The organism is Ruegeria sp. D3, assembly GCF_056534465.1.
On the sequence record NZ_JBQFPK010000003.1, the window covers coordinates 221,327 to 333,961 of the forward strand.

General features: G+C 57.9%; 111 protein-coding genes, 2 tRNA genes and 1 pseudogene (2 of these 114 only partly in view). 61 read left to right on the top strand and 53 right to left on the bottom strand.

Annotated features, from left to right (window positions below; translation table 11 throughout):
• Positions 1-474, top strand: the 3' end of a protein-coding gene (dacB, locus tag ACR0DX_RS05910) for a D-alanyl-D-alanine carboxypeptidase/D-alanyl-D-alanine endopeptidase (RefSeq protein WP_170353445.1). 1,005 nt of this gene lie to the left of the window's left edge; only the last 474 of its 1,479 coding nucleotides appear in the window; its start codon lies beyond the left edge, outside the window; it ends in the stop codon at positions 472-474.
• On the opposite strand, the gene ACR0DX_RS05915 is transcribed toward dacB, so the two are convergent.
• Both ACR0DX_RS05915 and ACR0DX_RS05920 read right to left on the bottom strand, forming a co-directional pair.
• Positions 471-893, bottom strand: coding sequence for a tellurite resistance TerB family protein (locus tag ACR0DX_RS05915; RefSeq protein WP_170353444.1), 423 nt, complete (start codon positions 891-893; stop codon positions 471-473). The genes dacB and ACR0DX_RS05915 overlap by 4 nt on opposite strands.
• Positions 894-976: 83 nt before the next feature.
• Positions 977-1,444 carry an Lrp/AsnC family transcriptional regulator gene (locus ACR0DX_RS05920; RefSeq protein WP_170353443.1) on the bottom strand — a complete coding sequence of 156 codons (468 nt, stop codon included), beginning with the start codon at positions 1,442-1,444 and terminating at the stop codon, positions 977-979.
• A gap of 99 nt (positions 1,445-1,543) precedes the next feature.
• Between ACR0DX_RS05920 and phhA the strand changes: the two are divergent.
• From phhA to ACR0DX_RS05940, 4 genes and pseudogenes are all read left to right on the top strand, one after another.
• Positions 1,544-2,353, top strand: a pseudogene (phhA, locus tag ACR0DX_RS05925) (phenylalanine 4-monooxygenase); the annotation flags it as partial.
• A 130-nt stretch (positions 2,354-2,483) separates the two neighbouring features.
• Positions 2,484-4,058 (top strand): lysine--tRNA ligase, encoded by a 1,575-nt coding sequence (locus ACR0DX_RS05930; RefSeq protein ID WP_170353441.1) that lies wholly within the window; start codon positions 2,484-2,486, stop codon positions 4,056-4,058.
• A 48-nt stretch (positions 4,059-4,106) separates the two neighbouring features.
• Positions 4,107-4,508, top strand: coding sequence for a DUF4864 domain-containing protein (locus ACR0DX_RS05935; RefSeq protein ID WP_170353440.1), 402 nt, complete (start codon positions 4,107-4,109; stop codon positions 4,506-4,508).
• Between the two features lie 138 nt (positions 4,509-4,646).
• Positions 4,647-6,935 carry a glycosyl hydrolase family 28-related protein gene (locus ACR0DX_RS05940; RefSeq protein WP_480845473.1) on the top strand — a complete coding sequence of 763 codons (2,289 nt, stop codon included), beginning with the start codon at positions 4,647-4,649 and terminating at the stop codon, positions 6,933-6,935.
• Between the two features lie 10 nt (positions 6,936-6,945).
• Here the strand turns inward: ACR0DX_RS05940 and ACR0DX_RS05945 are convergent, their stop codons facing one another.
• Complete coding sequence (locus ACR0DX_RS05945; protein ID WP_480845475.1) at positions 6,946-7,626, bottom strand: hypothetical protein; 681 nt, start codon at positions 7,624-7,626, stop codon at positions 6,946-6,948.
• Between the two features lie 123 nt (positions 7,627-7,749).
• Between ACR0DX_RS05945 and ACR0DX_RS05950 the strand changes: the two genes are divergently transcribed.
• The gene (locus ACR0DX_RS05950) at positions 7,750-8,073 is read left to right on the top strand and encodes an antibiotic biosynthesis monooxygenase family protein (protein ID WP_170353438.1); all 324 of its coding nucleotides are present in this window, start codon (positions 7,750-7,752) and stop codon (positions 8,071-8,073) included.
• 69 nt (positions 8,074-8,142) lie between these two features.
• The gene (locus tag ACR0DX_RS05955; protein WP_170353437.1) at positions 8,143-8,550 is read left to right on the top strand and encodes a universal stress protein; all 408 of its coding nucleotides are present in this window, start codon (positions 8,143-8,145) and stop codon (positions 8,548-8,550) included.
• Here the strand turns inward: ACR0DX_RS05955 and ACR0DX_RS05960 are convergent.
• Complete coding sequence (locus ACR0DX_RS05960) at positions 8,535-9,038, bottom strand: HugZ family pyridoxamine 5'-phosphate oxidase (protein WP_170353436.1); 504 nt, start codon at positions 9,036-9,038, stop codon at positions 8,535-8,537. The two genes, ACR0DX_RS05955 and ACR0DX_RS05960, sit on opposite strands and share 16 nt — an antisense overlap.
• 141 nt (positions 9,039-9,179) lie before the next feature.
• On the opposite strand from ACR0DX_RS05960, the gene ACR0DX_RS05965 reads away from it, so the two are divergent.
• Positions 9,180-9,587 carry an excalibur calcium-binding domain-containing protein gene (locus tag ACR0DX_RS05965; RefSeq protein ID WP_170353435.1) on the top strand — a complete coding sequence of 136 codons (408 nt, stop codon included), beginning with the start codon at positions 9,180-9,182 and terminating at the stop codon, positions 9,585-9,587.
• 7 nt (positions 9,588-9,594) lie between these two features.
• Positions 9,595-9,948, top strand: coding sequence for an MmcQ/YjbR family DNA-binding protein (locus ACR0DX_RS05970; protein ID WP_170353434.1), 354 nt, complete (start codon positions 9,595-9,597; stop codon positions 9,946-9,948).
• On the opposite strand, the gene ACR0DX_RS05975 is transcribed toward ACR0DX_RS05970, so the two are convergent.
• Positions 9,945-10,646, bottom strand: a complete 702-nt coding sequence (locus tag ACR0DX_RS05975) for an ORF6N domain-containing protein (protein WP_170353433.1) — start codon at positions 10,644-10,646, stop codon at positions 9,945-9,947. The two genes, ACR0DX_RS05970 and ACR0DX_RS05975, sit on opposite strands and share 4 nt — an antisense overlap.
• A gap of 223 nt (positions 10,647-10,869) precedes the next feature.
• Here ACR0DX_RS05975 and ACR0DX_RS05980 point away from each other — a divergent pair, with 223 nt between their 5' ends.
• Positions 10,870-11,160, top strand: a complete 291-nt coding sequence (locus tag ACR0DX_RS05980) for an antibiotic biosynthesis monooxygenase family protein (protein ID WP_170353432.1) — start codon at positions 10,870-10,872, stop codon at positions 11,158-11,160.
• Positions 11,161-11,280: 120 nt separating this feature from the next.
• On the opposite strand, the gene ACR0DX_RS05985 is transcribed toward ACR0DX_RS05980, so the two are convergent.
• Positions 11,281-11,688 carry a hypothetical protein gene (locus tag ACR0DX_RS05985; RefSeq protein ID WP_170724097.1) on the bottom strand — a complete coding sequence of 136 codons (408 nt, stop codon included), beginning with the start codon at positions 11,686-11,688 and terminating at the stop codon, positions 11,281-11,283.
• Between the two features lie 111 nt (positions 11,689-11,799).
• Positions 11,800-13,986 (bottom strand): excinuclease ABC subunit UvrB, encoded by a 2,187-nt coding sequence (gene uvrB / locus ACR0DX_RS05990; protein ID WP_170353430.1) that lies wholly within the window; start codon positions 13,984-13,986, stop codon positions 11,800-11,802.
• Between the two features lie 153 nt (positions 13,987-14,139).
• Between uvrB and ACR0DX_RS05995 the strand changes: the two genes are divergently transcribed.
• The 3 genes from ACR0DX_RS05995 to ACR0DX_RS06005 all read left to right on the top strand — a co-directional run bounded on the left by ACR0DX_RS05995 (position 14,140) and on the right by ACR0DX_RS06005 (position 15,080).
• A complete protein-coding gene (locus tag ACR0DX_RS05995) occupies positions 14,140-14,451 on the top strand; it encodes an ETC complex I subunit (RefSeq protein WP_170353429.1) in 312 nt (103 codons plus the stop codon).
• Complete coding sequence (locus ACR0DX_RS06000) at positions 14,452-14,928, top strand: GNAT family N-acetyltransferase (RefSeq protein WP_170353428.1); 477 nt, start codon at positions 14,452-14,454, stop codon at positions 14,926-14,928. It abuts the gene before it with no gap.
• Positions 14,929-15,003: 75 nt separating this feature from the next.
• Positions 15,004-15,080: transfer RNA gene (locus ACR0DX_RS06005), tRNA-Arg, on the top strand.
• Between the two features lie 91 nt (positions 15,081-15,171).
• Here ACR0DX_RS06005 and ACR0DX_RS06010 read toward each other — a convergent pair.
• Positions 15,172-15,333, bottom strand: a complete 162-nt coding sequence (locus ACR0DX_RS06010) for a hypothetical protein (RefSeq protein ID WP_170353427.1) — start codon at positions 15,331-15,333, stop codon at positions 15,172-15,174.
• Between the two features lie 342 nt (positions 15,334-15,675).
• On the opposite strand from ACR0DX_RS06010, the gene iolG reads away from it, so the two are divergent.
• The 9 genes from iolG to ACR0DX_RS06055 all read left to right on the top strand — a co-directional run bounded on the left by iolG (position 15,676) and on the right by ACR0DX_RS06055 (position 25,439).
• Positions 15,676-16,689, top strand: a complete 1,014-nt coding sequence (gene iolG / locus ACR0DX_RS06015; RefSeq protein ID WP_170353426.1) for an inositol 2-dehydrogenase — start codon at positions 15,676-15,678, stop codon at positions 16,687-16,689.
• A 163-nt stretch (positions 16,690-16,852) separates the two neighbouring features.
• Positions 16,853-17,755 carry a sugar ABC transporter substrate-binding protein gene (locus ACR0DX_RS06020; RefSeq protein ID WP_234899385.1) on the top strand — a complete coding sequence of 301 codons (903 nt, stop codon included), beginning with the start codon at positions 16,853-16,855 and terminating at the stop codon, positions 17,753-17,755.
• Positions 17,756-17,837: 82 nt separating this feature from the next.
• Entirely contained in the window at positions 17,838-18,962 is a 1,125-nt protein-coding gene (locus ACR0DX_RS06025) for an ABC transporter permease (protein WP_170353424.1), read from the top strand.
• A gap of 1 nt (position 18,963) precedes the next feature.
• The gene (locus tag ACR0DX_RS06030; RefSeq protein ID WP_170353423.1) at positions 18,964-19,782 is read left to right on the top strand and encodes an ATP-binding cassette domain-containing protein; all 819 of its coding nucleotides are present in this window, start codon (positions 18,964-18,966) and stop codon (positions 19,780-19,782) included.
• A gap of 89 nt (positions 19,783-19,871) precedes the next feature.
• On the top strand, positions 19,872-21,704 hold the full coding sequence (gene iolD / locus ACR0DX_RS06035) for a 3D-(3,5/4)-trihydroxycyclohexane-1,2-dione acylhydrolase (decyclizing) (protein ID WP_170724098.1): 1,833 nt from the start codon (positions 19,872-19,874) through the stop codon (positions 21,702-21,704).
• Positions 21,701-22,600: a myo-inosose-2 dehydratase gene (iolE, locus tag ACR0DX_RS06040; protein ID WP_170724099.1), complete on the top strand. Its 900-nt coding sequence runs from the start codon at positions 21,701-21,703 to the stop codon at positions 22,598-22,600. The genes iolD and iolE overlap by 4 nt, the downstream gene beginning before the upstream one ends.
• Positions 22,601-22,647: 47 nt before the next feature.
• Positions 22,648-23,829, top strand: coding sequence for a phytanoyl-CoA dioxygenase family protein (locus tag ACR0DX_RS06045; protein WP_170353420.1), 1,182 nt, complete (start codon positions 22,648-22,650; stop codon positions 23,827-23,829).
• A gap of 48 nt (positions 23,830-23,877) precedes the next feature.
• On the top strand, positions 23,878-24,684 hold the full coding sequence (gene iolB / locus ACR0DX_RS06050) for a 5-deoxy-glucuronate isomerase (RefSeq protein ID WP_170353419.1): 807 nt from the start codon (positions 23,878-23,880) through the stop codon (positions 24,682-24,684).
• Positions 24,681-25,439 carry an SDR family oxidoreductase gene (locus tag ACR0DX_RS06055; RefSeq protein ID WP_170353418.1) on the top strand — a complete coding sequence of 253 codons (759 nt, stop codon included), beginning with the start codon at positions 24,681-24,683 and terminating at the stop codon, positions 25,437-25,439. The genes iolB and ACR0DX_RS06055 overlap by 4 nt, the downstream gene beginning before the upstream one ends.
• A 58-nt stretch (positions 25,440-25,497) precedes the next feature.
• Here the strand turns inward: ACR0DX_RS06055 and ACR0DX_RS06060 are convergent, their stop codons facing one another.
• Genes ACR0DX_RS06060 through iolC form a run of 3 tightly spaced genes read right to left on the bottom strand, consistent with a single transcriptional unit; the run spans position 25,498 to position 28,147 of the window.
• Entirely contained in the window at positions 25,498-26,337 is an 840-nt protein-coding gene (locus tag ACR0DX_RS06060) for a class II fructose-bisphosphate aldolase (protein ID WP_170527252.1), read from the bottom strand.
• Positions 26,334-27,170 carry a 5-deoxy-glucuronate isomerase gene (locus tag ACR0DX_RS06065; protein WP_170353416.1) on the bottom strand — a complete coding sequence of 279 codons (837 nt, stop codon included), beginning with the start codon at positions 27,168-27,170 and terminating at the stop codon, positions 26,334-26,336. Before ACR0DX_RS06065 ends, ACR0DX_RS06060 begins: the two co-directional genes overlap by 4 nt.
• Positions 27,171-27,178: 8 nt before the next feature.
• On the bottom strand, positions 27,179-28,147 hold the full coding sequence (gene iolC / locus ACR0DX_RS06070) for a 5-dehydro-2-deoxygluconokinase (protein ID WP_170353952.1): 969 nt from the start codon (positions 28,145-28,147) through the stop codon (positions 27,179-27,181).
• Between the two features lie 127 nt (positions 28,148-28,274).
• Here iolC and ACR0DX_RS06075 point away from each other — a divergent pair, with 127 nt between their 5' ends.
• Positions 28,275-29,378, top strand: coding sequence for a Gfo/Idh/MocA family protein (locus ACR0DX_RS06075; protein ID WP_480845484.1), 1,104 nt, complete (start codon positions 28,275-28,277; stop codon positions 29,376-29,378).
• Between the two features lie 36 nt (positions 29,379-29,414).
• The gene (locus tag ACR0DX_RS06080; protein ID WP_480845487.1) at positions 29,415-30,548 is read left to right on the top strand and encodes a Gfo/Idh/MocA family protein; all 1,134 of its coding nucleotides are present in this window, start codon (positions 29,415-29,417) and stop codon (positions 30,546-30,548) included.
• On the opposite strand, the gene ACR0DX_RS06085 is transcribed toward ACR0DX_RS06080, so the two are convergent.
• From ACR0DX_RS06085 to ACR0DX_RS06145, 13 genes are all read right to left on the bottom strand, one after another.
• Positions 30,549-31,547: a LacI family DNA-binding transcriptional regulator gene (locus tag ACR0DX_RS06085; protein WP_170353413.1), complete on the bottom strand. Its 999-nt coding sequence runs from the start codon at positions 31,545-31,547 to the stop codon at positions 30,549-30,551.
• Positions 31,548-31,828: 281 nt separating this feature from the next.
• Complete coding sequence (locus ACR0DX_RS06090; RefSeq protein WP_170353412.1) at positions 31,829-33,214, bottom strand: aldehyde dehydrogenase family protein; 1,386 nt, start codon at positions 33,212-33,214, stop codon at positions 31,829-31,831.
• Entirely contained in the window at positions 33,211-34,884 is a 1,674-nt protein-coding gene (locus ACR0DX_RS06095) for an acetolactate synthase large subunit (RefSeq protein ID WP_170353411.1), read from the bottom strand. Before ACR0DX_RS06095 ends, ACR0DX_RS06090 begins: the two co-directional genes overlap by 4 nt.
• Before the next feature lie 84 nt (positions 34,885-34,968).
• Positions 34,969-36,477 (bottom strand): FMN-binding glutamate synthase family protein, encoded by a 1,509-nt coding sequence (locus ACR0DX_RS06100; protein ID WP_170353410.1) that lies wholly within the window; start codon positions 36,475-36,477, stop codon positions 34,969-34,971.
• Positions 36,478-37,120: 643 nt separating this feature from the next.
• Positions 37,121-37,780 (bottom strand): urease accessory protein UreG, encoded by a 660-nt coding sequence (gene ureG / locus ACR0DX_RS06105; protein WP_170353409.1) that lies wholly within the window; start codon positions 37,778-37,780, stop codon positions 37,121-37,123.
• The gene (locus ACR0DX_RS06110; RefSeq protein ID WP_480845491.1) at positions 37,777-38,445 is read right to left on the bottom strand and encodes an urease accessory protein UreF; all 669 of its coding nucleotides are present in this window, start codon (positions 38,443-38,445) and stop codon (positions 37,777-37,779) included. Before ACR0DX_RS06110 ends, ureG begins: the two co-directional genes overlap by 4 nt.
• Complete coding sequence (locus ACR0DX_RS06115) at positions 38,411-38,863, bottom strand: urease accessory protein UreE (RefSeq protein ID WP_170353408.1); 453 nt, start codon at positions 38,861-38,863, stop codon at positions 38,411-38,413. The genes ACR0DX_RS06110 and ACR0DX_RS06115 overlap by 35 nt, the downstream gene beginning before the upstream one ends.
• Before the next feature lie 28 nt (positions 38,864-38,891).
• Positions 38,892-39,116 carry a DUF1127 domain-containing protein gene (locus ACR0DX_RS06120; protein WP_170353407.1) on the bottom strand — a complete coding sequence of 75 codons (225 nt, stop codon included), beginning with the start codon at positions 39,114-39,116 and terminating at the stop codon, positions 38,892-38,894.
• A 121-nt stretch (positions 39,117-39,237) separates the two neighbouring features.
• The gene (gene ureC / locus ACR0DX_RS06125) at positions 39,238-40,998 is read right to left on the bottom strand and encodes an urease subunit alpha (RefSeq protein WP_480845494.1); all 1,761 of its coding nucleotides are present in this window, start codon (positions 40,996-40,998) and stop codon (positions 39,238-39,240) included.
• On the bottom strand, positions 40,998-41,303 hold the full coding sequence (locus ACR0DX_RS06130; protein ID WP_170353405.1) for an urease subunit beta: 306 nt from the start codon (positions 41,301-41,303) through the stop codon (positions 40,998-41,000). The genes ureC and ACR0DX_RS06130 overlap by 1 nt, the downstream gene beginning before the upstream one ends.
• Complete coding sequence (locus ACR0DX_RS06135; RefSeq protein ID WP_170353404.1) at positions 41,300-41,461, bottom strand: peptidase M23; 162 nt, start codon at positions 41,459-41,461, stop codon at positions 41,300-41,302. Before ACR0DX_RS06135 ends, ACR0DX_RS06130 begins: the two co-directional genes overlap by 4 nt.
• Before the next feature lie 15 nt (positions 41,462-41,476).
• Complete coding sequence (locus tag ACR0DX_RS06140; RefSeq protein ID WP_152460019.1) at positions 41,477-41,779, bottom strand: urease subunit gamma; 303 nt, start codon at positions 41,777-41,779, stop codon at positions 41,477-41,479.
• Between the two features lies 1 nt (position 41,780).
• A complete protein-coding gene (locus ACR0DX_RS06145) occupies positions 41,781-42,635 on the bottom strand; it encodes an urease accessory protein UreD (protein ID WP_480845496.1) in 855 nt (284 codons plus the stop codon).
• A gap of 360 nt (positions 42,636-42,995) precedes the next feature.
• Between ACR0DX_RS06145 and urtA the strand changes: the two genes are divergently transcribed.
• From urtA to ACR0DX_RS06215, 14 genes are all read left to right on the top strand, one after another.
• Positions 42,996-44,276: an urea ABC transporter substrate-binding protein gene (urtA, locus tag ACR0DX_RS06150; RefSeq protein WP_480845499.1), complete on the top strand. Its 1,281-nt coding sequence runs from the start codon at positions 42,996-42,998 to the stop codon at positions 44,274-44,276.
• 61 nt (positions 44,277-44,337) lie between these two features.
• Positions 44,338-46,290, top strand: coding sequence for an urea ABC transporter permease subunit UrtB (gene urtB / locus ACR0DX_RS06155; protein WP_170353402.1), 1,953 nt, complete (start codon positions 44,338-44,340; stop codon positions 46,288-46,290).
• Between the two features lie 3 nt (positions 46,291-46,293).
• Entirely contained in the window at positions 46,294-47,523 is a 1,230-nt protein-coding gene (gene urtC, locus ACR0DX_RS06160; protein WP_480845501.1) for an urea ABC transporter permease subunit UrtC, read from the top strand.
• Positions 47,520-48,260 (top strand): urea ABC transporter ATP-binding protein UrtD, encoded by a 741-nt coding sequence (gene urtD / locus ACR0DX_RS06165; protein WP_170353400.1) that lies wholly within the window; start codon positions 47,520-47,522, stop codon positions 48,258-48,260. Before urtC ends, urtD begins: the two co-directional genes overlap by 4 nt.
• Positions 48,261-48,263: 3 nt before the next feature.
• Entirely contained in the window at positions 48,264-48,959 is a 696-nt protein-coding gene (gene urtE, locus ACR0DX_RS06170; protein WP_170353399.1) for an urea ABC transporter ATP-binding subunit UrtE, read from the top strand.
• 389 nt (positions 48,960-49,348) lie between these two features.
• The gene (locus ACR0DX_RS06175; protein WP_480845503.1) at positions 49,349-49,543 is read left to right on the top strand and encodes a Flp family type IVb pilin; all 195 of its coding nucleotides are present in this window, start codon (positions 49,349-49,351) and stop codon (positions 49,541-49,543) included.
• Positions 49,544-49,696: 153 nt separating this feature from the next.
• A complete protein-coding gene (gene cpaB, locus ACR0DX_RS06180; protein WP_170353397.1) occupies positions 49,697-50,557 on the top strand; it encodes a Flp pilus assembly protein CpaB in 861 nt (286 codons plus the stop codon).
• Positions 50,558-50,585: 28 nt separating this feature from the next.
• Positions 50,586-52,151, top strand: coding sequence for a pilus assembly protein TadG-related protein (locus ACR0DX_RS06185; protein ID WP_480845504.1), 1,566 nt, complete (start codon positions 50,586-50,588; stop codon positions 52,149-52,151).
• Positions 52,148-52,654: a TadE/TadG family type IV pilus assembly protein gene (locus ACR0DX_RS06190; protein ID WP_480845505.1), complete on the top strand. Its 507-nt coding sequence runs from the start codon at positions 52,148-52,150 to the stop codon at positions 52,652-52,654. The genes ACR0DX_RS06185 and ACR0DX_RS06190 overlap by 4 nt, the downstream gene beginning before the upstream one ends.
• Positions 52,651-53,289, top strand: a complete 639-nt coding sequence (locus tag ACR0DX_RS06195; RefSeq protein WP_480845506.1) for a TadE/TadG family type IV pilus assembly protein — start codon at positions 52,651-52,653, stop codon at positions 53,287-53,289. The genes ACR0DX_RS06190 and ACR0DX_RS06195 overlap by 4 nt, the downstream gene beginning before the upstream one ends.
• 11 nt (positions 53,290-53,300) lie before the next feature.
• Positions 53,301-54,503 (top strand): CpaE/TadZ family protein, encoded by a 1,203-nt coding sequence (locus ACR0DX_RS06200; protein ID WP_170527250.1) that lies wholly within the window; start codon positions 53,301-53,303, stop codon positions 54,501-54,503.
• A 48-nt stretch (positions 54,504-54,551) separates the two neighbouring features.
• Positions 54,552-55,949, top strand: coding sequence for a TadA family conjugal transfer-associated ATPase (locus tag ACR0DX_RS06205; protein WP_170353392.1), 1,398 nt, complete (start codon positions 54,552-54,554; stop codon positions 55,947-55,949).
• Between the two features lie 11 nt (positions 55,950-55,960).
• Positions 55,961-56,989 carry a type II secretion system F family protein gene (locus ACR0DX_RS06210; RefSeq protein ID WP_170353391.1) on the top strand — a complete coding sequence of 343 codons (1,029 nt, stop codon included), beginning with the start codon at positions 55,961-55,963 and terminating at the stop codon, positions 56,987-56,989.
• Positions 56,990-57,001: 12 nt separating this feature from the next.
• Positions 57,002-57,988 (top strand): type II secretion system F family protein, encoded by a 987-nt coding sequence (locus ACR0DX_RS06215; RefSeq protein WP_170353390.1) that lies wholly within the window; start codon positions 57,002-57,004, stop codon positions 57,986-57,988.
• A 3-nt stretch (positions 57,989-57,991) separates the two neighbouring features.
• Here the strand turns inward: ACR0DX_RS06215 and ACR0DX_RS06220 are convergent, their stop codons facing one another.
• Positions 57,992-58,486, bottom strand: coding sequence for a prepilin peptidase (locus ACR0DX_RS06220; protein WP_170353389.1), 495 nt, complete (start codon positions 58,484-58,486; stop codon positions 57,992-57,994).
• Positions 58,486-59,142 carry a helix-turn-helix transcriptional regulator gene (locus ACR0DX_RS06225; RefSeq protein ID WP_170353388.1) on the bottom strand — a complete coding sequence of 219 codons (657 nt, stop codon included), beginning with the start codon at positions 59,140-59,142 and terminating at the stop codon, positions 58,486-58,488. Before ACR0DX_RS06225 ends, ACR0DX_RS06220 begins: the two co-directional genes overlap by 1 nt.
• Before the next feature lie 866 nt (positions 59,143-60,008).
• Between ACR0DX_RS06225 and ACR0DX_RS06230 the strand changes: the two genes are divergently transcribed.
• From ACR0DX_RS06230 to ACR0DX_RS06250, 5 genes are all read left to right on the top strand, one after another.
• A complete protein-coding gene (locus ACR0DX_RS06230) occupies positions 60,009-61,355 on the top strand; it encodes a substrate-binding protein (RefSeq protein ID WP_170353387.1) in 1,347 nt (448 codons plus the stop codon).
• A 100-nt stretch (positions 61,356-61,455) separates the two neighbouring features.
• Positions 61,456-62,487 (top strand): branched-chain amino acid ABC transporter permease, encoded by a 1,032-nt coding sequence (locus tag ACR0DX_RS06235; RefSeq protein ID WP_170353386.1) that lies wholly within the window; start codon positions 61,456-61,458, stop codon positions 62,485-62,487.
• A gap of 3 nt (positions 62,488-62,490) precedes the next feature.
• A complete protein-coding gene (locus tag ACR0DX_RS06240; protein WP_170353385.1) occupies positions 62,491-63,696 on the top strand; it encodes a branched-chain amino acid ABC transporter permease in 1,206 nt (401 codons plus the stop codon).
• Between the two features lie 11 nt (positions 63,697-63,707).
• The gene (locus tag ACR0DX_RS06245; RefSeq protein WP_170353384.1) at positions 63,708-64,463 is read left to right on the top strand and encodes an ABC transporter ATP-binding protein; all 756 of its coding nucleotides are present in this window, start codon (positions 63,708-63,710) and stop codon (positions 64,461-64,463) included.
• A gap of 9 nt (positions 64,464-64,472) precedes the next feature.
• The gene (locus ACR0DX_RS06250; RefSeq protein WP_170353383.1) at positions 64,473-65,228 is read left to right on the top strand and encodes an ABC transporter ATP-binding protein; all 756 of its coding nucleotides are present in this window, start codon (positions 64,473-64,475) and stop codon (positions 65,226-65,228) included.
• Between the two features lie 248 nt (positions 65,229-65,476).
• On the opposite strand, the gene gph is transcribed toward ACR0DX_RS06250, so the two are convergent.
• Entirely contained in the window at positions 65,477-66,151 is a 675-nt protein-coding gene (gene gph / locus ACR0DX_RS06255) for a phosphoglycolate phosphatase (RefSeq protein ID WP_170353382.1), read from the bottom strand.
• Positions 66,152-66,375: 224 nt separating this feature from the next.
• Here gph and hemP point away from each other — a divergent pair, with 224 nt between their 5' ends.
• Positions 66,376-66,543, top strand: a complete 168-nt coding sequence (gene hemP / locus ACR0DX_RS06260) for a hemin uptake protein HemP (protein WP_170353381.1) — start codon at positions 66,376-66,378, stop codon at positions 66,541-66,543.
• Positions 66,540-67,001, top strand: a complete 462-nt coding sequence (locus ACR0DX_RS06265) for a hypothetical protein (RefSeq protein ID WP_170353380.1) — start codon at positions 66,540-66,542, stop codon at positions 66,999-67,001. The genes hemP and ACR0DX_RS06265 overlap by 4 nt, the downstream gene beginning before the upstream one ends.
• Positions 67,002-67,053: 52 nt before the next feature.
• On the opposite strand, the gene ACR0DX_RS06270 is transcribed toward ACR0DX_RS06265, so the two are convergent.
• The 7 genes from ACR0DX_RS06270 to ACR0DX_RS06300 form a co-directional block, all read right to left on the bottom strand.
• Positions 67,054-70,104, bottom strand: coding sequence for an aminotransferase class III-fold pyridoxal phosphate-dependent enzyme (locus ACR0DX_RS06270; protein ID WP_480845514.1), 3,051 nt, complete (start codon positions 70,102-70,104; stop codon positions 67,054-67,056).
• A gap of 116 nt (positions 70,105-70,220) precedes the next feature.
• Positions 70,221-71,093: an NAD(P)-dependent oxidoreductase gene (locus ACR0DX_RS06275; protein ID WP_170353379.1), complete on the bottom strand. Its 873-nt coding sequence runs from the start codon at positions 71,091-71,093 to the stop codon at positions 70,221-70,223.
• Positions 71,094-71,190: 97 nt separating this feature from the next.
• Positions 71,191-71,580 (bottom strand): Cu(I)-responsive transcriptional regulator, encoded by a 390-nt coding sequence (cueR, locus tag ACR0DX_RS06280; protein WP_170353378.1) that lies wholly within the window; start codon positions 71,578-71,580, stop codon positions 71,191-71,193.
• Positions 71,577-74,048 (bottom strand): heavy metal translocating P-type ATPase, encoded by a 2,472-nt coding sequence (locus ACR0DX_RS06285; RefSeq protein WP_170353377.1) that lies wholly within the window; start codon positions 74,046-74,048, stop codon positions 71,577-71,579. Before ACR0DX_RS06285 ends, cueR begins: the two co-directional genes overlap by 4 nt.
• Before the next feature lie 106 nt (positions 74,049-74,154).
• Positions 74,155-74,316: a hypothetical protein gene (locus tag ACR0DX_RS06290; RefSeq protein ID WP_170353376.1), complete on the bottom strand. Its 162-nt coding sequence runs from the start codon at positions 74,314-74,316 to the stop codon at positions 74,155-74,157.
• A gap of 45 nt (positions 74,317-74,361) precedes the next feature.
• The gene (locus tag ACR0DX_RS06295; RefSeq protein ID WP_170353375.1) at positions 74,362-74,982 is read right to left on the bottom strand and encodes a pyridoxamine 5'-phosphate oxidase family protein; all 621 of its coding nucleotides are present in this window, start codon (positions 74,980-74,982) and stop codon (positions 74,362-74,364) included.
• Positions 74,983-74,994: 12 nt separating this feature from the next.
• Complete coding sequence (locus ACR0DX_RS06300; RefSeq protein WP_170353374.1) at positions 74,995-75,459, bottom strand: nuclear transport factor 2 family protein; 465 nt, start codon at positions 75,457-75,459, stop codon at positions 74,995-74,997.
• Between the two features lie 300 nt (positions 75,460-75,759).
• Here ACR0DX_RS06300 and ACR0DX_RS06305 point away from each other — a divergent pair, with 300 nt between their 5' ends.
• Together ACR0DX_RS06305 and ACR0DX_RS06310 are read left to right on the top strand one after the other, a co-directional pair.
• Positions 75,760-76,326: a TetR family transcriptional regulator gene (locus ACR0DX_RS06305; RefSeq protein WP_170353373.1), complete on the top strand. Its 567-nt coding sequence runs from the start codon at positions 75,760-75,762 to the stop codon at positions 76,324-76,326.
• A 101-nt stretch (positions 76,327-76,427) separates the two neighbouring features.
• Positions 76,428-77,585: an acyl-CoA dehydrogenase family protein gene (locus ACR0DX_RS06310; RefSeq protein ID WP_170353372.1), complete on the top strand. Its 1,158-nt coding sequence runs from the start codon at positions 76,428-76,430 to the stop codon at positions 77,583-77,585.
• 98 nt (positions 77,586-77,683) lie between these two features.
• On the opposite strand, the gene ACR0DX_RS06315 is transcribed toward ACR0DX_RS06310, so the two are convergent.
• The gene (locus ACR0DX_RS06315; protein WP_170353371.1) at positions 77,684-78,574 is read right to left on the bottom strand and encodes a LysR substrate-binding domain-containing protein; all 891 of its coding nucleotides are present in this window, start codon (positions 78,572-78,574) and stop codon (positions 77,684-77,686) included.
• 164 nt (positions 78,575-78,738) lie between these two features.
• On the opposite strand from ACR0DX_RS06315, the gene ACR0DX_RS06320 reads away from it, so the two are divergent.
• Genes ACR0DX_RS06320 through ACR0DX_RS06330 form a run of 3 tightly spaced genes read left to right on the top strand, consistent with a single transcriptional unit; the run spans position 78,739 to position 83,273 of the window.
• Positions 78,739-80,931, top strand: a complete 2,193-nt coding sequence (locus tag ACR0DX_RS06320; protein WP_170353370.1) for an alpha-ketoacid dehydrogenase subunit alpha/beta — start codon at positions 78,739-78,741, stop codon at positions 80,929-80,931.
• Entirely contained in the window at positions 80,928-81,962 is a 1,035-nt protein-coding gene (locus ACR0DX_RS06325) for an ACP S-malonyltransferase (protein ID WP_170353369.1), read from the top strand. The genes ACR0DX_RS06320 and ACR0DX_RS06325 overlap by 4 nt, the downstream gene beginning before the upstream one ends.
• 39 nt (positions 81,963-82,001) lie before the next feature.
• Positions 82,002-83,273 (top strand): NAD(P)/FAD-dependent oxidoreductase, encoded by a 1,272-nt coding sequence (locus tag ACR0DX_RS06330; protein WP_170353368.1) that lies wholly within the window; start codon positions 82,002-82,004, stop codon positions 83,271-83,273.
• 2 nt (positions 83,274-83,275) lie between these two features.
• On the opposite strand, the gene ACR0DX_RS06335 is transcribed toward ACR0DX_RS06330, so the two are convergent.
• The gene (locus ACR0DX_RS06335; RefSeq protein WP_170353367.1) at positions 83,276-83,977 is read right to left on the bottom strand and encodes an SDR family oxidoreductase; all 702 of its coding nucleotides are present in this window, start codon (positions 83,975-83,977) and stop codon (positions 83,276-83,278) included.
• 103 nt (positions 83,978-84,080) lie between these two features.
• Between ACR0DX_RS06335 and ACR0DX_RS06340 the strand changes: the two genes are divergently transcribed.
• Positions 84,081-84,932, top strand: a complete 852-nt coding sequence (locus ACR0DX_RS06340) for a LysR substrate-binding domain-containing protein (protein WP_170353366.1) — start codon at positions 84,081-84,083, stop codon at positions 84,930-84,932.
• Here the strand turns inward: ACR0DX_RS06340 and ACR0DX_RS06345 are convergent.
• Entirely contained in the window at positions 84,923-85,825 is a 903-nt protein-coding gene (locus ACR0DX_RS06345) for a LysR family transcriptional regulator (protein WP_170353365.1), read from the bottom strand. The two genes, ACR0DX_RS06340 and ACR0DX_RS06345, sit on opposite strands and share 10 nt — an antisense overlap.
• 75 nt (positions 85,826-85,900) lie before the next feature.
• Between ACR0DX_RS06345 and ACR0DX_RS06350 the strand changes: the two genes are divergently transcribed.
• From ACR0DX_RS06350 to ACR0DX_RS06370, 5 genes are all read left to right on the top strand, one after another.
• Complete coding sequence (locus ACR0DX_RS06350) at positions 85,901-89,113, top strand: reductive dehalogenase (RefSeq protein WP_170353364.1); 3,213 nt, start codon at positions 85,901-85,903, stop codon at positions 89,111-89,113.
• Between the two features lie 128 nt (positions 89,114-89,241).
• Positions 89,242-90,108: an FAD binding domain-containing protein gene (locus ACR0DX_RS06355; RefSeq protein WP_170724104.1), complete on the top strand. Its 867-nt coding sequence runs from the start codon at positions 89,242-89,244 to the stop codon at positions 90,106-90,108.
• Positions 90,105-90,584, top strand: coding sequence for a (2Fe-2S)-binding protein (locus ACR0DX_RS06360; RefSeq protein WP_170353362.1), 480 nt, complete (start codon positions 90,105-90,107; stop codon positions 90,582-90,584). The genes ACR0DX_RS06355 and ACR0DX_RS06360 overlap by 4 nt, the downstream gene beginning before the upstream one ends.
• Positions 90,584-92,839: a xanthine dehydrogenase family protein molybdopterin-binding subunit gene (locus ACR0DX_RS06365; protein ID WP_170353361.1), complete on the top strand. Its 2,256-nt coding sequence runs from the start codon at positions 90,584-90,586 to the stop codon at positions 92,837-92,839. Before ACR0DX_RS06360 ends, ACR0DX_RS06365 begins: the two co-directional genes overlap by 1 nt.
• Positions 92,832-93,077 carry a MoaD/ThiS family protein gene (locus ACR0DX_RS06370; RefSeq protein ID WP_170353360.1) on the top strand — a complete coding sequence of 82 codons (246 nt, stop codon included), beginning with the start codon at positions 92,832-92,834 and terminating at the stop codon, positions 93,075-93,077. The genes ACR0DX_RS06365 and ACR0DX_RS06370 overlap by 8 nt, the downstream gene beginning before the upstream one ends.
• Here ACR0DX_RS06370 and ACR0DX_RS06375 read toward each other — a convergent pair.
• Positions 93,074-93,778, bottom strand: a complete 705-nt coding sequence (locus ACR0DX_RS06375) for a DUF374 domain-containing protein (RefSeq protein WP_170353359.1) — start codon at positions 93,776-93,778, stop codon at positions 93,074-93,076. The genes ACR0DX_RS06370 and ACR0DX_RS06375 overlap by 4 nt on opposite strands.
• A 143-nt stretch (positions 93,779-93,921) precedes the next feature.
• Between ACR0DX_RS06375 and ACR0DX_RS06380 the strand changes: the two genes are divergently transcribed.
• From ACR0DX_RS06380 to lptF, 3 genes are all read left to right on the top strand, one after another.
• Positions 93,922-93,997: transfer RNA gene (locus tag ACR0DX_RS06380), tRNA-Trp, on the top strand.
• Between the two features lie 172 nt (positions 93,998-94,169).
• Positions 94,170-94,337, top strand: a complete 168-nt coding sequence (locus tag ACR0DX_RS06385; RefSeq protein WP_480845524.1) for a hypothetical protein — start codon at positions 94,170-94,172, stop codon at positions 94,335-94,337.
• A 141-nt stretch (positions 94,338-94,478) separates the two neighbouring features.
• Entirely contained in the window at positions 94,479-95,612 is a 1,134-nt protein-coding gene (gene lptF, locus ACR0DX_RS06390; protein ID WP_480845526.1) for an LPS export ABC transporter permease LptF, read from the top strand.
• Here the strand turns inward: lptF and ACR0DX_RS06395 are convergent.
• Positions 95,609-96,439 (bottom strand): LysR family transcriptional regulator, encoded by an 831-nt coding sequence (locus tag ACR0DX_RS06395; protein ID WP_480845528.1) that lies wholly within the window; start codon positions 96,437-96,439, stop codon positions 95,609-95,611. The genes lptF and ACR0DX_RS06395 overlap by 4 nt on opposite strands.
• A gap of 101 nt (positions 96,440-96,540) precedes the next feature.
• Here ACR0DX_RS06395 and ACR0DX_RS06400 point away from each other — a divergent pair, with 101 nt between their 5' ends.
• Positions 96,541-97,131 carry an HD domain-containing protein gene (locus ACR0DX_RS06400; protein ID WP_170353944.1) on the top strand — a complete coding sequence of 197 codons (591 nt, stop codon included), beginning with the start codon at positions 96,541-96,543 and terminating at the stop codon, positions 97,129-97,131.
• Here the strand turns inward: ACR0DX_RS06400 and speB are convergent.
• The 10 genes from speB to ACR0DX_RS06450 form a co-directional block, all read right to left on the bottom strand.
• Positions 97,128-97,970, bottom strand: coding sequence for an agmatinase (speB, locus tag ACR0DX_RS06405; RefSeq protein ID WP_170353355.1), 843 nt, complete (start codon positions 97,968-97,970; stop codon positions 97,128-97,130). The genes ACR0DX_RS06400 and speB overlap by 4 nt on opposite strands.
• Positions 97,967-99,136, bottom strand: coding sequence for a carboxynorspermidine decarboxylase (gene nspC / locus ACR0DX_RS06410; protein ID WP_170353354.1), 1,170 nt, complete (start codon positions 99,134-99,136; stop codon positions 97,967-97,969). The genes speB and nspC overlap by 4 nt, the downstream gene beginning before the upstream one ends.
• A gap of 106 nt (positions 99,137-99,242) precedes the next feature.
• Positions 99,243-100,466, bottom strand: a complete 1,224-nt coding sequence (locus ACR0DX_RS06415; protein WP_170353353.1) for a saccharopine dehydrogenase family protein — start codon at positions 100,464-100,466, stop codon at positions 99,243-99,245.
• A 23-nt stretch (positions 100,467-100,489) separates the two neighbouring features.
• Positions 100,490-102,379, bottom strand: a complete 1,890-nt coding sequence (speA, locus tag ACR0DX_RS06420; protein WP_170353352.1) for a biosynthetic arginine decarboxylase — start codon at positions 102,377-102,379, stop codon at positions 100,490-100,492.
• 102 nt (positions 102,380-102,481) lie between these two features.
• The gene (locus tag ACR0DX_RS06425; protein ID WP_170353351.1) at positions 102,482-103,564 is read right to left on the bottom strand and encodes a DUF1513 domain-containing protein; all 1,083 of its coding nucleotides are present in this window, start codon (positions 103,562-103,564) and stop codon (positions 102,482-102,484) included.
• 3 nt (positions 103,565-103,567) lie between these two features.
• Positions 103,568-104,581 (bottom strand): imelysin family protein, encoded by a 1,014-nt coding sequence (locus ACR0DX_RS06430; protein ID WP_480845532.1) that lies wholly within the window; start codon positions 104,579-104,581, stop codon positions 103,568-103,570.
• The gene (locus tag ACR0DX_RS06435; protein ID WP_170353349.1) at positions 104,578-106,119 is read right to left on the bottom strand and encodes a di-heme oxidoredictase family protein; all 1,542 of its coding nucleotides are present in this window, start codon (positions 106,117-106,119) and stop codon (positions 104,578-104,580) included. Before ACR0DX_RS06435 ends, ACR0DX_RS06430 begins: the two co-directional genes overlap by 4 nt.
• A complete protein-coding gene (gene bfr, locus ACR0DX_RS06440) occupies positions 106,079-106,564 on the bottom strand; it encodes a bacterioferritin (protein ID WP_170751522.1) in 486 nt (161 codons plus the stop codon). The genes ACR0DX_RS06435 and bfr overlap by 41 nt, the downstream gene beginning before the upstream one ends.
• On the bottom strand, positions 106,512-106,805 hold the full coding sequence (locus ACR0DX_RS06445; protein ID WP_170724151.1) for a (2Fe-2S)-binding protein: 294 nt from the start codon (positions 106,803-106,805) through the stop codon (positions 106,512-106,514). The genes bfr and ACR0DX_RS06445 overlap by 53 nt, the downstream gene beginning before the upstream one ends.
• A gap of 124 nt (positions 106,806-106,929) precedes the next feature.
• A complete protein-coding gene (locus ACR0DX_RS06450) occupies positions 106,930-108,192 on the bottom strand; it encodes an imelysin family protein (RefSeq protein WP_170353347.1) in 1,263 nt (420 codons plus the stop codon).
• A gap of 387 nt (positions 108,193-108,579) precedes the next feature.
• Here ACR0DX_RS06450 and ACR0DX_RS06455 point away from each other — a divergent pair, with 387 nt between their 5' ends.
• On the top strand, positions 108,580-108,906 hold the full coding sequence (locus ACR0DX_RS06455; RefSeq protein ID WP_170353346.1) for a hypothetical protein: 327 nt from the start codon (positions 108,580-108,582) through the stop codon (positions 108,904-108,906).
• 42 nt (positions 108,907-108,948) lie between these two features.
• On the opposite strand, the gene ACR0DX_RS06460 is transcribed toward ACR0DX_RS06455, so the two are convergent.
• The 4 genes in view from ACR0DX_RS06460 to ACR0DX_RS06475 are tightly spaced (at most 11 nt apart) and all read right to left on the bottom strand, a layout consistent with a single transcriptional unit that may run on beyond the window.
• On the bottom strand, positions 108,949-109,956 hold the full coding sequence (locus ACR0DX_RS06460; protein ID WP_480845535.1) for an endonuclease/exonuclease/phosphatase family protein: 1,008 nt from the start codon (positions 109,954-109,956) through the stop codon (positions 108,949-108,951).
• A complete protein-coding gene (gene ugpC / locus ACR0DX_RS06465; protein WP_170353345.1) occupies positions 109,953-110,999 on the bottom strand; it encodes a sn-glycerol-3-phosphate ABC transporter ATP-binding protein UgpC in 1,047 nt (348 codons plus the stop codon). Before ugpC ends, ACR0DX_RS06460 begins: the two co-directional genes overlap by 4 nt.
• An 11-nt stretch (positions 111,000-111,010) precedes the next feature.
• On the bottom strand, positions 111,011-111,904 hold the full coding sequence (locus ACR0DX_RS06470) for an ABC transporter permease subunit (protein ID WP_170353344.1): 894 nt from the start codon (positions 111,902-111,904) through the stop codon (positions 111,011-111,013).
• An 11-nt stretch (positions 111,905-111,915) separates the two neighbouring features.
• Positions 111,916-112,635: the 3' portion of an ABC transporter permease subunit gene (locus tag ACR0DX_RS06475; protein ID WP_170353343.1), read on the bottom strand. It continues 162 nt past the right edge of the window; only the last 720 of its 882 coding nucleotides appear in the window; its start codon lies off the right edge, out of view; the stop codon is at positions 111,916-111,918.

Sequence of the window (112,635 nt, forward strand, 5' to 3'; positions counted from 1 at the left end):
GCGGAATTGCAGAGTCTGACGGATTCGGCGGATGAAATGAACCTTTGGGCCGCCCAAACTTATGGGGTTGATGGCGTCGCAATGGTGGATCACTCGGGATTGGGGGATGCGTCGCGCATAGCCCCGAGCGCTCTGGTCAAGATGCTGGTCGCGGCGCAAAAATCCGGCGCGCTGCGTCCATTGCTGAAACGGTTTAATCTAACTGACAGTCAAGGCCGGCCGGTCAAGAACCACCCAATCAAGGTGGACGCCAAAACCGGAACTTTGAATTTCGTGTCCGGCCTGGGTGGGTTTATTACGACGCCTGACGGGTCTGAACTGGCTTTCGCCATCTTTACCGCCGATGTTGATCATCGCGCAAAAATACCACGCTCTCAACGCGAACGCCCGTCAGGCGCACGAAGTTGGAATAGCCGGTCGCGCAGATTGCAGCGCGCCCTCATTGCAAGATGGGGAACCCTAAGCGGCAGTTAAGTCGTGTGACGCGCACGCGCGCCACGCTCGATCGCTGCAGCATGCAAGCGGTCGATATTCAACTCGTACCGGATTTCTTCCAACAAACGCAGCTCGGTTTCCGCCAGCGACCCATCAGCGGCTGCCACGTCACAGGCCAGTGCATAGGCTGTTTCGTTCAATCGCGCGGGCAGGTTTTCGCGGATCAGGCCGAACAATGCGTCTAACCCGTCCTCTTGCTCGAAAAGGTCGAACACGATTTGCGATACGCGCCGGGTGCGGTCGGCATCGTATTCTGCAAAAACCGGCAGCATGTTCACCGCGCCTTCGATTTTGACCAGTTCAGCCGTGCGAATGGTTTCGTCCGACGCTGAAATCGCCACCATAATCGCAACAAGGCAATCCTGTGGGGACATCGGGTGAGGCACTTGATCGGTCATGGCGGGGTCCTGATAAAGCTGTTCTGAGGGCGCACGATAGGAGGGACCGGGATCGGGTTCAACGCATTTCGGCGGCCAAAGCGTCACAGGATGGGCAGAGGTCCGCGCGTTTTCGTCTGACGTAACACGAAATTGCTGCGGGTATCTCTTACGAGGCCGGACTTCAGTAAGCGCTGCATAATGAAATGCTCAAGGTCTTCGGGCGTACGCGCATAGACTTTCAAGATGAAGTCGTGATCTCCGGTAATCGATGCGCATTCGACGATCTGGGGTTCTGTCTCGACCAGACGCAGGAAGGACGCGATGCTGTCTTCTTGGTGGTCTTTCAGGGCGATGTGCACGTAGGCGATCGCGTTCAGCCCCACCGATTTTGCGGGCACGCGCGCGGCGTATCCTGCGAGGACGCCCGTGGCCTCAAGATCTCGCACACGCCGCCAACATTGCGAGGCCGACAGCCCGGTCCGGTCGGCGAGATCCTGCATGGACAGACGTCCGTCTGACTGAAGCTCTTGCAGAATGGCGATGTCGGCAGACTGAAGGGTTTGGCTCATAATTTAAGAATTATCGAAATGTTTTGGTCAAAAATCCAGGAATTACTCACGCCATGAGGTCAATTTTACCACGAGTATGGGCTAAAATTCTATCAAGGAGGACGTTCCATGCCCAAATCCACCAAATACGTGGCCAAACAGGCCGACGCGCGGGGCCATATTGCTTATACTGCCGAAGAGGATGCGGTTTGGGCGGACCTTTATGCAGCGCAGCAGGAAAATGTGCAGCGCTACATGGCGCGTGAATATCTGGACGGGTTGAAGCGGTTGGAGATGCCCGAAACCCGCGTTCCGTCCTGCGCGGATATATCCGAGCGTCTTCTGGACCTGACCGGGTGGCGGGTTCAACCGGTTCCGGCGCTGATCGGGTTCAAAACCTTTTTTGGTATGCTGGCGGATCGAGTTTTTCCTGCAGCCTCGTTCATCCGGTCGCGCGAGGATTTTGACTATATTGAAGAACCCGACATCTTTCACGAAATCTTCGGCCACACGCCCCTACTGAGCGACCCGCGTTTTGCGGCTTTCAGCCATGCGATCGGCAAGGCCGGGGTGCAGGCGGGGGACAAGGACTATGCGTGGCTGATACGCCTCTATTGGTTTTCGGTTGAATTTGGATTGCGCCGACAGGACGGGCAGATCAAGGCGCTGGGCTCGGGGCTGGCGTCCTCGCCCACGGAACTGGTCTATGCTGTGGAAAGCGACATTCCTGACCGGGACCCGTTCGATATTCTGACAATCTTGCGCACGCCTTATCGGATCGACATGCACCAGATGGGGTACTTTGTACTGGGCGACCCCGAAGAACTGTTTGCCGCCGCTGATAGGGATCTGCTGGCTGATGTGCATCAGGCACAGTGTTTGGGTCTGTTGCCTAATAAGTTTCCACCGAAAGTAACGGCAGCCGAGTAAGCCGCAGTCAGGGTTTCCGTTCAGAAAAACAGCGCGCTTTATTGACTCATGCTGCACCGGCACAATAGGAGGGGCCGGTCGGGCCGCATGGGGCGTCCGGCGCTGTATTTCCCGATGGAGCACCTAAAAAATGTCTGAACTGCGTGAAACCGCGATGTCGTCCAAGGCTTGGCCTTTCGAAGAGGCGCGCCGGGTCCTCAAACGCTACAGACAAGGTGCGCCGGAAAAAGGCTATGTGCTGTTCCAGACGGGCTATGGCCCGTCGGGCCTGCCGCATATCGGCACCTTTGGCGAGGTCGCGCGGACCTCGATGGTGCGGCATGCGTTTGAACAGATCAGCGATATCCCGACCAAGCTGATCTGCTTCTCAGATGATATGGACGGGTTCCGGAAGGTGCCGACCAACGTGCCGATGCAGGATGAGTTGAAAGAAGATCTGCATCTGCCGCTGACCAAAGTGCGCGACCCATTTGGCACGCATGAAGGGTTCGCGCAGCACAACAACGCGATGCTGTGCGATTTTCTGGATAGTTTTGGGTTCGAGTATGAATTTGCCTCGGCCACCGATTACTACACCAGCGGCAAGTTTGATGAGGCGCTGCTGATCGCGCTGGAGCGCTTCGACAAGATACAAGAAATCATGCTGCCGACCCTCGGGCCCGAGCGGCGCGAGACCTATTCATGCTTCTTGCCGATCAGCCCGAAAACCGGCCACGTGCTGCAAGTGCCGACGCTAGAGCGTAACGTGGCCAAAGGCACGATTGTCTATCAGGAGCCTGATGGCGAAAGGGTCGAAATCCCGGTCACGGGAGGCAACGTCAAGATGCAGTGGAAGCCCGACTGGGCTATGCGTTGGGCCGCGCTGGGCGTGGATTATGAGATGTCCGGCAAAGACCTGATCGATTCAGTCACGCAATCGTCGAAAATCTGCCGGGCGTTGGGCAAGCAACCGCCCGAGTCGCTGAGCTATGAGCTGTTCAATGATGAGCAGGGGCAGAAGATCTCGAAGTCCAAGGGCAATGGCTTGTCGATGGAAGAGTGGCTGACTTATGCCGCACCCGAAAGCCTGTCGTATTTCATGTATCAAAAGCCCAAGACGGCCAAGCGTCTGTATTTCGACGTCATTCCCAAGGCTGTGGACGAGTATCATCAGCAGCTGCGCGCCTATCCCGGGCAAGAGCTGAAGGCGCAGTTGAACAACCCTGTCTGGCATATCCATGGCGGTGAGGTTCCCGAATCCACGCTGATGGTGCCGTTTGCCATGCTGCTGAATCTGGCTTCAGTATCTGGTGCCGAGGACAAAGAAGCGCTGTGGGGCTTTATCCGCCGCTACGCGCCGGAGGCTACGGCTGAGACCCATCCCGATCTGGATCAGGCGGCCGGGTTTGCCGTTCGCTACTTCAACGATTTCGTCAAACCGACCCGTCAGCACCGCGCACCCACCGATCAGGAACGTGAGGCGTTGGAGGCGTTGAAAGCTGCGCTTGAGGCTTATGACGGCCCGATTGAGGATGAGGCGCTGCAATCGGTGGTCTATTCCATCGGGCGCGAGCGGTTTGATCCGATGCGCGGCTGGTTCACAGCCCTGTACGAAGTGCTGCTGGGTGCGTCGCAAGGCCCGCGCTTTGGCGGGTTCATCGCACTGTATGGCGTGCCCGAAACCATCGCTCTGATCGACAAGGCGCTGGCCGGAGAACTGGTCTGATTTGACCTGATGCCGTATGGGGCTACCCTTGGTTTAGGAGGTAGCCCCATGCGTCGACTATTGCTTGCTTTGTCCCTGAGTGCCGGTCTGGCCACGGGTGCGTTTGCCCAGAATGCCGAGATCGAGGCCAATATCGCCGCCCAGATACAGGCGTTTCAGGCGGATGATTTCGCCACTGCGTTCACATTTGCCAGCCCCAACATCCAACGTCTGTTTCAGACGCCCGAGAATTTCGGCGTGATGGTCAAGCGCGGCTATCCGATGGTTTGGCGTCCGTCGGATGTGCGGTTTCTGGAACTCCGCGAAGTCTCGGGGCTGCTGTGGCAGAAGGTGATGATCACCGACGTCGACGGCCGGGTGCATATTCTGGACTATCAGATGGTGCAGCGTGAAAACGGCTGGAAGATCAATGGCGTGCAGCTTCTGGGTAACGGCGATCCGTCGGCCTGATGCAACACCAACGTGCGCTGGCATGAGCGTCGGTTAATTCCTTTTCCTTACTCAGACTTATGCGTTCGGGGCATTCCCCCGGACACTGGGTTAATGCGCGTAGCTTTTGGCTGTGGCGCGATTGGGAAAGGGATTTCTATGAACAAGGCAATCACCGACGGCATGGTGTTCATGCCGCCTGCTTTCGCAAACGGTTTGAACGTCTGGTCCAGCGGAGACGGCACGCCGGGGTCGCCCACTTATGACGGATCGGGCACTGGCGCGTTCGTTCCTGCGGATGCGGATTTTGGCGGCTGTCTCGAGATCCTGAAGGTCAGCGCCACGCAAAAGCTGCGGTACATGGGTCAGACACCTTTGCAGCCGGGGTGTTATCTTCAGATCAAAGCGAGGTTGAAAGCGATCAGCGGCCCCTTGCCCGAAGTTCGGATCGCCGCATGGGCAGGGGGTGCAGGTGACTCGCATGTGACAGGAGTGATCGAACAAGGCCCCGCAACCCAGCTTTCGGGATATGGCAGGGTTCAGGAAATCACCGCGATTGTTGGCACGGGTCAGCGCAACGGTGTTGATATGCCGTGGGGCGTCGCAGCGCTGTACGGCCACTTCGGATTGGACTTGGTCGGGTCAAACGGTGCCGTTGTTCGCGTTGATGATATCGAGATCACCGATGTCACAAGTGTTTTCCTACGCGATATGATCAGCCTTGTGGATGTGCGTGACTTCGGTGCGATTGGTGATGGCGTCGCAGATGATACGGCTGCATTTGTGGCTGCTGATCAGGCGGCGGCCGGGCGCCGTGTTTTCGTGTCAGAAGGGACATATGCGCTGACGCAAAACACGACCATCGCCTCTGAGATCGAGTTTGAAGGCACTGTCACAATGCCTGAGGACAAGATGTTGCTACTGACGAAAAACTTTGATCTGCCCGCCTACATCACGGCTTTTGGGGACGAAGAGCTGGCCTTTAAAAAAGCGTTTCAGGCGTTGCTGAACAATTCGGATCATGAATCGCTAGACATGGGTGGGCGCAAAATTTCGGTCAACGGTCCGATAGATATGGCTGCGGCGGTTCCAAACCGACAGAGTGGTTTTTCCACGCGCCGCGTCATCCGAAACGGCCAGTTTGATGTGAAAAGCAATTCGGCTTGGGATACCGAAACTTTCACTTCGGTCGCCACCTATAACCCTTCGGACCCGACTCGCCTGACCAATGTCGCCAATGTGGCCAATATACCAGTTGGTGCGTTGGTTCAGGGAAACGGCGTTGGTCGCGAAATATATGTCCGGTCCAAAAACGTGGGCGCGGGTGAAATTAGGTTGAACGCCCCCATTTTTGACGCCGCTGGCACCCAAAATTTCACGTTTTATTCGTTCAAGTATCTTTTGGATTTCATCGGCTTTGGCACTCTGCGCAAGTTCGGCATGGAGGAGATTGAGTTTCAGTGCAACGGTCGCTGTAGCGCGATCCGGCTTGCTCCGTCCGGGAGTACCTTTGCGGTGGCCAACTGTTTCATAAGCCGTCCGAAGGACCGGGGCATCACCTCGATTGGAACGGGATGTCAGGGAATGCTGATTGACAATTGTCAGTTCCTGTCGAGCGAGGAGTCGTTCAATGTGCCGGACCGCAGGTCTATTGCCTTGAATGCGACGGCCAATGACGTCAAATTGCGACACAACCGAGCTGTCAGGTTCCAAAGTTTCGCTGTTCTGGCGGGGACAAACAACCTGGTGCTTGGTAACCATTTCTTCCAGGGGGACAGTATTGCCCAAGGCGTGCGCAGCGCAGGGCTTGTCATGATTGGCACATATAACAGCTCGACCATTTCCGAGAACTACGTCGACAACTGTTTTGTGCAATGGACGAACGAGAGGGATGCGAACCCGACTTACACGGCCGGGTTTTCGTTCAGTGCCATGACCATCACTGACAATATCTTTTACTGCAACGAGGTTGCGCCGTGGTTCAGCAATATCGTGATCCGCCCGCATGGCCCCGGGCATTTCCTGAATGGAGTCGTCATTGCTGGGAACAAATTCCGGTCGGTCAACGGGACTATTGATCGGGCTGAACGCGTGGACACGACTTTTGCGGGGCTGAACCATTTTAGGCATCTGAACGTAAGTGTCAGGGACAACACGTTTCACGGCGTTAGGACCAAGGTCGAAAATCCTTTGCGTTTGCGGTTTTCGCAGAACTCAAACTCGCAAGTGTGGGGAGTTTGGGCTCAAGGGCGTTTACCATTTGGGGGAAAAGCACGTGGGTGTGATGCGGTCACAGTCCTGGGGCCGCTAAGGAATAGTTTTGGGCAAATCGTGCATGACACGCCTTATGTCCAACTTGAGCAAGGTGCAGGCAATGACGTGATCAACCTTCGCTGGTCGCAGTCACTTCGCGGAACGGTGTCTACCATGATCCGAATGGAGGTCTGATCTGCGGGTTTCAGAAATCCGCCCATATTGCGACCTTGATGCCCGTATCATCGCGGGCATCTTTTCGTTCCAACCCCAGAACCCATGTTGTCGGTCTGTCCTGCTTGCGGATCATGACTGAAGGGCGCACACGCCAATACAACGGGTCCCCTGAGCGATAGGATGTTTCTATCTGCAACAGCGGGTTGAGCAATCTGGGTGCGGACAGACCGGTCGTAATATCCAGCTTTCTGAAAAGCGCATCGTGAGTTCGGTATTCCAGCGTTGTGTCAATTGCGACCCACCCGCTGCCCCAGCCAGTCTGGAAACCTTTGCCGTAGGACAGTGTCGCCTTGTAAAGGGCCCATGCGTCACGGTGTCGGTGATGCACTCCGACGCCGAACTCAGCTGCAAAGCGCCCTATATTTTTCAAATCGGCAACCGGAACGCGGGCGAAAGCGGTGGCGTGCCCATAAATGTCACGGTTTTCTTCAAAGTCGAAACCCAGTGTCAGGTTCTCGCGGTACCCCCATTCCGCATACAGAGCTGACTTATAGTCGTACCCGTAGTCATCTTTGAAAACTGTGACCGACGCGGCAGCAAATGCCGAGTCCTTGGCGCGCAGCCAGGCGCCGGGCCACGCGGGGGACGCCATAAACAACAGAGCAAAAAGACAGCCAAGCCGGAACATGCGCAAAGCATCGGGCAGCATGGTTAACGGATCGTTAGTTATTCTTACTTTTTTGCAATTACCGGTTTGTGGCGCACCGTTCAGGAAACCCCGGGACCTTTTTAGAACTTGTGTTAGGCTCGACCAGAACAAGGGAGATTCCAGATGCCGCACATCGCGAAAAATGCCAGCGTCCAGACCGTAATCACCACATTCGAGATGACGCCGGGCACATGTCATGACCTGCTTGAAGCGCTGACCGATGCCTATGCCGAGTTCATTTCCAAGCAGCCGGGGTTCATCGCCGCAGGTTTACATGTCAATGATGCACAAACCCGGATTGCCAACTATTCGCAATGGGAACGGCGCGAGGATTTCCTGGCCATGCTACGCACGCCGGAAATGCGCGACCGCAATCGTAGAATAAACGAAATGTGCAAAAGCTTCGAGCCGGTGATGTATGACGTTGCCGAAACATTTGGTACTTAGTGACCTAAATCAAAGCCGACCCCTTGGTATTGGTGCAAATTTCCGATGAATGAAACGGAGGTACGCGTCATGTATCACAATATTTTGGTCCCGATTTCCTTTGATGCAGAACGGGATATTTCCGGCCCTTTGAAACTGGCAGAGGTTTTGGCAACACCAGATGCTCAGGTCACTCTGCTTCACGTGGTTGAACATATCCCCAACTATGCGATCTCGTACATGCCACCCGAGTATCTGACCGAGGCGCGTAAAGCGCTTCAGGCCGAGTTGGACAGCCTTGCCGCCAAATTGCCCAATGCAAAGGGTGTCGTGATCGAGGGGCATTCAGGCCGTACTATCCTGGATTGGGCCAGTGAGCATAAACCTGACTTGATCATTATGGCATCGCACCGCCCAGGTATGCAGGACTTGCTGTTGGGCTCTACGGCGAACCACGTTGTGCGGCACGCGGCGTGTGCGGTTCATGTTGTGCGTTGATCGGCTCGAATATCTTCAGGGGCAAGGCGCCATGCCTTGCCAAAACCGCCATTCAACAGCGCGTCAGTGACTGCAAAGCGGACAAATCTGAAATCCGAAAAATCGACATACAGCTTGGCTTTTGGGCGTTGGCTTAGGTAGCTGTCACGTAGGTCAAAGTGTTCAGGTGTACCGGGCACGACAAATCCGGCTTGCGCATGCAGGGTCAGACGCGGATGGGTCAGCGGATCGCCGGTGTCGCCGGGTTCACCAACTAAAATGGCGCAGTTTGGATATGCGGTCAGGGCGCGCGTATGATCGGCTAACGCAGAGATCAGCGTCATGGGCAACCCATCTGGTGCCATGGCCAGCGCGATCCGAGAGACAGATGGCAACCCTGTATCCGGGCGGTTTACCGCCAACGCCCCGAAGGTCGCCGACGCAATAAGGTCGTAGGCCAGTTTTCGGGCGTAATCATCTACGGCTCGAAAAGGGTTCGTTTCTGTCATTCTGTGCCCCGCCTGCTCTGGTCCAAATTACTTTAACCTTTGATGTCTCGGTTCGCGACAGTTCCGATCACCAAAACTTAATCACTCGTGTTCGGACTCAGGGGGCTCGGAATTGCCGCAAACCGTGTATACTCAGACCGTATGACGACCCGAGAATCCTCCCTGCGTCCGGTCTTTACCGATCCGACCTGCCCAGAACGCCAGCGGCGTGCGGAAGTGACCCGTAAAAGGGCGCTGTCACCGGTTCGGATTATGCTGATGATTCTGATGCTTCCGGTCACAACTGCGGCGATTGCGCTGAGCGTGTTCATACGCACATCGGATTTTGAGCGGGAAGAGGCCGTGTTTCACCTTGCTGCGCTTGTCGGAGGGTGCCACGCGGCGCAAAAAATCCTGCCCGGTCCGTATTACGAAGGGCAACCTGGCTATCATTTGCGCAATGACCCGGATGCAGATGGAATCGCATGCGACTCTGGCCGACAAAGCGCGGTAAAGACGCCTTTGCAAGCGGAGAAACAGGTCGGTAACGCCAAATTCTTGCGCCCCTGATCCCTGCATGACCCGCGACGAGTTCAACCGTTTCTGCGACACTCTCAAAGCGACCACCCATGTGGTGCAATGGGGTGATGCGGATGTTTGGAAAGTGGGCGGCAAGGTGTTTGCGATCTGCGGCTGGAACAATGGCCAGGATGCTTTCACCTTCAAAGCCACCGATCTCGCCTTTGAGGTTCTAAGCGACGAGCCCGGTATCCGCCCAGCGCCCTATTTGGCTTCGCGCGGGATGAAATGGCTGCAGGTACACGAGGAACGCGGGATGAGTGACGCGTCGCTGCGCGAACATATCGTGACCTCTTATGATCTGGTCGTTGCGAAGCTGACCAAAAAGTTGCGGGCAGAGCTGGGGGTTTAACCCTTCATCGCCTGCAGCAATTCCAGCAACTGTTTGCGGTCATCATCATTGGCATAGTCACCGGTAGCCAGACGCTCGGCAATGCGCAGGCGCAGGCGTTCCTGTTGGGTGCGGACCTCTTCACCTGCGGTCTCAGCCAGGGTTTTCATGATCGCCGCCACGGCCTGCTGGCGCTTGGTGGTTGGGTTGGCGATGTAATCCACAAGGCTCTGCTGCCCGGAATCGAGGATGTTTTCGGCCAGATCGCGCAACTGCTCACCATTGGGCAGCAGCGGGGCGGGTGCATCCTCGGGCGGCAGGATTTCCGGCGCGCTGCGCGGGGTTTCGGCCAAAGCATTCGCGCCGTCGACAAAGGCCTCGGTAATCATCCGCGTGATCCTGATCGCGCGCGGGTCCTTGAACAGGGCCGAGGCGATGGCCACGCCGTAGTCGGTATAGACCCAAGGATTGACCCGCCGCCCGCCGCGGCCCTTGGGTTTTGAGATCACATTTTGTGATTGCAAATCGGCGACTTCGGCATCGGTCAGTTGAAAGCGGTAGCCCTCGAACAGGTCCTTGTTGCGCGACACGGCCTGATTGAAGGCGCTGACGGATTTTCCATAGAACTGTGCCAGATCCTCGGCCAGCACCACGCGGGTGCCACGCACGCGGTGAATGGCGCTTTGGACCTCATGCGTGCTGGGCAAGGTGTTCGTCATGGCAACCTTTTGGAATCACAATTTGTGATTTCAAACGTGAAGCAGAGAGCGCCGGGCTGCAACTGTGAAGTGTCAGCCGTCGCAAATTGCTGAGGCTTAAAGTTGAAATTACCTCGAAAAACAAACTCTCAATATGAGATTATTTGGCGGCGTGTTAATATGTTCTTGGCGAGGTTGCATAAACCCAGCACAGCGCAATCTCGTCCCATGAGGGAGGAAAATGATGTTTGCGCGAATTACTCAATTTAAAATGAAGCCCGGCACCCGTGACGCCGCAACTGAGAAGATGAATGCACTGAAATCCGAAATTATGGGCATGCCCGGCATGCACAGCTTTACCAATGTCATGAATGAAGACGGTTCAGGCTATGTGATCTCGGTGGTCGAGAGTGAGGAAACATCGAACGCGAACGCCTCGAAAGTGGCCGAGCTCTGGGGGCATTTTGCTGAATTTATGGAAGGCCCTCCCTCACCAGTTGGGTATGATGTGATTGCCCATTGGGATAAGGGGTGAGCACGGACCCGCGCGAGAAACACTCGCGCGGGGTATAGGCGTTCGAGACTTATACAATCAAACTAAATACCGTGGAAACGCGCTGAGGCAAAAATCAGGAATGGTCATATTCCGGATGGGTTAGGACAGTTGAGCCCCAGCACATTCGCGGAAAATCCGCACCGGGTCAGCAGCGCCGTCCAGCGAGAATGTCGCCACATGATCCTGTGTGAATGCGTAGGCTATTTGGTTGTACTCCAACCCATCAAGAACGTTTCCGAAACCCGTATTTGTAACCGTCAATGACTTTGCGTCGTCGGAAAGAACATGGTGGGATGTGGCAATTTCGATCGGGGACGATCCTTCGAAGCGCATTGCGAACCACGGGGTCTGTGTCCAATCAGAGTTCGATTGGGTCACGGTGATTGTATAAAGCGGCTTGGACGGCTCGTAGGTAAGGAATATTTTCGCTGCGTCGGTCTCGTGCGAAAGCGTGCAAATTTGACCAACGGTTGCATCCCACGCGTAGGCAGGGGTGCTGAGGATCATTAATAACAAAACGGCTCGCATAACCTGAACCTAGCTACAGAACGCAGCTGGGCAAGGTGGCAGAATCAAATTTCGCCATGCGCGGCATCTTTGAATTACGTCTTTAACGGTCTACCGTTTCCTCCGCTTCACATTCCCACCCCGCTGGCCCGGCCTGCCAGCCGTTGACCGTCCGCGCGCATTCACTGCGTCTTCCGAGGCCTTCTCGACCGCCCATTGCCGCGCCATAGGGTCGTCGGCGACGGCCAGATCGACCGCTTCCAGACGTTTGATCTCATCCCGGATGTTGGCGGCCTCTTCAAATTCCAGATTCTCGGCAGCTTTGCGCATTTGTTCGCGCAGGCCGTCCAGATGCGCCTCAAGGTTCGCGCCGTGCATCGGTTTGTCGATGGTGGCGGTGACGCGGTTCATGTCGACGTCGCCCTCATAAAGCCCAGCCAGAACGTCCTCGACATTCTTCTTCACCGTCTCGGGCGTGATGCCGTGTTCCTCGTTATAGGCGATCTGTTTGGCGCGGCGGCGGTTGGTTTCGTTCAGGGCGCGTTCCATGGAACCGGTGATCTTGTCGGCATACATGATCACGCGGCCATCGGCGTTTCGCGCGGCGCGGCCGATGGTCTGGACCAGAGAGGTCTCGGACCGCAGAAACCCTTCTTTGTCGGCATCCAGAATGGCGACCAGACCGCATTCGGGGATGTCCAACCCCTCACGCAGCAGGTTGATGCCGATCAGGACGTCAAAGGCGCCCAGCCGCAGGTCGCGCAGGATTTCGATCCTCTCGATCGTGTCGATATCCGAGTGCATGTAACGCACCTTGATGCCCTGTTCGTGCATGTATTCGGTCAGGTCTTCGGCCATGCGTTTGGTCAGCGTCGTGACCAGCGTACGGAACCCGTTGGCGGTGACTTTGCGTACTTCGTCCAGCAAATCATCGACCTGCATGCTGACGGGGCGGATTTCAACCTCGGGGTCCAGCAGGCCGGTGGGGCGGATCACCTGTTCGGTGAAGACACCGCCGGTCTGTTCGATCTCCCACTTGGCAGGGGTGGCCGAGACGAAGACGGATTGCGGACGCATGGCGTCCCATTCCTCGAACTTCAGCGGGCGGTTGTCCATGCAGGAGGGCAGGCGGAACCCGTGTTCGGCCAGCGTGAATTTGCGCCGATAGTCGCCCCGGTACATGCCGCCGATCTGCGGGACGCTGACGTGGGATTCGTCCGCGAAGACAATGGCGTTGTCCGGGATGAACTCGAACAGGGTCGGGGGCGGCTCGCCCGGCGCGCGGCCCGTCAGATAGCGCGAGTAGTTCTCGATCCCGTTGCAGACGCCAGTGGCCTCGAGCATTTCCAGATCGAAATTGGTGCGCTGTTCCAGACGTTGCGCTTCCAGAAGTTTGCCTTCGCCAACAAGTTGATCCAGCCGGATGCGCAGTTCCTGTTTGATCCCGATGATTGCCTGCTGCATCGTCGGTTTCGGCGTCACGTAGTGGGAGTTTGCGTAGACCCGCACCTGCTCCATCGTCGCGGTGCGCTCGCCGGTCAGCGGGTCGAATTCGGTGATCTGTTCCAGTTCTTCGCCGAAGAAGGACAGCTTCCATGCACGGTCCTCAAGGTGGGCGGGCCAGATTTCGAGGCTGTCACCGCGAACACGGAACGACCCGCGCTGAAACGCCTGATCGTTGCGGCGGTATTGCTGGGCGACCAGATCAGCCATCACCTGCCGCTGATTATATTCGCTGCCCACCTTCAGATCCTGCGTCATCGCCCCGTAGGTCTCGACCGAGCCAATACCGTAGATGCAAGACACCGAGGCCACGATGATCACGTCATCGCGTTCCAGCAGAGCCCGCGTGGCCGAGTGGCGCATCCGGTCGATCTGTTCGTTGATCTGAGATTCTTTTTCTATGTAGGTGTCGCTGCGCGGCACATAGGCCTCGGGCTGGTAATAGTCATAGTAGCTGACGAAATACTCGACCGAGTTTTCGGGGAAGAAGCCTTTGAACTCACCATAGAGCTGCGCGGCCAACGTCTTGTTGGGCGCAAGGATGATGGCGGGGCGCTGGGTTTCCTCGATCACCTTGGCCATAGTGAAGGTCTTGCCTGTGCCGGTCGCGCCCAGCAAAACCTGATCACGTTCACCGTCCTGAACGCCGCCCGCCAGTTCCTTGATGGCCGTTGGCTGATCCCCTGCGGGCGCAAAATCAGTGTGCATGACAAATGCCTTGCCGCCTTCAAGCTTCAGGCGGGCGCGGACATCTTCAGAGATCAGTTGCGTCTTGTCGGAATGTGCATAGGCCATAAGGGGGGATTCCTTTCGGGCCTGATTTTGGTCTGTTTTTGTTCTTGTTCAAGGGGGCATTTCCAATCGCTTCAATTGCGACAATTGCGGGCTTGTCCGGGCGGCGCGTCTGACGCATAAACACCCCTAGCCAAGCGAGTACGGAGAGGCGACATGCGCGCACGGATTTACCAACCTGCAAGGAATGCCATGACTTCGGGAATGGCCAAGACCCGCAAGTGGGTTCTGGAATATGCCCCTGCGTCGTCGCGCGAGGTTGATCCGCTGATGGGTTGGACGTCGTCGTCCGATACGCAGACACAGGTGCGCCTGAAATTCGATACCAAGGAAGAGGCGCTGGACTACGCCAAAGACAACGGTATCGAAGCCATTGTCAGCGAGCCGCATAAGCGCAAACCAAATCTGCGTGCACGTGGGTATGGCGAGAACTTCGCTACCGACCGGCGCGCGCCCTGGACGCACTGAATGGTCCACATTCGCCTGGCTGATCCCACCTCGGATGGTGTGCAGCAACTGGTGCAGGCTCACTTTGCACATAGTGAAACGGCAGGACCGGCTGAAAGCAATCATACTATGGATGCGCAGGGACTGGCCGGGCCGGACATGCGGTTTTGGGCTGTGTACAACGACAGCAGGCCTGTCGGTTGTGGCGCGCTGAAAACATTGCCGGACGGCACCGCCGAGGTGAAGTCCGTACATGTTCTTTCATCTGAACGGGGGAAAGGGCTGGCGCGCGAGATAATGAACCACCTGGCAAATTTGGCGCGGGCCGAGGGCGTTTCGGCATTGGTTCTTGAAACCGGAGCGGCGCATCTTGGGGAATATGACGCCGCACGTAAGCTCTATGAAGCTCTGGGCTACGCATATTGCGGACCGATTTACGGATATGAGGCAGACCCAAATAGCGCGTTCATGCGATTGGACCTTAACCCAAAGGCTTGAAACTCGGTCGCGCGTCAGGGTCGCAAATACCGCGTTGACTTATGGGTTGGCGTTGTCCAATAAAAGCGAACTTGCGCCCACGTAATTCAACTGGATAGAATATCCGACTTCTAATCGGGCTGTTGGGGGTTCGAGTCCTCCCGTGGGCGCCACTTCATCTGATGGCTGAGTCTTGACTAAAAAAGACCGAACCCTTGGCGACTAGCCAAGGGGATTTGCCAACACTGTCGCGATGGCTTGTGCCTATTTGGCGAAAACCAGCCGAGCCAGAAAATACAATCCAACCACTGTGATGATCAGGAAAACCGGGTTCCCGACGATTTGACCGATCCAGGTTGATACGCCGAATTCTCCGAAATTGAACCCGCCCAAACTGAATTTCGATGTAATTCCATAATCAAACATTTTGACAGCACCCCACAAAACAATGGGTCATTATGACATAAATTTTGTAAAAATTCCTCGTCTTAGGTGAGTGATACGTAAGTGTCTGAAAATTAAGATCTTACACCACCCATGCTTTTTTGGGAGCGTGAAGGCGCGCCACCAGAATCACCCAGGTTTCAGAAAGGTTTCTGACTTCGAAACGTTTGAAATCGTGAAGGTATCATTCGATCTTCGATCTGCAATCGAGTCTGAGTAGCGCTTGTGACTTGCGATACGGATGCCCCGACCGCGAGAAAAAGCATTGCAACCGGTTGCAAAAATGAACATTGTTACGCTGAGAAGAGGATTCGGGAGGCCTCCATGCTAAAGATCGGATTACTGGGAGCAGGACGTATCGGACGTGTGCATGCAGATGCAATCGCCGGTCATCCCCAGTCCGAGTTGGTGGCAATCTCTGACGCAGTGAACGTGGCGGCGGATACTCTGGCGACCCAATACGGTGCCAAAGCGGCCAGTTCTGAAGAAATTATCGCTGATTCCTCGATAGATGCGGTCCTCATTGCTACGCCAACCGACACGCATTCCGATTTGATCCAAGCCGCAACCAGCGCAGGAAAGGCTGTTCTGTGCGAAAAGCCCGTGGATTTGAATCTGGAGCGTGCTCAAGCCTGTCAAATGGCGGTTGCTGAGACAGCTCAACCTGTGATGATCGGGTTTAATCGTCGGTTCGATCCCAGCTTTTCGGCCCTTAAAGCTGCGGCTGATCAGGGGGAGATCGGAAAGCCCGAGATGCTATCTATCACTAGCTTCGATCCTGCGCCTCCTCCGATCAGCTATGTCAAAGTGTCTGGCGGCCTGTTCCGCGACATGATGATACACGATTTTGATATGGCGAACTATTTGATGGGGCAGTTGCCGGAACAGATTTCTGCCATTGGCAGCGCGATCGTCGATCCCGAAATCGGACAAGCAGGCGACGTGGATACGGCTGTTGTAACAATGACTTACAGCAGCGGTCAGATCGCCGTCATCAAGAATTCACGGCGTGCGGTCTACGGATATGATCAGCGGATCGAGTTGTTGGGGTCCGACGGATTGCTGCAAGCCAACAACGTATTGGAAAACGCTGTGGTGAAATCCACCGCTCAAGGCGTCACAGGTGCCAAGCCAACGTATTTTTTCCTTGAGCGTTATATGCCAGCGTACCGCGCCGAATGGGATGCGTTTGTGAGGGCAGCGCAACACTCATCACCTATGCCGGTCACTCTTGCAGATGGAGTGGCCGCCCTAGCCATGGCCGAGGCCGCGACCCTTTCGCTGCGATCTGGTCGGGCAGTTACCCTACCTGATGTTTTGAAACCGGTTGCAAAATGAGTCGATATACGGAAACTGGGAACAGCTCCGTCAGCTTCCGGAGTGGAGGAGATTCGGTCCGTCCGAATGATTGGGGCTGAGACCCCGGCAAAAAAGACAAACTGTTCTTATGGGAGGAAACCAAATGAATAAGTTCGTAAAAAGCGCTCTGGCGGCCAGTGCGATGGCGCTGGCGACCGTGACCGGCGCGGCTGCGGAGGGCGAGAAGTACATTCTGGTCAGCCACGCCCCTGACAGCGATAGCTGGTGGAATACGATCAAAAACGGCATCGCCTTGGCGGGCGAGCAGATGGGGGTCGAGGTGGAATACCGTAACCCTCCGACCGGCGATCTGGCGGACATGGCGCGGATCATTGATCAGGCGGCTGCCTCTGGCCCGAATGGGATCATCACCACTCTGGCCGATCCAGACATCCTGGAAGGTCCAATCCGGGCTGCGGTGGATTCCGGTATCGACGTTATCATCATGAACACCGGCACGCCTGAGAAAGCGCGCGAAGTGGGCGCTCTGATGTATGTTGGCCAGCCAGAATATGACGCGGGCCTCGCTGCTGGTCAGCGCGCCAAGGCTGATGGCATCGGGTCGTTCCTCTGCGTGAACCACTACATCGTACAGCCATCCAGCCAGGAGCGTTGTCAGGGCTTCGCCGATGGTCTGGGCGTCGAACTGGGCGAGCAGATGATCGACGCGGGGCAGGACCCTGCCGAAATCAAGAACCGGGTTCTGGCCTATCTGTCGGCTAACCCGGACACCGACGCTGTTCTGACACTTGGCCCGACCTCGGCTGATCCGACCATTCTGGCGCTACAGGAAAACGGCATGGCCGGTGACATCTACTTCGGCACATTCGATCTGGGCGGTGAAATCGTCAAAGGTATCAAGGACGGCACCATCCAGTGGGGCATCGACCAACAGCCCTTCCTGCAAGCCTATCTGCCGGTTGTAGTTATGACCAACTACCACCGTTACGGCGTTCTGCCGGGCAACAACATCAACTCGGGCCCCGGTTTCGTAACCGCAGACGGTCTGACCAAGATCGAAGAGTTCGCGGGCGAATACCGCTGATCTTCTCAATCACGGCGGGCACCAATTGGGCGTGCCCGCTGTACCCCCCAAAACTCAGAACCCCGCGCGAGGGAGGACCACGATGTCTGAGTCAGTTCAATCCACGGCAGGCGGCGACGAACGGATCAAAGAGATCTCACCACTGCGCCGCGCTCTGATCCGCCCCGAATTGGGTGGGATGGTCGGCACTGTCGCCGTATTCACCTTTTTCCTGCTGTTCGCCTTTGACAGCGGCATGTTCACCGCTCAGGGGGTCATGAACTGGTCGGTCGTTTCGGCTCAGTTCATGATCATCGCTGTTGGGGCCTGCCTGCTGATGATCGCCGGTGAATTTGACCTGTCCGTTGGGTCGATGATCGGGTTTGCGGGCATGATGATTGCTATTTTCTCGGTCACAATGAGCTGGCCGGTCTGGATGGCTATCATAATCACGTTTGTCCTATGCGTCGCCATCGGAGCGCTAAACGGCTACATCGTTGTCCGAACAGGCCTGCCCAGTTTTATTGTTACGCTGGCGTTTCTGTTCATTCTGCGCGGATTCACGATTTACCTGCCACAGACGATTGAACGTAAAACCATCATCGGCGGGATCAAGGACGCAGCCGAAGGCGATTGGCTGGCATCTATCTTTGGCGGCAAGGTCGGGCAGGGCCTGTTCGTTTGGCTGGGTGACAACGGTATTATCGAGGTTTTCGAACGGGGTACGCGTCAGGGTCAGCCGGTGGTGGACGGCATTCCAATGCTGATCATCTGGGCTATCGTAATCATCATCTTTGGCCATGTGCTTTTGACCAAGACCAAATTCGGCAACTGGATTTTCGCAGCTGGTGGCGATGCCGAGGCAGCCCGGAACTCGGGTGTTCCAGTCAACAAAGTCAAAATCCTGATGTTCATGTTCACGGCCTTCTGCGCCACGGTTTTCGCCACCTGTCAGGTGATGGAGTTCGGATCAGCCGGCGCGGATCGTGGTCTGCTGAAGGAGTTCGAAGCGATCATTGCTGTGGTTATCGGTGGCGCATTGCTAACCGGCGGCTATGGCTCGGTCCTTGGCGCGGCGCTCGGCGCGCTGATCTTTGGTGTGGTTCAACAGGGACTGTTCTTTGCCGGCGTGGAAAGCTCTCTGTTCCGGGTGTTCCTGGGCGTGATCCTGCTGGGCGCGGTGATCCTGAACACCTATATCCGTCGCATCATCACAGGAGAACGCTGAGATGACCGAAGATACCAAGTTCCATCATGGCGACGCGCAGGATCAAAAGCCGATCATTCGGATGGTCGACATCCAGAAACACTTCGGCTCGGTCATTGCGCTGGCTGGTGTCAGCTTTGACCTAAAACCAGGGGAGTGTCACTGCCTTCTGGGCGACAACGGTGCGGGCAAGTCGACCTTCATCAAGACCATGTCCGGTGTGCACAAGCCAACAGCAGGCGAGATATTCTTCGAAGACAAGCCTATGCACTTCGAAGACCCGCGCGATGCGATCTCCGCTGGGATCGCAACGGTGCACCAGCATCTGGCCATGATTCCGCTGATGAGCGTCAGCCGCAATTTCTTCATGGGCAACGAGCCGACGCGCAAAGTGGCCGGGATCAACTTCTTCGATAAGAAGCTGGCCGATGAGATCACCATGGAAGAGATGCGCAAAATGGGCATCAACCTGCGTGGTCCGGATCAGGCCGTTGGCACATTGTCTGGGGGTGAGCGTCAGACGGTGGCAATTGCGCGGGCTGTGCATTTCGGCGCGAAGATTCTGATCCTGGACGAACCGACCTCGGCCCTTGGTGTGCGTCAGACCTCGAATGTTCTGGCGACCATCGACAAGGTGCGCAGTCAAGGTGTGGGCGTTGTCTTCATCAGCCACAACGTGCGTCATGCTCTGGCCGTGGGGGACCGCTTTACCGTTCTCAATCGGGGTCAGACTCTGGGCACTGCAAAACGTGGTGAGATCACGCCAGAAGAGTTACAGGACCTGATGGCAGGTGGTCAGGAACTGGCTCAGCTGGAAGGCTCACTTGGCGGAACGGTTTAACGCCGTTCACCCAACCCTGGGCTCAAGCGTCCAACATTTAACGAAAATTCTGGAATGGCCAAATTGGCCTTGTGTTGAAAGGGATCACAATGGGCAAAACAGTCCGACTGACCACAGCGCAAGCTTTGGTGCGCTATCTGGGCGCGCAATTGAACGAGGCTGGAGAGCCGTTTATCGCAGGCGTCTGGGCCATCTTTGGCCATGGGAATGTGGCTGGGCTGGGCGAGGCGCTGCATGCAGTGAAAGACAGCTTGCCCACCTATCGCGGCCATAACGAGCAGACCATGGCCCATTGCGCGATTGCCTATGCCAAGCAAAAGCGGCGGACGCAGACGATGGCGGTGACGTCCTCGATCGGGCCAGGAGCCACGAATATGGTGACGGCGGCGGCGCTGGCCTATGTGAACCGGCTGCCGGTCTTGCTGTTGCCGGGTGATGTGTTTGCGACGCGCGGGCCCGATCCGGTTCTGCAACAGCCCGAGAATTTCAGCGACGGTACGGTCAGCGCCAATGACTGCTTCCGCCCGGTCAGCCGTTATTTCGACCGCATCACGCGACCTGAACATCTGCTGACCGCTCTGCCGCGCGCCTTCCGCACCATGACGGACCCCGCGGATTGCGGGCCGGTCACACTCTCCTTCTGTCAGGACGTGCAGGCCGAAGCTTATGACTATCCCGAAAGTTTCTTTGAGCCCCGCGTCTGGTATCAGCGCCGCATCCGCCCGGATGAAGGTGAGCTGGCCCGCGCAGTGGCGGCGCTCAAGGCGGCTAAACGTCCGGTGATCATCGCCGGGGGCGGCGTGCACTATTCGGATGCGACGAAAGCGTTGCAGAGCTTTGCGGAGATGCACAACATCCCCGTCACCGAAACACAGGCCGGCAAGTCCGCGTTGGCCTGGGACCATCCGTTGAACCTGGGCCCCGTTGGCGTGACCGGGGGTGAACCGGCCAATGATGTTTGCGCCGAAGCTGATCTGGTTTTGGCAGTAGGGACGCGGTTGCAGGATTTCACAACTGGGTCATGGGGCCTGTTCTCGAACCCGGATCGCGAGATGGTGTGCCTGAACACCAACGCCTATGACGCTGAAAAACACGGCGCGATGCCGCTGCAATCGGACGCGCGCGTCGGGTTGGAGGAGTTGGGCGCTGCCCTTCAAGGCTATCGCGCTGATCCGGTTTCGGACACGCTCAAGGCGGATTGGTATGGTAAGGTCGATAAGCTGACGGACGCGCCCGGCGACGGGAACGCACTGCCGACGGATATGCAGGTGGTGGGCGCAGTCCAGCGCGCCTCGCATAACGATACGGTGGTGATGTGTGCGGCTGGGACCATGCCGGGTGAACTGCACAAACTGTGGAAAGCCCCGCGCCCTGGCGCATATCACATGGAATACGGCTTCAGCTGCATGGGGTACGAGATCGCGGGCGCCATGGGCATCAAGATGGCCGAGCCCGAGCGCGACGTGATCTGCTTTACCGGCGACGGCACCTATATGATGGCCAATTCCGAGATGGCCTCGGCCGCGATGATGGGTGTCTCGTTTACCGTGGTGATCACCGACAACCGGGGCTTTGGTTGCATCAACCGCCTGCAGATGGGCACCGGTGGGGCCGAGTTTAACAACCTGTTGGACCATGCGGTGCATGAGAACCCGTCCAATATCGACTTTGCCGCCCATGCGGCGGCGATGGGGGCGACCTCGGTCAAGGTCGGCTCGATTGCCGAGCTCGAGGACGCGCTTGCCAAACGCGCCGATATCAAGGGGCCGTATGTGGTTGTCATCGATACCGATCCCTACCCCTCGACCGAATATGGCGGCACGTGGTGGGAAGTGGCGGTGCCCGAGGTCAGCATCCGCCCTGAAGTGAACGAAAAACGCGCGGCTTACGAGCTGGCGATCAAGGAAAGAAATACCAAATGAGCGTGAAAATCGGAATCTCTCCGATCGCGTGGCAGAATGATGATCTGCCGGATCTGACCGCTGCCTACACCATGGAGCAGGCGCTGAAGGAGTCGCGTGAGATCGGCTATACAGGCGTTGAGCGCGGCCAACGGATGCCCGGCGATACTGAAGGTTTGCGCGCCTATCTTGAGGCGAATGACATTGCGCTTTGCGGTGGTTGGTGTTCGGGCGCGTCGCTGGTGAATGATTTTGCCACCGAACGCGAGGCTGTGCGCGAACAGGTCGAACAATTCGTGGCGCTGAACAGCCCCTGTATCGTATACGCCGAATGCTCGAACACCGTTCAGGGTCAGATCGGAACGCCGGTGAACGACCGCCCGAAACTGTCGAAAGATGAAGTTCTGGCCTACGCCGCTAAGATCAGCGAATTGGCCAAGTGTATGGCGGATCAGGGTATGCCCATGGCCTATCACCATCACATGGGTACGATCATCGAAAGCGAAGACGACGTGAACTGGCTGATGGAAGGGTCGGACCCCGAGGTCAAGCTGTGCTTTGACACCGGCCATTTGCTGTTTGGCGGCGGCGATGTGCTGGCCACCCTGAACCGCTGGGGCGACCGCGTGCATCACGTGCATTTCAAGGATATCCGCCCGCAGGTCGTACAGGATACGCGCGAGAACAATCGCAGCTTTCTGGATGCCGTCATTGCTGGGGCCTTCACCGTGCCGGGAGATGGCTGCATCGACTTTCAGGCCGTCGCAAACGCGCTGAAGACGATGGATTACAGCGGCTGGATCGTGGTTGAGGCCGAACAGGATCCCGCCAAAGCGCCACCCTACGAATATTCGAAGAAGGGTTACGAGCACATTGTCGAAGTCTGTGGGGAGGCTGGGCTGACGATCACTGCATAACTCACCGCCCGATGGGCAACACCGAAGCCATGAGAAAGGAGAAGATCATGGTGCACCAAGAGCTTGGATATGTCGGATATTTTGACCGGGAATCCTGTGATCTGGATGAATTCAAGGTGTTGACCTCTCAGGCCCTACAGGCGTCAGCGGTGCCCCATGCGGCGGGCATTGAAAAGAACGTACCCGTTTATGACATGAATACCCTGCGGCCTGCGTTAGAGGATGGCGCGCAGCGTCAAGCTCTGCTTGCGGAATGGGGGCAGGTGTTGAACAGCTCGGCCGGAGTGATCGCGCTGAAAGGCGCTTATGCGGATACCACCGTGATCGACCGGGCCACCGAGGTGTTTCAGCAGATCATCGACGAAGAGCGCGAAGGTGGGGCAGGCGAAGGCGATCACTTTGCGGCCTCGGGTGCCAATGACCGGGTGTGGAATGCGCTGCAAAAGCAATGCATGAAGGATCCCGAAGGTTTTGCGCTCTACTTTGGCAATACCTCGATTGCGGCCGTGTGTGAGGCGTGGCTGGGACCGAATTATCAGATGACTGCGCAAGTCAATCAGGTCCGCCCCGGTGGCAAGGCACAGCAAGCGCATCGGGACTACCATCTGGGGTTTCAAAGCGCCGAAAGCGCCGCGCGGTATCCGGCCCATGCGCATTTGGTGACAGCGACTCTGACTTTGCAGGGCGCGGTGGCACATTGCGATATGCCGGCCGAAAGTGGCCCGACCAAGCTGTTGCCGTTTTCGCAGCTTTATGCGCCGGGCTATCTGGCGTTTCACGATGCAGCCCATCGCGATCATTTCGAAGGCAACTACATCCAGCTGCCACTGGACAAAGGGGATGCTGTTTTCTTCAACCCGGCGCTGTTTCATGCGGCGGGCGAGAACCGCAGCGCGGATATCAACAGAATGGCAAACCTGCTTCAGGTCTCTTCAGCCTTTGGGCGCGCGATGGAGGCCATCGACCGGCGCGCCATGTCGCTGAGGGCGTTCCCGGCACTGGTGGCGCTGAAGCAGCGTGGCGATCTGTCGGGGCCGGAGTTGGATGCGGCTATTGCGGCCACTGCCGAGGGTTATCCGTTTCCGACAAATCTGGATACAGACCCACCGGTTGGCGGAAACGCCCCCGCCAGTCAAGCCGATATCCTGCGCAGCGCGGTATCCGAAGGGTGGACAGAAGAACAGCTGGCACAGACGCTTGCAGCGCTGGAAACCCGACAGGCAGCATAAGGCAATATCGGGCGGGCGACCATGCCCGCCCAACACGGAGAACACGAGATGGCGGACCTTTTGAAAAAACCCTTCGGCACGCGCGGTAAGGTGCACGATATCACCCCGGCCAGTGCCGGTTGGCGCTATGTCGGGTTTGGTCTCTATCATCTTCGCGCGGGCGACACAGCTTCTGAGGTGACTGGCGACCGCGAGGTTATTTTGGTCATGGTAGAAGGCAAGGCGCAGATCACCGGAGCCGGACAGGACTGGGGCATGCTGGGCGACCGGATGGACGTGTTCGAAAAGACCCCTCCGCATTGCCTGTACCTGCCCAACGGGACCGACTGGCAGGCGGTTGCGGAAACTGATTGCATCATCGCGGTATGCACAGCCCCTGGCAAAGGCGGACATCAAGTGCGTCGTATCGGGCCGGACGGCATTACTCTGACCGAACGGGGCAAGGGTACTAACACGCGCTACATTAACAACATCGCGATGGAGGGCGAAGACTACGCCGACAGTCTTCTGGTAACCGAGGTCTTTACACCCAATGGCAACTGGTCCTCTTTCCCAAGCCATCGCCATGACGAGGATGATTTTCCCCGCATCACCTATTTGGAAGAGACCTATTACCACCGCCTGAACCCCGCCAACGGGTTCGGCATTCAGCGCGTCTATACCGATGACGGCCAGTTGGACGAGACGATGGCTGTGTCCGATGGCGATGTTGTGACCGTGCCGCGGGGCCATCACCCTTGCGGCGCGCCCTATGGGTTTGAGATGTACTATCTGAACGTCATGGCAGGCCCTCTGCGCAAGTGGCGGTTTGTTCCGGCCCCCGAGGTCGAATGGATCATGGAGCGAGATAGTTGACCCAAGATTTTGCGAACTACCCCAGTTTGAAAGGCAAAACCGTCGTAATTACCGGCGGCGCTGGTGGTATCGGAGCGCGGACCGTCCGAGCGTTTGCCCAGCAAGGCACGAAAGTCGGGTTTCTGGATATCAACGCTGATGCCGGGCACGCACTGCTGGCCGAGCTGGAAGGCGAGCACGCGTTCGCGCAGTGCGATCTGCGCGACGTCGACGCGCTGCGCGACGCACTGGAGCAACTGTCCGAGGAACTGGGCCCGGCGCATGTTCTGGTCAACAATGCGGCCCATGATGATCGCCACGACTGGCGCGAAGTCACACCGGAATATTGGGATGAACGTATGGCGACGAATATCCGCCACATGTTCTTTGCCATTCAGGCTGTTGCGCCCGGTATGATCGCGGCAGGCGGCGGCTCGATCATCAATCTGGGTTCGAATTCCTGGTGGGAATGTGGCGCAGGGTTCCCGGCCTATGCCACGGCGAAATCCGCCGTGCATGGCCTGACCCGCACAATGGCGCGCGAGTTGGGCGATCATCGCATACGCGTCAATACTGTCGTTCCCGGCTGGATCATGACCGAGCGCCAAAAGGACCTGTGGGTCACGCCCGAGGCGCTGGCAAAACAGGTTGACCGCCAGTGTCTGCCGGACCCGATCGACCCGGTCTATGTGGCGCGGATGGTGGTTTTTCTGGCCTCAGACGATGCCGCCATGTGCAGCGCCGGGAATTTCATGGTCGAGGGTGGCTCGATCTGACCCTGCTCTTTCGCGGCATCCGGCTTGTGGGGGCCGCGACCCGTTGACCATGTGTGTCTTACTTCTGCGGTGGTGCCCCAAAAGCGCGGATCACGGCGCGGGCGGCGGCCTCGACCGGGTCTTGCGTTTCTTTCAAGATAGTCACGCGATCAAATCGGTTTGGGTCGCTGTTGACTGCTGCGCGTAGGGCATTCCCAAAGGCCATCCGCAGTTCGGTGCCGATGTTGAACTTGCAGATCGACGTGTCGCGCGACAGCCGCGCGCGCTGTTCCACCGGCACGCCCGAGCCGCCATGGATCACCAAGGGGACCTCGGTCAATGCGTCGATCTCGGCAATGCGGGCCTCGTCCAATCCGCCTTCTTTGTCTTGTTGCAAATGTACATTGCCGACCGAGATCGCCATCGCATCGACACCGCTTTGCCGGGCGAATTGCGCCGCCTCGGCGGGGTCTGTGCCGTTCGATCCTTCCCCGCCGGAATAGCCGACAAACCCGATCTCACCCTCGCAGGAGATTCCTGCCTTATAGGCCATTTCGGCGATGGCGGCGGTCTCGTCAATATTCTGCTGCAGAGGCTTGCGCGAGCCGTCGAACATCAACGAGGTAAAGCCGCTGTCCAGAGCGATCTTGCACTCCTCATACGTATAGCCGTGATCCAGATGCGCCACGACAGGGACCGAGGCGTTTTCAGCCAGGTGCCGGAACATTTTTCCCAGAATGGGTAAGGGCGTATGCTCGCGACAGCTTGGTCCGGCTTGCAGGATGACGGGCGCATTTTCGGCTTCGGCTGCGGCCACATAGGCGCGCATGTCCTCCCAGCCCAGCGCTACCAGCCCGCCAACAGCATAGCCCTGCGCGTAGGCCGGTTGCAGCACATCTTTCAGCGTAACAAGGGTCATTTGAACTTGGCGATCATGTCTTTGATGCCCGGAATCGTTTCGATCTGATAGGCATGGGTGGGTTGGAAGTACTGCACCAGAGACCGTTGGGTCAGGCCACCGAGGATGGTGAAGTAATACATCTCGTACCCTGGCAAGACGCAGCAGGGGTGATACCCGGTGTCTATACAAACAGTCGAGCCATCGACGATGTGATAAGCATCGCCAGGGGCGTTATCTTCGCGCTGTAACATCTGCAGACCCGAGCCCCAGTTGGGTTTGAAGCGGAAATTATAGGTCTCATCATGCCGCGTCTCATCGGGTAGGCGGTTGGTGTCGTGCTTGTGGCTGGGGAACCCTGACCAGCCGCCTTGACCAACGGTGAACAACTCACTCACCAGCAGCCGGCCCACTTTGTCGTGCTGCTTTTGACCCAAAATATGTTTGATCTTGCGATGGGTCTTGGTGTCGTCGCTGCCATATTGCACAAGGTCATGTTCACGCACGTCGAAAGGATCCAGCACCTTGTCGTATTTCGCACCAGCTACAAAGACCTCGGCGGATTCAGATACGCAGACCATTTGCGCTTTGGCACCCACGGGAACATAGGCCCCTTCGGGTTCGCCATCCCAGACGTCTTCGCCCCGGTTTCCCAAAGCGGGGAAGGGGACGCCTTCCACGTCGACATCGACGCTGCCGGTTGCCGGAACAATGCAGGTTTCATATCCGGGTACCTGATATTCGAACGCCTCGCCCTTTTTCAATTTGACGATGTTGAAATAGTTCAACGGCACTGTCGGGTCATCAGTATCCACAATGGGTTTGTTCTGGTTGTCGAATGGGGCAATATGCATGAGACCTCCTAGGTCGTTGGACCGGGATGGGACGCCAGAAACGCATCCAGCTCAGACGTCGTTGGCATGGCTGGAGAGCATCCGGGTTTAGACACGACAATGGACGCACAGGCCGACCCGCGCATCACCGCGTCTTTCAGCGGATACCCCGCCGCGATCGATGCCAGCAGACCTGCCATAAAGCTGTCGCCAGCGCCCACAGGTTTGATCGCGTCGACAGGGTAGATACCGGTTTCGATTTCTTGCCCGTTGGCCAGTGTTACTGCGCCTTTTTCACCCATTTTGTAGATTACGACGCGTCCCGGTTTCCCAGCCAGTTCTTGCGCTTTGGCAAAGCCCTTTTCTATACCGCCAGCCATGAAGCCGAATTCTTCATCGTTTCCGACAATCAGATCGCTGGCCGCGCCCGCGCTCGACAAAACATCTGCCGCCACTTCCGCAGACGGCCAGCTGTAAGGACGGTAGTCGATGTCGAAAATCACCGGCAATCCGGCCGAGCGGGCGTTTTGAAGGGCGCGGAATGTGGCGCTGCGCGAGGGTTCAGCCGCAAAGACAGTTCCGGCGGACAGTACGGCTGTGAATGAAGTGTAGTCTACTCGGTCGACGTCTTCTTCGGTGACCTGAAAGTCGACCGCTCCGTTCCGGTAAATGACGTTCTGGAAATCCTCGGTCCGGCTTTCATACAGCGCCAGAGAGGTGCGATATTCACCCCCCAGAACGCGGACGTAAGATGTGTCCACTCCGTAATGGGCCAGCCTGTTCATGCAGAACCGCCCTACCGCGTCATCCGAAATCGACGTGACCAAAGATGCCTGACTGCCAAGTTTTACCAGCCCGGCGCAGATATTGGCTGAAGATCCCCCCAAGTCGGCTCCAAAGGCGCCGGCATCTTCGCTTTTGACACCGACAGGATCTGCAAACAGGTCAATGCCCGCGCGCCCGAAAACAGCAAATCGGTTTCCTTTGATCCCATCCATCAGGGTGCTCACGTCGTGTCCTCCGGCGAAATAGGGCGGGCAGGGATGGTTGGTCCTTGCGTTGAATCGATTCACACGATACTCATTTTGCAACCGGTTGCAAATACAATGTTCGGAGCGGTTGCAAGTGCCAGAAATCGGAATTGGAATCGTCGGCGGCGGCTATATGGGCAAGGCTCATTCGGTCGCAATGGCCGCGGTGGGGGCGGTGTTCAACACAGCATTGCGACCCCGGCTTGAGGTGATCTGCGCGTCGACGTCGCAGAGCGCAGAGCGGTATCGCGCAGCGTATGGGTTCGCGCGGGCGACCAGCGACTGGCGCGCCTTGGTCGCCGACCCAAAGGTCGAGGCAATCGTGATCGCCTCTCCGCAGTCTACGCATCGCCAAATAGCCGAGGCTGCCGTTGCGCTGGGCAAGCCGGTGTTATGCGAAAAGCCTCTGGGCGCGTCACTGGAGGACAGCCGCGCGATGGTGGCGGCCGCTGAAGCGGCCGGTGCAATTAATATGGTTGGGTTCAACTATATCCGGACCCCCGCCAGTCAATATGCAAGACAGTTGATTGCCAGCGGCGAGATTGGCGACGTCACCTGGTTTCGGGGGGAACATACCGAGGATTTCTACGCTGACCCGGATGCTCCGGCGTCATGGCGCACAACGGGTCGGGCTAATGGGACGATTGGTGATCTGGCGCCACATATGGTAAATGGCGCGCTTGCTTTGATCGGACCTATCACGCAGGTGATGGCAGATGTGGAGACCGTCCACCGCCATCGACCGGGCGGAGAGGTCACGAATGACGATCACGCCCAGATGATGTGCCGGTTTGAAAATGGCGTCATGGGGAACCTCTATTTCAGCCGCGTCGCGACGGGACGGAAGATGGGGTACGCCTATGAGATCTCTGGCACCAAAGGCGCGATCCACTTTGATCAGGAGGATCAGAATGCCCTGTGGCTGTACCGCCGCGAAGGGACTGAGGCGTCGCGGGGCTTCACCAAGATCCTGACCGGTCCGGCGCACCCGGACTATGAGCCCTTCTGTCAGGGACCGGGCCATGGCACCGGGTATCAGGACCAGATCATCATCGAAGCGAAGGATTTCCTGCAGGCCATCCATACAGGCCAAAACATCTGGCCGACTTTCCGCGACGGGCATGAGGTGAACCGCGTTCTGGCGGCGGTGCTTGCGTCCTCGGACCAGCGGCAATGGCAGGACGTCAGTCAATTCTGATCGAATAAACGACAAGACAACAGAGAGACTAAGATCATGGCAAAGCTGAAATGGGGCATGATTGGTGGGGGTGAGGGCAGTCAGATCGGGCCCGCGCACCGGTTGGGCGCGCTGGCCGATGGGATGTTTGAATTCACCGCGGGCGCGTTGGACCATCGCCCAGAAGTCGGGCGAGAATATGCTCAGCGTCTGGGCGTGGCGCAGGACCGTGCCTATGGCGACTGGCAAGAAATGTTGGCTGGTGAAAAAGACCGCCCCGACCGCATTGATCTGGTGACGATCGCCACCCCAAACGCGACCCATTTCGAGATCGCCAAAGCCTTTCTCGAGACCGGTTTCCACGTTTTATGCGAGAAGCCGATGACCATGACCGTGGAGGAGGGCGAAGAGATCGTGCGCGTGGCCAAAGCCTCGGGCAGGATCTGCGCGGTGAACTATTGCTATTCCGCCTATCCGATGGTGCGGCAGGCCCGTGCGATGGTGCGGGCGGGCGATATCGGCAAGGTGCGTCTGGTGGTGACGAATTTCAGCCACGGCCACCACGGTGACGCGACCGATGCGGATAACCCCCGCGTGCGTTGGCGCTATGACCCAGCAATGGCAGGCGTCTCTGGTCAATTCGCCGATTGCGGTATCCATGCGCTGCATATGGCGAGCTTCATCAGCGATGACGAGGTCAAGACCCTGTCGGCGGATATGGCCTCGACCATCCCCAGTCGCGAGCTTGAGGATGACGCCATGATCAACTTCCGTACCGAAGGTGGCGCAGTGGGGCGGTTGTGGACATCCTCGGTGGCGATTGGTCGGCAGCACGGATTCGACATTCAGGTCTTTGGCGAAACCGGTGGTTTGCGCTGGGCATCCGAGCAGCCCAATCAGCTTGTCTATACTCCGGTGGGAGGGCGCACTCAGATCATCGAAAAAGGCGAAGGGGGTTTGCACGACGACGCGCAGCGCCTGTCACGCGTGGCTATTGCCCACCCTGAAGGCTTCCCCCTGGCCGTGGCGAATATCTATTGCGATCTGGCCGATGCCATTCAGGGAGAGGTTCGAGATGGCCTGCCGACCCCTGCCGACGGCGTGCGGTCGATAGCTGCCGTTCACGCAGCAGTGGCGTCGTCCAAAAACGATGGGGCTTGGACAGACGCGCGCCCACCGATGTTTCGCTGATTAGGGGTGGGGGCGCAATGTGCCCCGCTCAATCACCCGACAGGGAAAGATTCGGGCCTCGGGGTAGCGGTCGGGGTCTTTCAACATCTCTTCCACAAGATCGACCGACGCCGTGATGATCTGTTTGATCGGCTGGTGGATTGTCGTGAGGTCAACGCTTTCCCAACGCGACATCTCCATGTCGTTCAGGCCGATGATTCCGATATCATGACCCGGCTTTATCCCGTGATCGCTCAAGGCTGACAATGCGCCGATTGACAAAATATCGTCGCCACAAAAATACCCCTCGGCAGGGGTATCCGCCAACAGACGCAGCATTTCGGCGCGACCTGCCTCGAACGAATAGGCCCCCGCGAAGGAATGCGAAACGTTCAGGTCGGGGTGTTTTTCGACCTCTTCCATGAAGCCGCGATAGCGGTCCATGGCAGAGGTCGCGTCTTTGGGACCGCCCAGATAACCGATACGTCTGTACCCTCTTGCAAGCAACTCTCGTGCAGCCATGCGCCCGCATTCCACGTTGTCGATCCCCACCACGTGAACCTCGGGCGACGTGGCAGAACGCCCGAATGTATGCACCACGGGAACGCCTGCATCGTGGAACGCCTTGGCAAAACTTGGCGGCAACGTCGAAGAAGCCACGATGGCCGCATCGACCGAGTATTGCCGCAACATCCTGACGGAGTTTGCGGGCTGAACTTCGTCCGTCAGGTTGACGATCAGGGGCCGCAGGCCGCGTTCCTGAAGGGTGCGGGTGAACAGATCAAACACCTCAAGGAATATGGGGTTGTGAAAGTTGTTCGAGATCAGGCCGATCAGTTTGGTTCGCCCCGTTGTCAGTGACGACGCCAAAGCATTTGGGCTGTAGCCTAGTTCGGCAGCGGCCTTTTCGACTTTGCTGCGGGTTTTGGCTGAAACCGAGGCACCTTCGGTAAAGGTGCGCGACACAGCAGACCGCGAAACTCCGGCCAGCGCCGCGACATCTTTCAGTGTGACACTCATGATGTGGGCCTAATCGGTTTTAGGGAAGAAATTGGTGCGGTCATGAGGAAATACTACGCAATATTGAACCGCGGTTGCAATCGGTTGCAACGGCATCGTTGCAGCAAGAGCAAAGAAAACTGGGCCTGTATGCGAAAACTTGGTCGACCCCAAGGTTAGCAGAAACAGGTATCATCGACACAAAAGGCACCTTCGGCTGCATCAGACAGAAAAGTTGCGGCCTGATCTTTCCTGACGCATCAGGCAAAACAACGGGCAGCTGCTCACGCTAGTCAATGTCCTCAAAGCTTGATTACAGCCATCTTGTCCTGAGTCATGTCATGCATCGTATAGCCGATGCCGCCTGTGTTGTATCCCGATTGCCTCCGTCCCGCGAAGGGCATCCAATCGACCCGGAATGCCGAGTGATCGTTCACCATAACGGCGGTTGCATCCAGATGTCTGATGGCTTGCATGGCCGTGTCCAGAGCTTTGGTGAAGACAGCCGCCTGAAACGCGAAAGGCAGGCTGTTGGCGGCGGCGAACGCATCCTCGATCCTGTCGTAGCTATAGACGCAGACCACGGGTCCAAAGACTTCGGATGTTGAAACCCGAGCGTCGGCGGGTGGGTCCAGCAAGACGGTGGGCGCATACGTAGTCGGACCCAGCTTTCGTCCGCCAGTCAGCAAGGTTGCGCCACCCTCAACGGCCTCGTCCACCCATTCGGCAACGCGATCAACTTCACCTGGGCGGATCAGGGGGCCGCATTCGGTATCTTCCTGACGCGCATCGCCAACCTTAAGTGCGGACGCCGCCTTGGCCAGCTTTTGTGCAATGTCCTCTGCGATGCCCGTGGGCGCGAAAACGCGCTGGACCGAGACGCAGACCTGCCCGGAATGATAGAACCCGCCTTTGGTCACGAGTGGGATCATTCCCTCAATATCGGCGCTTTCATCCACGATCACGGGTGCGGCCCCGCCATGTTCCAGCGCACATCGCACTCCGGGGGCCAGCTTGGACCTCAGCATCCAACCCACCTTGGCCGAGCCGATGAAAGAAAAGAACCCAACGCGCGTGTCGGTGATCATCTGCTCGGCCACGTCGTTGTGGCAAATCGCGAGGTGGCACCAAGTCTCAGGTAAACCAGCCTCATGCAGAATTTCGACAAATGCCTTGCAGGACAGTGGCGTATCCAAAGCGGGTTTGACGATCACCGGGCAGCCTGTAGCCACTGCGGGGGCGACTTGGTGAACGATCAGGTTGAGCGGATGGTTAAACGCGCTGGCCGCGACAACCACGCCTATCGGTTCGCGCTGTGTAAAGGCGACCCGACCCGAGCCCGCCGCTGTCAGGTCCATCGGGATTTCTTTGCCAGCCATATGGCCAATCTCGTGGACGCACAGCTCGACCCCGTCGATTGCGCGGGTCACTTCAATGCGCGCGTCGACCAAAGGCTTGCCACCTTCACTGGCGATCAGCATCGCCAGCTCGTCGGCCCTTTCAGACATGATACGGGCTGTGTTTTTCAGGATCTCGATCCGCTGAAAGGCTGGCAACCACGCGTCGCGCGACCGGTGTAAACCATGGGCCACGTCCAACATGGAATCCACATCATCCCACGTGTTGATCGAAACACTACCGATCTTCTCAAGATCAAAAGGGTTGAGAACGTCCAGAGTGTCGCTCATATCAGGCACACCTTTGCAGCCAGTTCATCAATCAGAACACGCTGGTTTTCGCTGTAGTCCACCGGCAGGTCAATCAGGTGAACGCCGCCCGCCTGGAACGCCTTTTCGAAGGTTGGGACCAGATCCTCGGTACGTGCGATCCGATGGCCGGTCGCGCCGTAACTGTTGGCGTATTGAACGAAATCGGGGTTGTTGAATTCCAGCCCCCAGTCGTCGAACCCCGCATGTGACTGCTTCCACCGGATCATCCCGTATGAGCTGTCATTCAAAACGGTCACAACCAGATTGAGGCCAAGTCGAACCGCGGTCTCGATTTCTTGACTATTCATCATGAACCCGCCGTCGCCACAGATCGCCATGACCCTGCGTTCTGGGTAAAGCTTGGCCGCCATCATGGCCGAAGGCAACCCGGCCCCCATGGTGGCCAGAGCATTGTCCAGCAGGACGGTATTGGGCTGATAGGCAAGATAGTTTCGCGCGTACCAGATTTTATAGATGCCGTTGTCCAGCGCAATGATATCGCAATCGCCCATCACTTTGCGGGTATCGGCTACAAAACGCTGTGGGATTACGGGGAAACGTGGGTCATCGGCACCTTCAGATGTATGCTGGTCGGTCTCTTGCTTGACGCGCTGGAAATAGCTTCGGTCGAAATCCAGCGGGCCGCCCAGTTTATCACCCAGCCGCGCGATGGATTGTGCCAAATCACCGACGACTTCGACCTGCGGGAAATAGACCTGATCGACCTGCGCGGCCTTGTAATTCACATGGATCACCTTGGTGCCGCCTTCCTCCATGAAGAAGGGCGGTTTTTCGACCACGTCATGGCCAACATTGATGATCAGATCGGCCCGTTCGATGGCGCAATGCAGGTAATCGCCATCCGACAGCGCAGCCGTCCCAAGAAACAGGTCGGATCGTTCATCCACCACGCCCTTGCCCATCTGCGTGTTGAAGAAGGGGATCTGCGTGTCTTCGACAAATTTGCTTAGCGCGCTGCGAGCGTACTTGCGGTTGGCTCCGGCACCCAGCAGCAGCAAGGGCATCTTCGCCGACCGGATCATTTCAGCGGCTTCGTTCAGGACCGTGTCGCCCGCGACAGCGTAGTGGCGCGGATGCGGCTCGAGCACATGTTCCGTTGTGTCTTCAGCAGCGATATCTTCTGGCAATTCAAGCAGGACCGCGCCAGGGCGTTCCTCTTGTGCGACGCGGAACGCCTCGCGGATCAGGGACGGGATGGTGTTGCCGTGAACGATCTGCTTGGACATCTTGCAGATCGGGTCGAACAGACCGACCACATCAATGATCTGAAATTGGCCCTGTTTCGACTTCTTGATGGGCTTTTGGCCTGTGATCATGATCAGAGGCATGCCGCCCAGATGCGCATAAGCGGCAGGAGTCGCAAAGTTGGTGGCCCCTGGCCCCAGTGTTGCCATGCAAACACCCGCCTTGCCGGTCAAGCGCCCGTAGGTCGCCGCCATAAATGCCGCGCCCTGTTCATGGCGGGTCAGGACCAGCTCAATCCTTGAGGTCCGTAAGGATTCCAGCACATCCAGGTTTTCCTCACCCGGTACGGCAAAGATATACTCGACCCCTTCGGCCTCAAGCGCTGCGACGAGCAGATCAGAGGCTTTTGTGACAGACGGTGCGTTTTGCGAATGATCGGACATGATGTCTCCTGATAGCGCACCGGATCCGCGCACGAATCCGGCGGTGGCGAAGGTCACAATTGAACTGAGATGAATGGTGCGATGTTATTCCGCTGCTTGCAATTGCGCAGGTTCGGGATACAGCTCGTGCATCGAAACGGATCGGCCATTGTCCAACACGATACGCGCATGGTGTCGTTTCAGCTGGCGCGGTTCGGCCACACCGCAGCTGTGGGCGATTATGCCGACCTCTTTCTTCATGTTCCGGGCATAGCTTGCCACACGTTCCGATTTACTGGTTGGATCAAGGCCGAACTGCAGCTTGGTATTGTGCGTGGTGATTCCGGTCGGGCAGGTATTCTTGTTGCACTGCAACGCTTGAATGCAGCCCAGTGCAAACATGAACCCACGCGCTGAATTCACAAAATCCGCACCCGCGCAAAAGGCCCATGCCACCTCGGACGGGTTGATCATCTTTCCGCTGGCGCAAACCTTGACCCTGTCGCGAAGCCCGTACTTCTTCAGCATATCTACAGTCAGAGGCAGGCTTTCGCGCAGTGGCATCCCCATGTTGTCAATCAGGCTCATCGGGGCCGCACCGGTACCGCCATCCGAGCTGTCGATGGTCACAAAATCCGGCGCGCTTTCTGGCCCACGTTTCAGAATCTCTGTGCACAGATCGTCAAAGAACCCATACGACCCTATAACCGCTTTAAAGCCGACCGGCTTGCCGGTGATGTCGCGCACATAAGCGATCATATCCAGCAGATCGCCCACGCTGTCGATTTCTGGGTGGCGGTTCGGGCTGATCGCGTCCTGACCTACTTGCAACCCGCGGATTTCGGCGATGTCCTCGGTCACTTTGGCGCCGGGCAGGATGCCGCCTTTGCCGGGTTTGGCGCCTTGGCTCAGCTTGATTTCAAACATCTTCACCGCATCATGGGCCGCGACAGTGCGCAACTTGTCCTCGTCAAACCCACCCTCGGGTTTGCGCACCCCGAATTTACCGGTGCCGATCTGGAATACGACATCCGCACCGCTTTCCAGATGATAAGGCGATAGACCGCCCTCGCCGGTATTGATCCACATGCCCGCTTTCTTCGCCCCTTGGGACAGCGCCCGCACGGCTGGGATCGAGATCGCGCCATAGCTCATGCCGGAAATGTTGAACATTGAATCCGTCGTATAGGGGTGGCGTGCAAAGGGGCCAACTGTAACATCCGATGGTCCTTGCGCATCCTGTTCCAGTGTCGGGAAGGGGCAGTTGGCGAAATATACGGTACCCGTGGGGCGTAGATCCCGTGTCGAGCCAAATGCGACGGTGGAGTCCACGTTCTTCGCAGCCCGGTAAACCCAGGATCGTTCCGCCCGGTTGAATGGCATTTCCTCGCGGTCCTGGGCAAAGAAATACTGACGGAAGAATTCCCCCATATGTTCGAAGAAATACCTGAACCGGGCCACAACCGGATAGTTCCTTCGCAGTGTACTTTCCGTTTGTGTCTTGTCCCGAAAGTAGGCGACGACAACCCATAGAGCCGCAAGTCCGACAGCAAAGACAAAAACCAAGGACAGGATTTCCAAAACGCTGAGGAGGGACGTTGATAATTGCGACATGGCTTGGCTCGTCTGTTGTGATCGACCAAAAGTCGCCAGGATCAAGCGGACTTCTAAGTCGAAGAATAAGGATGCAACCTAGATTGGGAGTTCCGAGTCTTTGTTCCAGCAGCAATCACGATTTTGCTAATAAGCGTCAACAAAGCCGTGATGGCGAAAGCCTGTTCACTTTTATATTGGCCTCTGTTTCCCAGAACACTTTTGTTTTTCTTAGCTGATGAGCAGTGCACACACATCTTTGGGGATTAGTACTCAAAGCTTAAGCACCTCAGGCTCCGCCGGATCGTGTGTGCTCACAGAGCGGTCACACAGGTTTGACCCGCTGTCGTCCCGCGCTGTGTTAGGCAAAAGCACTCACACTTTTTATGTCCACGTCCTCAACGCAAAGGCCACCAAAATGATCCGAGCCGTCCTCATCACTGCCAGCATACTCTTTGTGGCCGCCTGCGAAGGTCCAAGCGGCGGCAGCGCAGAAAATCAAACGCAAGAGTTCGAAGAGAGCTTTCGCAATCAGGGCAGCTGATGCTCCAACGTCGGGCTGAATTCGTTTCGGCCCGACGTTTTTTGGGGCAGACGCTGCAAGACTGGTAGAACAATAGGTTCTGAAACCGCGCACCTGTCGTGCGTTTTGCAGTATCAGAGGTTACGCATTCTGAACCACGGGTTGTTGGGCATCTGAGCTTGATGACAGGTTCAATCCACCTATCTGCGCCAGCAGGTCCACAATCCTGTCGACGCTCTGTCTATGTTTCAGAGATGCAAAGACAAACGGCCGCCCGTTGCGCATCCTCGTCGCGTCGCGGTCCATGACGTCCAGCGATGCACCGACATGGGGCGCTAGGTCGGTTTTGTTGATGATCAGGATGTCGGATTTGGTGATCGCGGGGCCACCCTTTCTGGGGATTTCTTCGCCAGCAGCCACGTCAATCACATAGAGCGTCACATCCGCCAATTCGGGGCTGAAGGTGGCAGATAGGTTGTCGCCGCCGCTTTCGATCAGAACAACGTCGACATCGGGGTGCCGGGCCTGCATTTCAGCCACGGCCGCAAGATTGATCGAGGCGTCCTCGCGGATTGCTGTATGCGGGCAGCCACCGGTTTCGACACCGATGATCCTGTCTTGGGGCAGAATCTGCATCCGCATCAGGGCCTCGGCGTCTTCACGGGTGTAGATATCGTTGGTAATTACACCGATTGAAAGCCTGTCGCGCAGTGCCTCAGACAGTGCTGCGGTCAGCGTGGTTTTGCCTGCGCCGACAGGGCCGCCAATGCCCACGCGCAGAGGGCCGTTCATGCTGGTCATGTTCGGAACATCCTTGAATATTGGGTTTCATGTTTCATCGACGCAATGTCCGACAGGAAAGCTGTGGACGTCAGATCGTCCAGTGTCGCATCCAGAGCGTCCGTTGCCACGTGCTGACATAACGGGGTCAGATCTCGGATCAGGCGTTGGCCTTCGGTTTGGCCCAAGGGCACCAGACGCATTGCGCATGCGACCAGATTGGACATGAAGGCTTGCAGATACATCTGTGCCGTCAGCGGCAGAGGCAGGCCGTTCAGTTTTGCGGCGTAGCCCAGAGCCACGGGATAGGTCAGGGATGGCAGGTCAACTGACCATACTTCTGCCGTGACAGTGCTGAACGCTTCCCCCAAAAGGCGCGATTCCATCAAACGCTCGGACGAGGGGCAAAAAGCGCGCGCCATCCTGTCGATTTCAGCAGCCGCATCCGCCGACCCAGCGTGGGCAGCGGCCAGAAAGATGCAATCGGCGCGCCCTGAGCCGTGCTGGATCACATCGGCTATCCACTCCCCCGTTTCAGCGGCCGAGGAAACGCTGCCACTTTCAATGGCCCATTCCAGACCGTGGGAATAGGCGAAGCCGCCCACAGGGTATGCGGGCGACAGCCATTGCGTCAGCGTCAGGATATCGGCGTCAGTGGGCGTGGCCATGGGTCCTGCCGTGGCCATAGGCACCACCTTCGGGGGTGAAAGGCTCGCGGATTTCGCGCACAGTTGCCCCCAGTTTCAACAGCATGTCTCGGATGACGTGATCGACCTGTATCAGCAGGCGATCCGGCTCGACCTGACACGGTGTGTGGCGGTTGCCGATATGCCACGCGATGCGGGTGAGATCGTCGGATGTGACCTCAAGCAGCGCTTCAGGCGCGGCCTGAATGAGAACCTCGCGCCCGTCTTCCAGAACCAATGCGCCGCCATGGTCCAGTGATGTGGTCTGGGACAAATCAATAAGGATTTGTTCGCCGCTGTCGCAGGTCAGAACTTTACGACGCAGAAAACGGTCCTCGTAGGTAAGCGACAGGTGATCAGCGGGATCACCGTGCGTATGGTCACTGTATCGACGAGCAGTGCAGAGCAGGGCGGTCATAGTTTGGCCTCCTCTGCAGCGCGTGCGGTCAGAGCCAGATCGAGTCCGCAAACACCCTGTGAACGATCCGGTCGCGGGTCAGGCCGCGTTTGTGCAGTTCCTCGTCGCTGAGCGATTGCAGGAACTCGACTTGCCGAACCCGTGTCTGAGCTTCGGCCATGCGGATCAGCATGGAATTGACGCGTGTTGCGAAGTTTGCGATCAGCCCGAATAGCGAGAACCGCGTCGGGATATGAGTTGCTGAATGTGCCATTTGGACCCTCGTTTCCGTTGGTCCTCCCATGAGCTTGAAAATGTGTCATGTCAGCCTCATTGAGTAGTGGGTTTTTGGTCATGGCCGCGTTGCAAATGCCGCAACGCAGCACAATTTTTGGTCAAAACATAAAGTACCGCTGGGCCATCGGCAGAACCTCGGCCGGTTGGCAAGTCAGCAATTCGCCATCGGCGCGGACCTCATAGGTTTCGGGGTCAACCTCCACCTGCGGCGTTGCGTTGTTCAGCAGCAGGTCGCGCTTGCCGATGTTGCGGGTGTTTTCGACGGCAACGGTTTGCTTGGCCAGTCCCAGTGTATCACCAATCCCTGCTGCCTGTGCCGCGCCCGAGACGAATGTGATCGCCGAATGCTCGACCGAGCGCCCGTAGGCCCCAAACATCGGTCGGCTATAGACCGGCTGCGGTGTGGGGATCGAAGCATTCGGGTCGCCCATCTGCGCGCAGGCAATGGTGCCGCCCAGCAAAACCATCTCGGGCTTCACGCCAAAGAATGCCGGATTCCATAGCACCAGATCGGCGCGTTTGCCTTCTTCGATACTGCCGATCTGATGGCTTAGGCCGTGGGCAATTGCCGGGTTGATGGTGTATTTGGCGATATAGCGGCGCACGCGCATATTATCGTTCTCGCCGGTTTCCTCGGGCAGGCGGCCGCGCTGTTTCTTCATCTTGTCTGCGGTCTGCCATGTGCGGATCAGAACCTCTCCGACCCGACCCATGGCCTGACTGTCGGACGCGATGATGCTGAAGGCACCCATATCGTGCAGGATATCCTCGGCGGCAATCGTCTCACGCCGGATGCGGCTTTCGGCAAAGGCCACGTCCTCAGGGATGGATTTGTCGAGGTGGTGGCACACCATCAGCATATCCAGATGCTCCTCAACCGTGTTCACGGTGAAGGGGCGCGTCGGGTTGGTCGAGGACGGCAGAACGTGGTTCTCGCCACAGATCTTGATTATGTCCGGGGCATGGCCGCCGCCTGCGCCTTCGGTGTGGAAGGCATGAATGCTCCGGCCCTTCATGGCACCTACGGTGTTTTCCACGAAACCGGATTCGTTCAGCGTGTCGGTATGGATCATCACCTGCACGTCCATCGCATCGGCCACCGTCAGGCAGCAGTCGATGGCGGCAGGGGTTGTGCCCCAATCCTCGTGCAGTTTCAGAGCACAGGCCCCCGCGTTGACTTGTTCTTCCAGCGCGGCGGGCAGCGAGGCGTTGCCCTTACCCGCAAAAGCCAGATTCATCGGAAACGCGTCGGCGGCCTGCAGCATCCGCCCGATATGCCAGGGGCCAGGTGTGCAGGTGGTGGCCAACGTCCCATGGGCCGGGCCAGTGCCGCCGCCCAGCATGGTGGTCAGGCCGGAATGCAGCGCATCTTCGATCTGTTGCGGGCATATGAAATGGATATGGCTGTCGAACCCGCCGGCGGTCAGGATACGCCCTTCGCCCGCGATGGCCTCGGTGCCGGGGCCGATGATGATGTCAACACCGGGCTGCGTGTCGGGATTGCCGGCCTTGCCGATCTTGGCGATGCGTCCGTCTTTCAGACCCACATCCGCCTTGTAGATGCCCGAGTGATCCACGATCAGCGCGTTGGTGATGACCGTGTCCACGGCCCCCTCGGCCCGCGTGGCCTGAGACTGCCCCATCCCGTCGCGGATCACCTTGCCGCCGCCGAATTTGACCTCTTCGCCGTAAAGCAACGCGTTGTCTCCGGTCCCCCCTGTTGCGGCGGCCCCCGCGCGTTCTGCGGTCAGGTCGCGTTCAACCTCGATCACCAGATCTGTGTCGGCCAGCCGCAGTTTATCGCCGGTGGTGGGGCCGAACATGGCGGCATAGTCAGAGCGTTTGATTGTTGCTGGCATCAGAGTGACCCCATGACCTTCTGGTTGAACCCGTAAACCTTGCGTGCCCCTCCGATGGGGATCAGCGAGACCTCGCGCGCCTGACCGGGTTCGAACCGAACGGCGGTGCCCGGCGCGATGTCCAGACGTAGGCCATGTGCGGCGGCGCGGTCGAAATCCAGCGCCGGGTTGGTTTCGGCGAAATGATAGTGCGAGCCGACCTGAACCGGGCGGTCGCCGGTATTGGCGACCATGAGGGTGATTGCCTCGGCGTTCGCGTTCAGGGTGATCTCACCCTCGGCTGGGAACAGCTCTCCGGGGATCATTTGTTTAGCTTTACCATCAATGCGACGGCGGCCAGCGCGACAACCGCCAGACCGACGCCCAAAGTGGCATAGTCTGTGCCATGCGCGTGGACATGTGTGCCGTTGTGGGCCGCAGCGGGGCCAGCAAGGATCAGAGCGGGGAAGAGCATACGGGTCATATCAGTTTTCCTTTGTTAGCGAATAGGGTTGTGGACGGTCACCAGTTTGGTGCCATCAGGGAAGGTGGCTTCGACCTGAACTTCGTGGATCATCTCGGGTACGCCTTCCATGCATTGCGCGCGGGTGATCACCTCGGCTCCGGCTTGCATCATGTCAGCCACGGATCGGCCATCGCGCGCGCCTTCGACTACGGCGTCGGTGATCAGCGCGATCGCCTCGGGGTGGTTCAGCTTGACGCCGCGGGCCAGCCGTTTGCGGGCGACCTCGGCGGCCATGGCGACCAGCAGTTTGTCTTTTTCTCGGGGGGTCAGGTTCATGTCAGATCATCCAGCATCGGGGAAGCGTGTCATTGTTCAGCCGCCGTAGCATCGGCATCAGCGTGCGGCGGAGGGTAAAGCTGTTCTCGGCCAGCACCCGGATCACCAGCAGATCGTCATGGATCAGCGAGGCTCCGGCGGTGTCGGGCAGCATGTCGCGGATGGGGCCCAGCTGGCCCTCGGCGGTGGATGAGACAAAGGCCACCAGCGCCATTGCCCCCGCACCGCCTGCAATATGCGGTTTGGACAGATGGGCGTGCAGATCACCGGTGAACTGCATCGCGTCCAGAAACAAGGGGGTGCTATCGCGCAGGATCTCGATCCGGTCGCGCAGGCGGATATCAGTCAGGGTCTCACCCATGGCCATGCGGCCAAAGACCAGCGGTTCTACCATCAGCGCGGTGGCACTCGGGGCGAGGTCGATCTGTAACCGACGCTCCAGCGCGCTGCCGTCGAACAGGATGGTTTCCTGAGGCAGCCAATTCAGCCGCGCGCCCGGCGCGACGCTCAGGCGGTTCACGATCTGACCCGAGGGGCCGGGTTTGGCTTTGTACGCGCGTTCGCAGGCTTGGGTGGTTAGCGTCAGGGTCGTGTCTTTGCTCGCGTGGCCGGTAAAGCGGAACGTGTCACCTCCGGTGATCCCACCTGCGGTGTTCAGCAGTACAGCGTCTAACGCGTCACCATCGGTGCGCGGGAACAGGCATTTGAAAGAGCCTGACTGCCGGAACCCATCCAGAACCGAGGTTTTGCCCAATCGTTTGGCACTCAGCCGAATCGCACCCTGTGCGCGCGGCGGTTGCGCGGCCTGCGTGGGCAATATCGAGGCATGATGTGTAATGGGGCACCTGCGGATCACGTTGTTATGCCGCCTGTTTCACCGTTTGGGCGTCGGAACTCTATTCTTCCGTGTCGGATTTGGGTGGTGTTTCGGTGTGACGGATTAATTTTTAGGCGATCACGTTAACGACTGCCTTAAAATTAAACAAATACGACGGATCGAGGGAAATGATCTGTCAACCATTTGCTAAATTCTCTGCGATGCAGAAACCGTATGGGTGCCCGCCACGGGGACGATCCCTGGGGGTGTGTGACGGCTGCGCGAATTGGACCTCGGACACAACCGCCACACGGAACGCAACAACAGTTGCGGGGATCAGGTAGAAGAAAGGCGCGCTGTTGCGCAAGCCCTCACCTGCGCCCTGCCAGGAGGATCTTTATGACATCTCTCAAATTCACACTTGCCGGTTCGCTTGTCTTTGCTGCCATGGCAACCGCCGCGCTGGCCGAAGAAGACACAATCAAGGTGGGCGTGCTGCACTCGCTGTCGGGCACAATGGCGATCTCGGAAACCACGCTGAAAGACACTATGCTGATGCTGATCGACCAGCAAAACGCCAAGGGTGGCCTGCTGGGCAAACAGCTTGAGGCGGTTGTCGTCGACCCCGCATCGGACTGGCCGCTGTTCGCTGAAAAAGCGCGCGAGCTGCTGACTGTGCATGAGGTGGATGTGATCTTTGGCAACTGGACTTCGGTCAGCCGGAAATCGGTTCTGCCCGTGATCGAAGAGCTGAACGGCCTGCTGTTCTATCCGGTTCAGTACGAGGGCGAAGAATCGTCGAAAAACGTCTTCTACACCGGCGCCGCGCCGAACCAGCAGGCGATCCCTGCGACTGACTACTTCCTGGACGAGCTGGGTGTCGAGAAATTCGCGCTGCTGGGCACTGACTATGTGTACCCGCGGACCACGAACAACATTCTGGAAAGCTACCTGAAGGGTAAAGGCATCGCGGACGAGGATATCTTCGTCAACTACACACCGTTCGGTCACTCCGACTGGTCCAAGATCGTGGCGGACGTTGTCGCGCTGGGCGCGGATGGCAAAAAAGTTGGCGTGATCTCGACCATCAACGGTGACGCAAACATCGGCTTCTATAAAGAACTGGCCGCTGCGGGCGTCTCAGCCGATGACATTCCGGTCGTGGCCTTCTCGGTCGGTGAGGAAGAACTGTCCGGCCTGGACACCACCAACCTTGTGGGCCATCTGGCCGCGTGGAACTACTTCCAGTCGGCAGATACGGATGCGAATGCCGAATTCGTCGAGACATGGAAAGCCACCATGGGCGACGAGCGCGTAACCAATGACCCGATGGAAGCACACTATATCGGCTTCAACATGTGGGTGAACGCCGCGACTGAAGCCGGCTCGACCGAAGTCGACGATGTACGCGCTGCGATGTACGGCCAGGAATTCCCGAACCTGACCGGCGGTACGGCGGTCATGTTGCCGAACCACCACCTGGCAAAACCGGTTCTGATCGGTGAGATTCAGGAAGACGGTCAGTTCGACATCATCAGCGAGACAGATGTTGTTCCGGGTGATGCCTGGACCGACTTCCTGCCGGAATCGGCGGTTCTGATCTCGGATTGGAAAGAGCTGGGCTGCGGTATGTACAACACCGAGACCAAGACCTGCGTTCAGACGCTGTCGAACTACTAAACGACACGCAAGGCGGGTGTGATCGCCCGCCTTGCCCTTAAGACACCTCGGGTTTCACCACATGTTACGACTATTCCTTGCGGGCCTCGCAATCCTGTGCGCCTGCCTGACTGCCAACGCGCAAGAGGGCGGTTTGCAACCGATCCTGCAAGAGCATCAGGAGATCATCGCCAAAAGCTCGCGCAAGACGATCGGGCCTGCCATTGACGCGATTGCAAGCAGTGGTTTGCCGCAGGCGCAGGTGATGCTTGAGACATGGGCCGCCAAAAACGTGTGGATGCGCAAGTCGGATGGCCTGTTCTTTGCCGGGAAAAAGGGTGAGGGACGGTCCTATGAGCTGACCGATTTCGACACCGGAGAGGTGGTCGGCACGTTCGAGAAATCCGACCTGAAACAGTTGAAACCCAATAGCGGCATCCGCGCGATGATCGGCACGGCGCTGGTGCAATTCCAGTTGACCGACCCGGATCGTGCAAAACGACTGGCCGCTTTGACGTCTATCCAACGCGATCCCGAGGGCGCTCTGCTTGAGCCGCTGCGCGCGTCGATTGATGGCGAACCCGATGCCGATCTGAAAGCGCAGAAGCAACGCCTCGAGCGGTTGCTGACCATCGGCTACGACGAAGATACTGCAGCCCGTGTGCCCGCGATCGAGGAGATGTCCGACGATCTGGGTGTGGACGTGCGCGCGGCTTTGAACCCTCTGGTCGTGACCAGGCTGCAGACGGCGACAGATTTACCTTCGGATGTGAATATCGCCGGTGTTCTGCAACCCGGCTCGGATGACCTGTCGCGTGATGCGGCCTATGACCTGTTGGTTGCCAGCGATTTGGCCGCGCCGCGTGTTTCGGCGGATGACATCCTTGCGGCGTTGGCTGCCAATATCGACGGAGGCCGCGTGGGCGGTGTTCCGGTCGCGCAACTGAACTCCGACGCCGCCCGCGCGCAGGCTTATGCGGCGCTGGCCGAAGCCGGAACTGTTCCCGCGTTGATCACGCAGACTGACATCGATGCAGCGCTGGGCGCGCATGTGTTCTTTGAAACCTATGCAGAGCCGTCGGGCGAAGTCACAGCCGCCGCCGAAAAGGCGCTGGACCAAATCGAACTGAAGGTCGGCCTGAACCAGACCCTCGACCTGACGCTGGACGCGATTTCTCTGGCCTCGATCTATTTCCTCGCCGCTATCGGTCTTGCCATCACCTTCGGCGTGATGGGCGTGATCAACATGGCCCATGGCGAGTTCATCATGATGGGCGCCTATACCGGCTATGTGGTGCAGCAGTTTATCCCCGACCATACGCTGTCGATCATCGTCGCCATCCCGATGGCCTTTGCCGTCACTTTCGCCATGGGCGTCGCGATGGAGCGGCTGGTGATCCGTTGGCTTTATTCTCGCCCGCTGGAGACTCTGCTGGCGACGTTTGGTATCTCGATTGCGCTGCAACAACTGGCCAAGAACATCTTTGGCACGCAGGCCCGCCCACTGACTGCACCGGGCTGGCTGGACGGAGCATGGGTGCTGAACGATGTGGTCTCGATCAGTTACATCCGTATCGCGATATTCGTGCTGGCGATGATCTTTCTGGGGCTGTTCCTTTATATCATGAAACGCACACGGCTGGGGCTTGAGATGCGCGCCGTGACGCAGAACCCGCGCATGGCTGGGTCTATGGGCATCAATCCGGGTCGGGTGAACATGCTGACCTTCGGGCTGGGCTCGGGCATCGCCGGGATCGCGGGTGTCGCGATTGGCCTGTTCGCCAAGGTGACCTCCGATCTGGGCAGCGACTATATCGTGCAGAGCTTCATGACGGTGGTTGTCGGCGGTGTCGGCAATATCTGGGGGGCACTGGCGGGGGCCGGCATGATCGGCTTCCTGCAAAAGGGGATCGAGTGGATGAACCCGTCGAACACCCTCGCGGCGCAAACCTACATGATCATCTTCATCATTATCTTCATTCAGTTCCGGCCAAGGGGCATCATCGCCCTCAAGGGCCGCGCGGCGGGGGATTGAGCCATGGAACGTAGCTTTGTCGCCAAAAATCCCTCGGTGCTTGTCTTTCTGGCCATCCTGTCCTTGTTCACTTTGGGCGTTACCGTCCTGTCCGAAGGGTTCGGCATCGGCGTGATCTCAACCAGTTTCGTCAAGACGCTGGGCAAGACCCTGTGCCTGTGCCTGATCGCCGTGGCGATGGATCTGGTCTGGGGCTTTACCGGCATCCTGTCCCTTGGCCATTTCGCCTTTTTCGGGCTGGGCGGCTACATGATCGGCATGTGGCTAATGTACGAACGTACCCGCCTGATTGTGGTCGAGTCACTGTCGCAAGCCGAAATTCCTCCGACGCCATCCGAGGTTGTGGACGCCATCGGCACGCAAATCTTCGGCGTCGTCGGGTCGTCCGAGTTCCCGCTGATCTGGGCCTTTTCCGACAGCTTGTTCCTGCAGCTGGCAATGGTCGTGTTGGTGCCGGGCCTTCTGGCGCTGATCTTCGGCTGGCTCGCGTTCCGCAGCCGGGTGACGGGCGTCTACCTGTCGATCCTGACCCAAGCCATGACCTTGGCGCTTGCGCTGTACCTGTTCCAGAACGACAGCGGTTTGCGCGGCAACAATGGCCTGTCGGGTTTGCAGAACCTGCCGGGTGTTACCACCTCGCAGGACGTGGTGTCGGTCTGGTTCCTGTGGGCCTCGGCACTTGCGCTTGGCTTGGGATACATGCTGGCGGCATGGGTGGTGTCAGGCAAGTTCGGCTCGGTCATTCGCGGCATCCGAGACAACGAGGCGCGGGTGCGGTTCCTTGGCTATTCAGTCGAGGTCTACAAGCTGGCCGTCTTCACTCTGACCGCCTGCATCGCGGCCATTGCGGGCGCGCTTTATTACCCGCAGGCGGGCATCATCAACCCCGAAGAGATGGCCCCCATCGCTTCGATCTATCTGGCCGTCTGGGTCGCCATCGGCGGGCGCGGTCGCCTGTACGGTGCCGTCATCGGCGCGGCGTTCGTCAGCTTGCTCAGCACATGGTTCACAGGCGGGCAGGCTCCGGACATTCCGCTGGGGTTCTATACAATCAAATGGGTCGACTGGTGGCAGGTGCTGTTGGGCGTGTCCTTCGTGTTGGTCACACTGTTCGCCCCGCAGGGGATCGGGGGGCTGTTCGACCTCTGGACCAATCGTCGCGCACCGCAGCGCCACGGCGCGGCCCTTGGGCCCGATGAAAGCGCACTGCGCGAGAAGGAGGCCACGGAATGAGTACTCTGCTAGAAGTCAGCGGCGTTTCGGTCACCTTCGACGGGTTCCGCGCCATCAACAACCTTTCGTTCCAGATCGGCAACGCGGAGTTGCGCGCTGTGATCGGGCCGAACGGCGCGGGCAAGACCACTTTCATGGATATCGTCACCGGCAAAACCCGACCCGACGAAGGCCGCGTCATATGGGGCGAGAAATCCGTATCCCTGCTGCGCATGAGCGAGGCCAAGATCGCGCAGGCCGGGATCGGGCGGAAGTTCCAGAAACCTACAGTGTTCGAAGACCAGAGCGTGCAGGAAAACCTGCTGATGGCGTTGAAGAACAAACGCGGATGGCTGGGTGTGCTGTTCTATCGCCCTTCAAAGGGTGATCTGGAGAAAGTCGAGGAACTGGCCGCCGAGATCGGCTTGAAGGACGAATTGACCCGCAAATCGGGCGAACTCAGCCACGGGCAGAAGCAATGGCTCGAGATTGGGATGCTTCTGGCACAGGAGCCGCGCTTGCTTTTGGTAGACGAACCCGCTGCCGGGATGACCCCGCAGGAACGCGAACACACCACCGACCTGCTGGTGCAGGCCGCCAAGACCCGCGCCGTGGTAGTCGTGGAACACGATATGGAATTTGTCCGTCGCCTGCACTGCAAGGTCACGGTGTTGCACGAGGGCGCGGTTCTGGCCGAGGGGTCTCTGGACCACGTGACATCAAATCAGGACGTCATTGACGTCTATCTGGGGCGTTAGACAATGCTGACACTGACTGACTTGACTCTGCACTATGGGCATTCGCAAATCCTGCACGGCATCTCGATGCAGGCCGCGCTGGGCGAGGTGACCTGCGTGATGGGCACCAATGGTGTCGGAAAGACCAGCCTGATCAAGGCGATTTCCGGCACCCACCCGCGTTCGGGCGGTGAGTTGGAGCTGAATGGCGAAGCGTTGCCGCCCTTGCCCGCACATAAGATGGCATGGAAAGGAGTGGCGTATGTTCCGCAGGGTCGCGAAATCTTCCCATTGATGACTGTTCGCGAAAACCTTGAATCCGGGTTTGCGTGCTTGCCGAAGGACGAGCATTTCGTCCCGGACGAGATTTTCGATCTGTTTCCTGTCCTGAAGCAAATGCAAAATCGCCGGGGAGGCGACCTGTCAGGCGGCCAACAGCAACAACTGGCAATTGCGCGTGCCTTGATCACCAAACCCAAACTGCTTTTGCTGGACGAGCCGACCGAGGGTATCCAGCCCAATATCATCCAACAGATTGGCGATGTCATTCGGCATCTCAGAAGCAAGGGTGAGATGGCCATCGTTCTTGTCGAACAGTATTTCGACTTTGCCTACGACCTTGCCGACCGTTTTGTCGTGCTCAGACGTGGTTCCATCCTGATGGAAGGCGCAAGGCAGGACTTGTCGCGAGAGCAGGTTTTACAGGGCGTGACGGTCTAACGTCTCGCAACTTAAGACGAAAAACGCTGTACGGCCCCCGAGCGAGCGAGGGGTCGTTTTGCATTTTGTGGCTTAGGTTTTCCGGTCAACTTCGGAAAAGTGCACTAATTTTCGGTGTTTTGTCGGGCTTTTGGGCTTACGCGAGCTGTCAAAGCACGATTCGTGTGGGTGGCTAATCTGTGAATTTTTGTGTTTGGCGGTCATGTTCAGCCTAACTCTGGCCACAAATCCGCCCAAGTTGAAAAAAAATTCCCGTTATGCGGGAAAACCTTTTCGTTTGGGGGGAGGTTCCATCGCGACTCGCTTGGTATCAATTTTGTTAACGGGGATGTGAACCTCGTGTGTGTGCGGTCATTTCGCACTTGGTAAAACAGTCTGGAGTACAAATTATGAAGAATTCAATTCGCAAGATTTTCCTGAAACTGCGTGAAGACGAGCGCGGTGCGACCCTGGTTGAATATGGCATTGCCCTGTTCGTTGCCGTTGTTGTTGGTGGTACGGTTTTGACCGGACTGGCTAACGTTACAAGCGACAACTTCTCGGATGCGGTTAGCGCCTCAACTCGTACTGGCAACATCGACTAAGTCGACAGGCGTGATAATCTGATTTCCCGCCGGATACTGGCGGGAAATCAAACACTTATAATTTTGTCAGTTTGAAAGCCGATTTGTTCATCAGAAAAAAGCAACTCGCCTACACCTGACAACAATTGCCGACTTCGGAAATTGGAGGGCACTATGCGCGTTAAGTCTTTTTTGATGACATTCTTGGGTGTCGGTTTGGCAGGCGGTGCCGTTCTTATTGCCCAGGACCAAATTCAACGAAATCAGGAAGCCGCTGCAGACGCATCTATCGTCCGCGTTGTTGCAGTTGCTGAAGACATCCCATTTGGAACGCCGATCGAAAGGTACAAGCTGACCACGATCGAATGGCCGGCAGAGTCGGTTCCTGCTGGCGTGTTTACCAACTTTGATGATGTTCTACCTGAACCCGGAGCAGACCCGCGCCGCGCAAAGCGCGCATTGGCACAGGGTGAGATTTTGCTGGCCTCAAAGGTCTCGGACTTTGGTGAGAAAGTCACGATTGTACAGACGATTGGGGAAAACAACCGCGCGGTTGCCATCAGTGTTGATGCGCAAACCGGCGTTGGCGGTTTCGTAACACCTGGCGATTTTGTAGATATCGTGTTGACCCGCGGGTCCAACGATGAGCTGCGCGCCATTACCATTCTTCAAAATATTCGCATTATCGGCGTCGACCAGACTGCGGACGAGGAACTGGATCAACCCGGTATCGCACGGACCGTGACGGTTGAAGTCACCCCGCAACAAGGTCAGCGTTTGGCCTTGGCGCAAAAGGCAGGCCAGTTGAGCCTCTCACTGCGTTCGCTGAACACAGAAGACGATGAGCCGCTCGAAGCAGTGCGCCTGAGCGATATTCTTCTGGAAAAGTCACCAGCAGAAGATGGTGAACCGCAGCCGATTGTCAAAGTACGTCGCGGTATTTCCGAGGTCGAGGAGTTCAGGGTGGAAAATCCCACTGCGGCCTCTGCCGAACAGGACGTCCCCGTCACGGACACGTCCGGGACAGTGAACTAAAGCACGGAGAGTTTGGGAGGTTTTGACAATGTTTTCGGTTAAAGAGTTCAAAAAAGAAGAAGACGGCGCAATTCTGGTTTTTGTTGGAATGAGCCTGGTTTTCATCTTCGGCTTTGTCGCGCTGACTTTTGACCTTGGCCGTGTCGTTTCCACCCAAACCGACCTTCAGTCCTATGCTGATCACGTTGCGCTGGCTGCCGCCGGTGAACTGGACGGCGAAGGAGATGCGATTACCCGGGCTGAGGCCGCTGCCGCTGCGATGATTGCAGACGAACAGTTTTTTGCCGAAGGCGATCGTGCATTGGCCTCGGCCGCAGACTTCGATATTCGGTTTTTGACCGGTTTGCCCAATGACGCGCGTGACGAAGCTTCTGTCGCCAGTTTTGTGACAACCGACCCGACTTTGGCCGTCATGGCTGAGGTTACTGCAACGCCTCGGACAGTTTTCCTTCCATTCTCGCGCGCTTTGGCAACTCTGCTTGGTGCGACCCCGCAAGATGCCGAGGTCAGCGCACAGGCGATTGCAGGTTTCACGGCCTACGCGTGTGACGTGACTCCGCTAATGTTCTGCATCCCTCCGGGTTGGACTGCGAACGCGAATATCGGATCCACGATCAAACTGCGCACTGGTCAGGCCAATGCTGAATGGGGTCCGGGTAACTTTGGGTTTCTTGATCCGATTGATTTTGGCATCAATCCGGAGGGGCCATGTGCGGGACTGAACGGCTCGAACCTGTACATTTGCCTAATCGCTGCCCAAGGTAACAAAGGTCGTTGCGTTGTGCAGCGGGGTGTTGATACCGAACCCGGTCAGCGCCAGGGCATCGGTGGAGCAATCTATAACTCGCGCTTTGACTATTTTACGTCGACCTTGACCAACGAAAGAAATGATCCCGATTACGCGCCGGGGCCGCAGGTTATTTCAGGATGGGTTCAACCCACTGGCAATGGAAATGGCAATGGAGGCGGCAACAGCTGCATCAGCGGTCAGCCCACGCTGTCCACAGATACCATGCCTTTCCCGCCGGATGACTGTTTTGCAGATGATACCTGCGGTTCGCTAGTCCCCAACAGCGGTGGTCGGTTTGGAAATGGCGATTGGTCCAATGGTCGTCAGGATTATCTGGATGTGAACTATGGCGCGGGCCTTGATCCTTTGAACAATCCGCTGCCGGTAAACAATTCCGACGGAGCCAATGTGATCCGTAACATGCCGACTGGACTGCCATCTGCAGGCGGAACAACGCGCTACCAAATGTATCTTGAAGAGATCAATCAATTCTCAGGCGGTCCGATCCTGTCTAATCGCTCGGAAACAGGGCGCGCGCAGTGCTCCACGCCTGCCTCTACCGATCCCGACCGCCGCACCTTTATTCTGGCTGCGATCGACTGCGCCGCGAACAACGTTCAAGGCCGTGCCGTAGATGTTCCGGTTGAGGAATATGTCAAAGGCTTCATGATCCAGCCTCTGGCGAATTCATCGGGTACCGATTTCGACATCTACCTTGAAGTGGTCGAACAAGTCGGCGGCGCCGGTCTGGGCGGCAGTGAAGATGACGGTATTTTCCGCGATGTCGTGAGGTTGTACCGGTGAAACGTTTGATCTCGCATATCCAACGCCTCAAGCGCTGTGAATCTGGCGCACCGATGGTCGAATTCGCGATGATTCTTCCGCTGCTGCTGCTGTTCATTGCAGTGATTATCGAAGGCAGCCGGATCACCTGGGCACATCAGGCGGCTGCTGCCGGTGTCCGCGACGCATCTCGGATGATCGCAAGGACGGCTCCGATTGACTTGTGCGCGACGGCCACTGGACCGGTCACATTGGGCGGTGACTACGAAACGACAGCGACAACAATCGTCACAAACCAGCTTGGTGGCACCTCGATCATGCCGATTGGTACATCCGTCGTGGACGTGATCCCCACCTGCCTGCGTCGCAATGGCGCCTATAGGGTCAACCCGGCCTCGGTGGTGGAAGTGACCGCTCAGGTTCGTGTCGAGTTCTTGTTCGGCAACGTTTTCAGCTTGTTCGGTGGCGCTCTGGGCCCGTTGAACATGGAAATCTCGGATCAAAGCAGGGTGTTTGGCATATGACACGTCTAGTTAACATCTTTCGCAAATTCCGTACACAAGAACGCGGTGCAGCCCTTGTTGAAATGGCACTGGTCGTTCCGATGTTCCTTCTACTGATGTTTGGCATCGTGGATTATGGTCGCCTGTACTGGTCGACAACGACGGCTCAGAAGGCGATGCAAAAAGCAGCACGGCTGGCAACTGTCGGTCCTGCGCAGTGCGGAGCGTTGCCTGCGTCACATGAGTTGGTAAACAATCCAACAGGCACTCCTCGGTTCGGAACCTTGTGCCGCGTAGGTGGCATCTGTGAAGTGCCGAACTTGCCTGCCCCGTGCCGTCTCGACACAAGCACTGCCTACGGTGAGCGTATCTGGGATGAAATCCAACCGCTTCTGCCACCGGGCACAACCCCGACGAATGTGCAGTTCGCCTATACTCACGATCCACGCTTGGGTTTTCTGGGTGGCCCTTATACGCCGGTTGTTACGGCCGAATTGATTGATGTGGACTTCGATTTCGTAATGCCGCTGGCCGGACTGGCAGCGCTGGCTTCTAATAGCCCGGCGGTAACTTCAAACACCCCAAATAGTATTTCCCTTCCCGCGATGAGCACTTCGGTTCCTGCCGAAGACTTGGGCATCGGGGCAGCAGAGTAAGGAGAAAGATAATGAGTGGAAAACAGATTTCAGTATTGTTGATTTCGCCCGACGAAGAGATCTACTCGGCGATTGAAGGGTCTCTTGCTGAACAGGAGAACTGCCAGTTCACTGGCCGAAAAGACACGGTCTCGGGTGTGAACGGTTCGGCCATCTCGCTTACGGCGCTGAATGATGTGGTTCTGTTCGACGTCGAGGAAGACAGCGACAAAATGCTGGAAACAGCACAGAGCATCTGTGATGCGCGGATGCCCAACGCAATTATCATTGCGCTGGCTCCGGAAGATCTACCGCTTGAAAAAGCGCGACAGCTTAAGAAATTGGGCGTCGATGACGTTTTACCCCGGACCGCGATCAACGAGGAGATCGTGCCGCAGGTTGATGCGATCCGGACTCGCCGCCAAGCTCAGTTGCCTGCTGTTTGGGGCGGTCATGCAACGCTGGGCAAAGTGATTGCCGTGGCAAAATCTCGTGGTGGTGTTGGTTCTTCGCTTGTGGCCGCAAATATGGCCAACGAGTTGCAGCAGAAAGAAGGTTTCTTCAAGAAGAAAGCGGCCAACGAGGTTGCAGTGGTTGACCTGGACTTCCAGTTTGGTTCCATCGCGGCCCTGATGGACGTGGAAGAAAGCGATGCCATGTGGCGCATGGCAATGGACGAAAGCATTCCTGACACCGCGTTTCTGGATCAGGCAATGGCCAAAGCACCATGCGGTGTAGATGTTCTGGCAGCTCCATCACGTTATGGCCCGCTATCTGCCATCAAAGCCGAACAGATTGACGCTATTCTGGACAGTTTGCGCCGGTCTCACGACTACGTTGTGATTGATCTGCCGCGTGCTTTGGTCGAGTGGATCACTCCGGTGCTCGCTCAGGCGGACCGGCTGTATCTGGTTACGGATGTGGCCGTACCGTCGGTGCGCTCTGCCCGCAAGCTGATTGATTTTTATCACAGCGAAAACCCGGCTTTGGACATTCAACTGGTTGCAAGCCTTGAGAAAAAGCCCTTGTTCCCCGCGGCCCATCACCGCGCCGCGACCAAGCTACTTGAAAAAGACTTCTCGTATTGGGTGCCAAAGGACGAGCGTACAGTGCGCGAATCCGTTGATCGAGGCGTTCCCTTGCAGGACGTGTCCAACCGGGCACCAGCGACACGGGCGATCAAGAAGCTGGCGGATGACACGCGGGCTTCTCTGCCGCCGCGCGTGAACAGCTGACGCCCGTTCCCCAAGCCGTGATGTAAGATAAAGTAAAAGGTTGAAAGAATGTTTCGTGAATTTGACAGAACGAGCCGTACAGCACCCAGCGCACCCAAGGTCGTTCCCTTGGATACCAAGAAGCTGGACTCTAACGTATCAGACATCGCAGCCTTTGAAGCCGAGAAAAAGGTCGTTGATCGCGAAAGACAGCAGGATCGTATTGACCTGAAGGCGCGGATGCACAACTCGCTGCTGGACAAGCTGAACCTCGCGGTCATCGACAAGGTTGAAGAGGACACTCTGCGCGGCGAGATTGGCAAACACGCTACGGATCTGTTGCGCCATGAAGGCCGTGCGATGCGCAGCGAAGAGATCAAAGAGCTTGTCGAAGAGCTAATGCATGAAGTCCTGGGCCTTGGCCCGCTCGAGCCGTTGCTGGCCGACCCGACGATCAACGATATCCTGGTCAACGGACATGAGCAGATCTTTGTCGAACGCGCTGGTATCCTTGAAAAAACTGAAGCCCGGTTCCGTGATGAACGCCACCTGCTGCGTATCATCGACAAAATCGTTAGCCGGGTTGGTCGCCGTATTGATGAACGTCAGCCTTGGGTGGACGCGCGTCTAGAGGATGGTAGCCGTGTGAACGCTATTATTCGGCCTTGCGCTTTGGATGGTCCTGCCCTGTCGATCCGTAAATTTGCACGCGTTCCTTTGACGATGCAGCGTTTGGTGAACAACGGCGCCCTGAACGACAGTGCCGCAAACCTGCTGAGAGGGCTGGTTGACGCCAAGATGAATGTTCTGATCTCGGGTGGTACAGGCTCTGGTAAGACGACGATGCTGAACGCGCTTTCTTCTTACATTGGCGAGAACGAACGGATCGTGACCATCGAAGATGCCGCGGAACTCCAGCTGCAGCAGGAACATGTGCTGCGCATGGAGACGCGTCCGGCTGGTCTGGACGGAACAGGAGCGGTGGCGCAGCGTGACCTGGTTCGAAATGCGCTGCGGATGCGCCCGGACCGTATCGTCGTAGGCGAGGTGCGCGGCTCGGAAGCCTTTGACATGTTGCAGGCCATGAACACAGGCCACGACGGATCGATGACTACGGTCCACGCGAACAGCCCAAGAGATGCCCTGTCGCGTGTCGAACAGATGGTCCAGATGGGTGGAATGGAACTGCCGCATTCAGCCATTCGCGCCACCATTGCCTCGGCAGTGCACTTTGTTCTGCAGTTGAACCGTATGTCAGACGGTACTCGCCGCGTGACTTCCATTGCTGAAGTGACCGGCATGGAAGGGGACATTGTGACCATGCAAGACATCTTTGTCTTCAAGCGCGAAGGTAAAGATGAGAACGGCAAAGTTTTGGGACGGTTCATGGCAACCGGTATCCGGCCGAAGTCGAGCGAAGCATTGGCCGCTGCTGGGGTAGACCTGTCCACCGTCCAGTTCACCTAAGGAGGCGGGTCATGTTCGAGCAAATTCGATCATTCTTTTCCAATCTCGATATCAACGGAATTGTTGGGCCCGAGATGGAAATCTTCGGTTTTGATGCGCGCTTTGTTCTCGCGTTGGCTGTTTTCCTCGGGGCTCTGATCGCATGGGAAGGGCTGCGGCAATTCCTGCGGCGGGGTGAAAACCGTGAAGAAGCGATCAATCGTCGCGTTCAGCTGCTAAACGAAGGTAAGAGCGGCGAAGATGTTTTAAACCTGCTTAAACCGCAGGAAGCCAAGCCGTTGATCCGGAATTTCCCGTTTGTGGGGGATCTTCCGGCAGCGTTGAAAGCGTCCGGGTTGAACATGGCCCCCGAGGTGTTCTTGATAGCTTGTGCTGCGGCCTTTCTTGTCTGCGCAATTGGCGGTTCGCTCGTGTCCAACCCGGTGCAGGTTGTGCCAATCTCGGCCGTGGTTTTCTTGTTTGGCCCGCTTGTTGTCCTCGGAAGCACGTTGAGAAAGCGTAAGGCCATGCTGATCAAGCAACTGCCTGATGCGTTGGACCTTATGGCCCGGGGTTTGAAAGTTGGGCATCCGCTGAACACGACGTTGCAGAGCGTTGCCGAAGAGATGCCTGATCCTATCGGCACCGAGTTCGGGCTGATTGTCGACCAAGTTGCCTACGGCGAAGAACTGCCGGATGCCTTGAAGACCCTTGCTGAGCGTATTGACGAAGAAGACATTCAGTACCTGGCTGTTGCGTTGATGATGCAGCATGGTACGGGGGGTGATCTTGCCGGAATCCTCAGAACTCTGGCGCGGGTTATTCGCTCGCGGATGTCGCTGCGTCGTAAAGTCAAGGCGATCTCGGCAGAAGGTCGAATGACCGCATTTATCCTATCCAGTATTCCCGTCCTCATTGCCGTCTTTATGACGATCATGACGCCGACCTACTACGGCGATGTTTCGGATGCTCCGTCGTTCTGGCCGGTAATGGGGTTGATCGCCGCGGCAATAGTTCTGAATGCCATCATATTGTTTAAGCTGGTGAATTTCCGGATATAAGGAGTTTCCCCGATGGAATATATCAACTCTATTCTTGCTGACGAAATTGGGTCACAAATCCTTTTGCTTGCAATTGTGGTCCTTGGCGCAGTGCTCGCCTTTTTCGGAATTTCGTCCACTTTCAGAGAACGTTCAACCGCTGCCGATCGCATGGCGCCAAGTCGGCCGCGCCAAAATCTGGCTCGGGGAACGCCAGATAAACTGGAAGGCGAAACGCCGACTGGCCTGAGCGCAGCGCTTATCCCAGCCGATGCAAGCGAGCGTCTCGAAGTCGGGCAGGTGCTAGCCAAGTCTGGCTTTCGCGGGAAGAACGCGATTGCGGGTTACTACTTTATCCGGTTGGGCCTGGCGACCTTTTTGCCGATGACCTTTATCTTTTTGCTCAACTGGCAGCCGCCGAACAACTTTGGCGCGCGGATTGCAGAATATATGGGCGGCCTGGACTTGCTGGCGACTCTAAGAAACGTGGTCATTTTGGGTGCGATCGGGTTCTACGTTCCTCATCTGTGGATGAAAGCCCGCATCAAAGAGCGCAAATGGCAGATGGAGAGCGCCTTCCCGAACATGCTGGATCTTCTGCAGATTGGGATCGAAGCTGGTATGGGATTCGATCAGGCGCTGCTGAAAGTGGCCGTCGAAATGCAATTGGTTGCTCCAGAACTGTCCGAAGAAATACTGATCGCGCTAAGCGAGATTCAGGCAGGCCGGGATCGTGACACAGCTCTTATGCGTATGGCGCGTCGAACCGGGATCGAGGAAATGAGTGCTTTTGTAAGCGTTGTTCTTCAGTCGACCCGGTTTGGTGTTCCGCTTGCTTCTGCCTTGAACACTTATGCAGAAGAGATGCGAGAGCTGCGTGAAGTGCGTGCTCAGGAAAAGGCTAATAAGCTGCCTGTTCAAATGTCTGCGGTCTTGGCTACCCTGATGTTGCCAGCTATCGCAGGTCTGATCCTGGCTCCTGTTGTGATCCGTTATATGGAGACCTTTGGTGGAAACTAAGGCTCAATTCGGTGTTAACTGAAGGACAGAATGCAGGGTCAAAACCAGCCCCGAAGACCCGATCGCGATCCCCATTGGAAACTCTCGCGATTGGGCAGTTGATTTGAAGCGCGGAGACAGGGTTTTGGCATAACGTCGTACCAAGGCCATCCCAACAAGCCCTAGACCCATACCTGCGGCCAAGAGCAATAAATAGTAGGGAACTGCTGGGCTTGGAACAATGAGAAACACGACAGGAAGCATCTTGGCGTCCCCGCCGCCCAGCCATCTGACTGCGAACAGGCCAAAGCAAAGCAGAAAGCACGCTCCGCCAATCATGAGGCGCATGAACAACTCGTGCCATTCCAGAAACGGGGCGGTGGCCACGAAAATGACCAGGCCGATGATGCAATAGGTGTTAGGAATTCGCAGCTGAGTGAAATCAGTCCACGCTGTAGCCGCAAACAGCGGCGCGAACAGCCATAGGGCAATCCAATTTTGCCAGTCCAATTCAGGCATTAAGCCCTTGCTTGATGCAGTTTCCCGTACAGCGCCTCGCGCTCTTCGACCGACACTAGTCTGCGTGCCAGCATATGGAAATTATCCAGACCGGTTTTCGAATAGATATGTTTGAGGTGTGTCCTGACAGTTGCAGGTCCAATTCCCAACTCAGCGCCGATACCTTGGGATGATATGCCACGAGACACCAATACGCACACACGCCATTCGGCACGGGTAAGCCCCGCAGGGTTTTCGGTGCTCAGGATAGGCACTTCAATACTTGTCTTGCGGATGGTCGCGACGGTCTGCCGGGACAATGCCTCGGTCACAAGGCCAGCGCGCCGGCTCTGAAACGTCTCGGATAACTGTGGAGCAATCTGTTCGATTGCCTCCTTATAGCCGGGTTCGGGATTCTGACCAAAGTGCAGCTCAAGAAAGTCTATTTCGCCAGCCTGATGGTCCAGACACAGGAACAGGATGTCCGAGATTTTGCGATGCGCAATCCAATCCGTCAGGACCGGTGACAGTTTCGCAGGGTCCTCGCCATCTTCACGCAAACTGAAAACAGATGCCCTTTTCGGCACGTTGCGAAAAGGTCCAAGCGCGTCATTGGCATAGGACAAGAACAGAGGGCGGCTGATTGATGGATCGCGCGTGTCCGAACGCGCGGCCACCCTGTGGGCGCCTTTGTTCAGCCACAAACGGCTTATGACGGCGCAGTCTGCGCCGAAGGCTTCCACTATACCATTGAGAGCTGCGTCCAGAACAAGGCCGCCCTGACTCCAATGAATGAAATTTATGATTGCTCGTGCATGAAGCGCATTTGGCAGCCACGCTCCAGTTTGAGCCTTCCCCCCATTCATACTTCACCATTCCATACTAATTACAACAAAAATGCGGCTTACGCCAAAAGCGGACAAATGCCCACTCGATTCTTTAACGATTCTTTTGAAAGTCTAACGTACCACCTAAAAAATTAACTGAAAATTAATGGAACATAAATTTAGAGCAACGAATGAAAGTTGTGACTTTATGGCCTCCTTTCTGGGGACAAACGAGCGAGCTCCTTTAGACTGTTTCTTTCATGGCGTGTTATGCGCTCTGGCTTGAGTCGTTATGAGTGTTCATAATGTGAGTTATAGCGATAAAAAAGTTCATCAAAGATCAGCAAGTTTAAGCTCTTCAGAATGTGCTCTCAGGTGTTTCAATGCGGCGCGGATAAGTGTCATTGTGAGAACTCTTTGCATTTGGCCCTAAGGGTGCATCTTGAATCAGCGAGCTTGGCGACGGTTTTAGGTTTTTGACAAAAATATTGGGTTCACAATTAAACATCTGTAATTAAAAAGTAAAAAACTCAAAAATAACCAAACATTAACTGATTTTCGCATTTCTTGTGTATTTGTTTACCTAACATCGTTGCAAGTTTAATAGGTTGTTGAGAAATTTTCGGATGGGCCTCCATACTCATAGAACGCAGAAATGCGCCTTCACTCGCTGGAAGAGGAGCCAGAGAGTGAAAATTGGGAAATGGGAGGAATGAATGACTAACAAATCTGTCACACGCCGCGGCGTGCTGAAGTCCGGTGCCGTTGCGGGAACCGGTCTGGCCCTGCCTACGATCTTCACCGCTTCGTCAGCAGCAGCCTACACTAACGAGCCCACAGGGTCTTCGGTTACCCTTGGTTTCAACGTCCCGCAGACCGGGCCATATGCCGAAGAAGGAAATGATGAACTTCTGGCGCAACAGCTGGCGGTCGAGCATCTGAATGGCGAAGGCGATGGCGGTTGCCTGAACACCTTTACGTCCAAGGCGCTCAAGGGGAACGGTATCCTTGGCAAAAAGGTCGAGTTCGTAACCGGTGATACACAAACCAAATCGGATGCAGCCCGCGCTTCGGCCAAGTCGATGATCGAAAAAGACGGGGCCGTGATGATCAACGGCGGATCGTCCTCGGGCGTGGCCGTTGCGGTTCAGGGTCTGTGCCAAGAGGCGGGCGTGATCTTTATGGCGGGTCTTACCCATGCCAATGACACCACCGGTAAAGACAAGAAAGCCAACGGTTTCCGCCACTTCTTCAACGCCTATATGTCGGGTGCCGCGCTGGCGCCGGTGCTGGCGGCTGAGATGGGCAAGGAACGCCGCGCTTATCACCTGACAGCTGACTACAACTGGGGCTGGACCCAGGAAGAGTCGATTGTTGCTTCGACCGAAGCCTTGGGATGGGAAACGGTCAACACAGTCAAAACACCACTCGCGTCAACGGACTTTTCGTCCTACATCGCTCCGGTTCTGAACTCGGGCGCGGATGTTCTGGTTCTAAACCACTATGGCGGCAACATGGTGAACTCGCTGACCAACGCGATTCAGTTCGGCTTGCTGGACAAGGTGGCCAACGGCAAGGACTTCAAGATTGTCGTGCCGCTGTATTCCGAACTGATGGCCGCTGGTGCGGGCGAGAACATCAAAGGCGTGCTGGGTTCGATGAACTGGAACTGGCAGCTGCAGGATGAGGGCACCAAGGCCTTCGTGAAATCCTTCGGTGAAAAGTACGGCAAGCCGCCATCCAACTCGGCCCAGACCTGCTATGCGCAGGTTCTGCTATATGCCGATGCGGTCGAGCGTGCGGGTACGTTCAACCCCTGTGGCGTTGTCGAAGCGCTGGAAGGGTTCGAGTTCGACGGTCTGGGCAACGGTAAGACGCTGTACCGCGCCGAAGATCACCAGTGCTTCAAAGATGTGCTGGTCGTGCGTGGCAACGAAAACCCGACCAACGCCTATGACACGCTGGAAATCGTCGAAGTGACCCCGGTCGAGCAGGTGACCTATGCACCTGATCATCCGATGTTCGCCGGCGGTGACCTGGGTTCCTGTAACTCGGGCGCATAATCCGCGCCTCAGAATTTTCGACGAAAATTCTTGTACCTGAAACTGGGCTCTCCTGCTGACGCAGGGGAGCCTGCCTTGAAGGCAATAAAAGGGGGGGACAATGGACGCCATACTTCTTCAAATCCTAAACGGGCTCGATAAGGGATCGGCATATGCGCTTATCGCGTTAGGGCTGACGTTGATCTTTGGCACGCTGGGTGTTGTGAACTTTGCCCACGGGGCGCTGTTCATGATCGGCGCTTTTTGTGCTGTTACCCTTCAAAAGCTGTTTAGCCTCAGCTTCCAGACCATCGACGAAACCCAGACGGACTTTCTGGGTAATCCGCTGAAGGTCGAGACACCTTATGTCGAGGCATGGTTCGGTCCCGAGGTCGGTGCGTCAATCATCGACTGGTCGGTGCCTCTGGCGATCTTGTTCGCGATCCCGATCATGCTGTTGGTCGGCTACGTGATGGAGCGCGGGCTGATCAAGCATTTCTACAAACGCCCCCATGCGGATCAGATCCTTGTGACATTTGGTCTGGCTATCGTACTGCAAGAGGTCGTCAAGTATTTCTTCGGGGCTAACCCGATCCAGACCCCGCCGCCCGAAGCGCTTAATGGCTCTATCGATTTGGGCACCATGATCGGGTTCGATCCGAACGCAATCATTTATCCGATCTGGCGTCTGGTCTATTTCGGCTTTGCGGTTGCCATTATCGGTGCAGTCTTCTCATTCCTGCAATTCACCACCTTCGGCATGGTTGTTCGCGCAGGTATGGCCGACCGGGAAACCGTGGGTTTGTTGGGCATTAACATCGACCGCCGATTTACCATCATGTTCGGGATCGCTGCTGCGGTGGCAGGACTGGCCGGGGTGATGTACGGGCCGCTCAATCCGCCGAACTACCACATGGGGATGGACTTCTTGGTCCTTAGCTTTGTTGTGGTTGTTGTAGGTGGCATGGGATCGCTGCCTGGTGCCGTGTTGGCGGGGTTCTTGCTGGGGGTCCTCGAGAGCTTTGCCTCGACCACTTGGGCCACGACCACGATTCCGGGCATCAACCAGATCATCATCTACCTTGTCGCCATCATCGTGCTGCTGCTGCGGCCACGCGGGCTGATGGGGCGCAAAGGCGTGATGGAGGACTAATCCATGTTTGGACTGAACAAGAAAGACACCGGGCTGCTGATCATCGTTGGGATTCTGACGCTGCTGGCCCCCTTCATCCTGAACCCGTTCCCGGCGGACAGCGCCATGGCGCAGTTCAACGCGGGCTACCCCGACCTGATGCAGCGGTTCGTGATCTTTGGCATCTTCGCCATCGGGTTCAACATCCTGTTTGGCCTGACCGGATACCTGTCCTTCGGCCATGCGGCCTTTCTGGGCGTGGGATCGTATTCGGCCGTTTGGATGTTCAAGCTGCTCAGCTATAACGTCATCCCCGCCATCGCGCTGAGCGTGGTGATCGCTGGGTTGTTCTCGTTGCTGATCGGTTATGTCAGCTTGCGGCGGTCGGGGATTTATTTCTCGATTCTGACGCTGGCCTTCGCACAGATGAGCTTTGCGCTGGCCTATTCGGTGCTGTCGAACCCCAAATTCAACCTGACCAACGGGGAGACTGGCCTTCAGGTCTATGCAGATGACCCGCAGATTCTGCAGGGGGCCAATGCGCCCGACCTGCCGCACCTTTTCGGATTACCCATGCGCGCGACCTACACGCTGGACATTGGCGCGTGGAGCTTTGACTTCAACGCAGGCTACTACCTGTGTGCGGTTGTCATGATGGTCGTGTTTTATCTGGCGATCCGCATCTTCCGGTCGCCTTTCGGGATGATGCTGCGGGCGGTGAAGTCGAACCAGCAGCGGATGAACTACACCGGGCTGAACTCGAAACCCTATACGCTGGCGGCCTTTGTGATCTCTGGCATGTATGCCGGTCTGGCTGGTGGCCTGATGGCCGCGATGGATCCGCTGGCCGGGGCCGAGCGGATGCAGTGGACGGCCTCGGGCGAGGTGGTTCTGATGACCATCCTTGGCGGTACCGGAACGCTGATCGGTCCGGTTCTGGGCGCGGGCTTCATCAAGTATTTCGAGAACATCTTCTCGAAAATCAACGATAACGTCTTGCACAGCTGGTTTGCCTTCCTGCCCGACGGGTTGGAGGACGCGGTGGTGTTCATCATACACCCGTTCATCGGCAAAGGGTGGCACCTGACATTGGGTATCCTGTTCATGTTGGTGGTGATTTATCTGCCTGGCGGCCTTGTCGAAGGCGGACAGCGGGTATCGAACTGGTTCAAACGTCGGAAATCCGGCGCGGATGATGCGCCTTCGGGCAAAACCGAGCCAGCGGAATAAAGGAGGCGACTATGGCAATTCTACGTGTGAAAGACGTCAGTAAACGCTTCGGTGGCCTTAAGGCGCTGACGGACGTGAACCTGAACGTCGAGGAAAATTCGGTTCATGCCATCATCGGCCCCAATGGCGCCGGCAAGTCGACCCTGCTGAACTGTCTTGTGGGTAAACTGATGCCGGATACCGGGTCGGTCCTGTTTGACAACAATTCGGTGCTAGGGCTCGAGCCGTTTCAGATCAACCAGATGGGCATCAGCCGTGTGTTCCAGACTCCCGAGATATTCGGTGAGTTGACGGTGATGGAGAACATGTTAATCCCGATTTTCGCCATGCGAGACGGGGCGTTTCGGATGCACGCCTATGAGACGATTGCCAATGAAAAGGACATCGTCGAACAGGCCGAAGCGATGCTGGTCGAGATGAACATGGCCGACAAGCGCGAAATGCACGCCGCTTCCTTGTCGCGTGGTGACAAGCGTCGGCTTGAGATCGGCATGTGCCTTAGCCAGAACCCGCGTCTGTTGCTGCTGGATGAACCGACAGCCGGAATGGCGCGGGCCGATACCAACAATACGATCGACCTGCTGAAACAAATCAAGGATGAACGCGACATCACCATCGCGATCATTGAACACGATATGCATGTGGTCTTCAGCCTTGCCGAACGGATTACCGTGCTGGCACAGGGCACACCCTTAGTGGAAGACGTGCCAGAGAACATTCGCGGTAACCCCAAGGTTCGCGAAGCCTATCTGGGCGAGGCAGCGTAAGGAAAAGCTATGAATCAGAAACCGGACTTTTCGAAAAACGCCAATATGGCCACAACTGCGCCGGCCTTTCTTTCGGTGTGGGATATGCATTCGTACTACGGCGAAAGCTACATCGTTCAAGGTGTCAGCTTCAACGTGCACGAGGGCGAGATTCTGGCTCTGCTCGGCCGGAACGGGGCTGGTAAGACCTCGACCCTACGCTCGATCGCGCGTCTTGGTGACCCCGAAGTGCGCCATGGCGAGATCTGGCTGGACCACCAGCCTCTGCACAACAAAACAAGCTACGAGGCCGCAGCGGCCGGTCTTGGTCTTGTCCCCGAGGATCGCCGGATCATCCCTGGCTTGACGGTCGAGGAAAACCTGCAACTTGCTCAGATTGCGCCACCAATTGGCTGGTCGCTTGAACGTATCTACGAGTTGTTCCCCCGTCTTGGCGAGCGCCGCAAGCAAGAAGGCGTGACCCTGTCAGGTGGTGAGCAGCAAATGCTGGCCATAGCGCGCGCATTGGCACGCGACATCAAGGTTTTGCTGTTGGACGAGCCCTACGAAGGATTGGCCCCGGTGATCGTGGATGAGATCGAAAAGACTCTGATCCACGTAAAGCAACAGGGCATGACGACGATCATCGTTGAACAAAACGCCGTGCGTGCATTGGAATTGGCCGACCGCGCAATCATCCTGGATACAGGTAGTATCGTGTTTGACGGCACTGCCAGCGAAGTGCTGGAGAATACGCAACTGCGTGAGGAATATTTGGCGATCTGATCCAGACAATCCGTTGCAAAGCGTTAAGGCGGGGTGGGGAACCACTTCGCCTTAGTTGTTTCAGGGCTGCAAAAAGGGCGATTGAATTCGAATGACGGTTGGAGGTTTTCCTGCCTCTACGGGAAACCCCCAATATCTTGCAAATACGAAATACCTTAATTGTAAATCATCCAAGGTTTTACCAAGGACATTTCCCCCTTTGAGGGGCTGGCTTCTTACCCCCTCGGCCGGCCCCTCAGTTCCTTGGATCAGGCCGTTTCTTCCAGTTTCGATATCGCTTGCTGGACCAACGAGGGCAGCTTTTCGTTGTGGTCGTAGTTAAGTGCATGAGGGATTTCGGATACAGGTGACTTCCGATACCCTTCGGTGAACAGCAGAAACGGAACCTGCGCACGTTGCGCGGTTTCGGCGTCGACTTCGCTGTCGCCAATAAACAGGCGCGGACCGGTCGGGGTGACGGCGGCGAAACTGGCGTGAAGATGCGCGGGGTCGGGCTTGCGTGTGTTCAGAGTATCACCGCCAAAGACGGTATCGAAATGATGAGCGAGGCCCAAATCCCGCAGAATATCGCGGGCGGGGGCCTCGGGCTTGTTGGTGCAAATGCCCAACACGCATCCCATATCGCGCAGCTGCTGTAGCGCCTCGGAAACACCGGGATAGGGTACGGTCAGCGCGCTGGATGCGGCGGAATAATGTGCAAGTGTACGCTCAGTCAGTTCTGCATGGCGATCAAGTGGCATGTCGCAATGCCTGATGACACGTTCGACCAATTTGGGAAGGCCATTCCCAACGAATTGCTGGATTGTCTTTTGTGGAAGATGGGGGCGTCCCTCGTCCTGCAGCATGCGGTTCGCGGCGGCCGCGATATCAGGCAAACTGTCGATCAGCGTTCCGTCCAGATCGAACATGAGCGTTGCAGTCATGGAAAACCTCGGGCGTTTGAATTGTCGCATCAGGCTTAGCCCGATCGCCAAAGCAGCGCAATTCCACGCGGATGAATGAGGTATGATATTGACGCTTGACATACCTGAGTAAAATTATCAGATTAAAGATCAAGACACCAAGCCAACCCGGATTCGGGTCAGCCAGCCACTGAAAACGCGAACAGAAATCGGCCTTTCGCCCGTGACCCTCTGGAGTTGACCTGATGAATGTGCAGAACCCGAACCCCACGCAATCCTACCCCGTATCCATGCTGCCGGCACATAGAGCCGAAGAACTGACGAAAGGCGGAAATCTGGCTCATATTGAGCTGGGTGATCAGCTTTACACCCTGCGCATCACCCGCGCTGGCAAACTGATCCTGACGAAATGAGCGCGCGTTTTGTTCGCGGCGGGGCTACCGTTGGCCGACTGACAGACCTTAGCCCTATTGAAGCCAGCGCGGTTCTGTACTTGCGGCAGTGGAGCGATGCAGCGTTGGCGCGCGCAGATGGTTTGGCGCAAGAATCCGATCAGGACAGCGTTGCGACGAGTGTTATGGATCGCTTGTGTTCACTCTGTGCTCATCATGGCAGACGACCGTTGATCCGCCACGGACTGGGGTGTTCCTGTCTGGGCGCGGATGAGAACTGTTTCGCGCAGATGATCGCCGCAGCCTCGGAAGGTGCGCGCGAAGACACAATGATGTTGGCGGCGCTTATCGTCCGTCCGGATTTCGCGCCCGCCCTTGCTGCCTTGTCCGAGGAATTGGCGCTGGCATTGCGTCGCATGTCAGTCGCGGCCCCGCTTCCTTCGACCGGCCACGTAACCCCCTCTGCCGTGTTGCATTAACAGCTTGGTCAGGCTCAGACCCCCGTCCCAGTTAGGCCGGGGGTTTGTTCATTCAGCAACACCCGCAACCGGCATGGTGGTGATCGCAGGCGGGGGCAGGGGCATAATCACCGACCTCGGTCAGCACATCACGCAGCGCCCACAGGATCATGTCGACATCATCCGCCTCGATCGTCAGGGGCGGGCGGATTTTCAGGATGTTGTCCTTTGGCCCTTCGCTGCCGATCAGAATGCGATGATCGCGCATCCGGTTCTTGACGTATTTGCAAATCTCGGTGCCCTCAGAGCCGCCCGGGTTGATCAACTCGACCCCCAGAAACAGACCCATGCCCCGCACGTCGCCAACGCAGCCGAAATCGGCCTCTATCCCGCGCAACCCGTCCATCAGCCGCGCGCCCATCACGCGGGCATTGTCCTGCAGCCCCTCGTCATCGACGATGTCCAGCACCTCTTTCCCGATCCGGCAAGACAAGGTTGATCCGCCGAAGGTCGAGAAGAACTCGATCCCATTGTCAAAGCTTTGGGCGATTTCTTTGGTGGTGACCAACACGCCCAGAGGGTGCCCGTTGCCGATGGGTTTGCCCATGACCAGGATATCAGGCAGGGCGCCCTGATGCTCAAAACCGAAATAATACTCACCCAGACGTCCCAGCCCAGTCTGCACCTCATCAGCGATACAGACTCCTCCTGCGGCGCGGATTTTTTCATAGACCGCAGGCAGATAGCCTTTGGGCGGGATAATCTGCCCGCCGACCGAGGGGAAGGTCTCGGCGATGAAACCGGCGATGCCGTGGCCCTTGTCCTGCAATGCGGCAATCGCCGGGTCCACAAGATCCGAGAATTTTGTAGCGCGGTCGGGATCATCGCGCTTGAATGATCCGCGATAGTCGTCAGCCACTTCAACCAGTTCGACCCAAGCCGCCTGACCCACGCCGCCGGGTTTATTGAACTTATAGGCCGAGATCGCGACTGCCGCATTCGTATTGCCGTGATAGCCGTGATCGGGCGTCACGAACCCCTTGGCCCCGGTATGGGCGCGGGCAAGCCGCAGGGCCAGCTCGTTCGCCTCGGTGCCGGAGTTGACGAAGAAACAAACCTCAAGGTGGTGGGGCAGTTTCGAGAGTACCTTATCGGCAAAAGCGGTCTGCGCCGGGTGCAGATAGCGCGTGTTCGAGTTCATGCGCCTCAGCTGATCCGCCGCCACCGCCTGAATGCGCGGATGCGCGTGGCCCACATGGGGGACGTTATTATAGGCGTCCAGATAGGGGCGACCCCATTCATCGAACAGGTGGTGTTTCCACCCGCGCACCAGCATGACCGGGTCGTCATAGGTCAGACTGAGGTTGCCGCCAAAATGGTCGTGCCGCCCCTGCAGGATCGCCTGCTTGTCGGTCGGTTGATAGAACACCTTGTCATCAGGTAGGTTCAGCAAGGCCGCCGGGTTGGGGCAAACCGCGTGCCACAGCTCCATCTCATCGGGGTCACCAACGCCGGGCCAGTCGTTCTGCATCCCGTCCGTGGTCATCGCCAGCTGGAAATGCACATGCGGGGCCCAGCCGCCGTTCTGTGTGGCGTCCCCCAATCGCGCGAACGCCGCGCCCTGCGCCACCGGATCACCGGGTTTCAGCCGATCGCACACCTCAGGGTCCAGATGACCATAGAGCGTATAGAACGCGTCCCCCTCGGGCGTTTCGTGATGCAGGATCACCACGCCGCCATAGTCCAGATGGGCGTCGCGGTTTTCCACCGCCTCAACCCGTCCGCTCATCGGCGCGTGCAACACGGTGCCCGCCTGGGCGAACACATCCACCGCCAAGTGCACCGTGCGACGGTCCGAGGCTTTCCACGGCCCCTTACGGAACCCCGGCTCGGCATAGATCAGGCGCGGCTCATTGTAATAGCCCAGCCACAGGCCCTCGCCATATTCCTCGCCCACGCAGGCGGCCTCGGCCAGTGGCATATGAAACGGGTTCTGCGGCCAGACACAGTTTTCCACCGACAGCGACCCCATCGGAAGATCAGCCAGATCTTGTCCAAACATCGGTGCGAACTGTCCGCGATGCGCGGCCAGATAGTCGAGGACGCGCTCGGCCCCATCTGTCACAGGCAGCCCGCAGGCCACGCGCAGCCGCGCCGCCATTAACCCGCCATTGACTGAAGCGTTCTCAAGAAACCGCCAGGCCGGGGCCTGGCTGATGGTCACATACGGATCATCCGGGTTGTCGACGGCCATCAGAGTCGAGTTCACCAACGACACCGCCAGCCGCATCCGCAACAGCGGCCAGATCAGATCAACCTCATCCGCGCGCAAGCGGTTCGCGGCGTGATAGCCCTGCACCAAGGCGGTCAGCGCGCGTTCGGGCTGAGGATGGTCCAACACGATATAAGCCCCGGCAATCGCCAGATCGCAGATGCGGGGTGCCGCGCACATATCCCCCAGATCAATCAAGCCCGAGACGCTCTGCCGCTGGCCCATCTCACCCTCGACCAGAACGTTATAGTCATTGGCGTCATTGTGGATGGCTTGTTTGGGCCATTCCGTCAAAGACGCCTTGATCGTATCAAACCCGGCACAAACCTCGGCCAGCAAAGCGCGCCGCGCCGGATCAGAGATCGCCTCAAGCTGATCCGCAACCCAACCCGCCTGCATCATGTCCCACTTGAAACCATCGCGTTGCAAACCGTCATGCGAGAACCCTTCCAGCGCACGGTCAGTCGCCCCCAACGCACGGCCCAGCTTCAAGATCAATGCCTCGGATTTCGGCGCGGCCTTGGCATAGCACTCGCCAGGCAGACGCTCCAGCAGCCAGACCAACCGGGGCTGTCCGTCCTGATCCGCAATCTCGGGCAGCAGACGGCCCGTCAGATCAGGGAAAACCTTGGGAAACGGCAGCCCCGGCGCCTCAGCCGCGATATGCTCCAGCGCCTTGACCTGCAAGTCGACGAATTCGGCCGCGCAGCCTGCGCGCATGACCTTCAACACATAATCCTGACCACTGTTGGCATGGACCATGAAATTCAGGTCATACTCGCCATCCAGTCGCGTCAGTTTGGCCTCCAGACCCCAATGCTGGCGCAATGCATCGGCCCAGAACTGCGTCATGTTTTCCATTCCCAAACCTGCCCCGTTTGCAAACGGGATCCTCTTCATCTGGCTAAAAATATCTTCGGGGGGAATCGCGCCCCGGCGCGATGGGGGGCAGACAGCCCCCTGACCCATTACCCCAAAGCGCGCAACCGCTTGATCAACGAGGACGTATCCCACCGCCCGCCGCCCAGCTTCTGCACATCCTTGTAGAACTGATCGACCAAAGCCGTCACCGGCAAAGATGCCCCTGTGTCATCCGCCGTATCCAGACAAATCCCCAGATCCTTGCGCATCCAGTCGACAGCAAAACCATGGTCGAAATGGTCGTCCAGCATCGTCTCGTAACGATTGGCCATCTGCCAGCTGCCGGCCGCCCCCTGGCTTATCACTTCAACGACCGAGCGCCCGTCCAGTCCTGCCTTTTCAGCGAAATGCAGCGCTTCGCTCAAACCCTGCACCAAACCGGCGATGGCGATTTGGTTGCACATCTTGGTCATCTGACCTGCGCCACTTTCGCCGATTCGGCGACAGATTTTGGAATACACCTGCATCACCGGTTCTGCTGCATCATAGGCCGCTTGATCCGCACCACACATGATCGACAGGACCCCATTCTCGGCCCCAGCCTGACCGCCCGAGATCGGAGCGTCCACAAACGCGATACCTGTGGCTTTGCCTGCGTCGTAGAGCTCACGCGTCGCCTTGGCGGATACGGTTGTGTGATCGACAAAAATCGCCCCCTCGGACATGCCGTGAAACGCGCCGTTCTCTCCGGTGCAGACCATGCGCAGGTCATCGTCATTGCCCACGCAAGCCATGACAAATTCCGCGCCCTCAGCGGCTTCGCGCGGCGTCGTCCCCATTGATCCACCATGTTGGGCCACCCAAGCCTGGGCCTTGGCTGTGGTGCGGTTGTAGACGGTGACATCGTGGCCTGCAGCCTGTAGGTGACCGGCCATCGGATAGCCCATTACACCCAAACCCAGAAACGCGACTTTTGCCATGTGGAGATCCTCTCTGCTGTCCGACAACCACCTAGCGCAGCAGTCCGGAATGTTCAGCAGAGACAAATCAAAGCTGCGAGGAAAGGGCAACCCTGTGCTAAGGGTTCCCACCCAAATCTTGAAGGATTGGACAGTCTGGACGGTCATCGCCTGCGCAGGCGTCCACCAGATGACCAAGCGTATCCCGCATCGCGTTCAGGTCGGCGATTTTGGCCTCGATCTGCGCCAGATGCGCGCGCGCGACTTTTTTCACATCAGCGCTGGCGCGGGTCTCGTCTTCGTACAAAGCCATCAGGGTCCGGCAATCTTCGATGGTGAATCCCAAGGCGCGGGCGCGGCCCAGAAAGTTCAGCTTGTGCACGTCCTGGCTGCGAAACACACGGTATCCGTTGTTGTCCCTCAGTGGTTTAACCAGCCCGATGTCTTCGTAGTAGCGGATCGTCTTGGCGGGCAGGCCCGTCCGGGCCGAAACATCTCCGATATTCATGAGGTCACCGTCTGAGGTTGGTGTTCTGCCTGCCGCTCGGGCAGCGTGGCCCGCACCCGTCGCATGCGCAGGGCGTTGGTCACGACAAAGACGCTGGACAAGGCCATCGCCCCTGCCGCCAAAGCTGGGGACAGCAACGGTCCGCCGAAGGGGAACAAAACACCCGCCGCGACCGGAATCAACACTGCGTTATACCCGAATGCCCAACCCAGGTTCTGGCGGATGTTGCGCATTGTCCGGCGGCTGATCTCGACCGCATTGGCGACGCCGCGCAGATCTCCGGACATCAGCACAACATCGGCCGTTTCGATCGCCACATCCGTGCCCGTGCCGATGGCAATTCCAGTATCAGCAGAGGCAAGCGCAGGCGCATCGTTGATACCGTCACCCACAAAGGCCAGCGCACCGAACCGGTCGCGCAGTGCGTTGATCGCCTTTAGTTTGCCGTCGGGCAGAACCTCGGCGGTGACATGATCTATGCCCAGCTTGTCGGCCAACGCTTGCGCTGTATGTGCGTTGTCTCCTGTGACCATGGCTAGAGTCAGGCCCATCGCGTGCAACCGGTCCAAAGCCTCGGCCGTCCCCGGCTTGATCGGATCGGAAACCGTCAGCAAAGCAGCAGCCCGACCGTCCACGGCAACGAACAAAGGCGTGGCCCCTGCGGCGGCGCGTTGATCTGCCTCGGGTGTCAGCTCAGACAGGTCCACGCTGCCCTGATCCATAAATCGAGGCGACCCGATCAACACCTCGCGCCCGTCAACTATGGCCCGCACGCCCAATCCGGTCAGAGACTCAAATTCGACCGGCTGCAGCAGATCCGCAGGTCCGGCGCGTGTGATCGCGGTGGCAATCGGGTGCTCGGACCGCGCTTCGACCGAAGCGGCCAGTCGCAGAACGTCATCTCGGTCGAATCCGTTGGCGGTGGTCACGCTTTCCAATTCGGGCCGACCCAGTGTCAGAGTGCCAGTCTTGTCCAACGCGACCACCTTTGCCTGCTGCAACTGTTGCAGCGCGTCGCCCTTGCGGAACAAAACACCCAACTCAGCCGCGCGCCCGGTGCCAACCATGATCGAGGTCGGCGTCGCCAGACCCATCGCGCAAGGGCATGCAATGATAAGGACCGAAACACCGGTGACCAGCGCCATTGGCAGCGCCGGCGCGGGCGCAAAGATCAGCCAGACCGCAATGGTCAGCAGCGCAATGACCAGCACGGTTGGAACGAACCAAGCAGTGATCTTATCGACCAACCCTTGAATTGGCAGCTTGGCCCCCTGCGCCTGTTCGACCATGCGAATGACCTGCGCCAGGACCGTGTCGGCCCCAACCCGCGTTGCACGGACGCGCAACGCGCCGGTGCCATTCACCGTGCCACCCACAACCGGGTCGTCTGGTGCTTTGCCGACCGGAATGGGTTCGCCACTGATCATGCTTTCGTCAATGTATGACGTACCCTCCAGCACCACGGCATCCACTGCTACGCGTTCACCGGGACGGATTTGCAGAATGTCACCCACCACGATCTGGGCAATGGGACGATCTACAGTGGCACCACCTTGTTCAACCCGAGCCGTCTTTGGTTGCAGGCCCACCAATTTGCGGATCGCAGCGCCGGTGCGGCCCTTGGCCCGCGCCTCCATCGCGCGCCCCAGAAGAATAAGGACAACGATGACCGAGGCGGCCTCGAAATACACATTCGCGCTGCCTTGCGGCAGGAGACCCGGTGCGAATGTGGCGACAATCGAATACAAGTAAGCCGCACCCGTGCCCATCGCGACCAGCGCATTCATATCCGGTGCGCGGCGTAACAGGGATGGCACACCCTTTGCGTAAAACACTCTTCCCGGTCCAGCCAGCAAAGCCGTGGTCAGCGCGAACTGAATCAAATAGCTGGTCTGCATCCCAATGGTCTGATGCACCCAGTGATGGAAGGCCGGGACCATGTGCCCACCCATTTCAAGGACAAAGACGGGCAGAGCCAGTACCGCAGCTATGAGGGTCGTGCGCGTCAGTGCTGTGGCTTCTTGCGCCTTATCCGTCGCGCCCTCATCCACCTGCGCGACATGCGCTGGATAACCCGCGTCAGCGCATAGCCTGGCAAATGCTAAGGGATCGCTGGCCCCCTCAACGTACTGAATTGTTGCGCCTTCGGTAGCGAGGTTGACTTGGGCGCTGATCACGGCCGAGTCGGCCTGTAAGATACGCTCGATCCGTTCCACGCACGAGGCGCAGCTCATCCCCTCGATTTTCAGCGATGCTGTGGCTGTTGCGGCGGGATATCCGGCGGCGTCAAGCGCATCGGTTAGCCGGGTGATCGGGCCGTCGTGGGTAACCTGCGCCACTTTGGTTGCGAAATTCACCGAAGCATCGGTCACACTATCCACGGCGCGCAGGGCCGTTTCGACACGTCCCACGCATGATGCGCATCCCATTCCGGTTATGTTCAGCCTGGTTTCGTGTACGGCTGTCATCCGACTCATCCCGTGTAGATTTTCGTTCCTTTAAATGGGGGTTCCAGTCACGGGAAGGTCAAGGGGTTGCGTGGGTTTTCAGCGCATAGCTGCCATGCGTTTGGGGTCAGGGATCTGAAAAAACCTCGAGCAAAAGCGAGTTGTATTGGGCGGGCGGCGCGCTGCGGACAGCTTCTGGAGACGCGAAAAACCCCAGCATCAGAATGGCCACACACATCAACATGCCAAAAAGGCAGAAACTGGCGAGGTTCAGTGTCGAACGCAGCATGATGGTAATCCCTGTTTCCAATCTGAAGGCGGATCGCAATTCGGTTCAGCCCAGTTTTGCCAGTTCCTGTTTTAATTTTTCGTTCTCGGCCAGAAGTTGCGCCAATTGCTGACCAAGCGTGTTCAGATGGGGGCGCAGCTCGGCCTCGGTAAAGCGAGGTGTGATATGGCGGGGGCAGTTCCAGTCCAGCCCCTCGACCCGGATGATCGCGGCGCGTTCCGCGGGCGTTTCCGCCCCGTCGGGATAGAGGCTGGCGGCGGCGGCTTCGCCTTCGGTAAACTCGACCCGACCCAGTATTTTCAACCGCCGTTGGTTGGCGTAATCCATCAGGATCATGGCAATCCGGTCGTTTCCGTCCAAATTTCCGCGAGAGATATACTGTTTGTTGCCCGAGAAATCGGCGTATCCGATGGTTGTCGGCCCAAGCACCCTTAGAAACCCGATTGGCCCGCCGCGATATTGCACATAGGGCCAACCGGTCTCGGACACAGTAGATTGGTAAAACCCGTCCCGCGCCTCGATAAACGCTTTTTCCGCAGGGCCGATCTGATGCCCCTGTTGTGGCCCGCCTTCTATGAATTTGGCATAGGTCTTGGCCGATCCCATTCTTTCCTGATGGGCGCGGACGGCGGGAGTAAAGGTCAGTTCAGAAAAGGCGCGGGGCATGGGTGATCCTTTCTAGAGACCCAGATCAGACAGGCCGGGGTGGTCTTCGGGTCTGGGGCCTTGGGGCCAGTGAAACAGACGATCTTCTTCGTTAATCGGCAGGTCATTCAGCGAGGCGTGGCGTTTGGCCATCCGGCCATCCTCGGCAAATTCCCAGTTCTCGTTGCCATAGGACCGGAACCACTGACCACTATCGTCATGCCATTCATAGGCATAGCGTACGGCAATTCGGTTTTCCGTAAATGCCCACAGTTCCTTTATCAGCCGGTAGTCGAGCTCTTTGTTCCATTTGCGGGTCAGGAAGGCGTGGATGTCTTCGTGGCCCGACAAGAATTCGGCGCGGTTCCGCCATTGGCTGTCCTCGGTATAGGCGGGTGTCACAAGATCGGGGTCGCGGCTGTTCCAGCCGTTTTCCGCCATACGGACTTTTTGTGTGGCGGTCTCAAGGGTGAAGGGTGGCAGAGGGGGTCGGCTCATATCTTGGTCTTTCAGGTCAGTGCGGCGGCAAGCAGCGCAAGGGTCAACAGGAAGGGGACATACTGAGGGGAAAATGGGCTGTTGCGGCGTTTCATCGTCTAGCTCCAAGGTTTACTGATCGGTACATCTTGAGATCAATGTGTACTGATCGGTAAACTTTTGCAAGTCTCAATTTGAGAAAATTTTTGAATGACCTCTAAAGAGCTATAATTTTAAGGCTTCAGGGGTTGAGTTCCCGGCAATCTTGTCGCGAAATGAAACCATGATTATGTACTGATCAGTACACTCAGGAGCCGAATCATGCGCCCGAACAAACGCGACAAGCTGGTCCGCAATGCTCTGCAGGTTTTTTACCGGGATGGCTTTCACGCCACCGGTATGGACAAACTGGTGGCAGAGACAGGTGTGTCGAAGACCTCGATGTACAAGCATTTCCGAACCAAAGAGGAATTGATCGTTGCCGCCTTGCGCTTGCGGGATGAGAATTTCCGCAACTGGTTCTATGGCCGGATCGACGCGCTTGCCGACACGCCCGCGCAAAAACTGCTGGCCAGTTTCGATGCCTTGGGAGAGTGGTTTGAAGAGGACGGCTATCGCGGATGCATGTTCATCAAAGCCGGGGCCGAATATCAGGACAAAGACCACCCCATCCATCTGGAAGCAGCCGAGCACAAACGTCTGCTGCTCGAATATTTCACTGATTTGGCCCGCGACGCAGGCGCCCGCGAGCCTAAAAAGCTGGGATGTCAGATTCTGCTGTTGAAAGAAGGCGCGATTGTCACTGCTGTTCTGCTTAAAAGCTGTGATCCTGCGCGCGACGCCAAGGAAGCAGCGCGGGTGTTATTGGCGAATGCGCTGCCCGTCTGAGGCGTTACGTTTAAAAGACGTTGCGTAGCAAAGCTCCTGGCGCATTGGATTGCCGGATCGCGGGGGTTACCTTCAAGGAAACTGACTTGAGGGGACACGAAATGTCTTTGTTTACGAATGCCGCCAATTGGGTAACCGAAGAGCATCGGATGTTCGCAGAGATGGCGGACCGTTTCATGCAGGATGAATTGGTCCCCAACGCCGAACGCTGGAACGATCAGGGGCAAGTTGATCGAGCGTTCTGGCACAAGGCTGGGGAAATGGGTCTTATGGCCGGGTCGATTTCTGAGGAACATGGCGGTGTCGGGGGCGGTCTTGGTTTCGATGCGGTTACGATGTACGCGCAGGCGTCGCACGGAGATTGTGGATGGGGTTACCCGATCCAATCGATTGTGACCCATTACATCACCGCTTATGGCAGCGAAGAGCAAAAGCAAAAATGGCTTCCCAAGCTGGCTTCGGGCGAAATGGTCGGCGCGTTGGCGATGACTGAGCCGGGAACTGGTTCCGATGTTCAAGGCATTCGGACAACTGCCGAGAAAGATGGCAATTCATACCGCATTAACGGCTCGAAAATCTTTATTACTAACGGTCAGTCGGCTGATCTTATCCTTGTCGCAGCAAAAACGGACAAATCGCTGGGCTCGAAAGGTGTTTCGTTGGTGGCGGTCGAGACCGGAGGCGCGGAGGGGTTCCGGAAGGGGCGCAACCTCAAGAAGTTGGGGATGAAGGGCAACGACACGGCCGAACTGTTCTTCGAGGACGTAAAGGTGCCGATGACCAACCTGATCGGCCCGGAAGAAGGGCAGGGCTTTTATCAAATGATGAAGCAGTTGCCGTGGGAGCGTATGACGATTGCGATCATCGCACTTGGCGCGATCGACTTCGCGATTGCCGAGACGGTGCGTTACACGCAAGAACGCAAAGCCTTCGGTCAGCGGGTTATGGATTTCCAGAACACACGATTCAAACTGGCCGAGTGCAAAACCAAGGCCGAGGTTCTGCGCAGCTTTGTGAATGACTGTATCGCTCGGCTTGAAGCTGGAACGCTGGACGCAGCGACGGCATCGATGGCCAAGTATTGGGGTTCCGAGGTGCAGAACGAAGTCATGCATGAATGCCTGCAGTTGTTCGGAGGCTATGGGTTTATGATGGAGTACCCTATCGCGCGCCTCTACGCCGATGCGCGTGTTCAAATGATCTATGGTGGCACCAATGAGATCATGAAGGAACTCATCGCACGTTCCTTGGACACATAAAGCCCGACGGGATACTCCCGCCCGTCGTCGACGTTTCTGAAGAAACTTCTCCTTTCGTTGGGCCGGGCAGTTTTGCTCGGTAAGTCTTGTGTATTGGTTCAGGCTAAAGAGATTTGATCCTGTAGCCATGTTCGAAACGATCGGAGCGGTTCAGATTCCGCTCGGGATTGGGGCCAGACAAGAAAAAAGTCGCCAAGGCTGACACTCGGGCCGTTCCATGCAAGCACCAGTTTGCCCGTTTTCAAGTCGTGTTCGATCAAATAAGTCGGCAGCAACGCGACCCCCAGCCCGTGGATTGTCGCCTGACCCATCGTCGAAAACTGGTCAAATAGCATGCCAGAAATACCGCTAACGGACCGGCCTTGTACAGCGAACCACCTTTCCCACGCATCTGGCCGTGTTTCCAAGTGCAACAAGGGTGCACTCAAAAGCCAGTCGGGGTTATCGTTCTGTGTCGGAAGCAGATCTGGCGCGCAGACCGGCAGAACATCTTCCCGCATGATCGGCAAGTAGTTCACACCGGCCCATGTCCGTCCGCCAAAGTGAATCGCGGCGTCGAAGTGTTCGTTTTCGAACTCAAACGGTCTAAGACGCGTGTTCAGGTTTACGGTGACTTCGGGGTGTTTGCGGGCGAAATCCTGAAGGCGGGGGGCCAGCCAGTGCATCCCGAACGCTGGCAGAATCGACAGATTGAGTGAGCCGCCGGTCGGGTTGGCCTTCAGCTTCAGAGACGCCTGAGCAAGCTGACTCAGGCTGGACCGGGCGACCTGAACATATTCTTTTGCCGCGGGCGTCAGGTTCAGTCGCATCTGGTTGCGTTGAATCAGATCGACGCCCAGTTGCTCTTCCATCGCCTTGAGTTGTCGACTGATCGCGCTTTGGGTCAACGACAGCTCTTCGGCTGCAGCCGAGGCGCTGCCTAGCCGGTCTACCGCTTCCAAAGCCAGAAGCGACGGGATTGAGGGTAGGAAACGACGGGGCGCGATCATATGATAAATCCTCATACCTTTGGGACGGAATATCACTGGCATTTGCGCTGCGCCAGCCCGATACACATCACAGGCATTTCCTTTGCTTAAGCTGCTGAATGCCTGCAAGAAGGGGGCGCTGTATTTCTGATGTTGCCGCCAGGTTGAACCAAAAGGACCCGCAAATGGATCGCGCTCAGATCGTTCATGAGAATTTCCTGACCCGTGTTGCGCAACGCGATTTCCCCCATGGTACGTCTCCTCAGTCGGGACTGACTGCGCCCGAAGCGGTATCTCTGTTTCGCTCGCAGGTGCTAAGCCGGGCGCTGGATCGCACCAGCCGCGCAATGCAGAAGGCGGGGCAGGGGTTCTATACCATCGGCTCATCCGGGCATGAGGGGATGGCGGCTGTGGCCCATGCGCTGCGCCCCACGGATATTGCGTTTCTGCACTATCGCGACGCCGCCTTTCAGATCGCGCGGGCCGAGCAGGTGCCGGGCCAGCAGATCGCCTGGGACATGCTGCTGAGTTTTGCCTGTTCTTCCGAAGACCCCACCTCGGGCGGACGGCACAAGGTGCTGGGGTCCAAGGCGCTGACCATCCCACCGCAAACCTCGACCATTGCCAGCCATCTGCCCAAGGCGGTGGGCGCGGCCTATTCCCTAGGCGCGGCCCGGCGGCATGACCTCGAGCATCGTGAACTGCCCGAGGATGGCATCGCCATGTGTTCTTTCGGAGATGCCTCGGCCAACCACTCGACCGCGCAGGGGGCGATCAATACGGCGGGCTGGACCAGCGTGCAATCAACGCCCCTGCCTTTGTTGTTTGTGTGTGAGGATAACGGGATTGGCATCTCGGTCAAAACACCCAAAGGCTGGATACAGGCTTCGATGGAGCATCGCCCGGGCATCACGTATTTTCAGGCTAGTGGGCTGGATATCTACGAGACCTATGCCGTCGCGCAAGAGGCCGCCGATTATGTGCGTACCCGCCGGAAACCTGCCTTCCTGCATCTGAAAACCGTGCGCCTTTACGGTCATGCGGGGGCTGACGTGCCCACCACCTATATGCCCAAATCCGAGGTCGAGGCAGATGAGGCCAACGATCCCTTGCTGCATTCCGTGCGCCTGCTGGATCAGGCCAGGGCACTGTCACCTGATCAGGCGCTGAAGATATACCAGGACACTTGCGCCCGTACCGATCGGATCGCTGCCGAGGCTGCCACGCGTCCTCATCTGGGCGGCGCTGCCGAGGTGATGGCCAGCCTGATCCCGCCCAAACGCGACTGCAAACCTACCAACGGACCCAGCGCCGAGGCGCGCGCAGATGCGTTTGGCGGGGATATGCGAGCAATGAATGACCCTCAGCCCATGAGCCGCCTGATCAACTGGGCGCTGACTGATCTGATGCTGGAACATGGCGAAATCGTCTGCATGGGCGAGGATGTGGGCCGCAAGGGGGGGGTCTACGGCGTCACGCAAAAGCTGCAACAGAGGTTCGGGCCGGACCGGGTAATCGACACGCTGCTGGACGAGCAGTCGATTTTAGGGTTGGCAATCGGCATGGGGCACAACGGATTTGTGCCGATCCCCGAAATCCAGTTCCTCGCTTATCTGCACAATGCCGAGGATCAGATCAGGGGCGAGGCCGCGACGCTGCCGTTTTTTTCGAACGGCCAATTCACCAACCCTATGGTCGTGCGGATTGCTGGCTTGGGCTATCAGAAAGGGTTTGGCGGGCATTTCCACAATGACAACTCGCTGGCCGTGCTGCGCGATATTCCCGGAGTGATCATCGCCTGCCCTTCAACCGGCGAGGACGCGGCGCAGATGCTGCGCGAATGCGTCCGTCTGGCGCGGGAAGAACAGCGCGTGGTGGTGTTTCTGGAGCCTATCGCGCTCTATCCCATGCGTGATCTGCATGAGGCGCAGGATGGGGGCTGGATGACGACTTACCCCGCGCCGGATCGACGGATCGCGCTGGGTGAGGTGGGGGTGCATGGCGACGGCACCGATCTGGCCATCGTGACCTATGGCAACGGGCATTACCTGTCGAAACAGGCGCTGCCTGAGTTGGAAGCGGCGGGGCTGAACGTGCGGATCATCGACCTGCGCTGGCTGGCCCCGTTGCCGATGGATGCCCTGCGCGCGGCCACCAAAACATGCGCGCATGTTTTGGTCGTCGACGAATGTCGTCGCACCGGCAGCCAGTCTGAGGCGTTGATGACTTTCTTCGTCGAAGAAAGTCCCGCCACCCCAATCGCCCGTGTTGTCGCCAAGGATAGTTTCATAGCAACCGGCCCCGCCTATGCAGCCCCTTTGCCGTCAAAAGACGGGATCGTTGCCGCCGCATTAAACCTAACCGGAGGCCGCGCATGACCCGTACCGCTGTTCTGATCTGCCCCGGTCGAGGCACCTATAACAAGCCCGAGCTGGGCTATCTGCACCGTCACCACGCGCAGCGGATGGACCTGTTTCACAGTTTCGATGCCCTGCGTGCCGAGGCGGGGCAGCAGGCTGTGACTGCGTTAGATGGGGCCGACCGGTTCACGGTCAGTACCTATTCGCGCGGGGATGTGGCTTCGGCTCTGATCTATGCGGCGTCTTTGGCGGATGCGCAGGCCGTGGCTGATGATATCGAGGTTGTTGCGGTCACGGGGAACTCGATGGGCTGGTACAGCGCGCTTGCTGCGGGCGGGGCGTTGTCGCCGCAGGACGGGTTTCGGGTGGTGAACACCATGGGCACGCTGATGCAAGATCACCTGATCGGCGGGCAACTGGTCTATCCATTCATCGGTGACGACTGGGTAAACGACCCTGCTCGGAAGGAGGAGTTGCTGGCCGAGGTCGCGCGGATCAATGCGCAGGACGGCCACACGCTTGGCCTGTCGATTGATTTGGGTGGGATGCTGGTTCTGGCCGGGGATGAGGCGGGGCTGACTGCGTTCGAGGCGTCTCAGCCCGCCCAGCAGGACCGGTTCCCGATGCGTCTGGCCAATCACGCCGCGTTTCACACGGCGCTGCAAGCCCCGGTCGCCGCCGAGGGCCGCGCGCGGTTGGGGGCCGACCTGTTTGGCCAGCCCGAGCGCCCTCTGATCGACGGACGCGGCAAAATCTGGTGGCCTGCAGCGACGGATACGCAAGCGTTGTGGAACTACACTTTAGGTCACCAAGTCACCGAACCTTATGACTTCACCCGCGCCATCCAAACCGCAGCGCGCGAATTTGCACCGGACCTGTTTATCGTTGCTGGACCTGGGGCAACCCTTGGGGGCGCAGTGGCACAGTCTCTGGTATTGGCGGATTGGCGCGGCTTGGCGGACAAACCCGCGTTTCAGGCGCGGCAGGACGCGCAACCCTTCCTGATTGCCATGGGCCGCGATGATCAACGCACACTTGCAACCGGCTGACACAGTCTTGATGATCTGCTTATTCGCAAGGAGCCCGACGTGAGCGACCATGACCAGTCCCTCTGGCTGAATACCGGTAAGGAGCACGTGGCCAGTAGCCTTTTGACCAGTGATCTGACGGTTGATCTGGCTGTGATCGGTGGTGGGTACACTGGCTGCTCAGCGGCTTTGACGGCGGCGCAGTCCGGCGCATCGGTTGCTCTGCTTGAGGCGCAGGAAATCGGGCATGGCGGATCGGGCCGAAATGTCGGCTTTGCCAATGCAGGTCTGTGGCTGCCACCGGATGAAATTCGTGCGTTTTTGGGAGAGGCGGCAGGCGACCGCCTTATCGACCTTTTGGGGGCTGCGCCGGGCGATGTGTTTGACCTGATCCAGCAACATGGGATCGACTGTTCGCCCGTGCGCAACGGTACCCTGCACTGCGCGCATTCGCCTGCCGGGCTTAAGGACCTGAAAAACCGGCATGCACAACTCAGTGCGACCGGTGCCCCGATTGAGCTTTTGTCAGCCGACGAAACCCGCCAGCGCACCGGTAGTGCGGCTTTTCACGGTGCGGTTTTTGATCCGCGTGCGGGGACGATCCAGCCGTTGGACTATGTCCGCGGGCTTGCGCGTTCAGCAGTTGAGGCGGGGGCGCAGGTCTTTACGCAAAGCCCGGTTCAATCGCTGTCGCGTGACGGCGATGTGTGGGTGTTGACCACAGCAGAAGGTACTGTTCGGGCCAAAGCATTGATCCAGGCCACAAACGCTTATCACCGGGGTTTGCCCGGAACGGCGCCTGCATATGTACCGGTTTACTATTTTCAGTTCGCGACAGCCCCGCTTTCGGACAACCTGCGCGCCAGTATTCTGCACCAAGGCGAGGGTGCCTGGGATACTGGCCTGATCATGACCTCGTTCCGGTTGGATCACGAGGGACGCTTTATCATCGGGGCGATGGGCGATCTAGGGCATGCAGGTAGCGGGGCCCACAGGGCGTGGATCAGACGAAAGATGGCCGAGCTTTATCCGCAACTGTCTGACCAGCCCCTGACCCAAGGTTGGCATGGTCGCATTGCGATGACGTCAGACCATATTCCCAAGATCACGCAGATTGGCCCGAATGCCTTGGCAGCGCATGGGTTCTCGGGTCGTGGTATCGGCCCGGGTACCGTTTTTGGCCGTCAAATGGCCAAAAGCCTGTTGCGCAACGATCCGGGTCTGCTGCCTGTCCCGGCAGTTGCTGAGTACTCGGAAAGTTGGACCGGCCTGCGGCGCGCCTATTTCGAGACAGGCGCGGCGCTTACGCATCTGATTAAGGCGCGGTTCTGATCCTAGACGGATCGCGTGATGCCACCGTCTACGCGTATGTTTTGCCCTGTGATGTAGCCTCCGCCTTCGGACGCCAGCATTGCCACGACCGAGGCGATCTCATCATAGCTGCGCCCATAGCGGCCCAGCGGGATACGGGCGCGGAACTCTTCTTTCTCGGGCAGGCTGTCGATAAAGCCGGGCAGGACATTGTTCATGCGGATATTGTCGGCGGCGTATTGGTCGGAAAACAACTTGGTAAAGGCGGCCAGTCCGGCGCGGAACACGCCCGACGTAGGGAAGACCGGGTCCGGTTCGAAGGCGGCGAAAGTCGAGATGTTGATGATCGACCCGCCCCCTTGCGATTGCATGATCGGCGTGACAAGGCGGGTTGGGCGAACGGCGTTCATGAAATAGACGTCCATGCCTGTGTGCCAATCCTCGTCCGTCAGCTCCAGTACCGATGCGCGGGGTCCATGCCCGGCCGAGTTGACCAGAACGTCGACCCGCCCCCAATGGGTCATCGCGGCGTCGACCAGCTTTTGCAGATCTTCTGTAGATTGGTTTGAACCGGTCACGCCAACACCGCCCAATTCATGCGCCAGTGCCTCGCCTTTGCCCGAAGAGGACAGGATACCGACCTTGAACCCGTCTGCAGCCAGCCGCCGGGCAGAATCCGCACCCATGCCGCTGCCACCGGCTGTGATAAGCGCCACTTTGGTCATGTGATCTCTCCGTTTGTTGATGACCCGAAAATGCGCCTCGTCGGCGCATTTGACTAATCAGTTCTTCTGTTTCTATGTTGTAGAAAATCTACAGGATGGTCATATGACCGCATTACCCCCGCTCAATGCCCTACGCGCGTTTGAAGCCTCGGCGCGACATCTCAACTTTCGACTGGCAGCAGAAGAGTTGGGCGTGACGCAAGGGGCGGTTGCCCAACAGGTGCGCGGACTAGAAGCGCGATTGGCCGAGAAGCTGTTTGATCGCCTGCCACGTGGTCTTGCTCTGACCGAAGCCGGACGCAGGTTTCATGCCCCTCTGCGCCGCGCTTTTCGTTTGATCGAAGAGGCGGTCACCGATCTGTCCGGCGACAGACATGTTACGATTTCGGTCACGCCCAGTTTCGCGTCGAAATGGTTGGTGCCACGGCTAAAGGACTTTTCCTCGCGGTATCCGGATATCGCCGTTCAGATCGACGCGCGCGAGCGGTTGGCAGATTTCAAAAGCGACGGGGTCGATATCGCCGTGCGACAGGGTCGATCCCCATTTGGCAGCGACTTATCATCGGTGCCTTTGTTTTCGACTGAATTCATTGTGGTCTGTAGCCCTTCGTTGGCCACCCAAGTCAAAGCGCCGCAGAACCTGTCAGGCGCAATCCTTTTGAACGACACCCACGGTCTTTGGCCTCTGTTCCTTGATCGGGCCGGAGTTGTCGGCAAGCCACGAATGATGAACTTTAGCCAGACAAGCCTTGCCATTGACGCGGCTGTGTCCGGGCAAGGGATAGCGCTGGCCAATGCGCCATTGGTCGCGGCCGAACTGGCGTCAGGACGCCTTGTTCAACCTCTGCCTGACGTATTGGTCGAGGATCTCGGTTTTCACATCGTCGTGCCAAAACGCCCCCGACAACCTGAACTGGTTGAGGTGGTGCAAAAATGGCTTTTATCTCAGGTCTGAAGGGCGCGCGCGGTGGACTCGATCCTGTTACGTACCCAGCGATGAGCAGGATCGTTTGCCGACCTTTGATGCCAGACCATGTAGATCGAGACCGGCTCGCATTTAAACGGCAAGGGCGCGCAGTCCAGCGCAGCCAGTGGCCCGCGTTTCATCAACGCGGTGTCGGTCGAGATCAGGTCGCTGCCTTTTACAAAGGACGGGATGGCGTTGAAATGAGGCAAGGTGACGGTGGGTGGTCTGATCTGGCTTTGGTCTACGCCCCGCATCACCGCTCGCGAACTGCGGCCATCGGGAAACCGAACGTCAACATGTTCAGTCGCACAGTAGGCGTGCCAACTGTCCGGCGGACAGCGTCGTTCTGCATCGTAAAAGATCATCAATGGGCTGCAGAGAATACGTTTCTGAAAGATGTCCGGCCCATCCGGCGGCAGGGGCGTCAGCATCAGCTGGCACCGGTCGCTACGCAACAAGTCCGGATCGGGAACACCCGAAGGTATGAACCCTAGCCGCAACCGGACGCCCTCGGCTCGTGTGGCGCGCAGCAGTTCGGGAAAGATCAGTTCGCGCGGCATGTCGTTGGTGGCGATCTGAAATTGCATTTCCTCGAGCATCGGATCAAACGGGCGGTTTTCGGTCAGCGCCCGCATTGCATCCAGCACGTTTTGCGCTGGGTCTTTCAGCGACAAAGCCCGTTCGGTCGGGGTCAGCCCCTGACCCGAGCGGACAAACAGCGGATCGCCTAGAACCTGTCGCAATTTGGCCAGCGTATGGCTGATCGCTGATTGCGTCACGCCCAACCGGTCGGCCGCTTTCGATACCGAACTTTCTTCGAGAATGGTCAGAAACACGCGCAAGACCTTACCGTCCAGATCAGTAAAATCAGTTTTCCTCATGACGTGTATGATTATTCATGAATGGATTTGCAGTCCAGTGCGCAATAGGTGACTGTCATCATCAGGAGGTGCGCGATGGGAATCCGCTTTTTCTCGGACAAGAACCGCCCGGTTCATATGGGGCAATACCCGCTAGAACGGTTGGCACGGCAGTCGGATTTGCCTGATCTTTCCGAGGTGATGCGCATGCCAACACTTGGCTTTCATCGCCCTGAGTGCCCTGAGAGCATTGTCAATGCGATGGGTGAGTTTCAAGCGATGCTGGATACGATCCGGGATGGGTTCGTGAATCCGGTGGAGTCCAAGGTGCCTGCCGATCTGACCGGTCGTGCCAACCATCTAAAAGCGTTCGGCTATTTCAATGATGCCTCAATGATGGGGTGTGGTCCTCTGCCGCCCGAGGCATTGCTGACCGAACCCCGCCGAAACCCCGATATCGACCGTCTGGCCCATGCGCTGAAAACACGGCAGACCAAGACATTGGCTTCGGGGATCGACCTGATCATGGCCGATCTGAAAGAAAGCATGGAGGCCAAACCGCGCCCCATGGACACCCATCGCCATGCGATTGTCTTTCTGTACGAACACAACCGCGACCCGGACCCCAACGAGCCCGGCGCAGATTGGATCATGGATGCGCAAGACCACCGCGCTTGTCTTCTGGCGACCGAAAACGCCGTGGTCATCGCCAACTACATCCGCATTCTGGGCTTTGACGCGCGGGCGCATACGGTCATGTCCTCTGAGGTTGATCTGGGTAAGCTGGCCGTCGCGGCGGGGCTGTGTTCGGTCGAAGACGGAGAGCTGGTCGCGCCGTGGCTGGGTAAACGGTTCGGACTGGCTGCGGTCACGACCGAGATGGAGATCGCCCACGATCAGCCCCTGCGCCCCATGACGCAGCAGCCGTGGTTTCCAACCCAAGGCCCGGCGTGGTGGCTGGGCGCGGGCTTTGCCAAGAACGCGCTGAACCGCGACCCTTATGCCAAACGGCGCTATGTGGACGGGGCGCATCCGTTTGAGACCCTCAAGCGGGTGGAAAAACCTACAACTTATATCGACGAGGAAAACGTCGCCCGCGTCCCCAAGCGTGCCGACATGTTCGCCCGCGCGCAGTTCGGGGATATGGGCAAGCATCTGCAAGACGGGGCCAAGGGCGGGTATTATGTACGCAAGGCCGCGCCCAGTACCGCGCAACGCCGCGCGCTGGGCGCGTTCGTGTTGCTGCAGGATGGGGAAAGCGCCGATACCGCGCCACCAACCGACGCTGCACGCAATGCCGCGAATATCAAGGCGGCCACGTATTTTCTGGGGGTCGATGCGGTGGGCCTCAGCCGGTGCCCGGACTGGGCGTGGTACTCGCATGACGCAACGGGCGAGGAGATCACGACGCCCCATGACCAGGCCATCAGCATGATCATCGACCAGGGTTATGAGACGATGGAGGGCGCCAGCGGCGATGACTGGATCAGTGTCGCGCAGTCGATGCGCGCTTATCTGCGGTTTTCGTTACTGGGTGGAGTGATCGCGCAACAGATCCGCAATCTGGGCTATAAGGCCCGCGCGCATACCGTAATGGATGGCGAGGTGTTACAGCCGCCACTGCTGTTGTTGTCTGGGCTGGGCGAGGTTAGCCGGATCGGAGAGGTGATCCTTAACCCCTATCTGGGGCCCCGCCTAAAATCCGGCGCGGTGACGACGGATATGCCGATGTCGCATGACAAGCCGATCGATTTCGGTCTGCAGACCTTCTGCGAAAGCTGCAACAAATGCGCCCGCGAATGCCCTTCGGGTGCGATCACGGCCGGGCCGAAGCTTATGTTCAACGGCTATGAGATCTGGAAGTCCGACAGCCAAAAATGCGCCACCTACCGGGTAACCACGCCGGGTGGGGCGATGTGCGGGCGGTGTATGAAGACCTGCCCTTGGAACCTTGAGGGCATCTTCAAGGAACGCCCCTTCCGCTGGGCCGCGATGAATATTCCCAAAGCCGCGCCCGCGCTGGCGCGGTTGGATGATGTGGTGGGCAATGGCGGGCTGAACGATGTCAAGAAATGGTGGTGGGATCTGGAGCTGCAACCGGACGGTGCCTATCGCCCGACTGACCACCCGCTGAACCGGCGCGATCTGCAAACCGACTTGGACCTGAAATACGAGGATCAGACTCTGGCCGTTTACCCTGCCTATCTGGCCCCGCACCCCTGGCCCTATCCGTTCGCCATGGACCGCGAGGCTGGGATCGCAGCCTATGAGGCCATGGTCACGGCCGAGGAATACAAGGCGCGCAAAGCGGCGGGCGATCTGTCGGTGATCCACCGCTATACCATCGCGGGCGATGCCCCGGTTATGCGCGTCGCACTGACCAAGGTCGACAAGATGACTGCGGATGTGACCAAGTACGAATTCTCGACGCTGGACGGCTCACCACTGCCCGAATGGACGGCGGGCGCGCATCTGGACGTGCTGGTCGCGCCGGAATTCCTGCGGCAATACTCCATGTCCGGCGATCCAGCAGACCGCGCCACCTATCAGATCGGTGTATTGCGCGAGGATGCGGGACGCGGTGGCTCAGCTCTGCTGCACCGCATTTTCAACGAGGGGCGCAAGGTCTTCATCTCGAAACCCATCAACCATTTCGAACTGGACGAGGGCGCAACCAAGACCTTCCTGATGGGCGGCGGGATCGGCATCACTCCTATGATCGCCTTTGCTCACCGTCTGTATGCCTTGGGCAAACCGTTCCAGCTGCACTATTCGGCCAGTACCCGTGCCGGGGCCGGGTATCTGAAGGATCTGGCAGCGATGCCTTGGGCGGATCACGTGCACTATCATTTCTCGGACGAAGGCACACGGGCCGATCTAGAAGCCGTCCTGTCGGGATATCAAGACGGTTGGCACGTCTATACCTGTGGCCCTGATCGCTTCATGGACGGAGTTATGCAAGCGGCTGAGCGTCAGGGCTTTCCCGAAGAAGCGCGGCATCTGGAGTATTTCTCGGTTCCCGAACAGCCGGACTATGAGAATCACGCCTTCACTTTGCGGCTGGCAAAATCGGGTCGAGATCTGACTGTACCCGCCGACAAAGATGCAGCGCAGGTGCTGAACGAGACAGGCATTCACGTGGATGTGAAATGCGCCGACGGCATCTGTGGGGTCTGCAAGTGCGGCGTGATTTCGGGTGAGGTCGAACACCGCGATTTCGTTTTGTCCAAGAAACAACGTGAGAGCGCTATCATCCTATGCCAAAGCCGGGCGGCGCAGCCGGATGGTGTGATCGAGATCGACCTCTGAGCCAAGGTCAGGAAACGACTTTTTTATCTCAAAAATTGGTCGCTCCAACCATGGACGTTGGGGCGCCGCTGCACTAACGTCCCTGCCGAACCCTAGTGAACCCTGATCAACAGGTGCGAGGTATTTTCATGGATTATCACAGCCCCGCCAGTTTTGCCGAGGCGTCGGCTCTGGCTGCAAACGCAACGGGCGTCACCCGCTTTCTGGCCGGTGGAACGGATGTTCTGGTGCAGTTGCGCTCGGAACTGGTCACGCCCGATACGCTGATCGACATCAAGAAGATCGACGGTGTCAGTGACATCACCCGTAATGCAGACGGCAGTTGGACCCTTGGCGTTGCCGCAACCGGTGCCGAGATGAGCGAACATGCTGAACTGAGCCGCGACTGGCCCGGCGTGGTTGAGGCGATGGACCTGATCGGTTCGACTCAGGTGCAGGGGCGGGCGACGCTGACCGGAAACCTGTGTAATGGCTCTCCGGCGGCGGATTCGGTGCCTGCGATGGTTGCCGCTGGTGTGACCGTTTCTGTCACTGGCCCGGATGGAACGCGTGAGGTGGCTGTCGAGGATATCCCAACCGGACCCGGCAAGACCTCGCTGTCCAAGGGTGAGGTGATCTCGGCCGTAAACATCCCTGCGCGCGGGAACAATGCGGGTGACGCGTATCTGCGGTTCATCCCGCGCACCGAGATGGACATCGCCGTTGTTGGCGTGGGTGTCAGCCTGCGTCTGGACGGTGATACCGTGACCGAGGCACGCGTCTCGCTGGGGGCTGTTGCACCAACTGTCCTGCTGGTTGAAGACTGCGCCAAGGCCATCATCGGTAGCACTCTGGACGATGCTGCGTTGGACGCGCTGGCGGCTGCGGCATCGGCCGCCTGTAACCCAATCGACGACAAACGCGGCACGATCGAATTCCGCACCGAGGTCGCAGGCGTTCTGGCCAAGCGCGCCGCGAAAATCGCCTATGCCCGCGCGAAGGGAGAGAAAGCATGAGCAAGCTCCACGTAACGACCACCGTGAACGGCGATGAGGTCGATTTTCTGTGCGACCCGCGCGAAACCCTGCTGGATTGTTTGCGCGACAAGCTGAACCTGACCGGCGCGAAAGAGGGCTGCGGTACTGGCGATTGCGGCGCGTGCTCGGTCACGGTTGATGGCCGTCTGGTCTGTTCCTGCCTGATGCTGGGCGCTGAGGCCGAGGGTAAGACCATCGAAACCGTCGAAGGTATCGCGGATGGTGACGTGCTGCATCCGCTGCAGCAGAAATTCATCGAACATGCAGCCCTGCAATGCGGCATCTGCACGCCGGGCATTCTGGTTGCGGCCAAATCGCTGCTGGAGAAAAACCCCAACCCGACCGAGGAAGAAACCCGGTATTGGCTGGCGGGTAACCTCTGCCGCTGCACCGGCTATGACAAGATCATTCGCGCCGTCATGGAAACGGCAGAAGAATTGCGGGAGGCTTCGTAATGGCTCTGGACGATCGTAAAACGGATTTCACTTTTGTCGGCACCCGTCCGAACCGCCCTGACGGGTTGGACAAGGTGACGGGCCGCGCCAAGTTCGGCGCGGATATGTCTGCGCCCGGCATGCTGCATGGCGCGATCCTGCGCTCACCCCACGCCCATGCGCGGATCGTGAAAATCGACACATCGAAGGCTGAGGCGCTGAAAGACGTCAAAGCCGTCGTGACACGCGCTGATTTCGCCGACGTGCCGTTCAAGCCGGGTTTGGCTGGCGAATTCTGGAACGTGCTGGAAAACGTTATGGCCGGTGAGAAGGCTCTCTATGATGGTCATGCGGTGGCTGCGGTGGCGGCAACTTCGGCGCTGGCCGCGCGGGATGCGCTGAAGCTGATCGAGGTTGAGTACGAGGTATTGCCTCATGTGACCGACGTTGACAAAGCGATGGCCCCGGATGCACCGGTCATTCGCGAAGGTGCGGCGGATTATTCCGTGCCCGAAGTGATGCACCCCAACGTTGTGCGGTATCACGAAAGCGGTCATGGCGATGTCGACGCAGGCTTTGCCGAGGCAGATCTGGTCCTTGAAGATAGCTTTGTCACCGAGGCGACCCATCAGGGCTATATCGAGCCGCACGCCTGTCTTGGCCTGTTGGGCAATGACGGCAAAGGTGAGCTGTGGTGCACTACCCAAGGCCACTGGATTGCGCAAAAGACATGTGCGGCACTGCTGGGCATCGAAACCTCGCAGCTGCGCGTTACCGCGTCCGAGATTGGCGGTGGATTTGGCGGCAAGACCACGGTTTTCATCGAACCGGTCGCGCTGGCGCTGAGCCGCAAGGCGAACCGCCCGGTCAAGCTGGTCATGACCCGATCCGAAGTGTTCCGGGCGACGGGGCCGACCGCCTCGGCCTCGATGGATATCAAAATTGGCATGAAGAAGGACGGCACGATCACCGCCGCGCGGGGTGAGTTCCGTCTGCAAGGCGGCGCGTTCCCCGGTGCGCCGGGCGATATGACCGCCATGTGCGCCTTTGCGGCCTATAACCTGACCAACGTCAAACAGATCGGCTATGACGTGATGGCCAACCGCCCTAAGCAAGCCGCTTATCGCGCGCCGGGCGCGCCGATGGGGGCTTTTGCGGTCGAGTCGGTCATTGATGAGATGTGCAACAAGCTGGGTCTCGACCCGATCGAGGTGCGTCTAAAGAACGCCGCGCATGAGGGCACCAAGGCCAGCTATGGCCCGCGTTATGAACGCATCGGTCTGGTGGAAACGCTCGAGGCCGCCAAGGCGCATCCGCATTATTCGGCGCCGTTGAAGCCGGGGCAGGGACGCGGCGTCTCCTGCGGCTTCTGGTTCAACCACGGGGGTGAAACGTCGGTAACCTTGGCGTTGTCCGAAGACGGCTCAGCCCAGTTGATGGTGGGCACGCCCGATATCGGCGGCTCGCGCGCGTCGATGGCGCTGATGGCGGCCGAGGTGTTGGGCATTCCATATGAGAACATCCGTGTCACCGTCGCAGACACCGCAACGCTGGGGTATAACGACGTCAGCCACGGTAGCCGGGTGACCTATGCTTCGGGTCTGGCAACGATCAAGGCGGCGCGCCATGCTGTCGAAAAACTGTGCGAACGTGCAGCGGCCAAATGGGATATCCCGGTTGAAGCCGTGAAGTGGGAAAACGGTTGCGCCGTGCCTTCGGGCCCGAACGCGGGTGACTTTGACCCGATGCCGTTGGCAGATATCACCGCCAAAATGGGACACACCGGGGGTCCGATCTCGGGCCATTTTGAGGCGACGCCCGAAGGCGCAGGCGTGTCCTTTGGCACCCACATTGTTGACGCCGAGGTCGATCCGGAAACCGGCAAGACCACGATCACCCGCTATACGGTCATTCAGGACGCCGGTAAGGCGATCCACCCGACCTATGTCGAGGGCCAGTTCCAGGGCGGTGCCGCGCAAGGTATCGGCTGGGCGCTGAACGAGGAATATATTTATGGCGAGGATGGACGGTTGCAGAACTCGATCTTCCTTGATTATCGCATTCCGGTCGCCAGCGACCTGCCCATGATCGACACGGTGATTGTCGAAGTGCCCAACCCCGGCCACCCCTTCGGTGTGCGCGGCGTGGGTGAGACGGGCATCGTGCCGCCCTTGGCCGCCATCGCCAATGCTGTGTCCAACGCGGCTGGCGTTCGGATGAAGCAACTGCCGATGTCCCCGCCGCGCATTCTGGCGGCGCTCAAGGACAATGGTTGAGGTCCACCTCTGGTCCGGCCTCCGGTCTTTGACCGGGGGTCAGCAGGTGGTGGAGGTCGAGGCCAAAACCACCGGCGATCTGCTACGGGAACTGGTCAGGACGCATCCGCAACTGGAAGGCCCAATTGAGGCGGGCGTGTCCATCGCCATCGACGGGCGCGTCATCGCAACCGGTCTGACCGAACCGATCCCCGAAGGCAGTGAAGTTTACCTGATGCAGCGTTTGCGCGGCGGTTAGGACGGCGACCAAGGCTCGCGCCCGACCATGCGGTCGGCCTCGGCCGTGATGTCATTCATATGTTGTTCAAGACTGAGGCGCAGCGCCTCAATCTGCTCGTCCGAGGCTTTGCGCGGCACGGTTTCTGTCCATTCCCGGCAAATAAACACGCCCTTGTTGCGCCAGGGACGCGGCATTAGCAACCGGTCCCATGTGCCCGCCTCGCGACCATGTTCCGCGGAAAAGGTAATCCCGAACACCCGCTTGCCCGAGGTCCTTGCCCAGACCAAGGGCACCGTGGACAACACCCTTTCCGGACCGCGCGGACCGTCGGCGGCGATGCCGATGGAAATGCCCTGTTTGATCTTGCCGATCACCGCCCGCGACACGGCAATGTTGTTCGATTTCTTACTGGTCATGGCGATCGTGTCCATACCGAACAGCTTTTGCACTCGACCAACCATGCTGCCCGCGCGCGCAGACGAGGTGATGGAGCAGATGGGCCCCTTGTCCAGCGGGTAGAAATAGGGCGATTGCGCCAGCCTTTGGTGCCAAAGCACCACGATGACCGGTTCGCCCTGTTCGGCCGACTGGTCCAGTTCCTCATAGCCAATACGCTGCCATTCGGTGTTGCGATGGACCAGCCGGATATACCACGCAATGCGCCGCGCGGCCCAGTTCAACAGGGCTTCACTATCAGCGATCTTCTTGCGGATACTCACGGGCGGGGTCCTTCTGCCAAGCAAATTGTGTCTTATAGAACTCAACGCCATGCGCAACTTGTTTGTCGCATAGGTTTAGAGCAACAGAATCTGAAAAAGCCTCTTGAGTCCGCCGCGCGGCTGGCATATCTGATGCGCACCTTAGGGGTATAGCTCAGTTGGTAGAGCGACGGTCTCCAAAACCGTAGGTCGCGGGTTCGAACCCTGCTGCCCCTGCCAAATTTCACTTTGTATCATTAGGTCGAGAGATCGGATCCCGGGATCCGAGGCTTTTTATGTCGATACGCAACTAACGGCCGGTGTTGACACCGCGCGTAGAACGGGCAGGTTCGTAATAAAATTACGAGGCTCAGATATGGACGCACCTATTATCCAACTTGTTCTTTTGCTCTTGTTACTGATTTTCGTGATCTGGCTCTACATTCTCCCGATCACGATGGCGGGACGCCGCAACCGATCCGTTCTCATCTGGTTTCTGATAGGTCTTGTAGCATCACCCTTATTGGCGATCCTGTTGTTGCTTGCATTGGGTGACGCACCAGGACGACCGACGGCCTGACCGTACGCGAAGATAATGTAATTTGCTCCAAAATCCCTGACGACGGATGGTCAATTTGGGCTATTCCTTCGCATTCCGGTTTCCTCGGCCCGGCGATTGGCATATTGTCCGGTGAAACACCCAGGGGCCGGATGAGGATACATGTCGCGTTTCGATGGATATTTCCTGCGACAATTGCTGATTCTGTTCGGCTTTTTCACTCTAATTCTGGTGGGGGTCTTCTGGATCACTCGCTCGGTTAGCCTGTTTGACCGCGTAATCAGTGGCGGACAGTCGGCGCTTGTGTTTCTGGAATTTACCGCCCTGACTCTGCCGACGCTAATCCGAACCGTGATGCCAATGGCTGTATTTGCTGCGGCCGTCTACGCAACCAACCGGCTGAGTCGTGAAAGTGAATTGACCGTAATGCTGGCGACCGGGTCCAGCCCGTGGCGCCTTGCGCGCGCGGTTTTCCTGTTTGGTCTTGTGTCTGGCGCCATGATGGCGTCGATCAGTATTTTCCTGCGCCCTGCCTCGGTCGAACAGCTGGAACTGCGTCAGGCCGAAGTCGCAGGCGACGTGACCGCTCAACTGTTGAACGAAGGTGAGTTTCTGCACCCGACCACTGGCGTCACGGTATATATCGGTCGGATTGACCTGGATGGGACTTTGCACGAGGTCTTTGTGTCCGACCGCAGGGATGAGGCAACTCCCGTGAGCTACTCCAGTAAAACGGCCTATCTGGTCAATGGCGGTTCGGGTATCCATCTGGTTATGGTGGACGGTGTTGCTTTGCGCCTGGATCAAGAGGACAAAACGCTTTCTTCGACACTGTTTGAGGACGCCTCGTACGACATCTCAGGGTTAACGAACACCAATCGGATGACAGAACGAAGCCTCGAGGCGATCCCGACCAATGAGCTTTTTCAAAACCGGGCGGAAATAGCAGCGGCGGAAGGATTCACTGAGGGCGAATTGATCGAGGAGCTGCATCAGAGGTTCTCGTGGATCGCCATTTGCGTCGCCGTTTCAATGGCCGGATACGCAACCCTGATGCTGGGTAGTTTTTCGCGATTTGGCCTATGGCCGCAAATCTTCGGTGCCTTTACGATTTTGGTGCTTTTAGAAGGTGTGCGCGGTTTTGTTTCGCCCATTGTCGTTGCCGATCCGGGGTTGTGGATCGTGCTGTATTTGCCAGCAATTATCGGTATCCTGATATCATGTCTGTTCCTGCTAATCGCAGGGAGGCCGTTGGTAAGAGGACGGTCCAGACTGCGGCAGGCGTCCGCGGCTTAGGCAGGTTTTCTCAGATCAGTCAGGCAATCCCGAATGTTGTCAAACGCGGGGCTGGAACGGCGCGTGACCAGATAGAGTGGCAACATCAGATCGCGCGCGTCGGGCACAGCCGTCAATTCGCCAGATGCCAGATGGTCGGCGATAACGTAGTCTGGGAAATAGCCGATCCCGCCCCGCCGCAGGATATAGCGAAGCGCCATCATGCAATTGCCCAGAAACACTGTTTGTCCCGATGCACTGCGCGCGGTTGAGCGAACATGGTCCTGATAGACCTCACCCAGTTCCAGGTTGACGAACACCGGGTCGCCGCCCGAGCCTGCGGATTTGACGAGCCGCAAGCGCTCTGGGGCTAGTTCGTCAGAAATGATCCGTGTGTCTGACGGTTTTTCGTGGGTAAGGGCCGCGTCCAATACATGTGTGGCGACCGCGTCGATCATGTCCAGATCGTGGTCGTAGTTAAGGGTCAGTAGCAACTGGCCCAGTTTCTGCTCAAATCGAACAGCAAGATCGACAAGCAATGGATCCCAGATGCTGAGTTGCGCTCCAAGACGCAGAGCTATTCGGTTTGTCGATTGAGCAGGCAGATCCCGCGAAGCAAAAGACCACAGAGACAACATCTGCTCGGCATAGGGGCGGAATTGTCGACCAAAATCAGTCAGGGTGGTGCCACCTGCACCGCGGTTAAACAGCTGTTTTCCAGTCGCTTCCTCGATCGACCGGATACGGGCACTGACTGCGGTCTGTGTCACGTTCAGCTTGCGGGCGGCGGCGTGGAACCCTCCGGTTTCGGCCACGCATAGGAAAGTCTCGAGCGCTGTGATTTGCATGTTGAAAGTATTTTTTCATCAAATTGATAAAATCAAATCATTTTTTTGGAGTCATGGTTCCGCGCTACTCTGTGGTGAACGATGTGCATAAGGACCGTGTCATGCTGGACAAAAGCCACAAACCCACCTGGACTAGTTTCGAAGAGGCGACGAAAGCCGATTGGGATGCGGTCATGGAGTATGAAGAGGCGTACAATGCCGCTTTGCCCGACCGTATTCTGGACGCGATCCGGTCGCTGGACGAGGAGTGGACGCCATACCCGGTCAACCGCTATCAGCATAGTTTGCAGGCCGCGACCCGCGCCTATGAGGATGGGGCTGATGAGGAACTGGTGGTCGCTGCTCTGATCCATGACACCGGCGATATCCTGTCACCATACAATCACGGTGAGCTGTCAGCGGCGATGATGAAGCCCTATGTCAGCGAGAAGACCTATTGGATATTGAAACATCACTGCGTGTTTCAGGGTTACTACTACAACCACCACCTTGGCGGCGATCGAAACGCCCGCGACAAATACCGCGACAGCCCGTATTGGGAAGACTGCCGCTATTTCTGCCATGAATACGATCAGAAGGCGTTCGACCCGAACTACCCGACCAAGCCGCTGGAGTTTTTCGAGCCCATGCTGCGTCGCGTATTGAACAAGGGCGAAGGGCATATGGAATTGAACGAGACTTCCGAAGGTTAACAGGACGCCATCAGCCGATAGACGATCTGCGCGGCGGTGAAATCCCACGCCGCGTTGCCATCGGGGGCCAATTCGACCACGTCGAACCCCACGCATTTGCGGCCTTTAAGGGCTTGTTCGACCAACCGTAGGGCTTGGTAGTAACCGAGCCCGCCCGGAACCGGGGTGCCGGTGGCAGGCATCAACGAAGGGTCCAGACCGTCCACGTCAAAGCTGACATAGACCAGCTCGGGGAAATCCTCGGGCAGGTCGACGGCGTGGATATTGCCGGTGACCAGCTCCTCGGCATCCACATGGAAGACGTGGTTTTTCAGACGGCTTTGCGCCTCTTCGGTGGAAAACGCGCGGACGCCGAATTGGGCCAGTTTGATGCCTTCTTCAGCCAGCAGATGCATAACTGACGCGTGCGAATGCTTCTCGCCCTGATAGGCATTGCGCAGATCCGCATGGGCGTCGATCTGGACGATGCCGACGGGTTGGTTCAGCGCACGTGCCACGCCCATCACTGCGCCGTAGCTGAGGGAATGCTCTCCGCCCAGCGTTACTGGCACTTTGCCTGCACGAATGGCGGCCTCGGTGCGTTGGGCAAGGCGTTCCATGACGTCAGGGAGGGCGCCTTCGCAATCCAGCGGGTTTTCGGTGAAAATGCCCTCGACGCAGGGCTCGGTATGGCCGGTGATACGCTCCAGTTCGTTGCTGGCTTCGATGATGGCTTCGGGGCCTTTGGCGGTGCCCGAACCGTAGGACACGGTGCGCTCCAGCGGTACGGGGATCACGCGGAACCGCGCGTCTTCGGTGCGCTCGGACGTGGTCAGTTCACTGTCGAGGAAAATGCTCATGAGAGACGGTCCTTAAAGTCGTCATAGCCGAACTCTTTGATGATCTTAAGCGTGTCCGTTTCGCTGTTCCACAGGGCGATGGTCGGCAGGGGCACCCCATTGAACGTGTTGGTCTTGACCATCGAATAATGCGCCTGATCTAGGAAGGCAAAGCGCTGCCCGATCTCAAGCGGCTGGTTCCACGTGTAGTCGCCGATCACGTCACCGGCCAGACAAGACGGTCCGCCGAGGCGGTAGGTATGGCCTGCATCGGCCACATCCATCAGAGCGGGGCGGTATGGCGCTTCGATCACGTCGGGCATGTGGCAGGTGGCCGAGATGTCGGTGATCGCAAGGTTCATCCCATTGGTGGGCAGGTCGAGGATTTCTCCGACCAGAATGCCAGCGTCCAAGGCGACCGCCTCGCCGGGTTCCAGGTAGATGTCGACGTTGTACGTTTCTCGGATGGCCCTGATAAAAGCGATCAGCCCTTCGCGGTCATAGTCGTCGCGAGTGATGTGGTGCCCGCCGCCGAAATTCAGCCATTTGAGCTGCCCGAGGAAGGGTTTAAGCTTCGGCTCGACCGCAGCCCATGTGCGCTGCAGAGGCTCAAACCCCTGTTCGCAGAGCGTGTGCATGTGAAGCCCGTCGACTCCGTTCAGTGTCTCTTCGGACAGTTGGCTGACGGGTGTCCCGAGGCGCGAGCAGGGGGCGCAGGGGTCGTATTTGGGGATCTCGCCCTCGGAATGTTCGGGGTTGATGCGCAGGCCGACCTGAACGTTTGCGGCTTGGGTTTTCGTGAGAAACCGGTCCTTTTGCGCAGGCGAGTTGAAGATGATGTGGTCGGACAGCGACAGGATTTCGTCAATATCTGCGTCTTTGTAGCCAGCGCAGAAGGTTGCGACCTCGCCGCCATACTCCTCTCGACCCAGACGGGCCTCAAAGATGCCCGACGCGCAGATGCCGCCGAGGTGTTGGCGGACCAGCGGGGCCAGCGAGAACATGGAGAAGGCCTTGAGCGCGCTCAGGACATGCGCGCCAGATTGTGTACCGATATCGGAGAGGATGCGCAGGTTTCGCTCGATCGCCTTTTCGTCGACCACGAAGCAGGGAGTGGGGACGCGGCTGAGGTCGAAATTGCGAAAGGCACCGGCGTCGCCGGCTTGGGTGGTCATCATGTCGGACATGTCAGGCGTCTCCGATTGTGGAGAGGCCGGGGGGCCAGCCCCCCGGTCCCCCCGAGGTATTTTTAGCCAGATGAAGCAGGGCGGCCGTGGGGGCCGCCCGCGCGGATCAGAAGGTGACCGGGCCGTCGAGTTCGTGGACCTGCCACGGCAAGCCGTGGGTGTTCAGCATGTCCATGAAGTCATCGGGATCGAGCTGTTCCATGTTCCAGACGCCGGGCTCGGTCCAGTTGCCTTTCAGCACTTGGGCCGCGCCGATCATTACTGGAACGCCGGTGGTGTAGCTGACGGCCTGGCTACCGACCTCGGCATAGCATTCCTCGTGGTCGCAGATGTTGTAGATGTAGAAGGTCTTTTCGCCTGAGCCATCCTTGGCCTGACCTGTGGCGATGTCGCCGATGCAGGCTTTGCCCTTGGTTTCCGCGCCCAGATCGCCGGGATCGGGCAGCAGGGTTTTCAGGAACTGGATCGGGATGATTTCCTTGCCGTCATGCATCACTGGATCGATGCGAGTCATGCCGATGTTCTCCAGCACCTTGGCGTGCATGATGTAGGCGTCGCCAAAGGTCATCCAGAAGCGCGCACGCTCGATCTCGGGGAAGTGGGTGCTGAGGCTCTCCAGTTCCTCGTGATACATCAGGTACATGTTCTTGGGGCCGATGGCGGGAAAGTCGAACTCGACTTTGTGGGTCATGGCGGGGGAGTGTTGCCACGCGCCGTTTTCCCAGTGACGCACTTCGGCCAGCACTTCGCGCAGGTTGATTTCCGGGTTGAAGTTGGTGGCGAATTCCTGATCGTTGCTGCCGCCATTGGCGTCCAGAACGTCGATCTGGCGGATCGTGTCCAGCTTGTGTTTCTTCAGCCATTTGGCGAATACGCTGGTCACACCCGGATCGAAGCCAGATCCGAGAATGGCGGTCAGGCCGGCCGCTTTGAAGCGCTCCTGATAGGCCCATTGCCAGTGGTATTCGAACTTGGCCTCGTCCTCGGGCTCATAATTCGCGGTGTCGATGTAGTGGATGCCGGCCTCAAGACACGCGTCCATCAGCACCAGATCCTGATAGGGCAGGGCGAGGTTCACAAGGATTTCCGCACCGGTGTACTTGATCAGCTTGACCGTGTCTTCGACCTTATAGGCGTCGAGTGCGGCGGTCGCGATATCAACGCCGACGCGCTCTTTCACGGCTGCGGCGATGGCGTCGCATTTCGATTTCGTGCGGCTGGCCAGCGTGATCTCGGTGAAGATGTCCGAGTTCATCGCCATCTTATGCACGGCTGCGTGGGATACGCCGCCTGCACCGACAACCAGTGTTTTTCCACTCAAAGTTCCCATGGGGGTCGTCTCCTCTCAGGGGGTTATTCGTAATAGGTGTAGCCGTTGATTGAGTCGCGATAGGCGCTCATCAGGGTTTTGCGGTCTTTTGCCATAAGAGTACCGGTCGAGATCGCCTCGTCCACCATTTTGCGGAAGGCGGCGACGCAGTCTTGCGGGTCAAACTCGACATAGGACAGGACCTGACTGATCGTATCGCCCTCTTGTTCATGCAGCAGGTCGAAGCCGCCATCGGCGCGCAGGTCTATGGTGACGACGTTGGTGTCGCCGAACAGGTTGTGCAGATCGCCGAGCGTTTCCTGATAGGCACCGACGAAGAAGACGCCCATGAAGTACTCGCCGTCTTCGGGCAGGGAATGCACCGGCAGGCTGGGTGAGACGCCGTCGGCCAGTATGAACCGGTCGATCTTGCCGTCACTGTCGCAGGTGATGTCGCTCAGCACCGCGCGGCGGTCCGGCGTTTCGTTCAGCCCCTGCAGCGGCACGATGGGGTGCAACTGGTCGATTGCCCAGACATCGGGCAGGGATTGGAATAGCGAAAAGTTGCAGTGGTAGATATCAGCCACCTTCTCAAGCTGGTCGTCGACATCCGTGTCCAATGCGTCACTGGCTGCCAGCGCCTTGAGGCGGGCCATCAGCGACAGGTAGATGCGTTCGGCCCGGGCCATCTGGCGCAGGTCGACATAGCCCCGGCGGAACAGGGCGCGCAGTTCGTTGCGGTAAAAGGTGGCGTCGTTCCAGCATTCCTGCAGACGGTCTTGGCTGAGGTACCCGTGAACGGCGGCAAGGTCGGCGACCATGTGATGATCGTCGGGTTCAACCTCGGGGCCGGTGGGAGCATCGTAGAGGGTGCTCTCCAGCACGTTGAAGACCAGCATTGACGAGGTCGCCACCACGGCGCGCCCGCTTTCGGTGACCAGCGTGGGGTGCGCAATTTCGGCCTCATCCATGGCATAGGCAACGGTTTCGACCACGTTGGCGCAGTATTCCTCGACCGTGTAGTTGATTGAGTTCTCGGCGGCCTTTTTCTCACCGGTATAATCCACGCCCATACCGCCGCCGAGGTCCAGGTGGGTCAGCGGTACGCCCTCGCGCGTGAGTTCGGTGTAATACCGGCACGCCTCGCCCACGGCGCGGCGCACATCGTTGACGTCCTGCACTTGCGACCCCAGATGCGAGTGTTGCAGCTTCAGGCAGTGCAGCAGCCCCGCCGCCTTCAGCTTGTCCACTGTGGCGACCAGTTGGTCCGTGTTCATGCCAAAGGCCGACCGGTCGCCCGAGCTTTCTTCCCATTTGCCGCTGATCTGGTTGGTCAGTTTTACTCGCACACCGATAAGGGGTTCGATGCCTAGCTCGTTATAGACCTCGATCACCGTGTCCGCCTCTTTCGGGCTTTCCAGAACGATGACGGTGTTGAAACCGATCTTGCGGGAGAGGATGGCCAATTGGATGAACTCGGCGTCTTTGACGCCGTTGCAGACGATCAACGCCTCGGGGGCCAGACGATGGGCCAGCGCCACGACCAGTTCAGGTTTCGATCCGGCCTCAAGCCCATAATTGTATTTCTTGCCAAACTCGACGATGCGGTCGACAACCTGCGCTTGTTGGTTCACCTTGATCGGAAACACGCCGCGATAAGGGCCTTTGTAGCCCACCCGCGCGATGGCGTCGGCAAAGCTCTCGTTCAGATGCGCGATCTCATGTTCCAGATAGGAACTGACCCGCAGCACCATCGGCGCCTTGATCCCCCGGTCGTCCAAATCGGCCAGAATGCCGGGCAGGCTGATCGCCGCCGCGTCAGGGGCCAGCGGATTGCGCAGGCCGATTTCGCCCTGCTCTGTCACCTCGACAAGGCCCTTGCCCCATTTCTCAACTCCGTAGATGGAATGCGGTGCGTCGGGCATCTGTTTCAATCAAGTCAGTCCTTTGATCCGTGGGGGTGCGGTTTTGCGCTTGCCCATACGGCAGCAGTTTGATTCGTCCAAGTGTAATCTACGTGACGGGGACTGACGAAGTTACGCGCAAGTGCAGACCGGGATCAAGTGATTGTCCCAGTGGCAGTCTGGGTGGGCTGAGATGCGGACTGAGAAGGTGAAGGCTCCGATCTGCCCGGTTCCGGTGGTAAAGACAAATCCCGTGGGGCCGGGGCCGATGCCGCAGACATCCTCAAGAGTGAGAGCGGCGGTCAGCGCGCCGGTAGTGACGTCGAATTGATGCAACGCATTGCCGCGCGGGCATGTGATGGCGACGCTTTGGCCGTCTTTAGTAAAGGCGATGCTGCCGGCGTAGCCCTGAAGCGTGTTCTGGTCGGCCTCTGAGGCGGCCAACAAGCGGGGGTCCTCGCCGCGCTGGTGCAGACCCAGTAGCGGAGGATGCTGCGTCCTGTCCCCCTGCCATTGCATCGCAAACGCCACCAGCCCGTCAGACCGCACCGCCAGATGGCGGATCGAATTCTTGTGCAGCGCTCTTGGCAGCGTGACCTGCTCTAGCACCGTGCCCGCCAAGTCCAGATAGGCCACGCTTGGCTGCATCACGGGTAGGTTCAGCTTGCTGCGCCCCGTCTCGGGGTGGGTTTCGATCCCGCCATTTGCCACGACCAGCGTCTTGCCATCAGGCATCAGGCGCATGTCATGCGGACCAACCCCGCCCGAGGGAAACTCGCCTTGTCGGGAATATGCCGCCGTGTCCCAGACGCCGATCACACCCTTGCCCGCCTCATAGTCGTTTTCGGTAGTGAAGAGTTGCGAGCCATCCGCTGAAAACACGCCGTGGCCATAGAAATGGCGACCTTCGGGTGCTTTCAGCCGCGCAATCTCAGCACCTGCCGCGCAGTCGATGACCACAGCGAAAGTACCTGGTCGTCGGGCAAACGCGACGGCCTGCGCGCGGGATGGGTGGGCAGCTGCAGCATGGCCACGAGCTGGCAGCGGAAGGGAAAACTGAATGTCACCGTCTACTGCTAGCCCGACAAGCCGGTAGGAGTCGTCTGGAAAGAGCGCAGCGGCTAGAAAATCAGGCGCGCCGACAGCTGCCCAACCGCGCATCGGGACGAGACCTGTAGCCACCAGGCCGGCCAGAAAATGACGTCGGTTGGTCATCCGTCAATCCCCGTCCAATGAGTTGAACCCGGCGCTGATACCCAAAGTCGGGCCTAGCCGAGTTGCGGCAATCTGACGGGAATCTTCGATTGACTGCTGCAGAGCCTCGATACGAAGCCGTCCTTGCGGTGACGACACTCTGTCAAGTGTCGGATCATCCAAGGATTGTGCGCGGAGGATTGCTTTTTCGAATGCACGATTGAGATCGGCCGAAATTTCGGGGTGGTTTGCGGATAGATGTTTCGCCAGGTCTTTCAGTGCGATCAAAGATAGCTCTACGTGCCTCAGCGAGCGGCCAGAGCGACGTGCCTCGGCGCGCTTGGGACGGGGTCGATCGAAAGTCCCCATCGGACGCCCCAAACGTGTTTGGGCGGTGAATTCCAGCCCTGTGACCAGCGATTTAAATAACTCTTGCAGGGCTTCGTCATCCGAGCGGTAAGGGCTGTCGGCACCTGGCTGGGACAATGATGGCGCGTAAACTTTCCATTCTTCCGACATGGCGTTGGCATTGCTGTTGATGTCAATCGTGATGGCACGAATGAGCGCGCAACGATAAACCTCGGTACCCTGGTCCGAAAACTGAGGTTCGAAAATCATCTGTTCCAAAGCAAAAAATCCGCGACCGGCGATCGAGGTTTCAGCGAAGAGTTCAGGGGTTTCGACAGCAGTGTCCTCCGAAGCAATCAGCCCGGACAACGCTTTGGCTGTGAACCCCTTGGTGTCGGGCCAGAAAGCCAAAGCAAACGCACGATCGTCCACTTCGGATGGACCAAACCTAAGGTGGCTGGCGGAAATCCATTTGTCGAAAGCAGCGTGATAAGCGGCGCGCAGTTCAGACGATTCAGATGTACAATCGGCCTGCGCTGTTGCGGACAGCACAAAGGTCCCCTCTGACAATTCAGAAAATCTGGGCAGTATGTGTTCTTCAGTCACATCCGCAAGAACTTGCCCACGATCCTGTGCCGACACCACTGCAGGCAGACATATTGATAGGGCCAAAGCGAATTTACGCATCATAGACTCTCTAGAAAGCGGATCAGGGCGTCGCGATCGGGTTTTGGCATGGCAACAACTGTGTCACGAGCGGTCTGTGCTTCCCCTCCGTGCCACAAGATCGCTTCGAGCAGCGAGCGTGCGCGCCCGTCATGCAGAAACTGGGTATGACCCGAAACCTGTTGTGTCAGGCCCACTCCCCACAGAGGAGCAGTGCGCCATTCCCGGCCTGTGGCCCGCGCTTCGGGGCGGTTGTCGGCCAAACCTTCGCCCATATCGTGCAGCAACAGATCGGTGTAGGGCCAGATCAATTGGAAACTGTGCTCGGGGCGGTCTTCCAAGCGGTGAGTCACATATGACGGGGTGTGGCACGACGTGCATCCCGTTTCGTGGAACACCTGTTTTCCGCGGAGAACTTGTGGATCGTCCAAGTTGTGACGCTCGGGCACCCCCAGATTCCTGCTGTAAAAGGTGATCAGGTCCATGCCTTGCTGGTCGATCTCGAAAGTGCGGTCGTCGCCATCGCCATGCGGCGCCTTCACGCAATTCACCTGCAATTCAGTGCAATCGCCGTGGCCAGCAGGATAAAGCGGGCTTGAAATTCCGATATCTCCGGCAAAGGCCGCTGCCGATTGCTCCATGATCGTGGGCATTCCGGCCTTATGGCCAAAGCGGCCCGTCATGGGCTGCGCATATTCTGTGGCCCAAACGATATTGGGTCGCCCGGAAATGCCGTCTCCGTCTGCGTCGTCGGGATCGGCCTTGGCCAGTAGGTCTTCGACCGGAATCGCTTCCAGCAATCCCAAGCCGATCATTTGTGGCGCGACCCGCGGGCTAAGCATGGCCTGAGGGTGTAACGGCCCGTAACCCAGATCTGCGGCGACATATGTCGGCTTGCGCAGCGTGACAGTTTCGCCATCTGCAAGCGTAACGAGGACGTCCTCATATGTGATGTCCAGCCGGTATTCTGCCGGATGGCCGGGCAGTGCCAGATCCTGCATCTGCCCGCCATAGTTTGGTTCAGGTTGCGTGGCGATGTAATCTTCGATCTCGGTAGGGTTGGCCCCGCCGGGGATCGATATGCGCAGGAACATCGACACGGCACTGTCATTCAGCCCATTTGGCGTATGACCGCGCCCGTCTTTGATGTGGCATCGCTGGCACGACCGCGCATTATAGAGCGGGCCCAGCCCATCTGACGCCAATGTCGATGACGGAGTAGAGACCCAGAGCTTTTTGAAAAGCCCATTGCCGACCTTGAAGTCCAGCTCCTGTTCGAACTCCAGATTGCCTGACGGTTGCGAAAACGCGTCCGCATCCGTGCGCAAACGAACAGTCGCCGCCCCTGCGGGCAACTCTTCGAACTGTTGCGGTGCGCTGAAATCTTCAGGCGGGGCGGTCACTTTGGCGATCCGCGCGGCCTCGTCTTCGGTTCTCGGCAGAAAGTTGAGGTGAAGGTCCTGCAATTCGCCGGACAGTGAGGGGGTGGCCGCCAAAGCCGCCACCGCCAAGATCGAAAGTTTACTCGCCTTCGTCCATTTTCGATGCGTTGAGATGCGCATAATTGGCTTCGCCAATCCTTTCATACAGATCAAGCTGCGTTTCGAGGAAGTCGATATGACCCTCTTCGTCGCTGATCAATTCTTCAAACAGGGACATGGTTACGTAGTCCCCGGCTTCGCGGCAGTATTCGCGGGCCTCAACATACAAAGCGCGCGCGTCGTGTTCGGCGGCCAGATCGCATTCCAGCGTTTCTTTGGGCGTTTGTCCGATCCGGAGAGGGTCCAGCTTTTGTAGGTTGGGGTGGCCTTCCAGAAAGATGATCCGTTCGATCAGCTTGTCTGCGTGGCCCATCTCTTCGATGCTTTCCTCGCGGCTTTTCTTGGCCATATGGCCAAGACCCCAATCTTCCTGCAAACGGTAGTGCAACCAATACTGGCTGACCGCTGTCAGCTCATGCCGCAGGGATTTGTTGAGGTATTCGATTACTTTGGGGTCGCCCTTCATCTGCACTCTCCTGTGATACTTCGCTGCGCAACGCGCGAAGTTGCATGGGGACTTCCAGCTTATCGCTGGAACGCATCGTGTCTAGGAAAAGTGGCATGCATCCGCCACAATCCGCTGATTTTCCAAGGGCATGATAGATTTTGCCCGGGGTGATCACTGCATGGGGGTCCGACGCGCGCATCCAGTCGATCGCGGCATGGATTTCGGTGTCCGAGATGTTCGTGCAATGGCAAACGATCATGGCAAGGTGCCTTAGGCTGCTAATCTGACTATAATAGTTGGTTAATTGACAGAAGTCCTGCGTCATACTGTCATTCAGCTCTCAAAAGCCCGAGAGGCGGCGGTGAGCCGCCTCTCGGCCAAGGTCACTGAAATACTGCGTTCGGGTTATCCAGACTGTCCGAACCTTCGATGCTGATCTGATCCAGCTCCAGCGTCGTAACGATCCGTTCGATCGTTTTGGTCTGGTCGACCAGACCGTTCACGCCGCCCATGATCAAGGCTTCGCCACCTTCGTTGCCGCGTTCCAGCATCTGGTCATAGGCAAAACCGGCTTCAGCAGTCGATTTGATCAGGCCCAATACCTGCATGGTGTTGGCCAGCTTAACCTTCATCTCGGCGTCCAGCGCCGGGTCGGTAGCGGTGACCAGATCAGACAGTGACGCGCCCGAGATCGGCGTTCCATCGATCCGGGTGTAGCTGCCCAGATAAACGTTCTGGATGCCCAAGCCGTCGTAATAGTGGCTGTTATGGGTGTTGTCAGAAAAACAATCATGCTCTTCTTCCGGGTCATTCAGCATCAGGCCAAGACGCATCCGCTCGCCCGCCTGTTCGCCATAAGACAGCGAACCCATACCAGTTAGAATTGCGCTGACACCTGCAGCTTCGTTTTCGGTCAAAGCAACGCGCGCATCACCACCTTCGGCCCACTGGGTTGCCATCCACTCCAGATCGCTGACCAACAGATCGGTGGCTGCGCTTAGGTATTGACCGCGTCGGTCGCAATGTCCGCCGGTGCAGTCGTCACCTTGGGCATAATCGGTCCACGGACGGTCACCTGCGCCAGCATCATGGCCGTTCAGGTCCTGACCCCACAAAAGAAACTCGATCGCGTGGTAGCCAGTGGCCACGTTTGCCTCGATCCCGTCTGCTTCGTGCAGGGTTTCGGCCAGCAATTCAGGTGTGATTTCCGATGCGTCGATTGTTTCGCCCGACAGCGTAAAGCTTGGGTTGGCGATGACGTTCAGTGCTGCAAGCTCGTTTTCATCGGACGGCCCGCCGTAGGCGGCATCGACATAGTCGATCAGACCTTCGTCCAGAGGCCACGCGTTCACCTTGCCTTCCCAGTCATCAACAATCGCGTTGCCAAAGCGGTAGACCTCGGTCTGTTGATAGGGAACACGGGCGCCGATCCATGCCGCGCGGGCAGTGTTCAGTGTTGCATCTGACGGGTTGGCAATCAGCGCGTTCACTGCAGATTGCAACGTCTGGGCTGCAATCAGGCTGTCTTGGTACTTGGCTTCGGCAATATTGGCGTAATTGGTCAGAACATCAGTTTTCGCAGGGGCAGCGACCGCAGAAACGGCGCAAAGTGTCAGGGCGCTTGTGGTTGCAATCAATCTGGTCATTGGGGGCAGGTCTTTCATCTCAGAAATTCAGGTCCGGCGCCACGAAAGCGTCGGCTACCTGATAACTGAGTGAATTAGTCAATTATGTCAACCTGAGTTTTACTGTCAGGTATTTGGGTGTGGAGACTTCCCCAAATATAGTGGGCTTCCATCTTCAAGGCCGCACCTGTAGGAGGTACTACCAGTTTAAGTTAAAGTTAGTTGATTGGTTTTTTTGTGCGTAGGATTTGTTTTTCGACTGTTTTCGCGGCACTGTCGTTTTTATTTGTCAGCCAAGCTGGTCCGGCAACAGCGTGGCGCGATAGAGAGCCGAGTGGTGAAGCGGTTCACTCTGGTTCCCGCCTTCTGATATCCATAACAGTCGCCACTTTTGACGTGTTAGGCGACGTGTCCGCCAGTGGGATTGCAGACGACAACGCGCTGATCGCTCGGGCGATCTCGGAATTGTCAGACCCTTATGGATTTTTGGGCCTTCCGGTCGAGGCCGAGTGTTCAGTAACGTCTGCGCGTGTGGTTCTTTCGGGTCACGGGCTAGGTCGCGGGACCTTGGTGGCCGGTGATGTTTTGGATTTGAAGTTCGAAGCGAAATATGAAGTTGCGTGTCAGGATGCAGCTGTGTTGAAGCGCCTTGGGGAAACTCTTACCCCTTTTGCCAACGTTAAAGGTTTCAGCATCCATATGGCAGATGCGGGTCTATCCTTGCAAAGCTCCTGAAGTGCGGGGCCAAGCTGGGCGTCAGGAATTACTTCGCCCGGCTCAGTCTTTAAAGGTAATGCGACTCCAGACGCAGTCATGATCCGAGAGTGGCTTTCCATCTTTTGATATGGACGTCACGATACCTGTCTCTAACGGGGTCAGTTTCCGACCAGCCAGCCAGTCCAGTTTCATCTGACGTTCGGGATGCGGCGTGATAAGGCTGGGGCGTGTGGTGAAACCCGGCGCGGTGAAACCCCAATCATAGCCCTGAGATTCGGCCAATCCGAACAGGGTTTCGTCCCTCCAATCAAAGGCGGGGGGTATATGATTGCCGGTGTTCAGGTCGCCTCCGATCAGAACGGGCAGACCGGGCGCGAATTCGTCTATAGCTCGCAACAGCTTCTGGAATTGACCGAAACGATGCGCAGCATCGGCATTGCTTTCCAGATGTGTGGACACCAGGCATACAAGCCCACGGTCGGTTGGAACCACGGCAGCGATCGCCATGCGACCTCCGATTCTTGGCTGCTCGGGGTCAGCAGCACCGGAATCGGTGCAGAACCAGTGTCCGTGATCGTCCAGTCGGATCAGCGCCGTACGTTCGAACGGAACCGAAGACAAGATCGCGTTGCCATGCCAACCGAGAGAATTGCTAGCATCCGTGCAATAGGCGCGTTCGGTTGCCCCGCCCAAGCCAAGCTCGTGAAACTCGACCCCGAAAGCATAAGTCATGCCAAGTGCGCTTGCCATCACCTCGGTCGTGTGCCGTTGCGCCGTGCGGGCCATGCCGTGGTCCACTTCGGACAACAGAACGACATCAGGAGAGACACTTTGCAGATGCGCGGCCGTCTCTTCCGGAAACAAACAGCGCTCAACGTTCCAGGCGGCGACCGTGAATTCTGACGGCAACTGGTCTGCCTTAGGTGTTCCACCGACCTGGACAGCATTCAATGCCGGAAGATCACCAAGCAAATGACGGTGTGTTTGCGCCGTGCGATCCGCCGACAGGATTGTAGCTCGCTGGTTCGGTGAAACCGCAGGTAGCGTCGCAAGGGTTTGAGTAATCACAGTCGCAGCCCCGTGTCCTTGTCGAACAGGCGCAGTGCTTCGGGCTTCAACTTGATCCGTGTTTCACCTGTGTGGGCTGTATCTTCTTTACCAATCATGACCGAGAACGGCTGGTCATCGATCCGCCCATGCAGCAGGCGATGAGCGCCCAATTCCTCAAGAATATCAACGTGAAACTTCACCTGGCCCTGGTCGTCCAGATCTACATCTTCGGGGCGTATGCCCATTGTGATCGGGCCGCTAAGCGCCTCAGGGGCGACCATTAACCCGTCATACCGATTTATTTTGACCTGTTTCTGATCGATTTCAGCCCGGATCAGGTTCATCGGTGGTGCCCCCATGAACGAGGCCACGAAGGTCGAGGCGGGGTTGTGGTAGATTTCCGACGGCGTGCCGATCTGTTCGATCCGGCCCGCGTTCAGGACGATGATCCGGTCTGCCATCGTCATCGCCTCGACCTGATCATGGGTCACGTAGACGGCTGTGGTGCCAAGGCGGCGTTGCAGGGCCTTAATCTCGATCCGCATCTGGTTGCGCAGCTTAGCGTCGAGGTTCGACAACGGTTCATCAAACAAGAACAGCGCCGGGTCACGCACTACGGCACGGCCCATGGCGACGCGCTGACGCTGACCGCCCGACAGCTGCGCTGGTTTGCGGTCCAGATACTCGGTCAGGTTCAGCATCCGGGCTGCGTCTTCGACCTTGGCCGCGATCTCGGAGGCCGGGGTGCCGCGATTCTTGAGGCCATAGCCGATATTCTTGCGCACCGTCATATGCGGATATAGCGCATAGTTCTGGAACACCATCGCGATGTCCCGGTCCGCCGGATCCACGTCATTGACCACCCGGTCGCCGATTTTCAGCGTACCTTCTGTGATTTCCTCCAACCCCGCGATCATCCGCAGCAGGGTGGATTTGCCACAGCCCGAGGGGCCGACCAGCACGACAAACTCGCCGTCCTGAATGGTGAAGCTTGTGGTCTGAACCGCCTGAAAGCCGTTGGGATAGACCTTGCGGATGCCCTCTAATGAAACCTGAGCCATGCGCGTGTTCCTTATTTGTCGGATTCTGTGAGGCCCTTAACGAACCAGTTTTGGAAAAAGACGACGATCGCCACGGGTGGGATCATCGCGACAATGGCCAGCGCCAATGCCTGCCCGTGTTCTGGGATCTGACTATCTGTGTAGGACAGCACGATCTGTTTGATGCCCCGGACCAGGGTGAAAAAGCTCTCATCCGTCGTGATCAGTGTCGGCCACAGATATTGGTTCCAGCCAAAGACAAACATGATGATGAAGATCGCAGCGATCATCGTTCGGCTAAGCGGCACGAGGATATCGACAAAGAACTTCCACGGGCCCGCGCCGTCGATCCGGGCGGCCTCGGCCAGCTCCTCAGGGACGGACATGAAGAACTGCCGGAAGAAGAACGTGCCCGTGGCCGAGGCGATCAGCGGCACGATCAGCCCGGTATAGGTGTTGGTCAGGCCCAGTTTCTGGATCGCCTCGTATGAGGGCAGGATGCGCACCTCAAGCGGCAGCAGCAGGGTGGTGAAGATCACCCAGAAGGCCAGCGTTGCAAAGCGCAGGCGGAAATAGACGATGGCATAGGCCGCCATCATCGAGATGATAATCTTGCCCACCGCAAAGCCAATGCCCAGAATGAACGAGTTCATCAGCATCAGCATCCCGTCGACCGTTTGGGTAAAGCCGCCCTTTTCGAACATGGCGGCATGGAAGTTCTTGCCCAGATCGTCGCCCAGCGTCAGCTGCAACCCCTCGCGGTGGATCGTTACCGCATCGTGGCTGGCCGTGGTCAGCGCCAGCAGCGGTGGTATCATCATCAGCAAAGCGCCTAGGATCAGGACGGTGTGATCGCCGATCGCTCCCCATTTGATGCGGCGGGGACGGTGGGTTTCAACGGGAGTTTCGAGTGTTGTCTCAGCCATGTCCAAAGCCCTTACGTATAGTGAATCCGGCGTTCCACCAGCCGGAACTGAAACACGGTCAGCAAAAGAACCAGCACCATCAGGATGACCGATTGCGCCGATGATCCGCCCAGGTCGTTGCCTCGAAAGCCGTCCAGATAAACCTTGTAGACCAGCGTCATCGGGTTGTTGCCCGGCTCGCCCTTCATCAATGCATCGATGATGCCGAACGTGTCGAACAGGGCGTAGGTGATGTTGATGATCAGCAAGAAAAATGCGGTGGGGGCCAGCAGCGGGAAGGTCACCTGCCAGAACCGTCCGGTGGCGGATCGGTTGTCGATCATCGCGGCCTCGCGCACCGATCGGGGGATGGATTGCAGGCCCGAGAGGAAGAAGATGAAGTTCACCGGGATCTGCTTCCACACGGCCACGATGACCATGGCGGTTGCAGTTGCGTTGTAGTCCACGCCCAGTTTGAAATCCCACCCGAACATCTGAAAGAACTTGGTCAGCGGTCCGGTGCTTTGATCAAAGAACAAGATACCCATGAAGCCGGCAACGGGCGGCGCGATGGCATAAACCCACATCAGCAGCGTGCGATATGTCTTGGCGCCTCGGATTACCTTGTCTGCCTTCACAGCCAGCAACAGCGCGATGGCCAGAGAGAAGAACGTCACCAGAACCGAGTAGATGATCGTAAATCCGGCGACACGCTTGTACTGGTCGTTGCCCACAAGCGACGTGTAGTTCTC

What these genes read in the sequence shown, in the direction of transcription:
- ACR0DX_RS05915 (WP_170353444.1), bottom strand. Translation starts at nt 893, where the DNA reads ATGACCGATCAAGTGCCTCACCCGATGTCCCCACAGGATTGCCTTGTT.
- ACR0DX_RS05920 (WP_170353443.1), bottom strand. Translation starts at nt 1,444, where the DNA reads ATGAGCCAAACCCTTCAGTCTGCCGACATCGCCATTCTGCAAGAGCTT.
- ACR0DX_RS05930 (WP_170353441.1), top strand. Translation starts at nt 2,484, where the DNA reads ATGTCTGAACTGCGTGAAACCGCGATGTCGTCCAAGGCTTGGCCTTTC.
- ACR0DX_RS05935 (WP_170353440.1), top strand. Translation starts at nt 4,107, where the DNA reads ATGCGTCGACTATTGCTTGCTTTGTCCCTGAGTGCCGGTCTGGCCACG.
- ACR0DX_RS05940 (WP_480845473.1), top strand. Translation starts at nt 4,647, where the DNA reads ATGAACAAGGCAATCACCGACGGCATGGTGTTCATGCCGCCTGCTTTC.
- ACR0DX_RS05945 (WP_480845475.1), bottom strand. Translation starts at nt 7,626, where the DNA reads ATGCTGCCCGATGCTTTGCGCATGTTCCGGCTTGGCTGTCTTTTTGCT.
- ACR0DX_RS05950 (WP_170353438.1), top strand. Translation starts at nt 7,750, where the DNA reads ATGCCGCACATCGCGAAAAATGCCAGCGTCCAGACCGTAATCACCACA.
- ACR0DX_RS05955 (WP_170353437.1), top strand. Translation starts at nt 8,143, where the DNA reads ATGTATCACAATATTTTGGTCCCGATTTCCTTTGATGCAGAACGGGAT.
- ACR0DX_RS05960 (WP_170353436.1), bottom strand. Translation starts at nt 9,038, where the DNA reads ATGACAGAAACGAACCCTTTTCGAGCCGTAGATGATTACGCCCGAAAA.
- ACR0DX_RS05965 (WP_170353435.1), top strand. Translation starts at nt 9,180, where the DNA reads ATGACGACCCGAGAATCCTCCCTGCGTCCGGTCTTTACCGATCCGACC.
- ACR0DX_RS05970 (WP_170353434.1), top strand. Translation starts at nt 9,595, where the DNA reads ATGACCCGCGACGAGTTCAACCGTTTCTGCGACACTCTCAAAGCGACC.
- ACR0DX_RS05975 (WP_170353433.1), bottom strand. Translation starts at nt 10,646, where the DNA reads ATGACGAACACCTTGCCCAGCACGCATGAGGTCCAAAGCGCCATTCAC.
- ACR0DX_RS05980 (WP_170353432.1), top strand. Translation starts at nt 10,870, where the DNA reads ATGTTTGCGCGAATTACTCAATTTAAAATGAAGCCCGGCACCCGTGAC.
- ACR0DX_RS05985 (WP_170724097.1), bottom strand. Translation starts at nt 11,688, where the DNA reads ATGATCCTCAGCACCCCTGCCTACGCGTGGGATGCAACCGTTGGTCAA.
- uvrB (WP_170353430.1), bottom strand. Translation starts at nt 13,986, where the DNA reads ATGGCCTATGCACATTCCGACAAGACGCAACTGATCTCTGAAGATGTC.
- ACR0DX_RS05995 (WP_170353429.1), top strand. Translation starts at nt 14,140, where the DNA reads ATGCGCGCACGGATTTACCAACCTGCAAGGAATGCCATGACTTCGGGA.
- ACR0DX_RS06000 (WP_170353428.1), top strand. Translation starts at nt 14,452, where the DNA reads ATGGTCCACATTCGCCTGGCTGATCCCACCTCGGATGGTGTGCAGCAA.
- ACR0DX_RS06010 (WP_170353427.1), bottom strand. Translation starts at nt 15,333, where the DNA reads ATGTTTGATTATGGAATTACATCGAAATTCAGTTTGGGCGGGTTCAAT.
- iolG (WP_170353426.1), top strand. Translation starts at nt 15,676, where the DNA reads ATGCTAAAGATCGGATTACTGGGAGCAGGACGTATCGGACGTGTGCAT.
- ACR0DX_RS06020 (WP_234899385.1), top strand. Translation starts at nt 16,853, where the DNA reads ATGGCGCTGGCGACCGTGACCGGCGCGGCTGCGGAGGGCGAGAAGTAC.
- ACR0DX_RS06025 (WP_170353424.1), top strand. Translation starts at nt 17,838, where the DNA reads ATGTCTGAGTCAGTTCAATCCACGGCAGGCGGCGACGAACGGATCAAA.
- ACR0DX_RS06030 (WP_170353423.1), top strand. Translation starts at nt 18,964, where the DNA reads ATGACCGAAGATACCAAGTTCCATCATGGCGACGCGCAGGATCAAAAG.
- iolD (WP_170724098.1), top strand. Translation starts at nt 19,872, where the DNA reads ATGGGCAAAACAGTCCGACTGACCACAGCGCAAGCTTTGGTGCGCTAT.
- iolE (WP_170724099.1), top strand. Translation starts at nt 21,701, where the DNA reads ATGAGCGTGAAAATCGGAATCTCTCCGATCGCGTGGCAGAATGATGAT.
- ACR0DX_RS06045 (WP_170353420.1), top strand. Translation starts at nt 22,648, where the DNA reads ATGGTGCACCAAGAGCTTGGATATGTCGGATATTTTGACCGGGAATCC.
- iolB (WP_170353419.1), top strand. Translation starts at nt 23,878, where the DNA reads ATGGCGGACCTTTTGAAAAAACCCTTCGGCACGCGCGGTAAGGTGCAC.
- ACR0DX_RS06060 (WP_170527252.1), bottom strand. Translation starts at nt 26,337, where the DNA reads ATGACCCTTGTTACGCTGAAAGATGTGCTGCAACCGGCCTACGCGCAG.
- ACR0DX_RS06065 (WP_170353416.1), bottom strand. Translation starts at nt 27,170, where the DNA reads ATGCATATTGCCCCATTCGACAACCAGAACAAACCCATTGTGGATACT.
- iolC (WP_170353952.1), bottom strand. Translation starts at nt 28,147, where the DNA reads ATGGATGGGATCAAAGGAAACCGATTTGCTGTTTTCGGGCGCGCGGGC.
- ACR0DX_RS06080 (WP_480845487.1), top strand. Translation starts at nt 29,415, where the DNA reads ATGGCAAAGCTGAAATGGGGCATGATTGGTGGGGGTGAGGGCAGTCAG.
- ACR0DX_RS06085 (WP_170353413.1), bottom strand. Translation starts at nt 31,547, where the DNA reads ATGAGTGTCACACTGAAAGATGTCGCGGCGCTGGCCGGAGTTTCGCGG.
- ACR0DX_RS06090 (WP_170353412.1), bottom strand. Translation starts at nt 33,214, where the DNA reads ATGAGCGACACTCTGGACGTTCTCAACCCTTTTGATCTTGAGAAGATC.
- ACR0DX_RS06095 (WP_170353411.1), bottom strand. Translation starts at nt 34,884, where the DNA reads ATGTCCGATCATTCGCAAAACGCACCGTCTGTCACAAAAGCCTCTGAT.
- ACR0DX_RS06100 (WP_170353410.1), bottom strand. Translation starts at nt 36,477, where the DNA reads ATGTCGCAATTATCAACGTCCCTCCTCAGCGTTTTGGAAATCCTGTCC.
- ureG (WP_170353409.1), bottom strand. Translation starts at nt 37,780, where the DNA reads ATGACCAGCATGAACGGCCCTCTGCGCGTGGGCATTGGCGGCCCTGTC.
- ACR0DX_RS06110 (WP_480845491.1), bottom strand. Translation starts at nt 38,445, where the DNA reads ATGGCCACGGCAGGACCCATGGCCACGCCCACTGACGCCGATATCCTG.
- ACR0DX_RS06115 (WP_170353408.1), bottom strand. Translation starts at nt 38,863, where the DNA reads ATGACCGCCCTGCTCTGCACTGCTCGTCGATACAGTGACCATACGCAC.
- ACR0DX_RS06120 (WP_170353407.1), bottom strand. Translation starts at nt 39,116, where the DNA reads ATGGCACATTCAGCAACTCATATCCCGACGCGGTTCTCGCTATTCGGG.
- ureC (WP_480845494.1), bottom strand. Translation starts at nt 40,998, where the DNA reads ATGCCAGCAACAATCAAACGCTCTGACTATGCCGCCATGTTCGGCCCC.
- ACR0DX_RS06130 (WP_170353405.1), bottom strand. Translation starts at nt 41,303, where the DNA reads ATGATCCCCGGAGAGCTGTTCCCAGCCGAGGGTGAGATCACCCTGAAC.
- ACR0DX_RS06135 (WP_170353404.1), bottom strand. Translation starts at nt 41,461, where the DNA reads ATGACCCGTATGCTCTTCCCCGCTCTGATCCTTGCTGGCCCCGCTGCG.
- ACR0DX_RS06140 (WP_152460019.1), bottom strand. Translation starts at nt 41,779, where the DNA reads ATGAACCTGACCCCCCGAGAAAAAGACAAACTGCTGGTCGCCATGGCC.
- urtA (WP_480845499.1), top strand. Translation starts at nt 42,996, where the DNA reads ATGACATCTCTCAAATTCACACTTGCCGGTTCGCTTGTCTTTGCTGCC.
- urtB (WP_170353402.1), top strand. Translation starts at nt 44,338, where the DNA reads ATGTTACGACTATTCCTTGCGGGCCTCGCAATCCTGTGCGCCTGCCTG.
- urtC (WP_480845501.1), top strand. Translation starts at nt 46,294, where the DNA reads ATGGAACGTAGCTTTGTCGCCAAAAATCCCTCGGTGCTTGTCTTTCTG.
- urtD (WP_170353400.1), top strand. Translation starts at nt 47,520, where the DNA reads ATGAGTACTCTGCTAGAAGTCAGCGGCGTTTCGGTCACCTTCGACGGG.
- urtE (WP_170353399.1), top strand. Translation starts at nt 48,264, where the DNA reads ATGCTGACACTGACTGACTTGACTCTGCACTATGGGCATTCGCAAATC.
- ACR0DX_RS06175 (WP_480845503.1), top strand. Translation starts at nt 49,349, where the DNA reads ATGAAGAATTCAATTCGCAAGATTTTCCTGAAACTGCGTGAAGACGAG.
- cpaB (WP_170353397.1), top strand. Translation starts at nt 49,697, where the DNA reads ATGCGCGTTAAGTCTTTTTTGATGACATTCTTGGGTGTCGGTTTGGCA.
- ACR0DX_RS06185 (WP_480845504.1), top strand. Translation starts at nt 50,586, where the DNA reads ATGTTTTCGGTTAAAGAGTTCAAAAAAGAAGAAGACGGCGCAATTCTG.
- ACR0DX_RS06195 (WP_480845506.1), top strand. Translation starts at nt 52,651, where the DNA reads ATGACACGTCTAGTTAACATCTTTCGCAAATTCCGTACACAAGAACGC.
- ACR0DX_RS06200 (WP_170527250.1), top strand. Translation starts at nt 53,301, where the DNA reads ATGAGTGGAAAACAGATTTCAGTATTGTTGATTTCGCCCGACGAAGAG.
- ACR0DX_RS06205 (WP_170353392.1), top strand. Translation starts at nt 54,552, where the DNA reads ATGTTTCGTGAATTTGACAGAACGAGCCGTACAGCACCCAGCGCACCC.
- ACR0DX_RS06210 (WP_170353391.1), top strand. Translation starts at nt 55,961, where the DNA reads ATGTTCGAGCAAATTCGATCATTCTTTTCCAATCTCGATATCAACGGA.
- ACR0DX_RS06215 (WP_170353390.1), top strand. Translation starts at nt 57,002, where the DNA reads ATGGAATATATCAACTCTATTCTTGCTGACGAAATTGGGTCACAAATC.
- ACR0DX_RS06220 (WP_170353389.1), bottom strand. Translation starts at nt 58,486, where the DNA reads ATGCCTGAATTGGACTGGCAAAATTGGATTGCCCTATGGCTGTTCGCG.
- ACR0DX_RS06230 (WP_170353387.1), top strand. Translation starts at nt 60,009, where the DNA reads ATGACTAACAAATCTGTCACACGCCGCGGCGTGCTGAAGTCCGGTGCC.
- ACR0DX_RS06235 (WP_170353386.1), top strand. Translation starts at nt 61,456, where the DNA reads ATGGACGCCATACTTCTTCAAATCCTAAACGGGCTCGATAAGGGATCG.
- ACR0DX_RS06240 (WP_170353385.1), top strand. Translation starts at nt 62,491, where the DNA reads ATGTTTGGACTGAACAAGAAAGACACCGGGCTGCTGATCATCGTTGGG.
- ACR0DX_RS06245 (WP_170353384.1), top strand. Translation starts at nt 63,708, where the DNA reads ATGGCAATTCTACGTGTGAAAGACGTCAGTAAACGCTTCGGTGGCCTT.
- ACR0DX_RS06250 (WP_170353383.1), top strand. Translation starts at nt 64,473, where the DNA reads ATGAATCAGAAACCGGACTTTTCGAAAAACGCCAATATGGCCACAACT.
- gph (WP_170353382.1), bottom strand. Translation starts at nt 66,151, where the DNA reads ATGACTGCAACGCTCATGTTCGATCTGGACGGAACGCTGATCGACAGT.
- hemP (WP_170353381.1), top strand. Translation starts at nt 66,376, where the DNA reads ATGAATGTGCAGAACCCGAACCCCACGCAATCCTACCCCGTATCCATG.
- ACR0DX_RS06265 (WP_170353380.1), top strand. Translation starts at nt 66,540, where the DNA reads ATGAGCGCGCGTTTTGTTCGCGGCGGGGCTACCGTTGGCCGACTGACA.
- ACR0DX_RS06270 (WP_480845514.1), bottom strand. Translation starts at nt 70,104, where the DNA reads ATGACGCAGTTCTGGGCCGATGCATTGCGCCAGCATTGGGGTCTGGAG.
- ACR0DX_RS06275 (WP_170353379.1), bottom strand. Translation starts at nt 71,093, where the DNA reads ATGGCAAAAGTCGCGTTTCTGGGTTTGGGTGTAATGGGCTATCCGATG.
- cueR (WP_170353378.1), bottom strand. Translation starts at nt 71,580, where the DNA reads ATGAATATCGGAGATGTTTCGGCCCGGACGGGCCTGCCCGCCAAGACG.
- ACR0DX_RS06285 (WP_170353377.1), bottom strand. Translation starts at nt 74,048, where the DNA reads ATGACAGCCGTACACGAAACCAGGCTGAACATAACCGGAATGGGATGC.
- ACR0DX_RS06290 (WP_170353376.1), bottom strand. Translation starts at nt 74,316, where the DNA reads ATGCTGCGTTCGACACTGAACCTCGCCAGTTTCTGCCTTTTTGGCATG.
- ACR0DX_RS06295 (WP_170353375.1), bottom strand. Translation starts at nt 74,982, where the DNA reads ATGCCCCGCGCCTTTTCTGAACTGACCTTTACTCCCGCCGTCCGCGCC.
- ACR0DX_RS06300 (WP_170353374.1), bottom strand. Translation starts at nt 75,459, where the DNA reads ATGAGCCGACCCCCTCTGCCACCCTTCACCCTTGAGACCGCCACACAA.
- ACR0DX_RS06305 (WP_170353373.1), top strand. Translation starts at nt 75,760, where the DNA reads ATGCGCCCGAACAAACGCGACAAGCTGGTCCGCAATGCTCTGCAGGTT.
- ACR0DX_RS06310 (WP_170353372.1), top strand. Translation starts at nt 76,428, where the DNA reads ATGTCTTTGTTTACGAATGCCGCCAATTGGGTAACCGAAGAGCATCGG.
- ACR0DX_RS06315 (WP_170353371.1), bottom strand. Translation starts at nt 78,574, where the DNA reads ATGATCGCGCCCCGTCGTTTCCTACCCTCAATCCCGTCGCTTCTGGCT.
- ACR0DX_RS06320 (WP_170353370.1), top strand. Translation starts at nt 78,739, where the DNA reads ATGGATCGCGCTCAGATCGTTCATGAGAATTTCCTGACCCGTGTTGCG.
- ACR0DX_RS06325 (WP_170353369.1), top strand. Translation starts at nt 80,928, where the DNA reads ATGACCCGTACCGCTGTTCTGATCTGCCCCGGTCGAGGCACCTATAAC.
- ACR0DX_RS06335 (WP_170353367.1), bottom strand. Translation starts at nt 83,977, where the DNA reads ATGACCAAAGTGGCGCTTATCACAGCCGGTGGCAGCGGCATGGGTGCG.
- ACR0DX_RS06340 (WP_170353366.1), top strand. Translation starts at nt 84,081, where the DNA reads ATGACCGCATTACCCCCGCTCAATGCCCTACGCGCGTTTGAAGCCTCG.
- ACR0DX_RS06345 (WP_170353365.1), bottom strand. Translation starts at nt 85,825, where the DNA reads ATGAGGAAAACTGATTTTACTGATCTGGACGGTAAGGTCTTGCGCGTG.
- ACR0DX_RS06350 (WP_170353364.1), top strand. Translation starts at nt 85,901, where the DNA reads ATGGGAATCCGCTTTTTCTCGGACAAGAACCGCCCGGTTCATATGGGG.
- ACR0DX_RS06355 (WP_170724104.1), top strand. Translation starts at nt 89,242, where the DNA reads ATGGATTATCACAGCCCCGCCAGTTTTGCCGAGGCGTCGGCTCTGGCT.
- ACR0DX_RS06360 (WP_170353362.1), top strand. Translation starts at nt 90,105, where the DNA reads ATGAGCAAGCTCCACGTAACGACCACCGTGAACGGCGATGAGGTCGAT.
- ACR0DX_RS06365 (WP_170353361.1), top strand. Translation starts at nt 90,584, where the DNA reads ATGGCTCTGGACGATCGTAAAACGGATTTCACTTTTGTCGGCACCCGT.
- ACR0DX_RS06370 (WP_170353360.1), top strand. Translation starts at nt 92,832, where the DNA reads ATGGTTGAGGTCCACCTCTGGTCCGGCCTCCGGTCTTTGACCGGGGGT.
- lptF (WP_480845526.1), top strand. Translation starts at nt 94,479, where the DNA reads ATGTCGCGTTTCGATGGATATTTCCTGCGACAATTGCTGATTCTGTTC.
- ACR0DX_RS06395 (WP_480845528.1), bottom strand. Translation starts at nt 96,439, where the DNA reads ATGCAAATCACAGCGCTCGAGACTTTCCTATGCGTGGCCGAAACCGGA.
- ACR0DX_RS06400 (WP_170353944.1), top strand. Translation starts at nt 96,541, where the DNA reads ATGCTGGACAAAAGCCACAAACCCACCTGGACTAGTTTCGAAGAGGCG.
- speB (WP_170353355.1), bottom strand. Translation starts at nt 97,970, where the DNA reads ATGAGCATTTTCCTCGACAGTGAACTGACCACGTCCGAGCGCACCGAA.
- nspC (WP_170353354.1), bottom strand. Translation starts at nt 99,136, where the DNA reads ATGTCCGACATGATGACCACCCAAGCCGGCGACGCCGGTGCCTTTCGC.
- ACR0DX_RS06415 (WP_170353353.1), bottom strand. Translation starts at nt 100,466, where the DNA reads ATGGGAACTTTGAGTGGAAAAACACTGGTTGTCGGTGCAGGCGGCGTA.
- ACR0DX_RS06425 (WP_170353351.1), bottom strand. Translation starts at nt 103,564, where the DNA reads ATGACCAACCGACGTCATTTTCTGGCCGGCCTGGTGGCTACAGGTCTC.
- ACR0DX_RS06430 (WP_480845532.1), bottom strand. Translation starts at nt 104,581, where the DNA reads ATGATGCGTAAATTCGCTTTGGCCCTATCAATATGTCTGCCTGCAGTG.
- ACR0DX_RS06435 (WP_170353349.1), bottom strand. Translation starts at nt 106,119, where the DNA reads ATGCGCATCTCAACGCATCGAAAATGGACGAAGGCGAGTAAACTTTCG.
- bfr (WP_170751522.1), bottom strand. Translation starts at nt 106,564, where the DNA reads ATGAAGGGCGACCCCAAAGTAATCGAATACCTCAACAAATCCCTGCGG.
- ACR0DX_RS06445 (WP_170724151.1), bottom strand. Translation starts at nt 106,805, where the DNA reads ATGATCGTTTGCCATTGCACGAACATCTCGGACACCGAAATCCATGCC.
- ACR0DX_RS06450 (WP_170353347.1), bottom strand. Translation starts at nt 108,192, where the DNA reads ATGACCAGATTGATTGCAACCACAAGCGCCCTGACACTTTGCGCCGTT.
- ugpC (WP_170353345.1), bottom strand. Translation starts at nt 110,999, where the DNA reads ATGGCTCAGGTTTCATTAGAGGGCATCCGCAAGGTCTATCCCAACGGC.
- ACR0DX_RS06470 (WP_170353344.1), bottom strand. Translation starts at nt 111,904, where the DNA reads ATGGCTGAGACAACACTCGAAACTCCCGTTGAAACCCACCGTCCCCGC.